107 protein-coding genes, 1 tRNA gene and 6 pseudogenes (1 of these 114 running past the window's edge) are annotated in these 111,011 nt (G+C 64.2%); 41 read left to right on the forward strand and 73 right to left on the reverse strand.

Annotated features, from left to right (window positions below; genetic code table 11):
- The 4 genes from ACW9UR_RS06660 to ACW9UR_RS06675 all read right to left on the reverse strand — a co-directional run.
- Nucleotides 1-197: acetyl-coenzyme A synthetase N-terminal domain-containing protein (locus ACW9UR_RS06660; protein ID WP_458916175.1), on the reverse strand; the 197-nt coding region annotated here is incomplete at its 3' end.
- Between the two features lie 349 nt (nt 198-546).
- Nucleotides 547-1,851: a TRAP transporter large permease gene (locus ACW9UR_RS06665; RefSeq protein WP_458916177.1), complete on the reverse strand. Its 1,305-nt coding sequence runs from the start codon at nt 1,849-1,851 to the stop codon at nt 547-549.
- A complete protein-coding gene (locus ACW9UR_RS06670) occupies nt 1,838-2,332 on the reverse strand; it encodes a TRAP transporter small permease (RefSeq protein ID WP_458916178.1) in 495 nt (164 codons plus the stop codon). The genes ACW9UR_RS06665 and ACW9UR_RS06670 overlap by 14 nt, the downstream gene beginning before the upstream one ends.
- Nucleotides 2,333-2,410: 78 nt before the next feature.
- On the reverse strand, nt 2,411-3,391 hold the full coding sequence (locus ACW9UR_RS06675; protein ID WP_458916179.1) for a TRAP transporter substrate-binding protein: 981 nt from the start codon (nt 3,389-3,391) through the stop codon (nt 2,411-2,413).
- Nucleotides 3,392-3,529: 138 nt separating this feature from the next.
- Here ACW9UR_RS06675 and ACW9UR_RS06680 point away from each other — a divergent pair, with 138 nt between their 5' ends.
- The 3 genes from ACW9UR_RS06680 to ACW9UR_RS06690 all read left to right on the forward strand — a co-directional run bounded on the left by ACW9UR_RS06680 (nt 3,530) and on the right by ACW9UR_RS06690 (nt 6,267).
- Nucleotides 3,530-4,309: an SDR family NAD(P)-dependent oxidoreductase gene (locus tag ACW9UR_RS06680; protein ID WP_458916180.1), complete on the forward strand. Its 780-nt coding sequence runs from the start codon at nt 3,530-3,532 to the stop codon at nt 4,307-4,309.
- Nucleotides 4,310-4,364: 55 nt separating this feature from the next.
- Nucleotides 4,365-5,441, forward strand: a complete 1,077-nt coding sequence (locus tag ACW9UR_RS06685) for an Ldh family oxidoreductase (RefSeq protein WP_458916181.1) — start codon at nt 4,365-4,367, stop codon at nt 5,439-5,441.
- Nucleotides 5,442-5,529: 88 nt separating this feature from the next.
- Nucleotides 5,530-6,267, forward strand: a complete 738-nt coding sequence (locus tag ACW9UR_RS06690) for a GntR family transcriptional regulator (protein WP_458916182.1) — start codon at nt 5,530-5,532, stop codon at nt 6,265-6,267.
- A gap of 111 nt (nt 6,268-6,378) precedes the next feature.
- Here ACW9UR_RS06690 and ACW9UR_RS06695 read toward each other — a convergent pair.
- Together ACW9UR_RS06695 and ACW9UR_RS06700 are read right to left on the reverse strand one after the other, a co-directional pair.
- Nucleotides 6,379-6,945, reverse strand: a pseudogene (locus ACW9UR_RS06695) (IS6 family transposase); the annotation flags it as partial.
- Nucleotides 6,946-8,102: 1,157 nt separating this feature from the next.
- Nucleotides 8,103-8,798: pseudogene (locus tag ACW9UR_RS06700) on the reverse strand (transposase); the annotation flags it as partial.
- Nucleotides 8,799-8,800: 2 nt separating this feature from the next.
- Between ACW9UR_RS06700 and ACW9UR_RS06705 the strand changes: the two are divergent.
- The 6 genes and pseudogenes from ACW9UR_RS06705 to ACW9UR_RS06730 all read left to right on the forward strand — a co-directional run.
- Nucleotides 8,801-9,565, forward strand: a pseudogene (locus ACW9UR_RS06705) (nucleotidyl transferase AbiEii/AbiGii toxin family protein); the annotation flags it as partial.
- A 244-nt stretch (nt 9,566-9,809) separates the two neighbouring features.
- Nucleotides 9,810-10,145: a low molecular weight protein tyrosine phosphatase family protein gene (locus ACW9UR_RS06710; RefSeq protein WP_458916184.1), complete on the forward strand. Its 336-nt coding sequence runs from the start codon at nt 9,810-9,812 to the stop codon at nt 10,143-10,145.
- Nucleotides 10,102-10,743 carry a hypothetical protein gene (locus tag ACW9UR_RS06715; protein WP_458916185.1) on the forward strand — a complete coding sequence of 214 codons (642 nt, stop codon included), beginning with the start codon at nt 10,102-10,104 and terminating at the stop codon, nt 10,741-10,743. Before ACW9UR_RS06710 ends, ACW9UR_RS06715 begins: the two co-directional genes overlap by 44 nt.
- Before the next feature lie 343 nt (nt 10,744-11,086).
- Nucleotides 11,087-11,620, forward strand: a pseudogene (locus ACW9UR_RS06720) (major capsid protein); the annotation flags it as partial.
- Nucleotides 11,621-11,690: 70 nt separating this feature from the next.
- A complete protein-coding gene (locus tag ACW9UR_RS06725) occupies nt 11,691-11,939 on the forward strand; it encodes a head-tail joining protein (RefSeq protein WP_458917160.1) in 249 nt (82 codons plus the stop codon).
- A complete protein-coding gene (locus ACW9UR_RS06730) occupies nt 11,936-12,568 on the forward strand; it encodes a DUF6441 family protein (protein WP_458916186.1) in 633 nt (210 codons plus the stop codon). Before ACW9UR_RS06725 ends, ACW9UR_RS06730 begins: the two co-directional genes overlap by 4 nt.
- Before the next feature lie 39 nt (nt 12,569-12,607).
- On the opposite strand, the gene ACW9UR_RS06735 is transcribed toward ACW9UR_RS06730, so the two are convergent.
- Entirely contained in the window at nt 12,608-13,330 is a 723-nt protein-coding gene (locus ACW9UR_RS06735) for a hypothetical protein (protein ID WP_458916187.1), read from the reverse strand.
- Nucleotides 13,331-13,542: 212 nt separating this feature from the next.
- Here ACW9UR_RS06735 and ACW9UR_RS06740 point away from each other — a divergent pair.
- The 13 genes and pseudogenes from ACW9UR_RS06740 to drmB form a co-directional block, all read left to right on the forward strand.
- Nucleotides 13,543-13,956 (forward strand): annotated as a pseudogene (locus ACW9UR_RS06740) (acyl-CoA transferase); the annotation flags it as partial.
- A 387-nt stretch (nt 13,957-14,343) separates the two neighbouring features.
- Nucleotides 14,344-14,703 (forward strand): annotated as a pseudogene (locus tag ACW9UR_RS06745) (amidohydrolase family protein); the annotation flags it as partial.
- A gap of 161 nt (nt 14,704-14,864) precedes the next feature.
- Nucleotides 14,865-15,209, forward strand: a complete 345-nt coding sequence (locus ACW9UR_RS06750; protein WP_458916188.1) for a plasmid mobilization protein — start codon at nt 14,865-14,867, stop codon at nt 15,207-15,209.
- Nucleotides 15,206-17,002, forward strand: coding sequence for a hypothetical protein (locus tag ACW9UR_RS06755; protein WP_458916189.1), 1,797 nt, complete (start codon nt 15,206-15,208; stop codon nt 17,000-17,002). The genes ACW9UR_RS06750 and ACW9UR_RS06755 overlap by 4 nt, the downstream gene beginning before the upstream one ends.
- 356 nt (nt 17,003-17,358) lie before the next feature.
- On the forward strand, nt 17,359-17,562 hold the full coding sequence (locus ACW9UR_RS06760) for a helix-turn-helix transcriptional regulator (RefSeq protein ID WP_458916190.1): 204 nt from the start codon (nt 17,359-17,361) through the stop codon (nt 17,560-17,562).
- 197 nt (nt 17,563-17,759) lie between these two features.
- Nucleotides 17,760-17,942, forward strand: a complete 183-nt coding sequence (locus tag ACW9UR_RS06765; protein ID WP_458916191.1) for a type II toxin-antitoxin system Phd/YefM family antitoxin — start codon at nt 17,760-17,762, stop codon at nt 17,940-17,942.
- A complete protein-coding gene (gene drmD, locus ACW9UR_RS06770) occupies nt 17,939-21,172 on the forward strand; it encodes a DISARM system SNF2-like helicase DrmD (protein ID WP_458916192.1) in 3,234 nt (1,077 codons plus the stop codon). The genes ACW9UR_RS06765 and drmD overlap by 4 nt, the downstream gene beginning before the upstream one ends.
- Nucleotides 21,173-21,177: 5 nt before the next feature.
- Nucleotides 21,178-25,071, forward strand: coding sequence for an Eco57I restriction-modification methylase domain-containing protein (locus ACW9UR_RS06775; protein WP_458916193.1), 3,894 nt, complete (start codon nt 21,178-21,180; stop codon nt 25,069-25,071).
- The gene (locus ACW9UR_RS06780) at nt 25,068-25,358 is read left to right on the forward strand and encodes a hypothetical protein (RefSeq protein ID WP_458916194.1); all 291 of its coding nucleotides are present in this window, start codon (nt 25,068-25,070) and stop codon (nt 25,356-25,358) included. The genes ACW9UR_RS06775 and ACW9UR_RS06780 overlap by 4 nt, the downstream gene beginning before the upstream one ends.
- A gap of 66 nt (nt 25,359-25,424) precedes the next feature.
- Complete coding sequence (locus ACW9UR_RS06785; protein WP_458916195.1) at nt 25,425-26,531, forward strand: XRE family transcriptional regulator; 1,107 nt, start codon at nt 25,425-25,427, stop codon at nt 26,529-26,531.
- Between the two features lie 7 nt (nt 26,532-26,538).
- Complete coding sequence (locus tag ACW9UR_RS06790; RefSeq protein ID WP_458916196.1) at nt 26,539-27,045, forward strand: hypothetical protein; 507 nt, start codon at nt 26,539-26,541, stop codon at nt 27,043-27,045.
- A gap of 5 nt (nt 27,046-27,050) precedes the next feature.
- Nucleotides 27,051-30,590, forward strand: coding sequence for a DISARM system helicase DrmA (drmA, locus tag ACW9UR_RS06795; RefSeq protein ID WP_458916197.1), 3,540 nt, complete (start codon nt 27,051-27,053; stop codon nt 30,588-30,590).
- Nucleotides 30,587-32,449 (forward strand): DrmB family protein, encoded by a 1,863-nt coding sequence (gene drmB, locus ACW9UR_RS06800; RefSeq protein ID WP_458916198.1) that lies wholly within the window; start codon nt 30,587-30,589, stop codon nt 32,447-32,449. Before drmA ends, drmB begins: the two co-directional genes overlap by 4 nt.
- Nucleotides 32,450-32,460: 11 nt before the next feature.
- Here the strand turns inward: drmB and ACW9UR_RS06805 are convergent, their stop codons facing one another.
- The 24 genes from ACW9UR_RS06805 to ACW9UR_RS06920 all read right to left on the reverse strand — a co-directional run bounded on the left by ACW9UR_RS06805 (nt 32,461) and on the right by ACW9UR_RS06920 (nt 55,798).
- Nucleotides 32,461-33,537 (reverse strand): DUF2793 domain-containing protein, encoded by a 1,077-nt coding sequence (locus ACW9UR_RS06805; protein WP_458916199.1) that lies wholly within the window; start codon nt 33,535-33,537, stop codon nt 32,461-32,463.
- A 10-nt stretch (nt 33,538-33,547) separates the two neighbouring features.
- Nucleotides 33,548-37,513 carry a baseplate multidomain protein megatron gene (locus ACW9UR_RS06810; RefSeq protein WP_458916200.1) on the reverse strand — a complete coding sequence of 1,322 codons (3,966 nt, stop codon included), beginning with the start codon at nt 37,511-37,513 and terminating at the stop codon, nt 33,548-33,550.
- 10 nt (nt 37,514-37,523) lie between these two features.
- A complete protein-coding gene (locus ACW9UR_RS06815) occupies nt 37,524-37,958 on the reverse strand; it encodes an NlpC/P60 family protein (protein WP_458916201.1) in 435 nt (144 codons plus the stop codon).
- Nucleotides 37,955-38,839 carry a DUF2163 domain-containing protein gene (locus tag ACW9UR_RS06820; RefSeq protein WP_458916202.1) on the reverse strand — a complete coding sequence of 295 codons (885 nt, stop codon included), beginning with the start codon at nt 38,837-38,839 and terminating at the stop codon, nt 37,955-37,957. The genes ACW9UR_RS06815 and ACW9UR_RS06820 overlap by 4 nt, the downstream gene beginning before the upstream one ends.
- Before the next feature lie 126 nt (nt 38,840-38,965).
- The gene (locus tag ACW9UR_RS06825; protein WP_458916203.1) at nt 38,966-39,196 is read right to left on the reverse strand and encodes a hypothetical protein; all 231 of its coding nucleotides are present in this window, start codon (nt 39,194-39,196) and stop codon (nt 38,966-38,968) included.
- Complete coding sequence (locus tag ACW9UR_RS06830) at nt 39,189-39,290, reverse strand: DUF3789 domain-containing protein (RefSeq protein WP_458916204.1); 102 nt, start codon at nt 39,288-39,290, stop codon at nt 39,189-39,191. Before ACW9UR_RS06830 ends, ACW9UR_RS06825 begins: the two co-directional genes overlap by 8 nt.
- Nucleotides 39,283-39,513 carry a hypothetical protein gene (locus tag ACW9UR_RS06835; protein ID WP_458916205.1) on the reverse strand — a complete coding sequence of 77 codons (231 nt, stop codon included), beginning with the start codon at nt 39,511-39,513 and terminating at the stop codon, nt 39,283-39,285. The genes ACW9UR_RS06830 and ACW9UR_RS06835 overlap by 8 nt, the downstream gene beginning before the upstream one ends.
- 5 nt (nt 39,514-39,518) lie before the next feature.
- A complete protein-coding gene (locus ACW9UR_RS06840) occupies nt 39,519-40,181 on the reverse strand; it encodes a lysozyme (protein ID WP_458916206.1) in 663 nt (220 codons plus the stop codon).
- Nucleotides 40,182-40,309: 128 nt separating this feature from the next.
- On the reverse strand, nt 40,310-40,660 hold the full coding sequence (locus ACW9UR_RS06845) for a hypothetical protein (protein ID WP_458916207.1): 351 nt from the start codon (nt 40,658-40,660) through the stop codon (nt 40,310-40,312).
- Nucleotides 40,657-41,283 carry a phage distal tail protein, Rcc01695 family gene (locus ACW9UR_RS06850; RefSeq protein ID WP_458916209.1) on the reverse strand — a complete coding sequence of 209 codons (627 nt, stop codon included), beginning with the start codon at nt 41,281-41,283 and terminating at the stop codon, nt 40,657-40,659. The genes ACW9UR_RS06845 and ACW9UR_RS06850 overlap by 4 nt, the downstream gene beginning before the upstream one ends.
- On the reverse strand, nt 41,283-43,700 hold the full coding sequence (locus ACW9UR_RS06855; protein WP_458916210.1) for a phage tail tape measure C-terminal domain-containing protein: 2,418 nt from the start codon (nt 43,698-43,700) through the stop codon (nt 41,283-41,285). Before ACW9UR_RS06855 ends, ACW9UR_RS06850 begins: the two co-directional genes overlap by 1 nt.
- The gene (locus ACW9UR_RS06860) at nt 43,681-43,923 is read right to left on the reverse strand and encodes a DUF7697 family protein (RefSeq protein ID WP_458916211.1); all 243 of its coding nucleotides are present in this window, start codon (nt 43,921-43,923) and stop codon (nt 43,681-43,683) included. The genes ACW9UR_RS06855 and ACW9UR_RS06860 overlap by 20 nt, the downstream gene beginning before the upstream one ends.
- Nucleotides 43,920-44,357 carry a hypothetical protein gene (locus tag ACW9UR_RS06865; RefSeq protein WP_458916212.1) on the reverse strand — a complete coding sequence of 146 codons (438 nt, stop codon included), beginning with the start codon at nt 44,355-44,357 and terminating at the stop codon, nt 43,920-43,922. Before ACW9UR_RS06865 ends, ACW9UR_RS06860 begins: the two co-directional genes overlap by 4 nt.
- Nucleotides 44,357-45,298: a phage tail tube protein gene (locus ACW9UR_RS06870; protein WP_458916213.1), complete on the reverse strand. Its 942-nt coding sequence runs from the start codon at nt 45,296-45,298 to the stop codon at nt 44,357-44,359. Before ACW9UR_RS06870 ends, ACW9UR_RS06865 begins: the two co-directional genes overlap by 1 nt.
- Before the next feature lie 24 nt (nt 45,299-45,322).
- Nucleotides 45,323-45,742, reverse strand: a complete 420-nt coding sequence (locus ACW9UR_RS06875) for an acyl-CoA transferase (protein ID WP_458916214.1) — start codon at nt 45,740-45,742, stop codon at nt 45,323-45,325.
- Between the two features lie 47 nt (nt 45,743-45,789).
- The gene (locus ACW9UR_RS06880; protein ID WP_458916215.1) at nt 45,790-47,916 is read right to left on the reverse strand and encodes a nuclease-related domain-containing protein; all 2,127 of its coding nucleotides are present in this window, start codon (nt 47,914-47,916) and stop codon (nt 45,790-45,792) included.
- 169 nt (nt 47,917-48,085) lie between these two features.
- Complete coding sequence (locus tag ACW9UR_RS06885; protein ID WP_458916217.1) at nt 48,086-48,733, reverse strand: DUF6441 family protein; 648 nt, start codon at nt 48,731-48,733, stop codon at nt 48,086-48,088.
- A complete protein-coding gene (locus tag ACW9UR_RS06890) occupies nt 48,730-49,041 on the reverse strand; it encodes a head-tail joining protein (protein ID WP_458916218.1) in 312 nt (103 codons plus the stop codon). Before ACW9UR_RS06890 ends, ACW9UR_RS06885 begins: the two co-directional genes overlap by 4 nt.
- The gene (locus ACW9UR_RS06895) at nt 49,041-49,376 is read right to left on the reverse strand and encodes a DUF2190 family protein (protein WP_458916219.1); all 336 of its coding nucleotides are present in this window, start codon (nt 49,374-49,376) and stop codon (nt 49,041-49,043) included. Before ACW9UR_RS06895 ends, ACW9UR_RS06890 begins: the two co-directional genes overlap by 1 nt.
- 84 nt (nt 49,377-49,460) lie before the next feature.
- Nucleotides 49,461-51,527, reverse strand: coding sequence for a prohead protease/major capsid protein fusion protein (locus ACW9UR_RS06900; protein ID WP_458916220.1), 2,067 nt, complete (start codon nt 51,525-51,527; stop codon nt 49,461-49,463).
- A 13-nt stretch (nt 51,528-51,540) separates the two neighbouring features.
- Entirely contained in the window at nt 51,541-53,052 is a 1,512-nt protein-coding gene (locus tag ACW9UR_RS06905; RefSeq protein ID WP_458916221.1) for a phage portal protein, read from the reverse strand.
- Nucleotides 53,052-53,258: a phage head-tail joining protein gene (locus ACW9UR_RS06910; protein ID WP_458916222.1), complete on the reverse strand. Its 207-nt coding sequence runs from the start codon at nt 53,256-53,258 to the stop codon at nt 53,052-53,054. Before ACW9UR_RS06910 ends, ACW9UR_RS06905 begins: the two co-directional genes overlap by 1 nt.
- Before the next feature lies 1 nt (nt 53,259).
- Nucleotides 53,260-55,254 carry a phage terminase large subunit family protein gene (locus tag ACW9UR_RS06915; RefSeq protein ID WP_458916223.1) on the reverse strand — a complete coding sequence of 665 codons (1,995 nt, stop codon included), beginning with the start codon at nt 55,252-55,254 and terminating at the stop codon, nt 53,260-53,262.
- Nucleotides 55,205-55,798, reverse strand: coding sequence for a hypothetical protein (locus ACW9UR_RS06920; protein ID WP_458916224.1), 594 nt, complete (start codon nt 55,796-55,798; stop codon nt 55,205-55,207). Before ACW9UR_RS06920 ends, ACW9UR_RS06915 begins: the two co-directional genes overlap by 50 nt.
- A 113-nt stretch (nt 55,799-55,911) precedes the next feature.
- Between ACW9UR_RS06920 and ACW9UR_RS06925 the strand changes: the two genes are divergently transcribed.
- Both ACW9UR_RS06925 and ACW9UR_RS06930 read left to right on the forward strand, forming a co-directional pair.
- Nucleotides 55,912-56,184 (forward strand): hypothetical protein, encoded by a 273-nt coding sequence (locus ACW9UR_RS06925; RefSeq protein ID WP_458916225.1) that lies wholly within the window; start codon nt 55,912-55,914, stop codon nt 56,182-56,184.
- A gap of 95 nt (nt 56,185-56,279) precedes the next feature.
- Nucleotides 56,280-56,864, forward strand: coding sequence for a DUF3489 domain-containing protein (locus ACW9UR_RS06930; protein ID WP_458916226.1), 585 nt, complete (start codon nt 56,280-56,282; stop codon nt 56,862-56,864).
- 54 nt (nt 56,865-56,918) lie between these two features.
- On the opposite strand, the gene ACW9UR_RS06935 is transcribed toward ACW9UR_RS06930, so the two are convergent.
- From ACW9UR_RS06935 to ACW9UR_RS07010, 16 genes are all read right to left on the reverse strand, one after another.
- On the reverse strand, nt 56,919-57,143 hold the full coding sequence (locus ACW9UR_RS06935; protein ID WP_458916227.1) for a DUF7220 family protein: 225 nt from the start codon (nt 57,141-57,143) through the stop codon (nt 56,919-56,921).
- Nucleotides 57,140-58,123: a DNA cytosine methyltransferase gene (locus ACW9UR_RS06940; RefSeq protein WP_458916228.1), complete on the reverse strand. Its 984-nt coding sequence runs from the start codon at nt 58,121-58,123 to the stop codon at nt 57,140-57,142. The genes ACW9UR_RS06935 and ACW9UR_RS06940 overlap by 4 nt, the downstream gene beginning before the upstream one ends.
- The gene (locus ACW9UR_RS06945; RefSeq protein ID WP_458916229.1) at nt 58,123-59,445 is read right to left on the reverse strand and encodes a site-specific DNA-methyltransferase; all 1,323 of its coding nucleotides are present in this window, start codon (nt 59,443-59,445) and stop codon (nt 58,123-58,125) included. Before ACW9UR_RS06945 ends, ACW9UR_RS06940 begins: the two co-directional genes overlap by 1 nt.
- A gap of 421 nt (nt 59,446-59,866) precedes the next feature.
- On the reverse strand, nt 59,867-60,295 hold the full coding sequence (locus tag ACW9UR_RS06950; RefSeq protein WP_093359575.1) for a DUF6362 family protein: 429 nt from the start codon (nt 60,293-60,295) through the stop codon (nt 59,867-59,869).
- Nucleotides 60,292-60,489: a hypothetical protein gene (locus ACW9UR_RS06955; protein WP_458916230.1), complete on the reverse strand. Its 198-nt coding sequence runs from the start codon at nt 60,487-60,489 to the stop codon at nt 60,292-60,294. Before ACW9UR_RS06955 ends, ACW9UR_RS06950 begins: the two co-directional genes overlap by 4 nt.
- Nucleotides 60,486-61,022, reverse strand: a complete 537-nt coding sequence (locus ACW9UR_RS06960; RefSeq protein ID WP_458916231.1) for a crossover junction endodeoxyribonuclease RuvC — start codon at nt 61,020-61,022, stop codon at nt 60,486-60,488. The genes ACW9UR_RS06955 and ACW9UR_RS06960 overlap by 4 nt, the downstream gene beginning before the upstream one ends.
- 467 nt (nt 61,023-61,489) lie before the next feature.
- Entirely contained in the window at nt 61,490-63,781 is a 2,292-nt protein-coding gene (locus ACW9UR_RS06965; RefSeq protein WP_458916232.1) for an AAA family ATPase, read from the reverse strand.
- Nucleotides 63,778-64,536, reverse strand: coding sequence for a PD-(D/E)XK nuclease family protein (locus ACW9UR_RS06970; RefSeq protein WP_458916233.1), 759 nt, complete (start codon nt 64,534-64,536; stop codon nt 63,778-63,780). Before ACW9UR_RS06970 ends, ACW9UR_RS06965 begins: the two co-directional genes overlap by 4 nt.
- Nucleotides 64,536-64,736, reverse strand: coding sequence for a DUF6511 domain-containing protein (locus ACW9UR_RS06975; protein WP_043869444.1), 201 nt, complete (start codon nt 64,734-64,736; stop codon nt 64,536-64,538). The genes ACW9UR_RS06970 and ACW9UR_RS06975 overlap by 1 nt, the downstream gene beginning before the upstream one ends.
- Before the next feature lie 224 nt (nt 64,737-64,960).
- A complete protein-coding gene (locus ACW9UR_RS06980; RefSeq protein WP_458916234.1) occupies nt 64,961-66,628 on the reverse strand; it encodes a DEAD/DEAH box helicase in 1,668 nt (555 codons plus the stop codon).
- A gap of 10 nt (nt 66,629-66,638) precedes the next feature.
- The gene (locus ACW9UR_RS06985) at nt 66,639-67,241 is read right to left on the reverse strand and encodes a hypothetical protein (protein ID WP_458916235.1); all 603 of its coding nucleotides are present in this window, start codon (nt 67,239-67,241) and stop codon (nt 66,639-66,641) included.
- 13 nt (nt 67,242-67,254) lie between these two features.
- On the reverse strand, nt 67,255-68,133 hold the full coding sequence (locus ACW9UR_RS06990) for an ATP-binding protein (RefSeq protein ID WP_458916236.1): 879 nt from the start codon (nt 68,131-68,133) through the stop codon (nt 67,255-67,257).
- Nucleotides 68,130-68,618: a hypothetical protein gene (locus tag ACW9UR_RS06995; protein ID WP_458916238.1), complete on the reverse strand. Its 489-nt coding sequence runs from the start codon at nt 68,616-68,618 to the stop codon at nt 68,130-68,132. The genes ACW9UR_RS06990 and ACW9UR_RS06995 overlap by 4 nt, the downstream gene beginning before the upstream one ends.
- 27 nt (nt 68,619-68,645) lie before the next feature.
- Nucleotides 68,646-69,008 carry a hypothetical protein gene (locus ACW9UR_RS07000; RefSeq protein ID WP_458916239.1) on the reverse strand — a complete coding sequence of 121 codons (363 nt, stop codon included), beginning with the start codon at nt 69,006-69,008 and terminating at the stop codon, nt 68,646-68,648.
- Nucleotides 69,008-69,220 (reverse strand): helix-turn-helix transcriptional regulator, encoded by a 213-nt coding sequence (locus ACW9UR_RS07005; protein WP_074219579.1) that lies wholly within the window; start codon nt 69,218-69,220, stop codon nt 69,008-69,010. Before ACW9UR_RS07005 ends, ACW9UR_RS07000 begins: the two co-directional genes overlap by 1 nt.
- A 211-nt stretch (nt 69,221-69,431) precedes the next feature.
- Nucleotides 69,432-70,115, reverse strand: coding sequence for a hypothetical protein (locus ACW9UR_RS07010; RefSeq protein WP_458916240.1), 684 nt, complete (start codon nt 70,113-70,115; stop codon nt 69,432-69,434).
- Between the two features lie 108 nt (nt 70,116-70,223).
- Between ACW9UR_RS07010 and ACW9UR_RS07015 the strand changes: the two genes are divergently transcribed.
- The 8 genes from ACW9UR_RS07015 to ACW9UR_RS07050 all read left to right on the forward strand — a co-directional run bounded on the left by ACW9UR_RS07015 (nt 70,224) and on the right by ACW9UR_RS07050 (nt 76,024).
- Nucleotides 70,224-70,901 carry an XRE family transcriptional regulator gene (locus ACW9UR_RS07015; RefSeq protein WP_458916241.1) on the forward strand — a complete coding sequence of 226 codons (678 nt, stop codon included), beginning with the start codon at nt 70,224-70,226 and terminating at the stop codon, nt 70,899-70,901.
- Nucleotides 70,902-71,038: 137 nt separating this feature from the next.
- Nucleotides 71,039-71,800, forward strand: a complete 762-nt coding sequence (locus tag ACW9UR_RS07020) for a DUF5131 family protein (RefSeq protein WP_458916242.1) — start codon at nt 71,039-71,041, stop codon at nt 71,798-71,800.
- Nucleotides 71,797-72,945 carry a three-Cys-motif partner protein TcmP gene (gene tcmP / locus ACW9UR_RS07025; RefSeq protein ID WP_458916243.1) on the forward strand — a complete coding sequence of 383 codons (1,149 nt, stop codon included), beginning with the start codon at nt 71,797-71,799 and terminating at the stop codon, nt 72,943-72,945. Before ACW9UR_RS07020 ends, tcmP begins: the two co-directional genes overlap by 4 nt.
- Nucleotides 72,942-73,454: a hypothetical protein gene (locus tag ACW9UR_RS07030; RefSeq protein WP_458916244.1), complete on the forward strand. Its 513-nt coding sequence runs from the start codon at nt 72,942-72,944 to the stop codon at nt 73,452-73,454. Before tcmP ends, ACW9UR_RS07030 begins: the two co-directional genes overlap by 4 nt.
- Nucleotides 73,455-73,606: 152 nt before the next feature.
- Nucleotides 73,607-73,825, forward strand: a complete 219-nt coding sequence (locus ACW9UR_RS07035) for a hypothetical protein (protein ID WP_458916245.1) — start codon at nt 73,607-73,609, stop codon at nt 73,823-73,825.
- Nucleotides 73,822-74,319 carry a DUF2924 domain-containing protein gene (locus tag ACW9UR_RS07040; protein ID WP_458916246.1) on the forward strand — a complete coding sequence of 166 codons (498 nt, stop codon included), beginning with the start codon at nt 73,822-73,824 and terminating at the stop codon, nt 74,317-74,319. The genes ACW9UR_RS07035 and ACW9UR_RS07040 overlap by 4 nt, the downstream gene beginning before the upstream one ends.
- Nucleotides 74,316-75,641 carry a recombinase family protein gene (locus ACW9UR_RS07045; protein WP_458916247.1) on the forward strand — a complete coding sequence of 442 codons (1,326 nt, stop codon included), beginning with the start codon at nt 74,316-74,318 and terminating at the stop codon, nt 75,639-75,641. The genes ACW9UR_RS07040 and ACW9UR_RS07045 overlap by 4 nt, the downstream gene beginning before the upstream one ends.
- Complete coding sequence (locus ACW9UR_RS07050) at nt 75,641-76,024, forward strand: hypothetical protein (RefSeq protein ID WP_458916248.1); 384 nt, start codon at nt 75,641-75,643, stop codon at nt 76,022-76,024. The genes ACW9UR_RS07045 and ACW9UR_RS07050 overlap by 1 nt, the downstream gene beginning before the upstream one ends.
- Nucleotides 76,025-76,089: 65 nt before the next feature.
- Here ACW9UR_RS07050 and ACW9UR_RS07055 read toward each other — a convergent pair whose 3' ends face one another.
- Together ACW9UR_RS07055 and ACW9UR_RS07060 are read right to left on the reverse strand one after the other, a co-directional pair.
- A complete protein-coding gene (locus tag ACW9UR_RS07055; RefSeq protein WP_458916249.1) occupies nt 76,090-77,379 on the reverse strand; it encodes a hypothetical protein in 1,290 nt (429 codons plus the stop codon).
- Between the two features lie 175 nt (nt 77,380-77,554).
- Entirely contained in the window at nt 77,555-78,391 is an 837-nt protein-coding gene (locus ACW9UR_RS07060; RefSeq protein ID WP_458916250.1) for a protein NO VEIN domain-containing protein, read from the reverse strand.
- 536 nt (nt 78,392-78,927) lie between these two features.
- Between ACW9UR_RS07060 and ACW9UR_RS07065 the strand changes: the two genes are divergently transcribed.
- The 4 genes from ACW9UR_RS07065 to ACW9UR_RS07080 all read left to right on the forward strand — a co-directional run bounded on the left by ACW9UR_RS07065 (nt 78,928) and on the right by ACW9UR_RS07080 (nt 81,608).
- Nucleotides 78,928-80,133: a tyrosine-type recombinase/integrase gene (locus ACW9UR_RS07065; RefSeq protein ID WP_458916251.1), complete on the forward strand. Its 1,206-nt coding sequence runs from the start codon at nt 78,928-78,930 to the stop codon at nt 80,131-80,133.
- 303 nt (nt 80,134-80,436) lie between these two features.
- Nucleotides 80,437-80,619 (forward strand): helix-turn-helix transcriptional regulator, encoded by a 183-nt coding sequence (locus ACW9UR_RS07070; RefSeq protein ID WP_458916252.1) that lies wholly within the window; start codon nt 80,437-80,439, stop codon nt 80,617-80,619.
- Between the two features lie 5 nt (nt 80,620-80,624).
- Entirely contained in the window at nt 80,625-81,017 is a 393-nt protein-coding gene (locus ACW9UR_RS07075) for a winged helix domain-containing protein (RefSeq protein ID WP_458916253.1), read from the forward strand.
- Nucleotides 81,018-81,164: 147 nt separating this feature from the next.
- The gene (locus ACW9UR_RS07080; protein ID WP_458916254.1) at nt 81,165-81,608 is read left to right on the forward strand and encodes a hypothetical protein; all 444 of its coding nucleotides are present in this window, start codon (nt 81,165-81,167) and stop codon (nt 81,606-81,608) included.
- Nucleotides 81,609-81,862: 254 nt separating this feature from the next.
- Here the strand turns inward: ACW9UR_RS07080 and ACW9UR_RS07085 are convergent, their stop codons facing one another.
- The 4 genes from ACW9UR_RS07085 to ACW9UR_RS07100 form a co-directional block, all read right to left on the reverse strand.
- Nucleotides 81,863-82,333 (reverse strand): hypothetical protein, encoded by a 471-nt coding sequence (locus ACW9UR_RS07085; protein WP_458916255.1) that lies wholly within the window; start codon nt 82,331-82,333, stop codon nt 81,863-81,865.
- 5 nt (nt 82,334-82,338) lie between these two features.
- Nucleotides 82,339-82,674 carry a hypothetical protein gene (locus tag ACW9UR_RS07090; protein WP_458916256.1) on the reverse strand — a complete coding sequence of 112 codons (336 nt, stop codon included), beginning with the start codon at nt 82,672-82,674 and terminating at the stop codon, nt 82,339-82,341.
- Nucleotides 82,661-84,139, reverse strand: coding sequence for a hypothetical protein (locus tag ACW9UR_RS07095; RefSeq protein ID WP_458916257.1), 1,479 nt, complete (start codon nt 84,137-84,139; stop codon nt 82,661-82,663). The genes ACW9UR_RS07090 and ACW9UR_RS07095 overlap by 14 nt, the downstream gene beginning before the upstream one ends.
- 1,012 nt (nt 84,140-85,151) lie before the next feature.
- A tRNA-Ser gene (locus ACW9UR_RS07100) sits at nt 85,152-85,241 on the reverse strand.
- A 120-nt stretch (nt 85,242-85,361) separates the two neighbouring features.
- On the opposite strand from ACW9UR_RS07100, the gene ACW9UR_RS07105 reads away from it, so the two are divergent.
- Nucleotides 85,362-86,156: a glycosyltransferase family 25 protein gene (locus ACW9UR_RS07105; protein ID WP_458916259.1), complete on the forward strand. Its 795-nt coding sequence runs from the start codon at nt 85,362-85,364 to the stop codon at nt 86,154-86,156.
- Here ACW9UR_RS07105 and ACW9UR_RS07110 read toward each other — a convergent pair.
- The 10 genes from ACW9UR_RS07110 to ACW9UR_RS07155 all read right to left on the reverse strand — a co-directional run bounded on the left by ACW9UR_RS07110 (nt 86,153) and on the right by ACW9UR_RS07155 (nt 97,761).
- A complete protein-coding gene (locus ACW9UR_RS07110; RefSeq protein ID WP_458916260.1) occupies nt 86,153-86,866 on the reverse strand; it encodes an alanyl-tRNA editing protein in 714 nt (237 codons plus the stop codon). The genes ACW9UR_RS07105 and ACW9UR_RS07110 overlap by 4 nt on opposite strands.
- Nucleotides 86,863-87,906 (reverse strand): cysteine synthase A, encoded by a 1,044-nt coding sequence (locus tag ACW9UR_RS07115; RefSeq protein ID WP_458916261.1) that lies wholly within the window; start codon nt 87,904-87,906, stop codon nt 86,863-86,865. Before ACW9UR_RS07115 ends, ACW9UR_RS07110 begins: the two co-directional genes overlap by 4 nt.
- A gap of 68 nt (nt 87,907-87,974) precedes the next feature.
- On the reverse strand, nt 87,975-89,135 hold the full coding sequence (locus ACW9UR_RS07120) for an NUDIX domain-containing protein (protein WP_458916263.1): 1,161 nt from the start codon (nt 89,133-89,135) through the stop codon (nt 87,975-87,977).
- Nucleotides 89,136-89,213: 78 nt separating this feature from the next.
- The gene (locus ACW9UR_RS07125; protein WP_458916265.1) at nt 89,214-89,669 is read right to left on the reverse strand and encodes a TrgA family protein; all 456 of its coding nucleotides are present in this window, start codon (nt 89,667-89,669) and stop codon (nt 89,214-89,216) included.
- 190 nt (nt 89,670-89,859) lie between these two features.
- A complete protein-coding gene (locus ACW9UR_RS07130; RefSeq protein ID WP_458916266.1) occupies nt 89,860-91,263 on the reverse strand; it encodes a cryptochrome/photolyase family protein in 1,404 nt (467 codons plus the stop codon).
- 138 nt (nt 91,264-91,401) lie between these two features.
- Nucleotides 91,402-93,045, reverse strand: a complete 1,644-nt coding sequence (locus ACW9UR_RS07135) for a BCCT family transporter (RefSeq protein ID WP_458916267.1) — start codon at nt 93,043-93,045, stop codon at nt 91,402-91,404.
- 225 nt (nt 93,046-93,270) lie between these two features.
- Entirely contained in the window at nt 93,271-94,263 is a 993-nt protein-coding gene (gene acuI / locus ACW9UR_RS07140) for an acryloyl-CoA reductase (RefSeq protein WP_458916268.1), read from the reverse strand.
- 91 nt (nt 94,264-94,354) lie between these two features.
- Entirely contained in the window at nt 94,355-95,758 is a 1,404-nt protein-coding gene (locus ACW9UR_RS07145; protein WP_458916269.1) for a hypothetical protein, read from the reverse strand.
- Between the two features lie 144 nt (nt 95,759-95,902).
- On the reverse strand, nt 95,903-96,718 hold the full coding sequence (locus tag ACW9UR_RS07150; RefSeq protein ID WP_458916270.1) for an N-acyl homoserine lactonase family protein: 816 nt from the start codon (nt 96,716-96,718) through the stop codon (nt 95,903-95,905).
- Nucleotides 96,715-97,761, reverse strand: coding sequence for a Gfo/Idh/MocA family protein (locus tag ACW9UR_RS07155; RefSeq protein WP_458916271.1), 1,047 nt, complete (start codon nt 97,759-97,761; stop codon nt 96,715-96,717). Before ACW9UR_RS07155 ends, ACW9UR_RS07150 begins: the two co-directional genes overlap by 4 nt.
- Before the next feature lie 98 nt (nt 97,762-97,859).
- On the opposite strand from ACW9UR_RS07155, the gene ACW9UR_RS07160 reads away from it, so the two are divergent.
- Entirely contained in the window at nt 97,860-98,150 is a 291-nt protein-coding gene (locus ACW9UR_RS07160) for a putative quinol monooxygenase (RefSeq protein WP_458916272.1), read from the forward strand.
- Here the strand turns inward: ACW9UR_RS07160 and ACW9UR_RS07165 are convergent.
- Complete coding sequence (locus ACW9UR_RS07165) at nt 98,147-98,908, reverse strand: gamma-glutamyl-gamma-aminobutyrate hydrolase family protein (protein WP_458916273.1); 762 nt, start codon at nt 98,906-98,908, stop codon at nt 98,147-98,149. The two genes, ACW9UR_RS07160 and ACW9UR_RS07165, sit on opposite strands and share 4 nt — an antisense overlap.
- A gap of 195 nt (nt 98,909-99,103) precedes the next feature.
- Between ACW9UR_RS07165 and ACW9UR_RS07170 the strand changes: the two genes are divergently transcribed.
- Nucleotides 99,104-100,066 (forward strand): NAD-dependent epimerase/dehydratase family protein, encoded by a 963-nt coding sequence (locus ACW9UR_RS07170; protein WP_458916275.1) that lies wholly within the window; start codon nt 99,104-99,106, stop codon nt 100,064-100,066.
- A 16-nt stretch (nt 100,067-100,082) separates the two neighbouring features.
- Here the strand turns inward: ACW9UR_RS07170 and ACW9UR_RS07175 are convergent, their stop codons facing one another.
- The 6 genes from ACW9UR_RS07175 to pepN form a co-directional block, all read right to left on the reverse strand.
- Nucleotides 100,083-100,511, reverse strand: a complete 429-nt coding sequence (locus ACW9UR_RS07175; protein ID WP_458916276.1) for a GlcG/HbpS family heme-binding protein — start codon at nt 100,509-100,511, stop codon at nt 100,083-100,085.
- Entirely contained in the window at nt 100,511-102,670 is a 2,160-nt protein-coding gene (locus tag ACW9UR_RS07180) for a malate synthase G (RefSeq protein WP_458916277.1), read from the reverse strand. Before ACW9UR_RS07180 ends, ACW9UR_RS07175 begins: the two co-directional genes overlap by 1 nt.
- Nucleotides 102,671-102,777: 107 nt before the next feature.
- Nucleotides 102,778-103,470, reverse strand: coding sequence for a helix-turn-helix transcriptional regulator (locus tag ACW9UR_RS07185; protein WP_458916278.1), 693 nt, complete (start codon nt 103,468-103,470; stop codon nt 102,778-102,780).
- The gene (locus ACW9UR_RS07190) at nt 103,470-103,847 is read right to left on the reverse strand and encodes a VOC family protein (protein WP_458916279.1); all 378 of its coding nucleotides are present in this window, start codon (nt 103,845-103,847) and stop codon (nt 103,470-103,472) included. Before ACW9UR_RS07190 ends, ACW9UR_RS07185 begins: the two co-directional genes overlap by 1 nt.
- A gap of 113 nt (nt 103,848-103,960) precedes the next feature.
- A complete protein-coding gene (locus ACW9UR_RS07195; protein ID WP_458916280.1) occupies nt 103,961-104,179 on the reverse strand; it encodes a hypothetical protein in 219 nt (72 codons plus the stop codon).
- A gap of 170 nt (nt 104,180-104,349) precedes the next feature.
- Nucleotides 104,350-106,929, reverse strand: a complete 2,580-nt coding sequence (gene pepN, locus ACW9UR_RS07200) for an aminopeptidase N (protein ID WP_458916282.1) — start codon at nt 106,927-106,929, stop codon at nt 104,350-104,352.
- Between the two features lie 284 nt (nt 106,930-107,213).
- Here pepN and ACW9UR_RS07205 point away from each other — a divergent pair, with 284 nt between their 5' ends.
- The gene (locus ACW9UR_RS07205) at nt 107,214-107,675 is read left to right on the forward strand and encodes a hypothetical protein (RefSeq protein ID WP_458916283.1); all 462 of its coding nucleotides are present in this window, start codon (nt 107,214-107,216) and stop codon (nt 107,673-107,675) included.
- A 157-nt stretch (nt 107,676-107,832) separates the two neighbouring features.
- Nucleotides 107,833-108,393: a type 1 glutamine amidotransferase domain-containing protein gene (locus tag ACW9UR_RS07210; protein WP_458916285.1), complete on the forward strand. Its 561-nt coding sequence runs from the start codon at nt 107,833-107,835 to the stop codon at nt 108,391-108,393.
- Nucleotides 108,394-108,493: 100 nt separating this feature from the next.
- On the opposite strand, the gene ACW9UR_RS07215 is transcribed toward ACW9UR_RS07210, so the two are convergent.
- From ACW9UR_RS07215 to ACW9UR_RS07225, 3 genes are all read right to left on the reverse strand, one after another.
- Complete coding sequence (locus ACW9UR_RS07215; RefSeq protein ID WP_458916286.1) at nt 108,494-110,029, reverse strand: DUF1254 domain-containing protein; 1,536 nt, start codon at nt 110,027-110,029, stop codon at nt 108,494-108,496.
- Between the two features lie 68 nt (nt 110,030-110,097).
- A complete protein-coding gene (locus ACW9UR_RS07220) occupies nt 110,098-110,724 on the reverse strand; it encodes a TetR/AcrR family transcriptional regulator (protein WP_458916287.1) in 627 nt (208 codons plus the stop codon).
- 206 nt (nt 110,725-110,930) lie between these two features.
- Nucleotides 110,931-111,011: the end of a PhoX family protein gene (locus tag ACW9UR_RS07225; RefSeq protein ID WP_458916288.1), read on the reverse strand. Its footprint extends 1,833 nt past the window's final position; 81 of the gene's 1,914 nt are visible here — the last part of the coding sequence; the start codon falls outside the window, past its right edge; it ends in the stop codon at nt 110,931-110,933.

Raw genomic sequence — 111,011 nt, forward strand, 5'->3', positions numbered from 1 at the left:
AACGACGTGTTCTTGACCACCGAATACGGCTCGATCCAGTCCAGCCGCTTCCCCTGCTCCCCCCAGAACCCCGAAGGGTCCGAAACCGACGAAGCGTACATCTGCTCGTACGTCGCGGCCGAGATCCCGCCGCTCCGCGCGCTTTCCTCGCGCTCCAATACCGTGCTGCTGTCGTGAAGACCCGATGTCACGTCCATTCCCTCCTATGGCGTGTTGTGTCTTGCGCGTCGTCGCGCGCTTCTCTTCACACACATTCATACACGGAATTGATAATTGTGTCAGAAGCAATTGTTTTATATCAGTTTTTTTGTAAATACTTTTCGAAGACGTCAGAAAATTGGTAAACTTTCTTACAGAGCCCCCTCGAGATCCTCGTGTTTTCAAGGTGTTTCCGCATTTCGCGCAGCAAAGAGCAAAGGCCATCGCGCCCCGGCAACGCCCCCGTAAGGTGACCCAAGGTCAGCTGCTGGTCGGTGTGAGAGGAAAGTCAGAGATCGTGCGCCGCGATCAGAAGCGGACCGCCCGGCGCAAGGCCGGGCGATTCCGTCATTGCACGAAGTTCGGCATGATCCAGCGCGGCAGCGCGAGGATCAGGTCAGGCATCAGGATGATGATCAGCAAGACGATCAGCATCGGTAGCAGGATCACCACCACGTCGCGCAGCGCATCGACGAGCCGGATCTGTCCGATCGACGCGGCGATCAGCAGGCACAGGCCGTAGGGCGGTGTGACAAGTCCGAAGGCGAGACTGATGACGCCGATGATCGCGAAATGGATCGGATGCATGCCGACATGTTGGGTCACCGGGAACAGCACGGTGCCGAGGATGATGATCGCAGGAATGGCGTCAATGAACATCCCGATCAGCAGGAACGCGAGCGCACTCATGATGCCGATGCCGACGATGCCCAGGCCCATCGCCTCGATCTGGTCGACCAGCGCCGCCGGTATCTTGAAATATGCCAGGCACCAGCCGAAGGCCGAGGCGGTGCCGATGCAGAACAGCGTGATCGCAGCGAAGCGCGCGCTGTCATAGAGCACCTTGGGCAGCTCCGCCGGCTTGATCGAGCGATAGACGAAGACACCGAGGATGAGCGAATAGATCACAGCGACGACCGATGCCTCGGTGGGCGTGAAAAATCCGCCGACGATGCCGCCGACGATGATCAGCGGCGTCATCAGTGCGAGCGTCGCGCCCGCCACCGCTCTCATCAGTTCCCAGAAGGTCGCGCGGACGTGGATCGGGTAGCCTCGGCGCTTGGCATAGATGTAGACCGTCAGCATCTGGCTGCCGGCGATCAGAATGCCGGGCACGACGCCCGCCAGGAACAGCCCGCCGATCGAGACCGACATTAGACCGCCCCAGACGACCATCAGGATCGAAGGCGGGATGATCACGCCCATCACGCTGGAACAGGCGGTGATCGCGACCGCGAACGAGCTGTCGTAGCGCTCCTTCTTCATCTGCGGGATCAGCAACGAGCCGATCCCCGCCGCATCCGCTGTCGACGAGCCTGAGATGCCCGCGAAGAGCATCGAGACGACGACGTTCACATGCCCCAGCCCGCCGGGCAGATGGCCCACCATGGCGCGTGCCAGCCGGATTAGCCGGTCGGTAATGCCGGAATGGTTCATCAGGTTCGCAGCAAGCAGGAAGAATGGCACCGCCAGCAACACAAAGGCGTTGTAACTCTTGAACATTTCCCGCATCAGCAGGACCGGCGTCAGGCGCTCCTCGATGAAGAAGACCGGCACCACGGCCAGCCCCAGCGCGAAGGCCACCGGCACACGCAGGAAGACCAGAAGGCCGAAGGTCCCGAACAGGATGGCGGCGACTTCACCGGGCCCCATTTGCGTCTCCGTGACGAAGTTCAGTGATGTCGTTCCAGATCCGTTCCAGCGTGAAGACGGTCCAGGTCGCCCCGGCAATCGGCCAGGCGATGTAGATAGCAAGCATCGGCAGACCCGCGATTTCGGACACCTGCCGCGAACCGAGCACCCCGAAGTCCCAGCCCCACCAGAGGAAGGACAGGGCCATGAGCAGGATGGCGAGGTTGACGAATAGCTTCGAGACGAACTCCAGCTTCGGGCTCGAGCTGTGCGGCAACACGTCCACGTCGAAATGCGTGCCGTCGCGCACCGCGATCATGGCGCCCAGCAGAATGATCCACACGAAGCAGAAGCGTGCGATCTCCTCGGTCCAGATATAGCGCGGAATGATGCCGGTGTATCGGCTGAGGATCTGCATCGCCACCGGTATGATCAGCGCCCCCATAAGCACAGTGATAAGGACCTGCAGAAAACGATAGTAGCCGTCGAGCAACCAGCGCATGGCGCCTCGCATCCGGTTTCGCGTTTCAAGGGGAAAACCGGCCCGCAGCGCGCAGAGCGCCGCGAGCCGGCAGGGAGGTTACTCGACCGCCTCGATGGCCTCGAGAACGTCAAGCGCGCCGAGCTCCTCGGCATAAGCGCGCTTCACGGGGCCGGCGAGCTCCAGAAGCTTGTCGCGTTCGGTGAACTCGTGGGTCTTCAGGAGTCCCGCCTCTTCCATCGCTGCCAGCTTCTCGCTGTCCTGTCCGCTCTCGATCTCGCGGCCCAGCTTGCCGCCTGCCGCACCGGCCTCAAGCACGCAAGCCTGCTCTTCCTCGGTAAGCCGTTCGAAGGTCGCCTCGGAGATCGCCAAGGGCCGAACGGTGATCGCGTGCTGGGTCAACGAGATATCCGGTCCGACCTCGTAGAACTTCATCTGCTCGATGCCCGCCGCCTCGTTCTCGGCGGCGTCGATCACACCGGTCTGGATGGCGTTGTAAACCTCGGAGTAGGCGATGACCGAAGGGGCGGCATTGATCGCCTCGAAGATCCGCGTCTGGATCGGCGCGCCCATCACGCGCATCGGCAGCCCCTCGAGCTCGGCCATGTTGGTGATAGGACGGTTCACGATCAGGTTGCGGGTGCCGCCACCGGCATAGCCGATCAACCGGACGTTGGCCTGCTCGAGGACATCTTGCGCTAGCGGCTCCAGCGCGCCCTGCTCGATCGCGGCATTCCAGTGATCGAGGTCACGGAACAGGAACGGCATGTCCATCAGCGGCGCCTTCTGCGAGAAGGTGGACATGTGCGAAGGACTGACGATCGCGTAATCGACCGCGATGCCCTGACTCATGTTCTCGAAGTAATCCTTCTCGAGCCCCAGCTCGGAATTCAGGTGCAGATCGAACGTCAGCGATCCGCCCGAACATTCGCCTGCCACCCGCTCGAATTCGCGGAGCGCCTTGGTAAAGGCGTGATTCTCGTCGAACTGCACGGCGCCGACCAATTCCGTCGCAAAGGACGGGACCGCCGTCAGTGCAAGTAGGCTGCACCCTGCCGCGGCTTTCGCGATGTAGTTCATGTCATTCCTCCCAACTCACGAAATCGTCGCAGTTCAGGCTGCGACCTATTGTGAATGGTAGTATGGTATTAAGTTGAAATGCCGCGCAACACCTGATTTTCTAGCGCGGCCAATCAGCGAGCCGATCGGAGCGAGATTATGACTCACACCAGCTACAAGCTTCCGGAATTCAACGATAAATCGGTTCTCATTACCGGTTCCTCGACCGGAATCGGCGCAGCCCTCGCGCGGGCGTTCGCAGCACAGGGAGCGCGGGTCGGAATCCACTACAACTCCAGCAAGGACGCCGCCGAGGCTGTCGCAGCAGAGATCGCTGAGGCGGGCGGAACCGCCACTCTTGTCCGCGCGGACGCCAGCGACTCCGATGCCATTGCGGGCGCCGTGGAGCAGGTCGCCGAAACCTTCGGCGGACTTGACGGGCTGATCAACAATGCCGGCGGCATGGTCAAGCGCATTGCCTACGAAGCGGCGACCGATAAGGACTACAACGAAGTGATGGACCTCAATGCCCGATCCATCATCGCCGCCTCGCGCGCCGCCCTGCCCCATCTCAAGAAGCGGGGCGGATTCGTGATCCACACCACTTCGGTCGCTGCGCGAAACGGCGCCAGCGGCGGTGCGGGGCTCTACGGCTCGTCCAAGGCATTCGTGTCGAACGTGACGCGCGGCATGGCGAAGGAGTGGATAGGCTACGGGATCCGCGTGAACGCCGTCGCACCCGGCGTCATCACCACGCCCTTTCACGAACGCTACTCGACTCAGGAACAGCTGGACGCAATGCGCGCCACAGTTCCGCAGGGGCGGCTCGGCGTGGCGGAGGATTGCGTGGGTGCCTACCTGTTCCTCGCGTCGGACGAGCTGTCCGGATACATCATCGGCCAGACGATCGAGGTGAACGGCGGCCAGCTTATGCCTTAAGCCTTCCTTCGAGGATCGCCGATTGCCCGGACCATAGCCCCACCGGATTTTCCAGATGTCATCCATTCCTCAAGAGACCACCACCCGCGCCGCCGCCGACCGGCTGTCCACCTTCTGCGTCGACGTACTGCGTGCGTCCGGGGCGGATCAGCCAACGGCGGACGCAGCCACTTCCGCCATGATGCACGGCTCGATCCACGGCGTGGACAGCCACGGCGTCCGCCTACTCGCGCACTATGCCAAGGCGATGCAGGGGGGCCGGGTCAACGGAACGCCATCGCTCGACTTGCGCCGCATAAAACCAGGTTCGGCGCTGCTCGACGCCGATCACGCGCACGGGGCGCGCGCGACATACACCGCGACGGACCACGCCTGCGACATGGCTGCCGAGACGGGAATTGCGGCAATCGGAATCCGCAACAGCTCGCACTTCGGGCCTGCCGGGGCCTATACCTTTCACGCGGCCCGCAATCGCGGAATGCTGGCGTTCTGCGTCTGCAACTCGGACAGCTTCGTGCGGCTCCATGACGGGGCGACACGCTTTCATGGAACCAACCCGATTTCGGTCGCAGTGCCAAGTGGAGAGGAAAACCCCTGGCTGCTCGACATGGCTACCAGCGCGGTGCCCTTCAACAGAGTCCAGCTCTACCGCTCGCTCGGCACTCCGCTGCCGGAAAATGTCGCGTCGGATTCGGAAGGCACAGATAGCACCGATCCGCACGCGGCCGAGATGCTGGCCCCGCTTGGCGGCGCGTTCGGTTTCAAGGGCGCGGGACTTGGCGGCGTTGCAGAGATCCTTTCCGCAGTACTCACCGGCATGCGCCTGAGCCCTGAAATCATGCCCATGGGCGGTCCTGACTTCGCGACCCCGCGCGAAATGGGCGCCTTTGTCCTTGCGATCGACCCAGACGGCTTCATCGGCGCGCCCCTTGTCCGCGAAGCGATGCAGCGTTACCTCGCACTCCTGCGCGAATCTTCGGCGCGGCCGGGCCTCACTGTCATGGCCCCCGGCGACCGGGAGTGGGCGGTCGCCGCCAAGCGGCGCCGTCACGGGGTCCCCCTTGACCCGATCACGATCGAGGACTTCGGCAGACTGTCGGAGGAGTTTGGGCTTCGTCCCCCGTTCGATTGATCCTCCGCGGGAGCAAGTAGTTCAGCGCAATTGGCGAGGCATCTGTATGGTAGTATGCTAGATGCGCCAACAGATCGGATTCCAACCCTTGCCCACACTCCCTTCTGAGAAACCGTCGCCCCAGTTGCCGGGTTGGGCCAGGCCCATCACCACCGACAAGCCGGTCGCGCTGCAACTCGTCTCGATCCTGCGCGACGCGATCCTGCATTGCGAGTTGATCCCCGGCCAGCGCCTGTCCGAGCAGGAGATCGCAGACACAATGGGCCTGTCGCGGCAACCGGTGCGCGAGGCCTTCATCCGTCTCTCCGGAGAAGGCCTGCTTGCCGCGCTTCCGCAGCGCGGCACGTTCGTCTCGCGCATATCGACGGCCGAAGTGCTCGACTCACGCTTCGTCCGGGAGGCGGTCGAAGCAGACATCGTGCATCTCGCAACCCGCAGGGCCGACACCGCGCTCTTCGACCGGCTGGACGCGCTGCTGGAGGCCCAGTCCGCGATCACGACCGGCGACGCGCTGCGCTTCACCGCCCTCGACGAGGACTTCCACCGCACCCTGGCAGAGGCCGCCGGCAAGACCCGCGCCTGGGTCCATATCCAGGGTCTGAAATCGCAAATGGACCGGGTCCGCTTCATGGTCGCCGCCGACATGCCGACCCGCGAACTCGTCGCCCAGCACACCCGCGTGGTCGAAGCCATAAAGGCCGGCGACGAGGATCGCGCAGAAGCCGAAATGCGAAATCACCTGAACCAGATACTGCGGGACCTGCCGAAGATCATGGCCGCCCACGCCGACTACTTCACGGATCCATCCGGCGAGTTCGATGTTTAGCGTCAGGAGTGTTCACGGTGCTGGCGGACAATTTCTAGACGGTCTCAGCTCGCCTCAAGGTGCTGGCAGACTATTTCTAGCCAGTCTCAGTTTGCCGCCATACACATGAACTTACCCGGAACAAAGCACTCGCCACTCTACGAGAGCTGCGGTTCGCTGGGACTTGAAATTTCTTCGACTAGTAAGGCTGCGTTCCCAGGTGAAATGGCTGGAGACGGAGGCGTGGACGGCGGCGAACTTCTGTAGACTTCGCATGCGCCTGAACCGGAGCATCGCCCGTTCGCGTCGTCGGAATGGCAGGTGCGAATTCTCCGCCCTGTTGTTCGCCCAGCGACCTGCTTCCTGGCGATGGGCAGAACCGATATCCTTCAACGCGGCGCCGTAGGAACGTAGCCCGTCAGTCACGATGATCTCGGGATGGCCGCGCTTGCGCATTGCTTTCTTTAGGAATTTTATCGCGGCTTTCTTGTCGCGCGTCTTGGTGACAAAGCTTTCCAGCACTTCGTCTTCGTGATCGACAGCCCGCCAAAGAAAGTGCCGCTCTCCATTTATCTTCACGAAAATCTCGTCGAGATACCAGCGCCACCTGCTTGAATTCATGCCTTCGATGCGTCGCTTTCGGATCTGGGCGGCGAACATCGGATCGAAACTGTGCCACCAGTATCGGACCGTCTCGTGGTGTCCTAGCCCCCTAAACCTGTGCCAGTACATTGGCCTTGAGAGGGGGATTGGGCATGGCGAGGACAGTTGCTATCGGCAGCTGCCTTGCGCCATGGCCCCGCTGGCGTCACTGTGCAAATCTTCTGCAAGAACGCACCGAACCAACCTCCTTGGAACCTATTTGAGAGGTCTTTGCGCCTTTGGCCAAGCCAAGTGATTCCAGCGGATATGAGTGTCGAGTTCATAAGGCTGGAAGAAATTGGTCGCGAACGCTTTCATGATAGACTCGTTCTTACAGAGCTTGGCGGAGCCTTTCTTCCGGATGGATTGGATGAAGAGGATAACCCTGCACCGGATCGAGGGCGAGCAGGGCTACTTAGTCAGAAAGACTATGCTCGCAGCTGGGATGTCTACCGTAAGGATGGGTCTGACTTTCGAATGGAGAACTGTCTAATTCTGGTCGGAGAGTGCGCAAAAACCTAAAAGGGCTCGAGAGGTGACCACCTAGGGTGCTAGTTATAGCGCAGCATGCCTTATCTTACTTCCCCCATGTGCTGCCTTAGGCTCCAGAATCATCGTGTTTCAGAGCCAGAACAAGACGGTTGCTGCGAGCATGTAGGCGAACAAACTCCAACCCGAGGCCCGATTTGAGCCTACCGATCTGACCTCTTTCCCCGAGAACATAAGTAGAACACGGCAGATTCTGTATAAGCCATTTATATGTTGGAAATTTTTTCCTTGCGTTTGACTGATGGCAATCCCATCTCTTTTCTACCCGCCGTTCATTGCCAGATCTGGCATCCAAACGACGGGTCGAACGGTAGCGAAGGAGCCGTTCGCTGATCAGGTCACCTGATCCCTCGTGAGCGACCCAGAGGGTCCTGCTTACGCATCAACGGAGAAACCGCGGTGTTCCGCACCGCACGAGAGTTTCGAAGGAGCCTTCCGGGCTGTCCGGCGGGCGTGGTGCATGAGGAGGACCAACTGTGCCGAATGCGAAGACCGAGGCGAAGAGCCCACCCCTGCCGGATACGCTCCGGCTCAAGATCACCTACCGTAAGGTGGCGGATCTCAAACCCTTTACCGGGAATGCCCGCACACATGTCCGTCGTCAGATGAATTGGAACACGAGCTGTTGATCTCGAACGGAGGGTCGGGCTCGTCGAGGTTTCAGTTTATGCCGCAGTCTTTCGATGCAGCAAGCGGCGCTTCTCAATGGTCTTGGCTTTGATCTCCTTTCGTCGTTCGAGGATGGCTTCAGCCTTGCCGAAGTAGACATCGGCGGGGGTGAGATTGCTCAAGCTCTCGTGATAGCGGTGGTGATTGTAGTGGTCGATGAAGGTCGCCACGGCTTCCTCGAGCGCCCCGGGCAGGTAGTAGTTCTCCAGCAGGATGCGGTTCTTCAGGGTCTGGTGCCAGCGCTCGATCTTGCCCTGGGTCTGAGGGTGCCGGGGAGCGCCGCGGACGTGATCCATGCCTTCGTCAGCGAGCCAGTCGGCCAACTCGCCGGAGATCTAGCTGCTGCCATTGTCGCTGAGCAGCCGAGGCCGGTGGGCGACCGTGGCCCGGTCGCAGCCCGAGGCGACCAGGGCATCTTCCAGCGTGGCGGTGACATCCGACGCCTTCATCGTGGTGCAGAGCCGCCAGGTGATGATGTAGCGGCTATAATCGTCGAGGATCGTCGACAGGTAGAACCAGCCCCAGCCGACGACCTTCAGATAGGTGAAGTCGGTTTGCCAGAGCTGGTTCGGCCGGGTCGTCTTTTCGTGGAACTCATTCGCCGCCTTGATGACGATGAAGGCCGGGCTGGTGATCAGGTCGTGGGCCTTCAGGATCCTGTAAACGCTGGCCTCAGACACGAAGTAGCGTCGGATACCTGCCGATCAACAATCGCGCCGAGAGCCTCACCGAAATCAACGACGCCATGGATCGTATCGCCGCCGCCATTGAAGGCGGGATCGCCGGCGCAAGAGCACAGCGCATCCAAGGCGGCGGTGGCGGCGCTACTCGCCTCCTTGCGTGTTTCAAAGGGGCGGAGATCAAAATCGAGACCTCGCCTGTCACGCGCGGCGTCGTCCACGACCCTGAAACCCGCGAAGTGTCCGAAGCCGTCGAGGATGAATTTGGCTACGCGGAAATGCAGGTCGTCGCCTTCGAGGATTTGTTCGGCGGCAAACTACACGCTGCTGTTGATCGCCAGCACCCGCGCGATCTCTACGATGTCAAACTGCTCTACGAGAATGAAGGGCTGACGGACGATCTCTTCCGCACATTCCTGATCTATGTCGCCAGTTCACCGCGCCCTGCGCACGAACTCCTGAACCCGAACCTGATCGATCTCGACCAGCCCTATGCGAAAGAATTCGAGGGGATGACCAAGACCGCCGTCGCGCTCGACGAGCTTCTTGCAACCCGCAAGCGACTGATCGCGGACATCCAGTCCCGCTTCAACGAGGACACCAAGCGGTTCCTGCTCAGCCTGCATGACGGCACGCCCGAATTCGGCGCCATTGGCCGCCCGCAAGCTGCCGACCTGCCTGCCGTAAAATGGAAGCTGCTAAACCTGAACAAGCTAAAGGACGAGAACGCGGACAAACATGCCGCACAGCGGAGCGAGCTCGAAGCGCTCTTCGGCTAGACGCGACCAGTGGGACAGACGACGAGTATGCGGGCGGCACGCGGCGACGTAAGTAGACCTGACGAATTGAAGGTAGACACAAACAACGATCAGACCGCAGCGGTACCCGCACGATGATCACCATGGCGATCGGCAACACGCGCCTGAACGCACCACGAAAAAGACGGACAAGGCCCCCCTGCCATCACCTAAGGCAACGCATTCAAGCGCTGTGATTTCACCAGCGGCCTGCTACAGTGCCGCCATGCGTATCCTGTTCGTTTGCACCGCCAACAAGCTGAGGAGCCCGACGGCAGAAGATGTCTTTCGGGATTGGCCGGGTATTGAAGCGATCTCGGCAGGGACAGATTCAGAAGCACCGCGCCCTTTGAGCAAGGAGCTCGTTGAATCCGCCGACATGATATTCGCGATGGAAACCCACCACCGCGACCGCATCCGGAAGAAGTACAAGAAGCGCCCGCCCGACAACCGCATCATCACGCTGCACATCCCTGATGAGTACGAGCGTGGCGACCCCGAGCTTGTCGAGCTGTTGAATGAAAAAATCGAGCCTCGATTATACGCGCGTTCAACGGAATAACGAACTTGTCGTATCTGCTGATGACGGCGGCTCAGGGTTCACGCATCATGCGGCCATGAAAGCATGGATCATCAGATGGAGCTGGATCGGCGACCATGCGGCGGTGGAACAGCCCATCGTTGCAGTCCTGCGTGCAAGGACATCTGCTGAGACCGTAAGAAAACACGTAGAGCTATTGTACGTTGCGCAGCAGTGCTTGCGCGATCAGATCGATATGGCGCGTTACAACAAGCCTCGGGAAAATCCGTATCCGGCGGAATTCGCCGAGAAGCGCGGCGATGTCATCACCTGTGGACACAACCCGTATCTGGAAGCGTTCCTTGCGGACGATGTCCAAGTCATCGTTTCGGAAGAAGGCGCGGAAGAACTCATCTACAAGAGACGCAAGCCACCGATCAAAGCGCACCAAGCCATCGCGCGAGAAAGCGACGAGAGCAACGCCGCTTCCGTGGGATCAAAACTAGGTACGTTGCAGCCCCAGCAGGTACCGCGTCTCATGAAGAGCGCGGCTGTACTTGATACCCAGAGCGGTGAATTCGGCATCTATGTCTGCATTGAGCCGCCTGGGGCTGCCCGACAGGAACTCGTTGGTATTTGACGACGCAAAGATGATGTCGCCCGAATGACCCAGCGCTCGGAGCTCGCCAGCTGAGGAAGAGACCAGCGGTTTCCTGATCGATATCGAAGGCGACTTGGCGGGAATCCTAAGCCTCATCCAGACAAGCAAAAAGGCCGTCGGACTAACGCCAGACGACCTCATGCAAATTAAGCTGGTTGCGGGGGCAGGATCACAACACTGCTTGGCGCGTGTCAATCTAATGTAGGATGAAGAGCGGCTGGAAGCACGGTAGGACGCTGTGCGCACTGGCAGGCGCAATCCGCCGGCAGGCAGACGTCCCTGCACTATTCGCCGCCTAGCACTCACAGCAACCGGATCATAGCTCCCCGGCATCGTGAAGGACGTCGCCGGCACCACGCTCTGCAGCTACTTCACCGAGTTCGGCCCGACGCAGATCTCGGTCGAGTTCCCGCTCGGCACGGCCGGGACCAATGTGCAGGGCATGGTCCGTGAGATATTGCGCGCTATCGAGGACAACCTGCTCGGCGAAAGCATGTCGGGCGTGCATGCGTTGGTGAGCCCGGAGTTCTTCGACGAGCTGATCAGCCATGCCAAGACTGAGGAGGCATACAGGTTCTACGTCGCGACCGGCGCTCAGCCGCTGAGCCAGGAAGTGCGCCGGAACTTCCCTTTAGCCGGCATCCTCTTCGAGGAGTACACCGGCACCGTCACGCTGTCGACGAAGGCTACGGAGCGTCTGATCCCCGCGGGTGAGGGCATCGCCTTTCAGCTGGGTACCGCAGACACCTTCGCCATCTATGACGGGCCCGCGAACCTGCTGGAGACGGAGAACACGATCGGTCTGACGGGCAACAAGCGCCCGAAACGGGCGATCCGGCTGCATTCATCGAACTGATCCCGAAGACTGCCTTTGCCGCCGCCCTGGACCGGATCTTCGGGCATGCCGACATGGCCACGGAGGCCATCTGGATCTCCGCGCCACCTCGGAGGAGCGCACGGTCCGGGCCATTGCCCGGGCGCCGGACCGGATCACTGGCTTCGGGGATGCCCGGATCCTCTCCGACACCACGACCATCGACGTCCGTGTCGGAGAGTTGCCGGCCCCCCACCCGGGCGACCTGATCGTCCTCGGCGCCTACAGCTTCGTGGTTCAGGGTGAGCCCATCCGGGATCGCGAGCGGCTGATCTGGACGCTCGATCTGAGGCCGGCATGAGGCTGAAGCTGGAAATCATGCCCGATCTCTTCACTGCCGTGGCGGCCGAGATCGCGGCTGGCGAGAAGGCGGTGAGTGCCGCAATGCGCGAAGCCGGAACCGGGTTGAAAACCGCCTGGCGCGGCCAGATCAGCGGTGCCGGGCTCGGCCGCCTGCTCGCGAACTCGATCCGGAACCAGACCTATCCGAAGTCGGGTGAGAGCCTGAGCGCAGCGGCGCTGGTCTGCTCGAAGGCAACTGAGATCGTCGGCACGCACGACACCGGTCCGCTGATCCGTTCGAAGGACGGGTTCTGGCTGGCGATCCCTCTGGAGGCGGCAGGGAAATCCCTTAGCGGAGGGCGGATCACGCCGGGCGAATGGGAGCGCCGGCGTGGGCTGCGGCTGCGCTTTGTCTATCGCAGGCGGGGACCAAGCCTGCTTGTGGCTGACGGCCAGCTAAACACGCGAGGTCTGGGCGTGGCGTCGCGATTGAAGACCGGCCGCGGGCGGGCCTCGGTGCCGGTCTTCCTGTTGGTGCCACAGGTGAGGCTCACGAAGCGCCTCGACCTCGACCGGGACGCCAAGCGGGCGCTCGACAGCGCGCCGGGGCTGACCTTGGCGAAGTGGATAGAGGAGTCGTTTAGATAGTCTGCAGCAGCTCTGCTATGCTGCGACATCTGCATGAGATCACACTGGTCTGGTGCGTTTGCCTCGAGCTCCAGTACGTTCATCTTTTGCCTTTAACCTAGCTACATGATCTTCGAGCGTTCTTTGCTCGGACTCGGCTAAGGCTTTTTCAATATCAACTACATAGTGGTACCAATCCCGCATGAACGCATTCTTTGGGGATTCGATTAGGGTCTCAACAGTATCGGCCATCAATTCGTGGCCCCGGACCCACGAACCCACCTTCACAATGTCGAGCTCATCAATTCGCCGTGTCAGATCATCCTGAACGGCATCATTGTCTCGATTGAGGGCAAAAACCCATTGGCCATGCGCTAGCTTGTTTCGAAGGAGGCTTGGGTCAAAAACATGAGTATCGATTACTTCATACAGCTTTTTTTGGGCATTCGGTCGGAAGCTGCCGCGTTTGGCATCGAGATGGCGAAGGCCTAGTTCGACCGCCTTCTTCCAGGCAGCCGAAATTCCGTTCGACTTTTCATTCTTCACTTGCTGTATTTCATCAATTTCAAAGCCGTATGGTGTGTGCAAGACTTTGGAAAAGTTCGATTCCGCCCAAGCGCAGAACAGCAATGCATATGTCTTTGTGAACGTTGAAACACGCGCGGCATCGTTCGAGCGAAGTGCTTCATTAACGGAGCGATGCAATTGACGCATGCTCACTTTTAGGGACCGCACGTTTTCGACTTGCGCTTGGAATACGGCGAGTTTTGCTTCCTGATCCATGGACTTCCCGGGCTGTCGAAAACCTAGCAGTAGCCAGGCTCTCGACAGCCCGGAATCGAACCGGGACCTATGACCCAAGGTCATCGCCTCTGCCATATTAAGGCTACTGCCGCACGGAGAGTTATTCCGTTGGGAGGCTAATTGTCAATGATGATCAAGCTCTTGCCCCGACAGGGGTCACCGTCCATCACTCCGTCGCATAAAGGTGGCTGTTGACTATCCCTCGCCAAACCATCCTCGCCGCGCTGCACGCGCGGCTCTCGGCGCTGCCCGCGACCGCGCTCTGCGGCGACGTCCTGCCAGAGCGGGTGCCGGTCGGGGGCCTCCTGATTTTGCGCGACGGCGAGCCTGGGGAACCCGAGGTGACGCTCTCGCCGCTCTCCTACCACTACCAGCACCGCGCCGAAATCGAGCCCGTCGTGCAGAACGCCGACCGCGACGCCGCCTTCGATGTTCTCTGCGCAAGCATAGGCGCGGCGCTCGCAGCGAACCGAACGCTCGGCGGGCTCTGCGATTGGGTCGAGGCGCAAGCGCCGCGCCCCGTCGATCTGCCGGTCGAGGGGGTAGCTAGTCTGAAGGCGGCCTTCATTCCGGTTGTACTGCACTATTCGCTGAGCGACCCGCTCGGGCCGGACGCCACGGCGGATCCCGATCCCCCGGCACCGCCTCCGGAGCCCCCTTCGGAGAACTTTACCCCAAAGCGGAGGGCGCATCGAGAGCGACCGGATCCTGGTCCATCACGCGCGGGCAGGCCTCGCACGTGGCGACAGCGCTTGCCTTAGGACTTCGAATATGACGTGGCGCCCCCGCAGAGCTGGTTGCTCGCCTCCTACTGTACCCTCGAGAGCAACCTGGAGAACGACATCAGCTTCCAGCCTAGAGGCAGGTTCTACAAAATGAATGGGCCCCGGAACGGGTTCGGCGTGCATGCTCATCTCATCTGCACAGCGGATTACACGCGGACACGTTGGATCGCGCAGGGCGGCTGGTAACTCGATAGTGGCGCCAAAGCGCTCGACCTCAAGAAAATCGGACGCATCGCCCCAGGCTACAAGGCTGACATCGTGTTCCTTGACCTCGGCCATGTGAACTGGATCCTCTTCAACGATCCGGTCAACCAGATCGTCCAGACCGAAGACGGTAGCGGGGCTCGTCACGTTATGGTCGGAGGCGAGTTCGTGGTGCGGGATCGCACTCCGGTGAACGTAGACATGGCAGCACTGGCACGCGATGCAGAAGCCGCGCGTGCGCGCCTTGAGGTCGTCAATGCTGAGCGGAAAGAGCTTTTCAAGCAGCTCTCGCCCATCGTCTCGAGCTTCTGCCCGGGCCTCGCCAAGGAACCCCACCATATCCACAGGTTCGCAGCGCATTGATCTTGCAACGTTGTCTTCGGGCGCCGGGAATGAAACCCCAGCACTCTTAGCCCCTAGGAAACTTGCCTTTCCGTTTTCCGCCCCCATTCCCAAACCTGACATCAAGGCTCCTCCGCCCCCGGGGTGAAATTCGAGCCAAGGTTCTGGACGGGAGGCAGGACATGGGACGACCCAAAAAGCCGGCGCACGACAAGGCGAGGCGCCGCGAGGTATACGCTACGCCCACAGAATGGTCCGTGATTGACGCCGCCGCCGATAAGGCAGGGTTGACGGTGTCGCGATATCTCGTCGTGGCAGGGCTGCGGAAACGAGGAGGCAAGGCACAGCGCCGGTGTCCTCGCCGAGTCCGGTTCGCTGCCGGGCTCGGACGCATTCAGGCGGATCTGGAGCGTGTGGCGTCCGCCGTCGAAACCGGTGAGACCGGCGCGTCATCTGTTTTCATCCTCGCCCGCCTCGCGCGGATCGAGGCGCTACTGGCCGATTTGGTCGAGGGGGATCGCTCGTGATCCTCGGCTGGTCTCCCCACAGCACACTGCGCGACGGCAGCGCGGGGCCCCTTCTCGACTATCTTACCGGGGAGACCGTGCGGAAATCGGTTGGCGGAACCGCCCGCATCACGTGGCGCGATCCGCTGCCCGAACCGCTTGTCGGCAGCGCCGCCGTCGTCCGGCAGACGATCGAAGTGCTTCCGTTCAAGTGCAGCTACAATGCGGCGACGCTGAGTTTCGCAGCCACGGATATCCCGGTGCAGGAGTTCAACGCGGGACGAGGCCCACATCGGGACCGGGTCGGGCGCATCCTGCGCCTGTTCCTCGACATCGCATTCGTGGGCATCGCGCCTGTGCATCGCCCGCCGATCTTCGCGAACACTCACACGCATACCGGACGTCTCGAGGTCAACGTTGTGCTGCCCCGCATGGTGCTGCGACCGGGCGCATCCGGCCCCGCGCAGATGATGGCGTTCAATCCCCATCCGCCCGGAAAAGCGAGCCTTCGGCTGTGGGACAGTTTCACCGACACGGTCAACGGATCCTTCGGCTACGCCGACCCCCGCGGCATCGACCATCTGCGCCTCGTTGGCCTCCCAGACTGGCAACTGAAAGCCGCGGCGGAGGCCAGCCGGCACGGCCTCGGCGCCCTTCCCGACCAGCGCACCCAACTCGCCGCACATGCCTTGACGCTCTACGAGTGTGGTGCGGTATCCGATCGCGCCTCGCTGCTCTACGAGATGGAGTCCACTCTCTTCGACAATGGCATCGAGGTAGTCGCCGTAGCGCACTCCACGGTGACATTCGCGAACCGCCATGGCGAACGCTGGCGGATGCGCGGACACCTTTTCTCGGATGCGTTCTCGCCCGAGCATCCGGTTCACGACCTGCCGGACTACGACTACCAGGAATACCGGCGCAGCGCTCTGCGTCTCGCTCCGGAGCGGCTCTGGCGCGCACTCGAGCGCCGGACCAACTTTCACAGGCACCGCTACCGCGGCACGCATCCCCTGCCCGATCCGCACGCCACGCTGAATGCGCCACCGATGCCCATGCCGCCCCGGCACCCGGGCCATCAGCCCGAGCAGTTTCGAACCCCGATCGCCTCACGGCTTGCGACCCTCGTCGCGCGGATCGCCGAGCGCATGAACCTGTGGATAGCTGAGCGATCCGTCATCCGCCGCGTAGCCGCGATCGACCTGCGACCCTACTCCAGAATGAGACAACAGCTGGAGCGCCTCGATGACCGACACCCCACCGCACGACCTGGAGGAGCTCATATCCATCACCCGCACGCTGGCGGCGTTGATCGAGCCGCTGCAGATGCTCCTCGCCATGGAGAAGATGCCGGGCATCGGGGAGCGGCTGGACGCGCTGATGGCGGAACTGACGGCGATCAGCAGACATATGCAGCGCGCTGCGGACGTGCTGGAGCGCGCGGTCTCGCTCCAGGAGAACGACGCCTCCCGCCAGGAGGCGGTCATGCGCAGCCTCATCTTACTTCAGAGGGACATGGCAACGCTGACGGCCTGGTTTTCCGCCCCGCTGCCGGAAGCCGGGCAGAGGTGATCGTTCGCCTGAAGAAGGCGGCGTCTGCAGCGGGTATCCGGGACCTGCGGTTTCGAGCGGGGCCGGAAGATGCTTTGTCGATCTTTGTTGAAGGGGTAGTCGGGGCGGTAGACGCTCACGGGATATTCGGCCCCCAAAATGGCGGCGATACCGAAGTCCTCTCGCATCTGGCCGAGATGGCGGGACTGGGCAGCTACGCAAAACCGCCGTCCTTCAACTCTTCGCCTAAGTTCGACATCTAGCATTACTGTTTGGCGATTCCCATTAAGAGGAGTGGATCTGCCACGGCAGCACCAGTGGTTGACCGCCATGAGAAAGACTTCGACCTCGTAATCGCTTTCTCGGCGGCAATTGGCGGAGGGAAAGCGATACGCAAGAACTCCGCTCAGCGGGCAGGTTCAAATTCCGGCCACCTGCCACGTTTCACTGGGAATAGCGTCCGATACGATTGCTTTCTCTCCCTCTCGCCGGGTGCGTTGACGGCTCTGCGTTAGCCGCAGCGCCTTTGCGCAGGGCGCCTCAAGACACTGACTTGCCTCTCTTTTTCTTTCACGCCTTCGTCCTTCTGCAACCGCTGTGAGTTGCGAAGAAGGAGACGATGATGAAACCAACCTGCTTGAACCAAAAGGAACTGGCGGAACGCTGGACCATTTCGCACCGCACCCTGGAGCGGTGGCGGTGGGCCGGCGAAGGACCTGTGTACATGAAGATCGGTGGGCGCGTCGTGTACCGCATCGCCGATATCGAGGACTTTGAGCGCCAGGTCTCTGTCGGAACAGATGACTGGCAAGCGATCGACTAAAGCTTCAACACGGTTCGAGCGGCCGACAAGGCCAGAGCGACGATCACTTGGAGGATGTCCACCGAACGGTGTGCGGCAAGCGTTGCACACGATGCTTGCGTCGAAACCGGCCTGTCCCTGGGGCATAAGGCCGGTTTCGGTCTATCAACGTCTTCCAGTGGTGGCTACAATAGCTCCAACTCTCTAGGAGGTGGGCTATGCGGCACATGGCGGCACGGGATGCAAAAAACAGCTTCGGCAGGCTTATCGACACTGCTCGAGCTGAACCGGTGGCCATCGAGAAGTACGGTCGCCCGGTCGTCGTTGTAATTTCGATTGAGGAATACAATCGCCTCACTTCCCCCAAGACAATTGATGAAGGCCGTGGGGCTCCTCAATGACTGTCTTCGTTCAGAACAACGAGATCAAGCAGGGAGACTTCGTCGAGGTTCGAGGCAGGCAGTGGCTTGTCGAGACCCTCTCAGAGGAGTCTGGCGATCTCGCCACATTGGGTCTGTCGTGTATTGCCGACGATGCACAAGGCGAACAGCTTGAAGTTATCTGGGATGCCGAAATTGACGGTAGGCTGCTGGATGAGGATCGATGGAGTAGTGTCGGCCAAGGACAACCGGATAGCCCCGAAGTCCTATCTGCGCACATCCGCGCAATTCGTTGGAAATCAGCTACTGCTGCAGACCGGAACCTCTTGCAGGCACCGTTTCGAGCCGGAATTAGGCTCGACGCGTATCAGTTGTTGCCTCTTAGGAAGGCACTTCGCCTTCCTAGAGTAAATCTTCTGATTGCCGATGATGTTGGCTTGGGGAAGACTATCGAAGCTGGCCTCATCGCTAGAGAGCTGCTCTTGCGCCGCCGGATAGACTTCATTGTCATTGCGGCGCCGCCTTCCATGACCGTTCAGTGGAAGGATGAGCTCGAGGCGAAGTTCGGTCTATCCTTTGACGTTGTCGATCGAGACAGGGTTGCCGACCTAAGAAGAACAAGAGGGTTTTCGGTGAACCCATGGGCAACCGGGTCGAGGTTCATCATTTCGCATAGGCTTCTGACGGACGAAACCTATGCCGCCGGGTTGCGTGACATCCTTGGCGAATTTCGTGCGCGCGCACTTCTTGTACTTGATGAGGCCCATCACGCCGCACCTTCAGCAGGAACGCGATACGCCGTTTCGAGCCAGCTTACCAAGGCTGTGCGGGATCTCGGAGAGCGCTTTGAACACAGGCTGTTCCTTACTGCTACCCCACACAATGGGCATTCCAACAGTTTCTCGGCCTTGCTTGAGATGCTTGACCCTCAACGCTTCACCAGAGGTGTCGAGGTTCGTCCAAAGGATCTTGAACCGGTCATGGTGCGCCGCCTGAAGTCAGATCTTAGACGCCTCGGTGAGGCATTCCCTGAGAGGATCGTTGAACCAATCATCATTGACGGCCTGGCAGAGGAGTCGCCCGAACTCATGCTGGCCAACCAGCTCGCGGCCTATGGCGAGCTCAGACAAGCTCGGATCGAGAAGCTGCCAAGAGGCAAGTCAGCCATTGCGAAGCTTGCATTCGTCGGCCTCCAACAGCGGCTCCTGTCTTCGATTGCGGCCTTCCACCGCACCCTTAAAACCCACAGGTCCACTCTTCAGAAAGTTTTGGATGGCTCGGTGAGCCCTAACGTCGAAAATGCAGCGAGCAGCTTCGTTGCGCCACTTTCAGCGGAAGAGAGTGCTGAACTGAGCCTTGGTGAGGGTTCAGCAGAGGACTTTTTGGATGCCGACGAATTGGCAAGCACGGCAGCCGCCTCTGCAGCCGGCAGCATTGAAGCAACACGAGAGGAGCTCTCGGCTGAGCTTCTCGCCGTCGATGAAATGCTGGAGTTGGCAGAAAAGCACGCCGCTCGACCTGATGCTCGCATTGAATGGTTGGTCGGCTGGATCAAGGCGAACATGCTGGACGGCGAGATCTGGAATAATCGGCGTTTGATTATTTTCACAGAATGGGAAGATACGAGACGATGGCTCGAAAGACGCCTGCGCGAAAACTTTGCCGACACGGATCACGCTGATGAACGGATTGGGGTCTTTACTGGTGCCACGAACTCCGAACGTCGCGAGTACGTGAAGCGCGCGTTCAACTCGGATCCAGGCGCCGAACCACTTCGAATTCTTATCTGCACTGATGCTGCAAGGGAAGGCATCAACCTACAGACGTATTGCTCCGACCTGCTTCACTTCGACCTACCATGGAACCCGTCCCGGCTTGAGCAACGGAATGGCCGGATAGACCGGAAGCTACAGCCCGCAAAGAAGGTCTTTTGTCGCTATTTCAAGTATGCACAACGCGAGACTGATATCGTTTTGGATGCGCTGGTTTGGAAGACTGAGACTATTCGAGATGAGTTGGGATCGGCAGGAAAGGTAATTGAAGAACGCATCGCAAAGAAACTAAGCGAAGTTGGTATCGAGAAAGGAAAAGGTTCAGAGCTAGCACGCGCAATCGTTGAGGAAAGCGATGCGGAGAGGGTCAATAGAGCGCGGTCGGAGATGGACGACGATGAACTCGAGCGACACAGCCGCCTTCTGAAAGAGCAAGACGACCTTCGAGGCGTTCTGGAGCGCTCGCGCAAGAGAGTTGGTGTCGACCCAGACGACCTGAAGCGAGTTGCATCGGCAGCGTTTTCGAGAGTTGGGCTATCCCTCGACAGAGCGCGTGGACCCACCGTAGGTGAAGTCGTAACATACGATCTTGACCCGAGCGATCCTGCATTTGCCAAAGATGCAGGGTGGGACGATGCCTTCGACGATTTGCGTGTCAGGCCCCGCAAACGGGGAGAGAGAATGGCAGATTGGCGGAGGAGCGCGCCAATCCGATCGATTGCGTTCGAACCACCAATCTTGGCTGACGGGCGGGATGCAGACAACGTGGTTCAGGTGCATCTCGAACATCGTCTTGTCCGGCGTCTGCTATCGAGGTTCCTTAGCCAAGGGTTTCAATCGAACCTTTCGAGGCTATCCGTCATCGAAGGGCCAGGCGCCCAGCCAAGAGTCGTTCTCCTTGGACGCTTGGCAGTCTACGGCGCGGCAGCAGCAAGACTTCACGAGGAAATAATCCCCATTACGGCAATCTGGCGTGAGTCAGATCGGGTTACACAGAAGTTGAAACCACTGGGAGAAAGCGGCGAGGAAAATACGCTAAATCAACTTGAGGATGCGCTGCGTGAAGCACGCCCAGCGACGGAAGCAGCCCTCTCGAAAATTAGGACGCTTATCTCGCAGGATATCGCTGACTTGACTCCGGCTTTTGAGGAGCTTGCAGCTGAGCGATTGTCGAAAGTCAGGGAACAGCTAGCGAAGCGGGGCGAGGAGGAAGCGAAATCGCTTGAAGCACTGCTCGCTCAGCAGAAGACAAGGATCTCCCGAGCTGCCAGCGACTTTGATCCAAACCAGTTGACGCTGGATCTGGTTCCAGAGGAGCGAAGAGAGCGGGAAGCTGATCGAAGGCATTGGCAAGGTCGGCTGGCGCGCCTTGAGACCGAACTCGTTGAAGAGCCTAAGCGTTTGCGCGACTCCTACGAGGTGCGTGCACATCGTCTTGAGCCCGTCGGGCTCGTCTACCTGTGGCCGGCATCAGGGTGAAGTAGATGGTTTCTGAAATCAATCGGGACCCCGATCTTGAGTGGCTTGATCATGTCCAGCCGGTCGGTCTGGTCGTAGCGCCCAGTGTATTGAAGGAGCTTGGCCTAAGTCCCCTGCACCAAAGCCCTGTCGACTCTGGCGCTGTGGCGGAACTCCTGAATGCTGACCTCGATGGTCCAGCGATTACCGACCCTTGGACGTTTGTGGAGCAAGTCCTGGGATGGGAGGCCCAATATACCGCCGGTGTCTCCGGCGGCCCCGATATTCCGGACGAGCTTGTTGTGCGGCTGCCAGAGCACTCCACCACGTTGCAGCCGCATTGGGCTGTCGCGGAACTCGGTTCTTCTGACCAGCCTTGGCAGCTCCTCGTTCGCATAGAAGACCCCGGCATCGATCCCGACAAAAGGGCGACGCTTGATGGTTGGGAAGCGACTCCGCACCAACGCTTTGAGCGACTTCTGAGAGATACGGGCGTCCATGCGGGCCTGATGGTCACGGACCGCGTGATCCGTCTCGTCTATGCGCCTCGCGGCGAAACCTCCGGACATCTGTCATTTCCAATTCGCCCTCTCGCGACCGTGGCCGGGCGCCCGATGCTCGGCGGCCTAAAGCTCGTGTTGGACGGCTTCCGGCTGTTCTCGGACGCAGATGACCGCCGCCTACCCGCCCTGTTGAGAAAGAGCCGAGAGGCACAAGCATCTGTCTCGACCGAACTTGCCGGCCAGGTGCTCGGCGCTCTGCACGAACTCTTGCGTGGGCTGCATGCCGCAGATCCTGATTTCGCAAGGGAACTCGCGCGTTCCCGTCCCGACCATCTCTATGAGGGCCTGCTGACCGTCCTCATGCGGCTGGTCTTCATACTCTATGCGGAGGATCGAGATCTTCTCCCCTCCCGTTCAGACGGACGCGCAAGATCGATCTACGAAACCAGCTATTCTGTCAGAGGGCTCTACGCGCGGTTGGTCGAGGACGCCGCTCTGAACCCTGACACGATGGACGAGAGGCGTGGGGGCTGGGGGCAACTTCTGGCGTTGTTCCGTCTGATCCACGGGGGGCACCCAACTCACTTCGTTCAGGCGCGCGGTGGCAAGCTTTTCGATCCTCATGAATTCCCGTTCCTCGAGGGCCGGGCGACCAAAGAAGACGATCCTCGCGTCCTGCCGGTTTCCGATGGCTGCATCCTGCGCATCCTCGAGGGATTGATGACCCTCAAGCTGCGCGGCCAGGAGCGTGAACGCCTCTCCTACCGAACCCTCGACGTCGAACAGATCGGCTCGGTGTACGAAACCGTCATGGGCTTCACTGTCGAGGAAGCGCCCTGTCGCGTACTGGCGATCAAGGCCGGCAAGAACAACAAGACGCCGGTTTTCGTCGGGCTCGACGATCTTCTGAGCAAGACAGGCAAGGACCGGATCAAGGATCTGAAGGAAAACGTCGGGCGCTCTCTCACGACCGCGCAGGCGAGACCGGTCGAGGCCGCGACCACAGTTGAGGATCTGGCGGCGGCGCTCGACAGCATCGTCGATGAACGCGGTTCGCCCCGTCACATCGTGGCGCCAACCGGGACACCCATACTCCAGCCAACGAACGAACGGCGCCGTACCGGCAGTCACTATACACCGCGCAGCCTCACCGGGCCGATCGTAGCCCATGCGCTGGAACCGGCATTCGGGAGGCTTGGGCCGGACGCCACGCCCGAGCAGGTGCTCGATCTCAAGGTCTGCGATCCGGCGATGGGGTCAGGTGCCTTCCTCGTCGAAGCCTGCCGCGCCATCGCGGCCCGGTTGGTCGAGGCCTGGGCGCGATGGCCCGAAACGCGGCCGACAATCCCTGCTGACGAGGATGAGGAACTGCATGCGCGCCGCCTCGTCGCACAGCGGTGTCTCTACGGGGTGGACCGCAATGCTCGAGCGGTCGATCTGGCGCGGCTCTCGCTCTGGTTGGCCACGCTGGCGAAGGACCACGAGTTCACCTTCCTCGACCACGCGCTCAAGTGCGGTGACAGTCTTGTCGGGCTGACCCCGGAGCAGATCGCGGCAGCGAACTGGGATGCCTCAAAGCCTGGACTTCCATTGTTGCGCCCGCTTGTGGCCGAGCGTGTTGCTGAGGCGGACCGGGCCCGTGCTGAAATCCGGTCGGCGCCGGATGACACAATGCGCGCGATCCAGGAACAGCGGCACAAGCATGTGGAGACGCGCCTCTCCCCTGTCCGGCTACTTGGGGATGCCGTCATTGCGGCGTTCTTCTCGGCCAACAAGGCTAAGGCGCGCGAGAAGGCCCGCGCAGACGCGGAAAGCTGGTTCTCTGGCCGGCCGGCGCGCTGGGATCTGCTCGAGGCGTCTGCGAACGAACTGCGCGAGGGAGAGTACGGCATCCCCCCCTTTCACTGGGCCGTGGAATTTCCCGAGGTGTTTAAGCGTGAGAATGGCGGTTTTGACGCCATCGTGGGCAACCCGCCCTTCGCCGGCAAGAACACAATCATCAACGGCAACAAGGCGAACTATCTTCTTTGGCTCCAAGAACTCCACGAAGGCGCGCATGGCAATGCCGATCTGGTTGCGCACTTCTTCAGGCGGTCCTTTTCGATGCTACGTCAAGGCGGAGTGGCAGGCCTCATTGCCACGAAGACGATCGGCCAAGGTGACACACGGGCATCAGGGCTTGAACCCATGCTCTCTGACGGTGCAACCATCATTCGCGCAACCCGCCGTCTAAAATGGCCGGGCGAGGCCGCGGTGGTCGTGTCGGTCGTGCACTTTGTAAAGGGCCCTGCTGGACAGGCGATCCTTGACCAAGCCCCCGTAACCCGAATTTCCGCGTACCTAGCGGAAGGGGATCTTGATTCCTCACCCTTATCATTGGCTGAAAACTCCAAGATCGCATTCCAAGGATCCGTAATTCTCGGAATGGGCTTTACATTCGATGATGTGGCCGCAGCAAAGGGCGAGGCAACAAGCCTAGAGCGTATGAATGAGATAGTCGCGGCTCGGCCAAGCGCCGCTGAAGTCATCTATCCCATGATCGGCTACCACGAAGTGAGCAATGATCCACGACACAGCCACTTCCGCTATGTAATCAATTTCGGAGACATGAGCGAACAAGAGGCGCGCTCAAAACACCCAGAACTACTTGAGATTGTTGAGCGGCTCGTGAAGCCGAAGAGAGATAAAGACAAACGAGCCGCGCGTCGCGAGAGATGGTGGCGTTTCGGGGATCGGCAGCCAGGCCTATACCATGCCGTAGATGGATTGCCTTTTGTTTTGGCTACAGCCAGCCAAGCAGCCAGTCAGTTCTCAATCGGCAGAATCGAGAACCGTTATGTCTACACCTCGAATCTCAATATTTTTGCTTTCTCAAGCTTGGCTGCATTTGGCGCGATGCAATCAAGAGTTCATGAAAACTGGGCTCGTGATTTTTCGTCAACCATGGGCGAAGGGCTGGCTTACGCACCTTCTGATTGCTTTCGTAACTTTCCTTTCCCCGACGGATTTGAGGACAATCCGATGCTCGAAGAGGCCGGGCAAGCGTATCATGACTACCGTGCCGAGATGATGATCGCTCGAGATGAAGGCCTCACCAAGACCTACAACCGCTTCCACGACCGCGGACAGAACGCTTCTGATATTGCCCGTCTACGAGAACTACATGCCGAGATGGATGCCGCCGTCCTGCGCGCCTACGGCTGGGACGACCTCGCGGATCGCGCACATCCCGAGTTCATCGAACAGGATGCCGATGAGGGCAAACAGGCCAAGACCCGCTTGGACTGGCCCTCCGAGTTCAAGGACGAGGTCCTCGCCCGCCTCCTCGCTCTCAACGCCGAACGCGCCGAGGCCGAACGCGCTGCAGGTCTGACCGCCTCGGACGAGGACGACGAAGACGAGGGAGAGGCCGCGTGACGAAAACGCTCGAGCTTTCACCGGAGGCTGCTGCCAAGATCACGGGCATGCGCTCCGGCCCCGGCTTCAACCGCTGCTGCTACATCGTGCGCAACCACCAGGACGGCACCGGTACCATCGCGCTCGACTGGTACGAGATGTCCGATGGGCGCGACTACTTCTCCTCCGACGTTTTCATGCGGACCGAGCTTGAGACCGCGTTGCAGATCGTTCGCTTGCTGAACGGACAGCTTCCGATGCGTGTTCACGCGGTCGAGCAGGAGCCGTGGCCAGACGAAGACGCATAGAAGGCTTCGCAAGAAATTCTTGCAAATGGCAATTCGCAAGACTATGTAGCGCCGCGGAGGCACACCATGGCGACTCAACTCATTGGCGCGCGGATCAAGGCCCTGCGCGAGGAGCGGAAGCTCTCGCAGGACGATCTGGCGCGGATATTCGGCTTCAAGGATCGGCAGACCGTGTCTGCCATCGAGAACGGCGAGCGCCGCGTCACGGCGGACGAACTGATGCTGGCTGTCGAGAAACTTGGGGCGACGCTCGAGTACTTCACCGATCCCTTCATGCTGGTCGGTGAGGGTCGTTTCTCATGGCGGCAAACGAATGTCAGCGCAGGCGTATTGAACGGCTATGAACGGAATGCCGGCCGGTGGATCGCTGCCTTCCGCGCCATCGCACCACAAGTCGGCCGCGCTGCCCCGCTCCTGCGCAGATCGCTCGGTTTGACGAAGCGCTCGAGCTTCGAAGAGGCGATGGAAGCTGGAGAACGTTTCGTGGCGGAGTTCGAGCTTGGCGACGTTCCTGCTGCCCGGCTCGCAGAGGTTATGGAGCGTGAACTGGGCATTCTTGTGCTCATGGTCGATGCGTTCGAGGGGATCTCCGGTGCGGCATGCCGTCTGCCAGAGCTCGACGTTGTCCTGATCAATCGCCAAGAGGTCATCGGACGTCGGCACTTTGACCTCGCCCATGAGCTGTTCCACATCCTCACGTGGGACGCGATGCCGCCCGAACATTCGGAAGAAGCCAGAGAAACCGGCGGAAACCGTGTTGAGCAACTTGCGAACAACTTTGCGTCGGCGGTGCTGATGCCGCGCGACGTTCTTGGGCAGTTCGCGGATTGGTCGAGGCTCGACGACCCGGAGTTGATTGCGCAATTGAATACTGCCGCAGATGAGCTGCAGGTGACCGCATCGGCATTGAAATGGCGCCTGGTGGCACTTGGAGAGTTGAAGCCGGGCCGAGCACGAGCCCTCGATGACGGGGCACTTCGGAACAATGGCCGTGATGCTCGAGAAGACAACGTGCCAGCGCTTTTCTCCAAGCCGTTCATGGAGGTCATCGGCCTTGCCGTGGATGAAGGTCGCGTTTCGATGCGCCGTGCCGCGGGTCTGCTCGATCAAACCGTCGAAGACCTGAGCGACTTGTTCGAAACGCATGGGGTGGAAGCCCCCGCCGAGCTGTGAGGTTTCCATGGCAAAGCACCCCGGCCCAGTTCTCGTCGATACGAACGTCATCCTGGAGTCATACCGGGTTGGTGCTTGGAGGGCGCTGGCCGGAGGCTACCCGATAGAGACCGTGGAAGACTGCATTACGGAAACGCAAACTGGATTTCAGCGTCGGCGCCCCGAACAGCTGATAGACCCCGGCGAACTGCGCGCCTCTATGGCGACTGTCCATGGTGTCGATGATCGCGAGCTCGCTGCACTGCTCTTGCAGGCGGCAGACATCGCTTTGGATACAGGTGAGCAGTCGCTTTGGGCGCACGCTCTTGGGAGATCAGACGGCTGGATCCTTTGCGGGCCAGACAAAGCTAGTCTTCGGTTTGGTGTCCGTTCCGGCTTTCGGGACCGCCTGTTTGCTCTGGAGCATCTACTAGAAGCCGTAGGACACCGGCCAAAGCAGCCGTTGAAGACTGCGTATACAAGTAAGTGGTTGGCTAAGACCCTTAGCGAACTCGTTATTTCTGAAGGGATTTGAGAGCCATGACCGCCTCAGACGACATCCGTGCTCAGATCATCGACATGTTTCGTCGTGACTTGATCGGTCCCGGGGACCAAGACGCCGATCTTGCCTTGGAGCGGCTGAACGAGAACCCCTCTCGTTGGTATTTGACTGGGTTCTTGGCTCCCGCAGAGGGCCCGGGCGGCATGGACAGCGACGACGATGACGATCCGTCTGCGCAAGAAGAGATGGAAATCGGCATCGACGAGACTGATGCGGAGGGTGCCGGCGGTGCAGTTGGAGACGACGACGAGCCAGAGGCACCAAACACGAAAAGGCGCTTTCTGCCCTCTTCTATTGGCCTGACCGTTCTTCTGCCACCCGATGCTACCGAGCTCGAGGCGCGCGTTTCTTGGGGGGATTACAGAACTGAACCTGCCTTGGAGGAAAACGCTCTTCTACCGGAGTCCCTGACCGAGGAACCAGGTGAAAACGGCAAGCCCCAACGTGTCCCCAGACCAATGGTGGATTGGGTGAGGACTCCGAAAGAAAGGACGGTCAGGCTTCCTGTGCGCGACGGCAGGTCACGACCCATCCTCGTACCAGACAGTGCGGCCGAGCAACGTAGAGGCGGTGGCCTGACGCTTGAGACGCATTCGAGGCTATTCGAGTACCGCACCCCGGACGGGCGGAAGGAACGCGTGCGCGCGCTTACGGTATTCCTTGTCAATCGGCGGGCGATCGTACACCGCTTCTATTCCGATGTGAGCTTCATTTTTCAAGCACGTTTAGACCTTGTATTCGCGCAAGGCTTCCATCCTCGACGCGACCTATCTGGTACGCATGTTGAGGACTGGGACCTCAGGGTTGCGGACCTGCACTATCGTGATGTCTGCGAATGGGCGGTGGGCCGGAATGCAGCTGCGAGCTGGAGCGCTGAAGAAGAACTTCGCCAGAAAGTTACGCATGTTTGGACCAATCCGCTACCGACTGCCGAAGTCGAGCGAGTGGCGCCGAACGAAAGCGACGAGATCAAGTCTTTGGTGTCTTTCGGCATGGAAGCTCTCGCCGAAGCGGCGGACAACGGACCCGGTCCGTTAAATGATGCAATCTGCAAACTTCCCGAACTGTATGACGTTTGGATCACATCGGAGCGAAGCAAGCTAGCCGCGCTCTCCACACCCAGAAGACAAACCGCAGAAAGATTGCTGACGGAAATGGAGCGTGCGCGCGACCGGATTTCATCCGGCATCGACATGCTCGTTGCTGATGACGCCGCGCGTTGCGCTTTCAAGTTCATGAATCTGGCGGTTTCGGCGGCAGCGCGTCGCAGAAATGCAGGGCCTGCGGGCGATCCCCAACAGGTTCCGCCCCCCACTTGGAGGCCTTTTCAGCTAGCGTTTATCCTTCTGAATCTTCCTGGTCTCTTGAAGAAGACACACCCGGATCGAGAAATCGCCGACCTCCTCTTCTTCCCGACCGGCGGCGGCAAGACCGAGGCATATCTCGGCCTAGCTGCTCTGATCATTTCCCATAGGCGCCTTGCGGGTTCCGGGGTTTTGGGTGCGGGTGTCTCGGTCATCATGAGATACACCCTCCGCCTGCTCACACTAGATCAGCTGGCTCGCGCGGCGGGAGTTGTATGCGCCCTTGAGTTGATGCGCACGGATCCCAAGAGTGTCGATGGAAATGGAAGAAAGCTCCTTGGGGAATGGCCGATCGAGATTGGCCTCTGGGTAGGTTCAGATGCCTCACCAAATCAGTTGGGTGGCAAAGGAAAATCCAGCGAAAAGACTGCTGTCGGAAGAGTTAGACGATATCGGAACGGGCGCGACAAAAGAGCTCCGGCACCGTTAAAGGCATGTCCCTGGTGCGGTACAGCGTTCTCGCCGTCATCCTTTGCTTGCATTCCGAATGAACATGCCCCGACAAATCTGGAAATTCGATGTGCCAACACGACCTGCGAATTCAGTCGTGAGCGACCTCTGCCGGTCCTCACCGTCGACGAGCCGATCTATCGGCGCCTACCTGCATTCCTGATTGCAACTGTTGACAAGTTCGCCTCACTCCCATGGGTCGGCGAGACAGGCGCGTTCTTCGGTCACGTGGACCGTTTCAGAGATGGATTAGGGTTCTTCGGCGCAGCCGAAACTGGAGAGGGTAGCCCGCTGGCGAACGGATGGTCGCTCGCACCACCCGACCTTATCATTCAGGACGAACTTCACCTGATCTCTGGTCCACTTGGTACCGTGGCTGGGTTGTATGAAGCTGCTATCGATCAACTCGCCAGTCGCAAGATCGGCGATAGCATCGTGCGGCCTAAGATCGTGGCGTCAACGGCTACGGTCAGACGCGCCTCAGAGCAAATTGAGGCTCTATTTGATAGAGGCAACACCAGTATCTTCCCCCCGCCCGGCCTAGACCGTACCGACAGTTTCTTTGCGAAGACTGTGCCAGCAAAGAAAGACCCAGCCCGACTATACATGGGAATTGCAGCTCAAGGTCGAGGCCCGAAGCTCGTCTTTCTCAGATCGTTGACGACACTTCTTGCGGCGGCTCAGGCGGCATTCGACGCGCACCCTCCTGCTGGAGACAAGTTGAACCCAGCAGATCCCTACATGACTGCGCTTTGCTATTTCAATGCACTTCGGGAGTTGGGAGGTGCGCGTCGAATTGTTGAAGACGAAGTAAGAGACCGCGCCGCTCGTTATGGCACTCAACGGCACCGGGTCGAACCTAATGATAAGCCATTCTCTGATCGCCAGATAAAGGAGCCGATGGAACTGACGTCTCGCGAGTCGACCGACAAAGTCGCGCTGGCGAAGCAAAGGCTAGAGGCGGCCTTCGGAACAGGAGCAGAGAGCGTTGACGTCGCGCTAGCTACCAACATGATCTCGGTTGGCCTGGATATCACGCGCCTCGGTTTGATGATGGTCCAGGGGCAGCCGAAGACAGCTGCTGAATACATTCAAGCAACAAGCCGCGTTGGTCGAGATCCAACGCGCCCTGGCCTAGTTGTTGCTGTTTTGAACCTTCACAAGCCTAGGGACCGAATGCACTTTGAGCAGTTCGGCCACTATCACCGAACATTCTATCGAGCCGTTGAAGCCACTAGCGTGACCCCTTGGGCCGCGCGCGCATTGGATCGCGCCTTGGCTGCAGTTGTCGTGGCTGCGGCTCGTCACGTTGATCCTTTGCTTACGCCAGAAACCGCCGTGACAGAATTGAAGAACTGCCCTCAGGTTCGTGACGATGTTCGCGAGGCCATCGTCAGTCGAGCGCCATCTCATATGATTGCAGGCGGGCATTCGGCACTGAGGGCTGCGGTTGATGAGCTATTGGACGCTTGGATAGCTACTGCTGAGGAACAAGCCGCAGGAGGAAGTCAGTTTGCCTACGCGAGGAAAAAGAGCCCGCATCGTCTATTGCATATGCCGCTCGAACCGGATTGGGCAAACCTAGATGAAGCACATCGTCGCTTCGTCGCCGGAAGGTCAATGAGAGATGTCGAGGCAAGCGTAGCCCTAAAGGTCAGAGATCCGTATGGAAACACCATTGCCAATGCGGACGATCTAAAATGACAAAGAATTCACAAAGGCTTAGCCAGATAATCTCCACTTTCGGTCCTGGATCGATGATCGATCTTCCGACACGTTCTGTTGTCGTCGCAGGGCTTGAGTGGTGGGACATGCGGGGCAATTCGTTCACGACTATTCCTGAGCCGAGACTTACGCTTAGGCTGGAGCAGTTGTTGAAAGATCAGGGACGTCTGGATCCGGACGTTCATCTAGCCCTTCGCACTCCCCCTGTATCGAATGACCTTGGGCAAGGTGTGCCTCACGGCGTCGCTGCACCAGTGTTTCCTACCTGGTTTGTCTGCGAGCTGGTTGAAACGGGAGGACCAAATTCAAGCGTTCGGCGACGACGCCTTGTTCGATGGCAAGATCTCGACACCAAGGGCAGGCGTAAGTTCGTATTCGATGATGGTCGAAAATCAGACGTGACACCTATTCGATTTGTTTCAGCGTGCGAGAAAGGTCACATGCAGGATATCGACTGGAGGTGGGTCGTGCATGGTGGCACGCAATGCCACGAGCCAATGTGGATTGAGGAGAAGGGCACCAGCGCTGACCCCGCAGATACCAGTGTCGTCTGTGGATGCGAGCGACGGCTTTCATTGCAGGATGCTTTTCAGCCCGGACGGCTTGGCAAGTGCCGCGGGGAACGCCCTTGGCTGATGGACCGAGACCCAGAAGGTTGTGGCGAAAACCTCAAGCTTCTTACGCGAACGGCTACCAACACCTACTTTCCGCAAGTCTACACGGTAATTTCTCTCCCAGCTGAGGAAGATGAGCTATCGCGTTTGGTAGAAGAGCTCTCCGGTGATCTGGCAAGCGTCCAATCAGTGACCGACGTGGCCCAAGCTAAGAAGTTTAACCCCCGCGTTTCAGCTGCACTTGGAACGTATTCCGACCAGGACATCTTCGACCGATTGGTACGCCTGCGGCAAGGTGCCAGCGTAGATGCGTCTAAGTCTCCAAAACTCTCAGAGTTCGATGTGTTTGCATGCGGAAGGCCGGAAATAGGTACGAATAGCGCGTCGGCGAAGCTCTATGCACAAACCCTTCCGCGTTCGGCCTGGGTAGATCCCAGCATTGACGTCGATATGGCCCCTATCAAGAACCTGGTTGCCGTTCACCGCCTCCGTGAGGTTTCTTGCCTATATGGGTTCACGCGTTTCGAAGCGGCACCAACAAGTGCCGACGGAGATATTGAAGATATTCAGCTCGCTGTCCGGGGCGCACCACTTTCTAGAGGTGCCGATTGGTTGCCTGCAATAGAGCAGTTCGGCGAGGGTCTCTTCATACACTTTGACGAGAAGACAGTGCTCTCTTGGTTGAAGCGGCACGATGTAAAAGAGCGCCAAGAGAAGCTTCTACACGGCTACGACCTTTGGCAGAGACGCTTCACTGGAAATGCACCCAGCTATCCTGGAACCTCGTACATCCTTTTGCACAGCTTATCCCACGCACTCATGGCTGAGATTGCACTGGACTGTGGATACCCGGCGAGCTCGTTGAAAGAGCGGATATATGCACTTTCGGACACCCGCACCGGAAAGATCCCAGAAAGGTGCGGCATTCTAATTTACACGGCAACGCCGGGTGCGCAGGGTACGTTAGGCGGGCTTGTTGCCGCCAGCTCAAGGTTCACAAAGATTCTCAAAGGCGCGCTTGAGCGTTTGAGAGTTTGTTCAAACGATCCGGTGTGCGCAGATCACGAACCGGATGGCCGCAGTGGCGACCGCGCCACACACGGCGCCGCATGCCACGGCTGCCTTCTGATTTCGGAGACCAGCTGCGAGATGAGAAACCTCTTCCTCGACCGAAGTCTTCTGGTTCCAACCATGGGCGCGCAAGGATCGAATTTCTTCGACTGATACACAGAGGATTACCCCAATTTGGAGCCCCAGAAGGACGTCTGGTCGGCCGCGAAGTAGCCGTCCGCCGCGCGGAAGTTGCCCTGCAGCTCGACGGTGTCACCGGCGGTAAGCGGGACCATCGTCTGCAGCCAGAGCGCGGTCGCCTCCGAGACATGAGCGCCGCTGATCTCGCCGAACGATCCGCGGATCTCGGTCGTGCCGTTCAGCACGAGCCGGCCGCTCATCCGCGCCGACGTGCTGGCGTTCACCTTGTAGACGAGCGAAGCGCCGAAGAGGTAGGTGCCGTCCACCGGCGCCACGAAGCGGTTGTTCGCGGCGTCGAAAGCGCCCTGGTCGTTGTAGTCCGTATTGTTGATAGCGATCTTCGTCCAGGCGCCGACGCCGACATAGTTGTCGTAGTTGGTATAGGCCTTGAAGCGTGGGAGCCGCGGCTGGTCGACGATGCCGTTCGCGTTGTCGACGCTGAGCCCGTCGAAGAAGGTGCTCCCATCGGCCGAGACCGCGAGCCGGAACCTGTCCGAGCCGAACAGCCCGACTAGCGCCTTGGTCACGAAGCCAGTCTGGAGCGTCAGGCCGAGATCGTCACCCGCGGCCTCCTTGTTCATGGTGTAGAACAGATCGCCCGTGCCGCCCTCTGCCACTGTCTTGGCGGCCCAGAGCGCGGCGTTCAGCTTGGCCGAGAACGGGTTGGACGCATCGGCCGTCGTGCCGAGCCCGAGCAGGGCGAGGTTCTGCAGCGCGCCCGGTGTGGTGCCGACCCAGCCAGCGCCATTGAAGACCAGCAGCAGGCCCTCGTCCTCGACCCATGCGCGCCACCCCGACCGCGGCGGAAGGCGCAGCCAGGCGCCATCGGTCCAGAGCGCGACATTCAAGTCCCAGCCCGCCCAGTCGCCCGTCGCGCCCGAGCCGACGATGTATCGGTCGCCGTCGGCGGGGCTCGCTGGCGGTACTGCCAGATCGCGGTCGAGGACCGAGAGCTGGACGAGCCCGTCGAGGATCCGCAACGCCTCGTTGTGGGTGACATGCTTCTGGGCCTGCGCCGCGAGGATGTAGGGCAGCAGGAGATGGGTCGTGGCGTCGGACATGGGAGGGCCTTCAGAACGTGAGCGTGACAGTTTTCGGCGCGCCCCGCCCGACGAGGGCGGAGAGCTGGTAGATGCGGACGTCGAGCGTGTCGCCGGGCCCGAGCGGCGCACCCCAGTCGGCGGTCTGCTGGACGGTGGTGTAGATCGCGCTGGTCGTGGTCGTGCTCAGCACCCGCTTCACGGCAGCGCCGTCGAGGAGCTCGACCTCGTAGGCTTCCAGTTCCTCTGCCAGCGGCACCTCGAGCCCGCCCCAGGTGTCGGCCGCGAGTGCCCGGGAGCGGCGCGTCCAGCGGATCGTGAGATTGCCCGGCGGGCGTGGCGTGCGCCACGGCTGCTCGACATGGGCGACGGAGAACGGCCGTAGCCCCACCCCCTCGGATGTGAAGGCCTGCGCAACATAAGTCTCGTCGCTGACGGGGCGGCTCGCAGGGCCGATGCGCCAGTTCCACGGGATGCCGAGATCGGCCTCGGCGATGGGCAGCGAGGCGAGGCTGTCGTCGAGCACCACCACCCGCGCGCCGGCGGGCGCCGGATTGCCCATGGCACCCTCAGTCCCTCGCTGGCCGCGGAGAAGCCGGGTCAGGCGATAGCGTCCCGGGGCGATCAGTTCGGCCGCGCCTGCCTGCACGATCTCCCAGACGCCGGGCGCGCTCTCGATGGCGAGCGCGTTCGCTCCGCCGAACAAGGACAGGTCCGTGACGCTTTCCAGCGTGCCGGTCAGCAGATCGACCACCAGGACGTTACCGAGGTCGAAGCGCCAGGTCGGGCCCGAGTAGAAGTCCGAGACCAGCGCGCCGATCCGGGCCCGCGTCCCGAAGCTCGTGAGCAGCTCGAAGCCGTCGCTGGACGGGCTCCGGAACACCGCGATCTCGCCGGGCCAAGGCACGGCGTGCGCCGCCGCAAAGGGGCGATGCGCGGGCTGGTCCTCGGTCAGTTGCGGCAGGTCGAGCAGCACCGCCTCGGGCGCGCCGAACACGACAGCTTGCGAGAGCGCCGAGGGCCGCGGGACTCCCGGCGGCAGGTCGTAGGCCTCCCGGTCCTGGCGGACGGCCTCGATGCCACGCGCGTCCGCATCGGCGATAGAGACGAGCCGTAGCGGGACTGCCTGGCCGTCATGGGCGAACGACACGACATCGGCGGGGTCGAGCGCCAGTCGCGAAGGAGGCAGCCGAAACACTGCGCTCTCGCGCCCGGTCCAGGCTTCCATGAGGGCGCGGCGGCAGCGGCGTTCTGCCTCTTCGGGCGGCACCGCCATCGGGAAGGACTCGGACGCGATCCGGGTGGTGTCGACGGTGATGCGCCGTGCCTCGACCTGCGCGGCCTCGTAGTCCTCGTCGGCGCGAGCAACCTGCCACTTCAGGGCCTGCGGCAGTTCGGTCTCCTGGCCGCGAGTCAGTTCGAGGACGTCGCCTTCGCGTGCGGCGACCAGAGCATCGGGGCTGACGCTCGCCACTGCCGCTCGGCCGCGCATGACAAAGCGGATCATGCCTTCGGTTTCGACCGCGTCGAAGCCGAAGTGGCGCGCGAGTGTGGTGATCGAGGCGCGCGGGCTTTCCAGCGCGCCGATCGCATAACCCTCGACCGCGCCCCAGAGGCCGGTGACATCGATGCGATCCTCGGCCAGTCCGGCGCGCAGGCAGAGGTGTCGGACGAGCGCGGCCAGAGACACTGCCCCGAGCCGTCCGGTCAGCCAGTGTCCTAGGCGCCAGTTGCTGCCGTCGGTCCAGACATCGGTGAGCGCAGGGAAGAACGGATAGGGTCGCGCGTCCCAGGTCCAGGCGGCACATTCGGGCACATGCACCATCCGGCCGCCGTAGACGGCGGAGATCGGGTTGTTCGCAGCCTCGCCCCACCAGAGATAGGACGCCTCGAGATAGGCGCGCTGGATCGCGTCGTCCCGCCAGCCGCGGGAGAAGTATGGCACGAAGCTTTCGGAGGATTTCGGGTCGAAGAAGACGTTCGGCTGGTTCGTGCCCCGGTCTATGGCCGGACAGCCGAGCTCGGTGAACCAGATCGGCTTGGACTCTGGCGTCCACGCCGTCGGCGTGCCGACCTCCACGCCGTCCGGCCGGTCGTAGTGCGCGTTCGACCACCAGGCGCGCAGATCCTTGTAGCGGAAGACCCACGGCTTGCCGGCGGCACCATCGGTGATCGCGGTGCGGACCTGTGCAGTTCGATCCGCCGCGCTGGCATAGAACCAGTCGAAGCCTTCGCCGCCCGCGATGTTCCCCTGCAGGTAGGCGCGGTCGTAGATCGCGGGCCAGCCCTCGGCCCCGTCGGCATGCTCGAACCCGTCGCGCCAGTCGGAGAGCGGCATGTAGTTGTCGATGCCGATGAAATCGATCTCCGGATCGGCCCAGAGCGGGTCGAGGTGGAAGAACACATCGCCCGAGCCGTCGCCCGGCTGGTGACCGAAATACTCCGACCAGTCGGCTGCATAGCTGATCGCCGTGCCCGCCCCGAGAATGGAGCGCACGTCGGCCGCGAGATCACGAAAGGCCTGCACCGCCGGATAGCTGGACGCGCTCGAGCGGATCGTGGTCAGTCCGCGCATCTCCGTCCCGATCAGGAAGGCATCGACCCCGCCGGCCGCCGCGCAGAGATGGGCGTAGTGCAGCACCATGCGACGCAAGCCCCAGTCGTCGGCCGGGCCGGTCCAGGAGACGGTCTCGCCAGAGACCGCGAAGTCGGACGGGCTCGCTGCGCCGAAGAAGGCCGAGACTTGGCTCGCCGTCGCACTGGTCTTGTCCACGCTCCCGCCATGGCCCGCCGCGGGCGAACACGTGATCCGGCCGCGCCAGGGGAACGCGGGCTGGCCGATCTCGGCGGCGTTGTCGGAATACGGGTTCGGCAGGCTGTTGCCGGGCGGGACGTCCATCAGGATGAAGGGATAGAACGTGACCCGCAGCCCGCGGGCCTTCATCTCCTTGATCGCCTGCACCACCGCGAAATCGGCCGGCGTGCCGCCGTAGACGGGTCGGTCCTGGTCATCACGGCTGACGAGATGCGCAGCGGCGCGCGAGACGCCGTTGACGGACCATGTCTGCGGGCTCGTCGTCTTGGCCGATACCTCGACGCCCGGCCGGATCTTGCAGTCGCCCACGCGAAGATCGTTCCCGAACCAGGCGACGACGAGGCTCACGCTCTCGACGTTGGGCGCCATCGCCTGCAGCCGGTCCAGCGCCACCACCATGTCGGCGGTGTCCGAGAGCGCGTTCAGGTTCTCAGGCGTCTGCGCCCCGCCGCTGCCCTTGCGGATGCCGGTCGTCGCGTAGGTGAACTCTCCCGAGGCCGGGATCAGGGTGACGGCCTGCACCAGCCCCTCGGCGGTGTCAGGGTCGGCGAGCGGCCGGAACACTTCGAAGGAGAGCTGCGGCAGGCGGTTGCCGTAGCTCGACAGCGGCAATTCCTCGAAGACGACATAGGCAGTCCCGCGATAAGCGGGCGTGTTCGCCGCGCCCATCTTGGCCGAAATGAACGGATCGGCCGCCTGCGCCTCGTCGCCTGGATACCAACGCCAGGTGACGCCGGAGAGGTCCATCGGCTTGCCATCCGCCCAGACGCGCCCGATGCCGGTGATCGGTCCCTCGCAGAGCGCGACGGCGAAGGAAGCATAGTACAGATACTCGGTCGTCTTGACCTTGCCGCCCCCGCCGCCCTTGCCACCGCCCTGCGTCGTGGTCTTCGTCTCCTCGCGGAAATCGGTGGCCCAGATGATGTTGCCGCCGATCCGCATCCGGCCATAGAGCCGCGGGATCACGGCTCCCTCGGTCGAGGAGGTGATGCGCAAGCTGTCGAGCCGCGCCCCTTCGATCCGCTGTGTCGGCGCGAGCGAGGACACGATCCAGCTGTCGACGACAGAGCCGATGGTGGACCCGATGAAGCCGCCGATGGTCGCCGCGCTGACGCCAAGGATCGCGCCGCCGATCGAACCGCCGATGGCGGCACCGGCGGCGCCGAGAATGAGGGTGGCCATGTCGGGGATCTCAGCGGTGCGGGAACAGGAAGGCGAAGGCGATACGCCGCCGCCATGCTGCCGTGAGCGGTTCCTCGATCACGCCGAGCCGCTCGTAGGCATGGAGGAAGGTGTCGGGGCCAGTCAGGATACCGACATGCTTGGCGATGGCGCGCGGCATCATCCGAAAGAGCACCAGCGCACCGGGACCGGCATCGGCCGGGGCGATCTCGGGCATCATGCGGCGCGCGCCCTCGGCCAACACTTCGTTCGGGCCCGTCTCGCCCCAGTCGCGGCAGTAGGGCGGCATCAGAAACGGCTCGGGGCCCACCACTTCGCGCCAGACGCCGCGGGCGAGCCCGAGGCAGTCGCAGCCGACGCCCTTGAGGCTTGCCTGGTCATGGTACGGCGTCCCGAGCCAGGACCGTGCCGCCGCGATAACCCGATCCGGATCGGCGTGCTTCACAGCACACCCCCGTCATGCCCGCCATCCTTGGTGGCGTAGCGCAGAACGGCGTCCTGGCCGGGGATATGCGGAAAGCCCCGGAAGTTGGCGGTGTTCGCGAACTTCGCCCCGCAGGTCTCCATGCGCTTGTCGCAGCCCGCGCGGATGGTGAAACCGTCGCCCTCGCTGATGGCCCGCACCGGGGCCTCAAGGAGCGTCAGCACGGCAACGCCATCCGTAAGGTCATGGCCCAAAACCTCGGTGCGCCGCCCCGCGTTCGCGCCGGATGTCCAATCCAGCGTGCCGAAGGTGAACCAGCCTGCGTCGAAGCCGCTTAGACCGGAGGCAGTGAACGCGCGGTCGCGCAGCGGATCGACGACGACGCCTGAGCCCTTGAAGGCCGGGTCTTCCAGATCGACGCCGCAGCGCGCATCGCCGAGCGCGGCATCGCAGGTCGCCTGGAAGGTCCGCCCGACCGTCTGGCCCAGCACATGGGCGAGTGAGCGCACCTCCGCGACGAAGGCCAACCGCCCGCGCCGGATTTGGCCGATGGCTCCGCGCCGCATCAGCACGCGCTGCGCGGTGTCGGCCCAGTTCACCCGCCAGACCTCGACCGCCGCATTGTCCCAGCGGCCGTCGAGGATGTCGGTCTCGGTGATGCGGTCCGAGGTCAGCACGCCTTCCGCGTCCTGCGCGTCGACCGACAGGTCCGAGCCCGAGCGGACCTCGGAGGCCGTAAGCCCGCTCTCGAGCTCGAAGTCGGTGCCGTCGAAGCTCAGCGTGCGGTCATGGTCGGTGAAGCCGAAGGTGACGCCATCGGCGCGACTGATCCGCCAACACCAGGCGAGCGTCGTCGTGCCCTCGTCGAGATGGGCCTGCAGAGCAGGCGAGAGGGTCTTCATCGGCAGGTTCCTGTCATGCGGTCGTCGAGATCGGCGATCCAGTTCGCCCACTCCGGGGGCACGGCCGCTACGGATGAGGCAGGCGGCCGGGCCAGCCGCGCCTCGACATAGGAGGCGCAGCCGGCATCACCAGCGCCCATCGTTGCGGCGCAGCCGGTCAGCAGGATCGCCAGAGCCGCGGCCGTCGCGAACCGCCTCGTGCCCTCGCTCGACGCGCTTGCTCTTGTCTTCCATCGCATCGCGTTCCGCCTCCCGTTTGCCCGTGCGCTTCCCTTCCACGCGGCCCCAGACCCGGCCAAGGACGACGCCCCCGACCGCACCCAGAGCCGCGACCAGCCAGATCAGGAGATCAGCCATCGTCCTGCTCCCCGCGCGCGGCGGCGACGCAGAGGGCGACGACGAAAACGCCGAGACCCCCGCCCACGACCAGACCTGCGAGGAACTCAAGCATTGCCGCGGAACCCGCGCTCGATCCGGTCACGCAGGCCGATCAGTCCCAGCCCGAGGAACATCAGCCCCGCGGGCGAGGCATCGCCAGAGCCGGCAAGCAGCGCGACGAGCCGGGACAGTTCCCCGAGCGGCCCGGTGGCGGGCAGCGCGAGGGAGGCGATGCCGGTGAGCATGGCGAGCAGTCCCGCCCACCAGGTGAGCGAGTTGGGACGAACGTAGCGCATGGGGTTCAGGTCCTCTGGATCAGGGTGGAGAAGAAGGCGGCGAGCCGGGTGAGCCAGCCGGTCGGCGCGTCGGGCGCAGGATCGAAAACCGGAGGCCGCGGTGTCGGCGACGGCCGGCGAACCAACGCCAGAGCCTCGTCTTCGGTCAGACGGCGGATCGGCCGGGAGAAGTCCACGCGGCCCGTGCGATCCACGGACCAGACCGGGATCGTGCCGCCGGGATAGCGGCCATGGCGGAACAGGTCGCGCTCGGCCTCCCGGCGGGGAATGATCGAGGCCGGTCTCCGCCAGTTCAGAAACGCGTCGGCGGCTGCAACGCGATTGCCGTCGTTGAGGTGTCGGGTCAGCGCGGCCTTGGCGATCCCGCCGGTGTTGTAGTGGAAGCTGACCAGCGCATCGAACTCGTGAGGCGCCAATGGCACCTTCACTGCGCGCAGGACGGCCGCCTCGTAGCGCGCAAGATCGGCGCGGAACACCCGGAAAGCTTCTCGGATCCCGGCATCGAGATCAGGGGGCATGCCGCGCGACATGGTGGCCGGATTGGGCGGCCCGGCCGCGGCCGTGTGGCCGATGCCGAAGGTCCAGACCTTTTTCACATCGAGATAGGGTCCGGGCACGAGTCCTTCGTGCCGGACGAGGGCCAGCAGGCCCCGATCGGTCATGTGCATGGGATTACCGGAGGAGCGAGAGGATCAGGATCAGAGCCGCGACGGCGAGACCGATACGCAGGCGATGGGCGAAAGCCTGCCGGGGGTCGGCGGGGTCGCAGCGGAGCGAGCGTGCGAGGCGAAGGATCTCATTCATCGCCGTCGCCCCGCTTGGCACGGCGGAGGCGGGCGAGCAGCATCTCGATGAAGGCCGGCCCGAAGACGCCGACGAGATAGGCGGCCGACCCGGCAGCGCCGCCCGCGGGGATCGTCTCGGGCGGCAGGCTGAGCCAGGCAGTGATCACGGCCATCGACAGGCTGCCCATGCCTGCGGCGATCAGACCGCCGAGCAGGATGTGTCGCAGCGCGTCGCGCAGCCGCATCTTCGTGGTCAGCGCGTTCGTCGCGCCGCCGAGCGCGCCCCAGGCGGCGAGGATCACGGCGGTCGAGGCCGCGAGTTCGCGCAGCACGGCGGCCACAAAGCTGCCGGTGTCGTTCATCGCCGGATCTCCAGGAGCGGAATGGAGGTGATCGAACCGAGCCGCTCGAGGTCGAGCGTCACGTCGAGCGCGTCCGTGTCGAAGCGAAGCGGGACATCGAACTCGAAGCCCGCAGTAACGGTGACGCCGGAACCCGGCGCGGTGGTGAAGGTGATGACGCCAGTCGTGGTATCAACGGACCAGCCGGAGGCCTGCGGGGTGCCATTCAGGGCGACGGCGACCGAGCCCGCGACCGGCTTGGCAATGTTCCGCACCCACGATTGGCTGCCCGAGGCGTAGCGCTTCACCAGCTGGAAGGTGGTCGTCGCGCCGTCGCCGGTGCCGATCGCCTGGTCGGTCGGCGATGGCGTGCCCGAAGGCAGACAGGACTTGTGGTCGCCCCAGTCCTTGAAGCGGAACCCGTGGAGCCTGCCGTTGCGGGCCTCGAAGAAGGCGACCACCGCAGCCAGATCGTCGACGCGTCGGATGCCATAGGCGACGTCGTAACGGCGGCGCGAATTGGCCCAGCTGGCGTTGCGCTCCTCGTCGCCCGAGGCGAGCTCGACGATCTGGGTGCGCCGCTCCGGCCCGCCGCGCGCCCCACGGCTGATGTTGTTCGGGAACCGGACCTCATGGAACGCCATCACATGCCCCTCCGTCCCAGCGAGACCGCCCGGGCGATGTCCGCCGCGACCTGCGTGCGCGATTGCCGGAAACTCTCGGCGTCGCGGGCCAAGATGGTGACGTTGACGCTGCCACCCGTGCCGTAGCTCTGCGCCTCCCGGCGCGAGAGCACGCGCTCGCCCCGCTGCAGGATCGCGGGCACCTCGTCGTGCCGAAGGCCGACAGCGCCACCAGAATGCATCCGGGGAGCGGCGGCGAAGGCCATGGCCGGGACCATGCGCGAGGGGCCGGACGATCCGACCATGCCGCCCGCGTGCAGGATATTGGCGAAGATCCCGCCCGCGCCTCCGAGCGCGCCCGAGAGCGCGTTGGCGATGGGGCCGAGGATGAAGCGCCGCGCCGCCAGTTTCGCCAGATCGGCGATGAGCGAGGTCACCAGATCGCGAAAATTCAGCTTGCCGGTCTTCACGAAATTGCCCACGGCGTTCTCGGCCGACTGGAAGGCGCCGACGAGGCTCTGACCGATATCGCCGCCGATTTCGCGCGCCTTGCTGGCGTAGTCTGACAGCGCCGCTGTGACCGCCTGCCAGCCGGTGACAGCAGCCTCGGTCGCGGGCTCGGCCGCAGCGGCAGCAGCTCCGGCCGCCGCACCGGCACCTGTCGCAGCGCGCCCGGCTTCACCGAGCGCCGTCTCCAGTCGTTCGGCCGTGCCGGTGGCCTCGGTCAGCGCATCCGCACTGGCCTCGTCGGTGCCGCGCACGGCGTCGCGCAGCGCCTGCCAGCTTTCGAGGGGCGCGCGGGCCCCCTCGGCCAGATCGCGCGCGGCCCCGCGATGGAGGTTCGCGGACTCGAGCGCCCGGTTCGCCGCCTCGGCCATGCCGAGATCGGGCGCGGTGAGCGGGTTGTTCTCGAAAGCCCGGTCGAACGCCACCTGCGCAGCTGTCGTGGCGGCACTGGCTGCGCCCTCGAAACGGTTCTCGATCTCGCCGAGGTCGAGGTCGGGCACCAGCGAGACGCGCCGCTCCGACCCGAGTGCTTCCAGCCCCTGGTTGATACCGCCGATGAAGCCGTTTATGCGCGAGACCACGCCGTTCAGCATCGCCTCGACGCCGTCGACCAAGCTGTTGGCGGCCTGGAACGCCAGATCGCCGATGGCGGCGGGCAGCAGACCCCAGATCGCCTTGATCGCCTCGTAGGCGCCCTCGAAGGTGTTCGCCGCCGTGTTGCCGAAAGCCACGACGCTCTCGATGGAGCTCTGCATGCCCGACGCGGCGTCCGCCTTCAGGTCGAAGAACATCGCCGTGGCGGCCGCGCCCGCCGCAGCGGCGCCCATGCTGATCCGCTCCCAGACCTCGACTGCGAGGTCATTCAGGAGCGACATCGCCTCACCGAAGCCGCCCGCACCGGAGACGAGGCGCGTGAACTGGTAGACGAGCTCACCCGCACCGACGATCAGCGCGCCGATGCCGGTGCGGATAAGTGCGCCGCGCAGAAGGACGAGCGCGGTGGCGAGGCCCCGGACCGAAAGGGCCGCGGCGGCCATCCCCGCCACCCAGCGTCCCGCGAGGAAGGCGGCGAAGGTGGCGGCATAGGTGGTCAGGCGGCCGATGTTGTCGAAGAGGCCGCGAATGGCGATGCCCAGCGGTCCGGTGCGGCTGGCGACCGCCGCCATGGCGTTGGCGACCGCTTCCAGCGCGGGGGCTGCAGCGACCGCCAGCTGGTTCGATAGCCCGCGCCAGATCAGCCCGAGCCGGGAGATCGCGTCGTTCGTCCGCTCGATCTGGTCGGCGTCCTGTTCGGAGACGACGACCCCGAAAGCGAGGACATCCTCCGTCGCCTGGCGCAGCGTCGCGGTGTCGATGCGCGACATGGCAATCGAGCCTTCCTCGCCGAAGAGCTGGCCTGCCACGGCGGCGCGCTCGGCGGCGGGCACGAAGTTCTCGATCGCCGCGTTGATCGCGCCCACACGCTGGTCCAGCGGTAGGGCGATCAGGTCGTTGGCTGAAAGGCCCAGCCGATCCAGCGCGTCGGCAGCGGGCCCGGTCCCCGCGGCCGCCTGGCTGAGACGGCGCGTCAAATCCTTGGTGGCCTGCTCGATGCCGGACATCGACACGCCCGCCAGCTCGCCCGCGCGCTCGAGCGTCTGGATCGAGGCGACGGTGGTGCTGAGGGACTGCGCGAGCTTGGCTTGTGCATCGACGCTTTGCAGGCCGGACCGGATCATCGCTACGCCAGCGGCGGCGGCAGCTGCCACGGCGGCAGCGGCGGCCACCCGCACCCGGCGCGAGAAAGCCGCGAGCCGAGCGTTGGCCGCTTCCATCTCGCGGCTGAGCCGCCCGAAGCCGCGCGACCCGGCTTCGCCCACGCCTTCCAGCTCGGCGCGAACCTGCCTCCCGCCCACGGCCGCGAGGCGAACGCTAACCCGTTTTTCCGCCATGGGAGTGATCCATCTGTTCGTTGAGTTTTGCGACCATTACCGCTTCGATGACGGGCAGCAGTTCGGCCATGGCGAGGGGCGGCACGCCGAGCGCGTCGCCGAGCACCAGCGCGGCCGACATGTCCCAGCCGATCACGGCGCCGGGCAGGACGCGCAGCTGGCCGCCGAGGCGGCCGACGAGGTCCCAGACCTGCCAGCCCTCCGGCGTTTCCGGACGGTTCAACCGCGCCGGGCAGTCCGGGCAGGCTTGCGCGCAGGCTTCGCAGTAGCGCTCGCCCCCGCCGAAGGACCATTCGGCGAGAGCGCGGAGGCGTTTTTTTCCTGTTCCAGCAGCAGACCCTTCGAGACGTAGCTCAGCTGGAACGCTTCGAAGATCGGCCAGACGTCGAGCAGCGCGTCGATGGCCTCAGGGTTCGGATCGATGGGATTGCCGTCTGCGTCGCCGATGCCCTCCCAGGCAAGTACGGCCCGTCGCGCCAACGCCTTGGCGAACGTTACGGCGCGTTCCTCGTCCGAGGCCTCCTCCGGAACTGCCTCGACGACCGGGTCGCTTCGTGTCGCCACCATCAGGGCGGTGGTCAGCGGGCGCAGCTGCACCCGCACGCCGGGGGCGAGGTCATGCCAGTGTGGCGCGTTGGTCAGGTCGAGCGTCAGCATCAGTAGGTCTCCACATCGTTCACGAGGGTGACGGTGCACATCCGGCCGACCACGCTGTCGCGGGCGGCCTGCCAGTCGAAGGTGGCCTGCACGCCCTGCGGCCCGGAAATCTCGATGCGCGGGCGCGGCAGGTAGACGGCGTGCACGGTGAAGGTGAAGCTTTCGCCGGAGGGCAGCGCGTAGCCGAACTGGAGCTCGCACGGATCGCCGTTGATCGCCTGCGTCACCAGTGTGCTGTCGGCGAAGCGGACCTCGATGGACCCGGTGAGCGCGGCGATGGACGGGTCCGCGCCGTCGATGCGGCCATCGTTCCGTATGGTTTCGATCCGGTCGAGGTTATTGGCGTAGGTGATGTCGGCCGAAATCACGTTGCCGAGGGCCGATCCATTCCGGGTGATCGATCCGTTGAAATGGCCGAACCTCTTAAGCTCCAGCGCGGCGGGTGTCCCTGCGCTGGAACTCGTGCCCACCGTCTCGCCCTGCGCGACCAGCCGTGCCGTTGCAGTCAGCAGGCCAGACCGCTGCATCTGCCAGGTGATCTGGTCGAGCACGCAGCCCGAGTACATCGCGTATCGCGGGACCTCAGGCATGCCGGTCTCAATGGACATGCTGGGCAGTGTCCACGCGCCCGACTGGAATTCGTGGCTGTACGGCGCCTCCACGCCCGTAGTCGTGGGTGAGCCAAAGGCCGCCTTCAGCCAGAAGCCGAAAGCCTCCGCGTCAAGCGGCACGACGACATCGCCGTCGGCCGTCACCGCGTCCTTGATCGGCGCCAGCGGGTCGCGTCCGTAGCCCAGCAGCTCCGAGTTCAGCAGCGGCTGCTCGGCCCCAAGCGAAGTGCTGGCGAAAGGCATGCGGGTGAAGCCGCCCACGGAGGGCGTTCCATAGGTCGTCTCGAACGCAAGCGCCATCAGCGCCCGCGCCCCCTGGGCTCGTGCCATGGTGTTCTCCTCGGGTTGTCGGGGTCAGCCGAGCGGGTCGGCCGTGGTGTAGTGCAGAACGACCGGGATCACGGCCGCCTTCAGGTTGGCCGCGCCCTCGACCGGCAGATCCACCGGACGCGGGGCTTCGGCCTCGATCCAGTCGCAGAGCCCACCCAGCGTCCGGTCGGCGGCGAGCGCCGAGCCGATGCTGGCGGTCAGCGTGTCGAAGGCGGCGTCACTGTCTGCGCCTTGCACGACCGCCTCGATCTCGACGCGGTGCTGGTAGTGGTAGGCGAGCGGCGACAGCGTCACCTCCGGCTCGCCCGGCTCGCCATCGCGGAGGATCAGCAGTCCCGCGGCCGGCACACGCTCGGGCAGCACCTCGCCGCGGAGCGCGGTGGCAGGCAGCGCCGAAAGCCGCGCGTGCAGCGCGGAGAGGATGGTTTCGCGTGGGGTAGGCATGATGACTTCGCTTGCTGAGCAGCAGTGCGCTCAAGTTTCGACCCGTTCTAGCTTTTCCTCGGCTCGGCTTCAAATTCGGCGCGAGCTGACGCGAGAGCCTCGTTGAACTGTTCCATCTCCGCCTCGATCGCCTCCGCCGTTGTTCCAGCAACCGCGGCGATGGATTCCATCGTCATCTCTTGGCGCCGCGGAACCTGCGTAAAGGCATAGAGGTCAGGTCCGATCTGAATGCCGAGTGGTTCGATGCTCATGTGCGCGAGCATCACGCGCAACTGGAGCGGATCCTCGAGATGACGCATAAAAGCATCCGCATCCGGCTTATCGCCGGACCAAAGGTCGTGAAGTGCGACTCGATGCACGAACTTCTGGGTACCAACCTGGTGCATTTGGCTGATGTGGGAATATCTCTCGCTAAAGAAACGGTTTATTGCGGCGACATCGTTGAAGTATACGCCTTCATATGCGCCCTGCATACTGAACGGCATCGAACTCACCACGATAGGGACGATCTGCAGCGTCGAGCAGTCCTCCTTCACTCTATTCGTGAGGATGTCGGGATGTTTCGACAAGGCGTCCGCCAGCCGTTGAACCTGTTCGACATGGCTCGCAGCGGACCGCAGAAAGTTGTAGGAGGCGATTGGGTTATTGCCAGACAACGACCGGTTCTTACACTCGAACACAAATAGGTAGGCTCCCCACGGCACAATGGCGTCATACTCGTAGGTCTGGCCCTCGCGACGCACCTCGAAGTGATAAACGGACAGCCCCTCTGCTTCGAGTGCAGCGCGGAATTGCGCCTCGAAAGCCTCCCCCTTGCCCTCAACGTCGAGCCCCTTGTTTGCGAGAGTTGAGAGGACAAGCCTGATCAGTAAGGCTTCGGAAAGCGCTGGCACCGCCAGGATGCACCAGTCGCCCGCACCCCGCAGGATTGGCGCGTCATAGATGTCCCGGCTGGACTTGGCGAAGCTGGCGTGGTCGATGAAAGTGCGCGCCTTCGTTCCAACAAGTCCATTGCGCTGGAGGACCTCTTCCAACTCAGCGATCATCATGCGCGGAAACGCACGATCCAGCGGTTCTGACGCGGCCTCAATGTTCTCATTGGCCAACTGCTGCAACACTGCGAAACCTCGCATCCACTCGCACAACCTGAGGCCGCCCAGGTCCGCCGGGTGGGTGGCGGCGTTGGTGCCCAGATATTCGCTGAGCATGATGAGACTGTGGATCTCCTCTGACGACACGTATCCGTGCGGCGGAATGGCTGCGCCGGGATCGATACCCTGCGCCTTCGAAAGCAGGTTGGTCTTTGCGGCCATGTCTAGGAAGGTCTGGCGCAGGCGCTCGCCTAGGCGTTCGTTGGCGATGGAATCGAGCACCTCCCATTCGACGCCCTCGGGGGTATGGGTGATGAGATGCGTGCCTGTAGGGAGACCATCCTCCTCGGTCGTCTCGCGTTTTTCGAGCGCGCCACCCATGTAGCGACACCGCTCCTCGATGAACTGCCACTGCTGCCAACCGAGCGCCGTGCCGTCCGCTGCACCGGCCTGCGCCATTTGTTCGTCAGTAACAGCTGGCAACTGTGGCAGCCGGACGAGATCGTCGGCGTCAAACCATCTGCTCCTGTGGGCGGCAAGTGCCACGTTCATTCCAAGTACAATGACGAGAAGCGACGTCGCCGCATCCGCCGCGTATCGGTGTCCGTCAGGCGTTTCGAGCATGACGCCCGAGATTACCAACTCCCCTCGTGCGCCCGCTGCGACGACTTGACTGCGAGTATAATCCCAGTTGCGGGCGACGTGGCCGAGATAGGCTGACACCTGTTCGGCCTGCGTCAAGCTTGCAAGCGGAAGGCCATCGATCATCGCCCGCAAGCCGGCATAGCCCTCATCAATCAGCGCGAAGAGCTCGAAGCGCTCCGCGACGGCGTTCGCGGCCTCGTCGCCAAGATCGGAACGAACCTTCGCCACCACGCCATTGAGGATCGCGGACCGCTTCCTGCTGTTGCCGGGATATCGGAAGACCAGCGTGCGAGCGCGCAGAACGAGATCAACGAGCTTCTTAGCCGAGTCTTCGTTGAGCTTGAGTGCCGCAAGGTGGGCCTCAAGGCAATTCCAGTCGAGCCTCTCTAGGCAATGGGAGACGGTTGCCTCGCGGAGGCGATCAGCTTCTTCGGTCATGCACGAGATCTAGCCTGCAACGTCGCGCAATACCACGCCGCTCCGCCTTTAACATTGATGCCGCAATCGGACGTTGGCGTTCCATGTTAGGGCGCTGATTCACGCCGCGCGACGTCTGCGGTTGCCAGCACGATCGTACGGGGTGCGCCTTGCGACCACTGATAACGTCTTACCCCTTCGAGCGAATTCTGCCTACTTCCACCCAATTTGCCACGATCAGCCACGGCACGCTGTCCAGCGCGCGTTCGGCGTCCCGCTCGAGATCCAGCCGCTTCGGCAGCTTGACCTGGGGCACCAGCAGGAAGATCGGCGCGGTGACCTGGTTACGACCGGTCTTCGAGCGCGACGCCACCGCCTGACCGCGGGTGTTGATCCGGGCGCGGTCGGCGACGAGCAGGCTCGGGCCGCGGCGCCGGTAGACAAACCGCAGCCGCAGACCGCGGCGGCGCTCCCATTCGCCGGGGGTGAGCTTGGCGCCTCGGAGGCCCCGTCCGGCGGCCTCGGTCGGGATCGCGAGCCAGAACCCGTCCTTCGAGCGGATCAGCGGGCCGGTGTCATGCGCGCCGACGATGACCGGGGCCTTGGACCAGACGAGCGCCGCGGCGTTCAGGCTCTCGCCGGCCTTGGGGTAGGTCTGGCTCCGGATCGAGGTCGCCAGCCGTCGCCCGAGTCCTGCGCCGGTGATCTGGCCGCGCCAGGCGGTCTTGAGCCCGGTTCCGGCCTCGCGCATGGCGGCGGTCACGGCCTTCTCACCCGCCTTCACCTCCGCCGCCATGGCGGCGACGAGGTCGGGCGTGATGTCGAGTTTCAGCTTCACGCGGGCCTCAGATCCACGGTCCAGACGAGCCGCTCGCGGTCGCGGACGGGCTCGCCCTGGATGAGGAAGGCCTCGCCGTCGATCTCGATGCGGTCGCCGGGGCGCGGGGTCGCCACCTCGGCGAGGCGCAGATCCAGCCGGGTGGTTTCCGACCAGATGCGCGCCTCGCCGAAGCCGGTGACGTCGTCGGGCCGGCGCAGGATCGCACGGACAAGCGCCGGCGCGCCGCCCTCGGCGGTGTAGACGACGTCTCGCGCGAGATGCGCGTCCGCGAAGAGCGCGTCGAGAGCAGCAGCGAAGGCGCTCATCAGAAGCTGCCGTTGAGGCGCACTCGGCCGATGGTGTCGCCGGCCCCGCCCGCCACGGCCTCGACGGCCACGCCGATCAGGGTGTTGTCGGTGGCGACCGTGGTGCAGCGCTTGTTGGTGTCGTCCCAGTAGATCTTGGCGCCGACGGTCCAGGCCTGGGAGCCGATCTTGGTGAGGTCGAAGACGCCGGTGAGCGCGGCCTCGACGGTGGCGCCGCTGGCCGCATCGCCGGCCGCGACGCCGAAAATGGCCCCGACGAGCAGGCCGTCGCCGGAGGTCACCGCATAGGGCGCGGTCAGGGTGAGCGTGGTGCCGGGCTGGACGTAGTTCTTCATTGCGGGGTCCTCTTGGATACGACGACGGGCGGCCCATCGGGACCACCCGTGCGTCAGGGATCAGGGTTCAGGGGGTGGCCCGGCTTACGCGCCGGGGTTCTTGTAGAGCCCGCGCCAGTCGATGGCCTTGGCGCCAAAGTCGAGGCGGCACTTGATCTCGACGCCGTCCACGTCGAAGCCGTTGCGCGTCTCGATGTAGGCGCCCTGCTGGCCCTCGAGATAGGCGTATTCGATGGTGTCGATCTGGTTCGGGCTCGCCGCGAGATACCAGGCGGTCTCGCTGGCCGCATCGAGCCGCGGCTCGGCGATGGGCGAAAGCGTGCGGATCGACTGCGGCACGACGTTGCCGCTCTGGGCGGGCACGAGGTTCTGGGCGACCAGCTGCTCGGCCTTCAGCTCCAGTGCCGCCGGCACGATCAGGAAGGCGGGCCGGATGTTCAGCACCGTCTTCTTGTCGAGCCCGGTCTGCTTGCGCATCGCCGCCCGCGCAAGGCCCACGCTGTCGACCCCGAGCGCCGCGCCGCTGCCGGCGAGGTTCTTGTGATTCGAATGGAACAGCGCGGTGCCGTCCGCCATCGCCGGGTTCGACGTCACGATGTCCCAGACCACGTCCGACTCGAGTTGCGCGATGGAGTTGCCGTACATCGCCGGGATGCGGGTGAAGGCGTCGAGGTCGTCGTTGATCAGCACCTGCCGGGTGATCGCGACGACGCGGCCGTAGGTCTCGATGCGGTAGCTTTCCTTGCTCTCGCCCAGCGTGCCGCGCTTGAACTCGCCGCTTTCGCCGACCTTCAGGAGCTGCGGCGCCTCGCCCAGCTGGACGCGGTGCATGGCCTTGAAGTCGGTCGCCAGCACCTGCCGGCAGAAGAGCGGAAAGGTCCGCGGATAGGCCTCGTAGGCCTGGCGCAGCGTCTTGTTGGTGACAGCCGCGAGGATCTCGGGGAAGTCCGAGGTCGAGTGCAGCGCGCGTGTCGCCACCTCGTCGCGCGAGAGGCCGCGGGTGCTGGCGCCCGCCGTCTCTAGGCTTTCACGGGCGAGCTCCATCAGCGTCATGCCGCGATACTCGCGCGCGGCGTCCTCCAGCGGGAAGAGCGTCGGGCTGTAGCGATGCAGGAGCGCGTTCGAGATCGCCTCGCGTCGCGTGACCGTGGCGTCGCGCCCGCCAAGCGGGATCGAGACATGGGGGAAGGTCCGGGTCTCATCCGCCTTGGCGGCGACCTGATCGAGGATCAGCCGGCGGGCTTCGTCGATGGAGACGCCGCGCTTGATCAGGTCGTCGGCGAAGCCGCGCTCGAGATGGAGCTTGTCGGCCAGCCCATGGATGGTGGAGACGCGCTCGCGCTCCTGCGCGCGTGCCTCGCTGACCAGCGCATCCGTGTCGACGCTGCGGGCGCGATCCTCCGGCGCATTGTCGGGCACGGACTTCGTCGCCTTGGGCTTCGTGTCGGCGGCGCGCGTTTGCGGTTCGGCAGCGCCGGTCTTGTCGTCGGTCATCTGGGTCTCCTCGGGCGCTGCCGTGGGGTTGCTCTTCTGCTCGGCCGTGTCGGCCGGGGTCTGGGTCTTGTCCGTCATCGGGGATGCTCCTTCGCTGGTGGGCGCGCCCCGGCGGTGGAGGACGCAGTCGTGATATTCGCTGTTGGAACGGAAGCCGGCGGCGGGGTCGGCGCCCACGGGCACGGCGGAGATCTCGAACGGGGTCCAGTCCACCGCCCGCCAGAGCTCGCGCTGGCCGTCGGGCTTCGAGATCTCGAAACGGTGAACCTGGTAGCCGATGGAGACCGCGCGGATGTGCCCGGCCTCGATGTCGCGCCAGATGTCGCCCACGGCGTCGCGCTCGGAGAGGCGGATGCGCGCGATGCCCTGTCCGTTCACGATCCGCGCCGAGCCAGGCACGACCGACCCGATCACCGCATCGAGATCGTGCACCTCGTGCACCTTGAGGAACGGTGCGCCGGCATTCAGCCGCTCGAGCCGCACATGCTCGGGCGCCATGCTGAGCTCCTCGTCATGAGGCTCGCCGAAGAGCGCGGCGCGCCTCACCCGGGCGCCGGTCGACCAGATCACCTCGACGCTGCGGGTCTCCGGGTCGATGCTGTTCGGCGCAAGCTCCGCCGACCGGCGGAACGCCGGCAGTTCGATCGTCTGCTCCATGATTGGATCCTCGTCAGGCCGCGTCCGCGTCCGGGTCATCCGGATCGGTCGCGGGGTCGGCTAGCGCATTGGCTTGCGCGCTGCCGGTCTTCGTGACCCGGCGCGGGTCGCTGTCGAGCACGAGGCCCAACTCGTCGAGCTTCGCGTTCGTGGCCGCGATCTCGGCCAGAACCGCGTCGGGGTTGCGGCCCTGCCGGGCGATGGCTTCGGCCAGCGTCATCGTGCCGGAGCGGATGGCCAGCAGGTCGGCCATCGCGTCCTTCTGCGGATCGACCGCCTCGAACTTCGGCGGCGACCACTCCACCGGCACGTCCGGCGTCGGGATGCGGCCCGCCGCCCACGCGGCCTCCGTGAACCAGCGCCAGACTGGCGCGCAGAACATCGGGATGAAGAGCTGCCACTGCACCGCGTCGATCATCCGTCGGAACTCCACGAGGCCGGCGCGGATCGAGGAGTAGTTGACCTGGGACAGGTCCCCCGTCAGCAGCTCGTATGGCACGCGGAAGCCGGCCGAGATCGTGTGCAGGCTCGCCCGCTTGTACTCGCCATAGCCACCCGTGGCCGCGGGCTGGTTGAAGCGGATGTCCTTGCCGCCGCGGGCATAGGCGATCAGCCCCGGCTCGAATTGCTCGACGCGGTTGCCGTCCGCATCGACCACCGCAGGCGCGATGCCCTGCTGGGCTTCCTCGTCGCCGAAGACAATGGCGGTGACGCAGGCCTCGGTCTTCTTGCGAACGATCTCGGCCACCTCGTAGTCGTCGAGATCGCGAAGCGCGCGGATCACCGGCGCGCCCCAGGGAACACCGCGCGCCTGCGTGCGCTGCTTCTCGTAGACATGGGCGATCTCGGTCGCGGGGACCGCGCGGCTGGTCAGCCCGCCGGTCAGGCTGAGCGTCGCGTCGCCCGGATGCGCGCCGAAGAGCCAATAGGCCCGGCGCCGGCCGAGCGCGTCGAACTCGATGCCCTGTACCGCCTGGCCCGCGCCGAGCGCCCCGTTGCGGGTCGCGTCAAGGAAGTCGGCCTCGAGCAGCTGCAGCTGCACGGGCGGCAGGACGCCGTCGCCGGGGCGGCGCGGGCGACGGCGCACCAGCACTTCGCCAGCTTCCACCATCTCGCGACAGGCGAGCGTCTGCAGGCCGTAGAAGTCGAGTTGGCCGTCCGCATCGCAGCCCCGCGCCCAGATCTCGAAGAGCCGGTCCACTTCGCGGTCGAGGGTCGCGTCGCCGCTGGCGGCACGCGGCATGATCCCGGCGCCGACGATGTTGTTCACGAGCACCGAGACCGCTTTTGCGGCATGCGGGTTGTTGCGCACCAGGTCGCGCATCCGGTCCCGCAACAGCGCCCCGGCGCGGCCGATCTCGGCGTCGGCCGAGGATCCCGGCGCGTGCCAGCCATCCGTCCTTCGTCCGCGGGCCGCGCCCTCGTAGGAGCGGGCGAGTCCGTCGAAAGCCTGCCGCGCCAGCACTCGGCGCGTGGCCGTGCGCGGGGCGACCGAGGCGATGGCCCTTTCGAACCACGAGACCATCAGCGGTCCCCTCGGGAGAAGCCGGCGAAGCCCGCGATGGGCCGTGCCGTGACGCCGGCGATCTGGCGCTCGATGGTCCGGATGCGCCCGAGCAGATCCTCGGCCGAGCCGTAGTCCACGGTCTTGCCATCGTAGCTCACGCGGGTCGTGCCGCTCGCATAGGCGCGCCGGAGTGCTGCGAGCTCCGCTTCCGTCCAGTCCGCCATGTCAGAACCATCCTTCCCGCCGTCCGAGCCAGTCGGAGCGGCGCTTGCCTTGCGGGCCCGCGTCAGGCCGCCCAATCAGGCCGGCCGGGCTCTCCGTCCCGCTCGGCACGCCGAGCTGCGCTTCGAGATCGGCCCATGTCGCCTCGGGCCAGCGATCCGCGCCCGCGATCCAGGCGGCGGCGCGGGCATAGACCCGGCAGTCCAGCGCCTCGTTGCGCTCGCGGAGCTTCTGCCATTCGAGCTTCGCGAAGCCGCGCCGGTTGCGCACCGTCACCAGCTGCTCGGCCGTCAACTGCCGGATCCACTCGGTGTCGGCCCAGCCGGGCAGATGCATTGTGCCGGGCGGGAACGCCGCTCCGTCCTCCAACTCCTCAGCCGTCGGCCGCGCCAGCCGCAGGAAGCGATAGGTCTCGGCCTTGAAGGTCGAGGTGGCCACGGTCCAGAGCCGCGCGCCGCGACGCAGGCGCTTCCCGCCCGCGGTCGCGTCCACGAAGGTCGGCCCCGAGACGGGGCTCGACCGGTTGAACCCTTCGAGCCCCTTCACGGGCGCCACCTGCGCGAAGCCGACCGAGCGCGCCCAGCCATAAACCGCCGCCGTCTCGTAGCCGGTGTCGATGGCGAGCCGCGCGAGGCTCAACTCTGCGCCGCCGGCGTGCCGCCAGCTGCGCCCGAGAAGATCGGTCAGCGCGTCCCAGCACTCGGGGCGCGCCGGCCCTCCCTCGATCACGACGTGATCGACGAGCCAGCTTTCCAGCCCGCGACCCCAGGCCCAGACATCGACCTCGATACGGTCCTTCTGCACGTCGGCGCCCGCGGTCAGGAACAGACCCTTGTCCGGAACGGTCCCCGCCGGCCAGTCCTCGCGCCGTTCGGCGATCCGCTGCCAGTCCGGCGCATCGCCGGTCTCGATCCAGGTCTCGCCGAGCACCGTGTTGCGGAACACCCGCTCGGCCTCGTCGGACCCCGCCGCCGTCTCCTTGTCCCGCGCGATGTCGGCCCAGCTCTTCCACCCCGGCGGCGAATAGAGCGCCGAGAGATGGAACCCCACCGTCCGCGCATCGCCGGGCTCTGCGGTCGCCCGCCATTCGCCCGCGGCCAGCATCGCCGGCTTGTGGTGATCTTCGATCCGCTCGTCGCAGGCATCGCAGTGATACGCCGCCGTCTCCGGTTTGCCCTTCACCCATCGCAGCCGCTCGAACCGCAGCCACTGCATCGCGCCGCAATGCGGGCACGGCAAGAAGAACCGCCGCTGGTCGCTTGCCTCGTATTCCCGCTCGATCCGGCTGACGCCGCGGATCGTCGGCGTCGAGACCAGGAAGACCTTGCGCCGGTGCGCGAAGGTCAGCGAGCGCGCCTCGGCGAGCCCGACCGGGTCGCCTTCCTCGTCAGCCGAGGCGGGATAGGCGTCGACCTCGTCGAGGAACACGTAGCGCGCCGGCATCGAGCGCAGGCCCACCGCCGAGTTGGCGCCGGTCATCACAAGCACGCCGCCCGGGAAATCCTTCGACAGTTGCGTGTTGCCGCTGTCGCGCGCCCGCGCCGGGCGGACGCGTTCCTTCAGCGCCGGGCTCTCCTCGATCAGCGGGTCGATCCGCTGGCGCGAGTTACGCTTGGCCAGTTCCACCGTCGGCTGGACGGCAAGCATCGGCCCCGGCGCGTGGTGGATCACGAAACCGATCCAGTTGTTGCCGGCCTCCGTCGCGCCCACCTGCGCGGCCTTCATGAACACCACCCGCTGCGTCGGATCGCCCGGCGAGAGCGCGTCCATGATCGCGCGCATGTAGGGCGTGCGCTCGGTGCGGTAGCGGCCGGGCTCCGCGCTCGCGCGCGAGCTCAGCCAGCGATGGGTATCCGACCATTCCGAGACGGTCAGCCAGGGATCGGGTGTGAGCCCGCGGCCCCAGGCCCGGAGCAGCGCGTCCGCCCCGTCGAACGCAGTGACCTCGTCAGAGGGCGATCCGGGGCTGGGCGAGTTCCTCGAGATGGGCGCGGACATGGGCCTCCAGAACCTTCTGCACGGCCGCCGTCTCGATGGTCACCTCGTGGCCTACCGCTTCGCTGCTTGAGGCCGTCAACTCCGCCGCCATCAGCGCTGCCACCCGCGCCGGCCAGTTCACCCACGCGTCGCGTTCCTCTCGCGCGAGCCGGAAGACCAGCGCCGTGGCGCGGTCGCGATCGACGAGCTCGCCCTTCAGCTTGGCGAGCCGGATGCGCCGCTCCTGCGCCTTCAGCACCTCGTGCGCCGTCTTCGCCTGCAGGAAAGTCGTCCCGCCACCCGTCGCGGGTGCGGCGAGCCCCTGTTCCTTCAGCGTGTCGCCGACCGCCGAGACGGCCGCCTCCGGCACCGGCTTCAGCTTCGGAGCGGGCGCTTTCCTGGTCTTCGACAGGTCGGTCGTCTCGGCCCGAAGCCGGTCCGAGGCCGCGGTGTCGATACTGCCATCCTCGTGCAGGACGAGCCGACCGGCGGCCTTCGCCTTCTGGATCGCGCCGCGCGACAGCCCGACATGGGCGGCGTACTGGCGCTCGCTCATGCCCTGCATCGCCAGCCCCGATTATCATTCAAAGTCAGTTGCTTATCGAGTTGATAAGCCGGGCGCGTGGAGCGAACGTCCGATCACAAGGACGATGCAACTCGACCCAAGGAGCCACCACGATGACCACCCGCCTGAACCCGATCACCACCCCGCGCCACGAACTCCGCGCCGAGAAGGCCCGGCGCAACAAGGAAGCCGCGCTCGCGGCCTTCATCGGCAAGAAGGCCGAGATCGACGAGATGCTCGCCCGACTGCAGGCGCTCAGCGACGACCACTTCAACGCCCACCCCGACGAGGTGAACTGGGGCCATGTCGGCACCCTCGAACACTACGCCAGCCTCCTGAAGCGCATAACCGACAGCGCCTTCGGCGAGGGCGAGCACGCCCGCTGATTTCCGGTCCAGCCGGAACTCCCGCCGCGCGCCCTGCGCGGCTCGGGGTCGTAGAAGGCGCCGCATGTCGCGGGCCAAAATACGGAGACGACCCCATGACCAAGCTTTCCGACACCCAGCTCGTGATCCTCAGCGCCGCCGCGCAGCGCGAGGACCGCAACGTCCTGCCGCTTCCCGGCTCGCTCCGCGGCGGCGCCGCCGCCAAGGTCGTCAGCGCGCTTCTCTCCCGCGGACTGATCGCAGAGACCGGGACCGACAGCCAGACCAAGGCCGACGCCGCGCTCAACCGCTTCTGGCGCAACGACGAGGACGGCCGCGCCATCCTCCTGCACATCACGGACGCGGGCTTCGCTGCCATCGGCGTAGAGCCGGAGAGCGGCGACAGCGCGCCCACGGGCGTCGACGAGGCGCCGAGCGCGGAGCCCCCGAAAGACGCTCCTGCGGAGGCCGACCCCGCGCCCAAGGCGCGCACACCGCGCACGGGCACGAAGCAGGCGAAACTGATCGAGATGCTCCGCGCCGAGGGCGGCGCGACCATCGACGAGATCGTCGCCAAAACGGGATGGCAGGCGCACACCGTGAGAGGCGCCATGTCCGGCGCGCTGAAGAAGAAGCTGGGCCTTACGATCACCTCCGAGAAGATCGACGGACGCGGCCGCGTCTACGCCATAAGCGGCTGACACCTCCCGCGGCACCGAACTCCATGCCGCCGCTCAACGCTGGGCGGCGGTCATTCATTCCACGCTCCGCATCCGGATCGCTTCGAACAGCCGCCTCAGCAGGTAGCCACGCGCCAGCGAGACGCCGACGAAGGCGAGGCCGATGGTCAGATGCTCCGCGAGGCCCGTTTCTATCCCGAACCACGGGAACACCACGATCTGCGTGGCGATGGCCAACACGTAGCCGACGACAACGTTTGCCGCGGCCTCGATCATCGACATGGTCCGGCTCTGCTTCATCTCAGGCTCTCCAGAAATGCCGCTACGAACTCCGCCGCGAGCGGCGGCACGATCGCATTGCCGTAGCCCCGCAGGAGCCCCATGCGGCCGGATATCCCATCAGCCAGCGGGAATGTTCCGGGCTCAACGGGCCGCCATTTCCCATCCCGGCAGAGGAGCCAGTCCGGAGCTCGCCAGACACCGTCCGTCGCATTGGTCCCGGCGGGGTCGGCGCCTTCGACCAGTCGACCAGCTTCACCGTCCTGCGACTCGCATCCGTGTTGCCCGCCGCGTTGTACGCAGCCGTCGCGGGCGAGCCCGCCATTGACGTCGGCCAGCCCGCCAGCCAGACCTGCCGGCCGAGGAGTGCGTTGATCGGCACCGCCCGGCATTCCGATCCGTCCTTGTGATCCCGCGCCGAGGCTGTCGCCCAGCCCGCCCGGCTCCAGTGCGACGGCGCCGAAGAACAGGCGCTGGCGGATGTGCGGCGCGCCGATGCCCGCAGCCGGCAGATCGGCCGCCGCGACGGCGTAAGATGCCGCTTCCAGGTCAGCCGCCAGAGCGTCGAACCACGCCCAGCCAGCCGGATCCTCAGCCGGTGTTCGAGCCGTGCGGCCAACCGGTCCGAGCACTCCCGCGCTTGCAACCTGCTCGCCGAAGACGAGCTCCGGGCGGCAGGCTGCGACGAGCCGCAGAAAGGCCGGAGCGAGGTGGCGGTCATCGTCCTGTCCTTTGCGCTGGCCGGCAACACTGAACGGCTGGCAGGGCGGAGAGCCGGTCCAGACGGACAGGTCCTCGCCAAGGCCCGCGAGGCGGAGCGCAAAAGGCCAGCCGCCGATCCCGGCGAAGAAATGACATTGTGCGAAACCGCGCAGGTCGGCGGGCTCCACCTCGAGGATGGAGCGCTCGTCCACGTCGCCATCCGGCAGCAGCCTGGCCGCGATCAGCTCCCGCAGCCATGCGCAGGCCGCGGGATCGGCATCATTGTAGTAGACGGCCATCAGGCGGCGGCATCGGCCTTGTCGCCCAGCCGCTCGGCCTTCACCTCGGCGAAGGTCCGTCCGTCACTGTCGAGGACCGCATCGCGGCCGGTTTCCGTCTGCCAGCGCTCCACGGCGACATCGACATAGGCAGGGCTGATCTCCATCGCGAAGACACGGCGGCCGTTGGCCTCGCCGGCCATAATCTGCGAACCCGATCCCGAGAACGGCTCGTAGCAGAGCCCGCCGCGCGCGACGTGCTGGCGCATCGGGATGCCGAAGGCGTCGAGCGGTTTGGGCGTCGGGTGGTCGGGCCGCTCGTCCTTGGCAAAGCTGGGCATCTCCCAGGTCGACGGCAGCGTCTGCTCCGCCACCTTTGGCGGGCGGTTCGGACGCCGCCAGCCCATGAAACAGGGCTCGTGTTTCCAGAGGTAGTGGGAGCGGGTGAGAACACCGCGGTCCTTAACCCAGATGATCTGCTGGTGGACGAAGGCGCCGGCCTTTTCCCAGCAGGCTTCCAGCATCGCCTGGCGGCGGGACGCGTGCCAGCAATACCAGGCGGCATCGTCGGTGATCGCCTCGGCGACCGCAGCGGCGATGAACCCGTCGTAGAGGTCCGCCCCCTGCGAACTGTCGTCCCAGGTCGTGCCGTAGGATGCGGACCAGTCCTTGTTGCGGGTCGGGTGGTTCGAGCCGTCATAGTCGACGAGATAGGGCGGGTCGGTCGCAAACAGGATCGCGCGCTCGCCATTCATCAGGCGGCGCACATCGTCGTGGCTTGTGCTGTCGCCGCAAAGTAGCCGGTGGTCGCCGAGGATCCACAGATCGCCGGTGCGCGAGGCCGGGTTGCGCGGCGGCTCGGGGATGGTCACCGGAGGCACGGAGCCCCCGGCGCCACCCTCTTCTTCACCGCCCCCGTCCGGGTCGAAAGCCAGCAGCTTGTCCAGCTCGCCGTCGGAGAAGCCGACCAGCGACAGGTCGTAGTCGTCCGCAAGCAGGTCCTGCAGCTCGACCGAGAGAAGCGCCTCGTCCCAGCTGCCGAGTTCCGTGAGCTTGTTGTCGGCGATGCGATAGGCCCGCCGCTGCGCCTCGGTCAGGTGCCCGAGCACGATCACCGGCGCCTCGGTCAGACCGAGTTGTGTCGCCGCCAGCACCCGCCCGTGACCCGCGATCAGCTCGCCGTCCTCACCGACGAGGCACGGCACGGTCCAGCCGAACTCGGCCATGCTGGCGGCGATCTTCGCGACCTGGTCGGCCCCGTGCACCTTCGCGTTCTTCGCGTAAGGCTGCAGGCGCGCAAGCGGCCAGGTCTCGATCCGCTCGGGGGCGAAGCTCAGGGTCATGGGCGGGTGGTTTCCGTCGATGAGGTGGATGCCGGCCGGACTCCGGACACCGGATGCCGCGCTGGACTCCACACGGGGTCCAGCGGCGTCGGTGGCATCCGGCCCTAAGGCCAGCATTCATTGGGGTTGGTGCGAGGTCAGTTGGATCCGGCTTCCGGGTGGCTTCCCAAAAATCCGGCCCTGTCGCTGGCGAAATATCGCGCCAAGCCCGCCAGCATACATAGTCGCCAGGAAGGAACCATTGGTTTCAATGGGTTGGCGGCATGGGCGCCGGCTGGATGCCGGGCTGGACCCGGGAGTCCACATGCGCGGTCCGTCCCGCGCGCGCCTCTCCCGAGTATATCCGTTTTCTAACCCGGGAGAGCCGTTTTTGTCTTAGCGAAAACTGTCCGCCGGACACTTTCCTATTGCGCCCATGGGCTTACGCGCCAGCGGCCAGCGCGATCACCTTGCGCTTTGATAGGCTGCGATTGAACGACCGCCTGTTGAGCGTCAGCGCAATTACCGAAAGCCCGTATTGCCAGTGCTGATGCGCTGCGGAGCGCCGCAGACCGACCGCCCAGCAGATCTCCTTCCAGCGCTCGCCATGCGCCTTCATCCAGACGATCTTGCCGTCGAGTGGTTCGAGGCAGGCCGTCCAGGTCAGCGTCTCCTCCATCCGGCTGATGTCCTGCGGCGAGGGCAGCACGCGCATCGGTTTCGGCTCCTGGCCGACCTTGTCGCCGAAGCTGTGGACGATCTCGGGCCATGTGCTGAAGTATCCCTGCCGCCGCGGCTCGGGCATCCGCTTCAAGACGAGGGCCGCAACGGCGAGCCGCTCCTCGACCATTGCCGGGGTCCAGTCCGTCATCGCCGCACCTCCTGTTCCGAGGGGCGCGCGCCGTAGAGGCGCTCGCCGAGTTGCCGTACCAGTTCCCGCTCAGGCCAAGTAAGTCTCTGGTCGTCAAGCGAAACTGCGAACACGCCTTGTTCCTTCCAGCCTTCGCGCTTGACCTGTTCGGTGTCTCGGCGATGGCCGCCGTAGCCCTTGGGATACCACCTCATTGGATGCCTCCCTTCGTCTCCAGCGCCCAGAACAGGATGGCGATGGCATCGGCCTCGTTGTCGTCGGCCGGGCTGAACCCGCGGGCCCGGGCAGCCGCGATCATGGCATCCTTGTTCGCGTTGCCCTTGCCGGTGGCGAAGCGCTTGATCGTGCCGACGGGCACACCCTCGTAGGGCACGCCGCGCAGCTCGGCCCAGGAGGTGAGCGTGGCCATCAGCCCGCCATAGACATGCGCGGCGTTCGTGCCGGCATGGCGGCGGACCTCCTCGAACCAGATCGCGGCGATGGGACCGGAGAGCCGATCCAGCTCACCCAGCCAGTTGGTGAAGCGCAGGTAGCGCATGCCACCGCCGTCGAAGCGACCGGGACGGAAAGACACCGTGCCGGAGGTGATCAGCCCGTCGGCGCCATGCAGCGCCCACCCCGTGGTGGTGCCGAGATCGAGCGCGAGCAAGGTGCGATCGGCACGATGCGCGACAGGCAGATCGGGGATTGCCTCATGTGCGCTGGTGGCGAGAGTCAGGTCAGCCATGGGTGGTCTCCTTTTCTGGTTGGCTGCTCGGGTGGAAGACGACGGCGGCCTGGTGCTTGGCGGTACGGGGTCGCCGTCGTCGGATCGGGTGGTTCGGGCGAGGACGGGCCACGCGCGCGAAACCCCAGGGGGTGGGGATGGGAGAACCCGCCTGCGGCGTTCTCTCCCACCCCCGTAGGGGGTGGGTTCACCCCCAAAACTGGAAATCTGCATCAACCCACTGACAGGAAATGGGTTTTCCAGTTTGGATAGGTCACCTTCAGCATGTCCGGCCGAAACTGGTTGCAGCGTAGCCGTCGCGGTCCGAGCGCATTTCTGCAGGGCCAGTTTCGGAAGCGGGCCGAAACTGGCCGCCGCGGGCGTTTGCGGGAGTCCGCGAAGCGATGGCGAGGCAGTTTCGGAAAGGCCCCGCATCTGGTTCAAACTGGCCCCTGCGCAATTCTGCGCGAAGCGATCCATTGGGGCGATCATGGCCGTTCCCCCTCCGGATAGACCCATACATGCGGGTTCTCGACCTCAAGGAGCGCCCCGGTCTGGGGTGATTTGTAGTGGGTGGGCAGCACTGCGATGCTGGCTGGAGTGACCTCGCCGGTGGCCGGATTGACCTCCTCGCCGTCCGTGGGCATAACCATCCCCTCGACGCAGAGGTACCCGAAGCGCGAACGCGACGGCCCGAGGCCATAGGGAGCGCCGTCGCGGATGAACTTGATTGCGCCCTTGGTGGCCTGCACCGCGATCCGGTCGCGGATCGAGTCCTTGCCGCCCAGACCGGCCTTGTTCTCGAAGGCTTCGGCGAACTGGTTGATGGTGTAGAGGCGCCCCTCGGCCGCCTCGTCGAGGAGGAGGGAAAGGATCACGTCCCGCTTGCGATCACGCTCCGCGTCGTATTTGGCGCCGACCTCCGCACGCACCAGCCTCTCGTTCATCGGATTGATCTCGACCCATTCGCCATCCAGCTTGTCGACGAGCTTCGCGGGCAGCGCGGGGCCGTTTCTGAGCTCAATTTCCAGCCGCCTCTGGGTCGAGTCCTCCTCGGGTCGGTGCAGGATCAGGCCGGTAGTGTAGAAGCCTCGGAGCGCGCTGGCGCCCGAGAGCGCCAGGAACGGATCCTCCTTCACCTGGTGCTTCGAGAGCTTCTTGGTGTGGTGGACGAGGATCACGCCGCAGTCCGGATTGACGTGGTCGCGGAGCACCTCGACCCGGTCCTTGAGGAAGAACATCATGGCGGCGTTGTCATTCTCGCCGCCGCCGTCGGGGCCGCCGTCGAAGAGGTTCCGGATGGGATCGATGCAGAGGATGTCGAGGGCTGCGTCGGGGAACGCGGCCTTGATCGCCTCTACCACGCGGGCGCTGCCCTCGGCATCGAGCAGCATCCGCAGTTTCGGCGTGACGATCAGGTTGTCGCGCGCGGCAGCGATCAGCTCGGGCGGCAGGCCGATCTGCTGCATGCGCTCGCGCAGGTAGTGGTACTGGATCTCGGCCTGCAGGTAGAAGATCCGGAGCGGCCGTGGCGGGGTGAAGCCGAGGAAAGGCACGCCCGCCGCCATGTGCACGAGCAGTGCGATCAGCAGGTCGCTCTTGCCCACCTTGGGCGCGCCTCCCAGCACGAGGAGCCCGCCTGGGGTCAGCACGCGGGGACCGATGATGTCGTCCGGCATAGGGCTCGTGTCGTCGAGCAGCGCGCCCAGTGTGAAGGTGGGCAGGTCGGTCTGCGCCGGCGTCGCACTGTCGAGGCGGATCAGCGGCGGCCCGTGCCGCTTGATGTGCAGCTCCCACAGCCGGTTCGTCTCGCGCTTCAGCCGGTCGAGCGGCCAGGAGGGGCGCAGCATCGCGGCGTTGTAGCCGCAGATCGCCGTCCAGCCCTCGTCCATCGAGATCCGACCCTCGTGGACCAGCCGCAGGAAATAGCCGATGGCCGCCGAGGCTCCCTCGAAACGGGACCAGTTATCCGCGCCGCCCTCGTGCACCGGGGTCATCAGCACATCGTCGATGGCTGGCTTCTCGCGAGGCTCGGCCGTGGCCATGCCGACGCCGGGCATGGGCGGCATGTCGGCGACGCGCTCGGCCATCTCGGCGAGATCAACCTCAAGCTCGGTCGCCTCCCGGATCTGCACGAGCCGGGTGAGCCCGCCCTTGTGATAGACCGTGCCTGGCACCCGGATCGGCTGGTGCGCCGAGCGGAAATGCGTGTCGCCGCCGACCTTCAGCGCGATCTCGCCGCGCAGCTGGCAGAGTCGGTCGAGATCAAGGCCCTCCGCAGGCTCGGTCAGCTTCCACCAGACATGGAGCTTCGTCGCGCCCTCGGGCGTCCGCCCGCCGCTCTCGACGATCAGGGTCGGCCGACCGAGATGGTGGACGAGGTGATCGAGCTTGGCGGCGATGTCGCCCGAGTCGAGATCCACAACGAGGCTTTGCATCTGCAGGACGTCAGCGGCGCGGGCCTGGCCCGTCTCCGCCACCGTGCCGGGGATGACATAGACCGCAGCGCCCTCGCGTGCGGCCCACCCGGCGAAGGTGGCGAGCTTCTCAAGCGCGTTGTCGTCCGCGTCGATCCAGATGTTGTGGGGGCGGCCGTCCTTGCCCTGACCCTTGTCGACGAAACCGCGGACCGGGATCAGGCCCTCTGAGTAGCCGAAGACCACGTCGACGAAGCGGGCGATCTGGCCCGCTTCCGGCTCGACGGCGAAGGGATCGTCCAGTGGCGCCGCGTCGTTGAAATCCCGCCAGGGATTGAAGTGGATGATGTTGTCGTCGCTCATGCCGGCAGCCCCCAGCAGCGCTCCGCCCACGAGCAGAAGCGGCATTCGAAGAAGTCGCGGTTCTGGGCCACGCGCGGCAGCAGCTCGCCCGCGTCGGTGGCCCGCAGGATCCGCACGCCGCGGTCGGACATGCGCTGCGCGAGGTCGGCGTCGAAGGGCACGAACTCGTGGTGCAGCTCGGCCGTGTCCTTGTTGATCGCTGTGAAGAGCGCGGGGTTAGCGCTGATACCCGGCACAGTCGCTTCCATGTAGGCTTGGTAGAGCGCGATCTGCGCGGCATAGACGGGCTTGGCGACGGTCACGCCCTTGGTCACCGTCTCGCGCCAGTTCTTCGCGTTCATCGTCTTGCATTCCCAGAGCGCCGGGGCGCGCAGCCCCAGTGCCGCCGGGGCCTCGGAGACGATCCCGTCGACATGGCCGCGGATGCGCCCGCCCGCGACGGAAAAGCCGAACTGGCCGCCGTCCCGCTTCTGGGTCACCAGATCGAGCCCCGCCGCCCGCAGCCAGCGGATGGCGAGATCCTCGAGTTCATGCCCGATCGCGAAGATCCGGAGCGACCGGCCGGAGAAGTCCTGGCCCTTGTCCTTCGGCGCGCCCGCGAACTCGAACTGCAGCGCGCGCTCGCAGGCATGGCCCAGCCGGGATGCGCCGAGATAGTCGCGCGGCGGCGTAGTAGCGCGCTCAGCTTCGAGGGCGGCGTCCACGGCAGCATTGATGCGCTCGGCGATGCCGGGGCGGTGATTGTAGTCCAGCATCAGAACGGGATCTCCGACTGGCTCGCGATCTCGGCCATCTCGGCACGGAACGCCTCGACGGTGGTGACGATCAGCCGATGCATGTCGTTCTGGGTCAGCTGTCCCAGCGGCCGGTCCCAGCCGATCCGCTCCATCTCGGGGGCGAGCGCGCGCATGACGGCGGGCAGCGCCTGGGTTTCCTCCTCGGTGAAATCGACCATGCTCAGTCCTCTTTTTGCGTTGCGGGTGAAGGCCGCCTGGCAGCCCATGGAGCAAAACCAGCGGCGGGTGCGGGTTGGGCGCGGCCGGTGGGGATCGAACCAGCCGAAGCCGCGGGTGCGCGCGGTGCAGACGGCGCAGAGCACCGGGCGCGGATGCCAGAGGCGATCACGGCCCGGTCGATCCGGAGCCGCTGCGGGCGGGGATGGGACTTGCGCGACATGGTTCACGCCGCCCTCCGCTCGGGCGCGGCCGACATGACGAGCCGCCGGATGTCGCGCCGGTTGAACTGGAAGGTGATCAGCGCCGAGGCGCGGTATCGGGTGAGCCCGTAATCCTGCCGCTGGGCGGGCGAGAGATACTGGAGCTGTTTCTCGGTCGGCGCCTGGCCCAGCCAGCGCCGCGACTTGAAGGCGCTCTCGTCGCTCTCGTGTTCGTTCAACCAGTCGTCGGCCTGCGCCAGGCAGACGGTGCGCTCGCCCACGCCGAGGAGGCGCGTCCGCTCGTTCTTTCCACCTCCCACGGCATGCCAGCGGCCCTCGAGGAAGAACACGCCGCCCCAGGCATTGAAGCCGCTCGCCATGAGCGCGGACTCGTCGTCGAACAGATCCTCCCAGGCGAAGCTGGAACGCTTCAGGAGGTCGATCTCGGACATGACCACGCTGTCGAGCGGCGGCGCCCCGTCGCTCAGGAACTCGTATCCGCAGATCGGGCATTGGCGGGCTGCGAGCGGGACCGTCGCCTCGCATTCCGGGCAGGTCTTCGTCGGCGCGTCGCACGGTGTGGGATCGCGGCCGTCGAGATCGACGTCCTGCTCCAGCGTGCCATGCGTCAGGCTCGAGATCCCGAAATCCAGCACGATGCAGTCGGTCTTGACGATGCCGGGATGCTCGGCGGGATCGACCGTGCGCAAGCCGCGCCCGACCATCTGGATCATGGTGGACTTGCAGGAGCTCGGACGCAGCAGCACCACGCAGGAGGTGGGCGGGTGATCCCAGCCTTCGGTCAGCACCGCCACGTTGACGACGACCTGGATTTCGCCGGCAGCATAGGCTGAGAGGATCCGGCGGCGCGTCTCGGAGCCCAGATCGCCGTGGATGACGCCGGCGGGGATCCCGTGGCCATTGAAGGCTTCGGCAACATTCTCGGCGTGGGCGACCGTCGAGCAGAAGACCACGGTCTGCCGGTCGCCGGCCTTCTCGCGCCAGTGCCGGATGACCTCGGCCGTGATCGGCGCGCGGTTCATGATCTCCGCAACCGCGCCCATGTCGTAGTCGGACGCGGTCTTTCGGACGGCACGCAGCTTCTCCTGCACGCCCACATCGATCACGAAGGTGCGCGGCGGCACGAGGTGACCAGACGCGATCAGTTCGGCCAGCGTGACCTGGTCGCCGACATTGTCGAAAACCTCGCGCAGCCCTTTCCGGTCGCCGCGGTTGGGCGTCGCCGTGACGCCGAAGATCCGCGCATCGGGATTGGCGTCGCGCACCCGATCGATGATCCGACGATAGCTGTCGGCCACCGCGTGATGCGCCTCGTCGATCACCAGCAGATCGAGCGTGGGCATCGCCTTCAGGCTCGCCGAGCGCGACAGCGTCGGCGCCATGGCGAAGGTGACCTGGCCGGCCCACGACTTCGAGCCGGCATCGAACACGGACGTGGTCACCTCCGGATTGATCCGGGCGAACTTCGCGCGGTTCTGACCGGTCAGCTCGTCGCGATGGGCGAGAACGCAGGCCTTGGCCTCCGTCTCCTCCACCAGATTCCCGGTGACCGCGGACAGCATGATCGTCTTGCCCGCGCCCGTGGGCGCGACGCCGAGCGTGTTGCCGTGCTTCGAGAGCGCAGCGAGGCTGCGCTCCACGAAGACTTTCTGGCGGGGACGCAGCCGCATCGGACGCCCCTCACTGCGCCCAGGCCGGGCGGCCGGGAGCCGCCGGAGCGGTGGGCTGCGGTGCCGCCGCCGGCTGCGGCGCGGGCTGCGATGGCGGCTGATAGCCGTGGCCGGCCGTGCCCATGACCTGCGCATACTCGCGATGGTCGGGCGTGACTGCGGCACGGATCTCGTTCTTGTCCTCGCCCATCGCATCGGAGCCGATGTCGATGCGGGCCACAAACTCGAGCCCGTCCAGATCGGCGAAGCCGTTGATCCGACGCGCAGCCTGCGCCTCGGGTGAGGTGTCCTTGTCCGAGATCCCGCGCGCCGAGTTGAGCATGCCGCGGACGAGGCTGCGGCCCATGTTGGCCCAATCCGGCCCCTTGGGGCTGTGCAGCCCGATCAGTGTGAAGATCTTGCGCCGGGCATAGGGGCCCTCGAGCACGGTGAACTCGCCGTTGAGATACACAGCACCGGTGGAGCCCCGGGTGGCATAGCCCCCGGTCCAACCCTGCGAGGCGTCGTCGAAGCCGCCGGGACGGATGACGAGGCGCACCTTGGCGAGCGTACCCTTGGGGATGAGGTTCGTGTTGGACTGGGCGTCGTTGAAATCGTTCCAGAGACCGGTCATGGCTGGGGTCCTTTCAGTTGGTGGGATCGGATTGAGGGGTCGCGGCGGGCGCCGGGATGCGCGGCGCATCCGTCACGAGAGGGCGCGCATCGATCGGCAGCGGCTGGCGGATCTTCTCGATGAGCTGGCCGAGATGCGGCGGCTCGAGCAGGTCAAGACGGCCGGAGCGGTCCTTGGCCGGGTAGCCCCAGCTGTTCTGCGTGTGGCAGACGAAGACCCGCTGCTGTACGCCTTTGTCGTCGGGCAGCGAGGTGAGCGTCAGCACCTCGTCGACGATGCCGGGAAGCTCGAGCCCGGTCTTCGATCCGTCGATCTGCGGGACGAAGATCTTGCGATTGAAGTCGTCGAATTTCTCGTCGAGGATCCCGACGAAGATCACGTTCTTCGCTCGCGTGTGCTGGAGGTGGGTGAGCCAGGCGATCATCTCTCGCCCGTGCAGCCCGTAGGCCCCACGGATGTCCGGCTTGCCGGTCTTGTCCGAATGCGCCTCCGGCTGGCCCTTGCACCACTGGAAGCAGAGCCGACCCGCCACGGTGATCGAGTCGATGAACACCGTGTCGTACTTCTCCAGCACCTTCGGATCGCCGTACTTCTGGCAGATCGCCTGGTAGTGGTCCTTGCTGTAGGGCTGGTCCTTGCGCAGCGCAGGGTTCGGGCCGCCGATGAACACCGCGAAGTCACGGCATTCCCGCCAGGTGCGCGGGCGGATCGTGTCGATTGCCAGCCCCTCGATGGCGAGATCGCCGGCCTCGAGGTCGAAAAACAGCGAGGTGGTCGAATTGAGCGTGCGCAGGAGCGTGGTCTTGCCGATGCCCGGAGGTCCGAAGATGGCGGCCTTCACGCCGCGCACCTCGGCCAGCCGCTCGTCGGCGGTGATGATTGGGAGGCTCATGCATCGCCTCCCTGCGGCCGGATCTCGACCTTCAGCGCGCCGGTCTTCACGGTCCGCGCCGGCTCGAAGCCCTGACGGATCGCATCGGGCCAGGCCGCGTATTTGCGCTCGGGCACCTTGAAGGCGATGTCGACATATTCGGCCGGGTCGTCCCCGGCGGCGCGGATCCGCTCAACCATGGCGGCGAGCTGGGACTGGTCCCACTCGACGCGTTTCGGCAGATCGGCGACCACCGTGAAATCGCCGTCGTCGAAGCGGACAGTACCGGTATCCTTGGCTTGCGCCTGCCGTTCTTCGGCGGCGCGGGTGGCGTAGCGGACGGTCAGCGCGGCATCGAGCCGGGTCTTGGCGGCCTTGTCGCGTTTCAGGCACTCGTCGATTTCGCGCTGGAGGATGGCCAGCAGTTCGACGGGCAGCGCGGCGATCTCCTGCGGGCTGAGGCCCGGCAAGTCATCGGGCGTAGGGGTGTTGTCGGGAAAGGGCATTGGGGTCTCCGGAATGGGGGATGGGGATCAGGCGGCCTCGAGCAGGCGCATCGAGAGCGCCGCGCCGGGCGGGCCGGGCTTCGGGCGGGCGACGGCGATGTAGGCGAAGGCGTCGGGGCCGAGCCGCGACTGCACGAGATGGACGAGGTTGTGCTCGGCCGCGCGCCTCGCGGCGGCTGCCACGAGCTGCAGCGTGCGTTGGCGTTCCGCCGGCAGCTTCGAGATGACCGACGTGACATCGACGGCGAGGAAGCCGCGGTGATAGACCAGCGCCTCGCCGGGCTCGGCCTGTGCGATCCAGGCGGCAAGTCCGATCTCGTCGAGCGCCGGGCCGTTCGCACCGTGCAGCGGCACGACCTCGGCCTCGGTGATGGGCGACAGGCGTCCCATCAGGCCGCTCCCGCGCGCGGCTGGGTGTCCATGGTGTGCTGGAGCTGGTCGCGCTCGAAGGCGACGATGTCCTCGAGCCGGTAGACGACCCGTCCACCGATCTTCATGTAGGCCGGGCCTTCACCCGCCCACCGCCAGCGCTCCAGCGTGCGATGCGAGATCGTCCAGCGCCGTGCGAGTTCCTTCTGGTTCAGGCAATGCTTCTGCTGCATCGGCTCTCTCCGTTTGCGTGTGCTTCGGAGAGAGATTGCGAAATCCCGCTATGGGATGTCGTCAGGATCGCAGGGGGATGCGGAGGGGGATGGATATGGCCTTGCAGGACAGGCTCGGACGGCTTCCTGGGGGATCGTCATCCCCCTCCATCCCCCAGCCGATCCCACACCGAGCGCGATCCGGGACCATGCGCGCGGGACGAGAAACGAGTCAGTCGATGTACAGCCGGTAGCCGCCACGGCGGTCGGAGCGGATCAGCTGCCGCCAGTCCTTCTGCGACTTGAAGACGTCGGCCATCCGTAGACTCTTCGAGCCCGCCGACGACAGGATGGCCTTGCCGCTCTGCCACGCCTCGCCGCGCTGCGCGGCCTCGTGCAGGGCGCGGACGACCTGCGCCTGGATCGGGCCGAGCCGGAACCGGTAGCCGTTGCAGCGCACCTCCTGGTAGTCGGCCGAGGCGATGAAGGTGCTCTCCTCCATCGCCGAGCCGCCCGAGGAGAAGCCGGACTGAAGCTCGAAACGATCGCGTTCCTCGCGCCTTAAAAGCAGATCCCCGATCATGACGAAGACCGGCTTGGCATCGCCATGGAGCGACGCATAGTCCGCGCGTGGCGTGCGAAACTCGCGGACATGGAGCTCGCCGCAACGGAACAGCTGGAAGACGTCACAGGCGTGCAGGTCGAGCAGCCCGCTGAAGGGCTTCTGCTCCCACGGCACGCGGAACCGCTCGCCGTTCTGGCCTTCCTCGTAGTCGCCGAACTCGACCGGCTCGCCGAAGACCCGCACCGACAGCCGGAGCTTGTCGTTCTCGGCAAGGTAGACGAGGTCCGTCTCGGAGATCCGCCAGCGCTCGAGCACCTCGGGGAGCGTGAAATACAGCTTGTCGATGTGCACGCGCCCCTCCGATTCCCATGTCCGATGTTTACCTTCTGTTCTTATTCGCTTGACGGCCGCCGATCAATCCGATTTTATCCTATTTCATCCACAGATGGGTGGGGAAACATGAACGAGCATCACACGCTTGCCGACCGTCTCAGGGCCCGGGCCAACCAGCTCGGCCTCAGCCCCGCCCACGTCGCCGAGATGGCCGGCGTGAACCGCTCCTTCGTCTACGACATCCTGCGCGGACGATCATCCCGCCCCGGCATTGACCGGCTGGCCGAGGTCGCCCGCGTGCTCAAGGTCGACCGCGACTGGCTGATCCACGGCATTGGCGATGTAGAGGGCACACCGCCCTTCATCGAGAACCCGGACGAGGCTTTCGTCTCGATCGCGCATGCGAGCCCCCGCCCGTCGATGGGCGGCGGCGCGGTGGTCGAGGAGCATGACGATCCCGCCGGCCGCGCCTACCACTTCCGCCGCTCCTGGATCCGCCACAGCCTCAAGGCCAGCCCTTCCCAGCTGCGGATTATGCATGTGGAAGGCGACAGCATGGCGCCCACGCTGCTCGACGGAGACACGGTGCTCGTCGATATGGCGCGGCGTGCGCCCAACCCGCCCGGCATCTTCGTGCTGGACGACGGCATGGGGCTGGTGGCCAAGCGGCTCGAGCACATCCCGAACAGCGACCCGCCCGCCGTTCGCGTCATTTCGGACAACGGTTTCTACAGCCCCTACGAGCGAACGGCCGACGAAATTCACATCGTCGGCCGCATCCGTTGGTTCGCAAGGGAGATCTGAGGTGATCGGGCTCCGCCACACCCGATATACCGCAACAGCTTCAGAAAGTTCTAAGCAGTTTGCCGCAGAAATGTTCGCAATACTGGCAGTGCGACCTTCGGTGTGCAACTGTTATCCACAGCATCGGAGGACCTGAAATGGCCCAAAAATCTGAAATCGAATGGACCGACGCTACATGGAATCCTGTAACGGGTTGCACGAAGGTCGGTGCAGGCTGCGACAACTGCTATGCGGAGCGGTTTGCGGAGCGTTGGCGGGGCATTGCCGGCCACCCCTACGAGCAAGGTTTTGACCTCCGCCTGTGGCCCTCGCGGCTTGACCAACCCGCGCGTTGGAAAAAACCTCGCATGATCTTTGTGAACTCAATGAGCGACTTGTTTCATAAGGATATCGACCGCTCCTACATCGATCAGGTATTCGACGCGATGGAAGCCGCCAATTGGCATGTGTACCAAGTCTTGACGAAGCGATCATCATTGATGCGTGACTACGTCAAAAAGCGCTACGGCGAAGACTTGGTTCCAGCGCATATCTGGCTCGGCGTATCGGTGGAGAATGCGGCGCATAAATCCCGAATAGAGCACCTTCGACAGATTAGTTCGGTTGCAAGATTCATTTCGTTTGAACCACTATTGGGACCGATCGGTGACATAGATTTAACTGGGGTTGCGTGGGCGATCGTTGGCGGAGAAAGCGGCCCCAGAGCAAGGCCGATGCAAGCAGACTGGGCCACCGAACTCCGGATCGCTTGCGAACATTTTGGAGTAGCGTTCTTCTTCAAGCAGTGGGGGGGAGCGCGGCCTAAGTCTGGTGGGCGCCTCCTCGAAGGAGAAGAATGGAATGGATTTCCTTGGAAGATTGTGCCGGAATCGATTATCGCGGAGCTTAAGGCTGCATGAATTCGCCAAATCCACTTTACGCTGGTCGAGAGCAGACTTACATAAAACATGCATTCTTGCGTCGATATCTTGAGACTTTAGCAGTCAAAGTACTCTACGGCGGCTGGGACGCATTCAACTACGTTGATGGCTTTGCAGGACCGTGGAATATTCGCGACGAAGAGGGCTGTTCAGACTCATCGTTTGGAGTGGCGATTGAGCTGCTAGAGACTGTTCGCAAGTTTGTTGAACAACGCCGACCTGGCGCTCGGCTCAAGGTGCGCTTTTGCCTTTGCGAGAAAGATCCAGCGGCAGTAATTCGGCTCCGCAGTTACGCTGAACGAAACAAGCACTTCGAGATCCACGTTTTCGACGGTGAATTTGAGGATAACTTAGAGAAGATCTCCGCTTGTATTCCAGATGGCTTCACATTCACATTCATTGACCCAACAAACTGGGTGGTTCGCATAGAAGATGTCTGCAGCTTTCTAAAGGGTCGAACCGGAGAGTTCCTATTCAACTTCATGACCGAGGAGGTCAGCAGACATTCGGTGAATCCCAAAGTAGCGCATCAATTCGGCGAGTTCGTTGGCGATCCCAATTGGCAAGACACGGCCCAGCAATTACCTGATGGCTTGAAAGGCGAGTTGAAGGTTCTTCACCTTCTTAAGGAAACTCTCCGATCAAGGGGCGTTGCAGTCTATCTTCCAGATTTTTCTATTCTCAAGCCATTGGTTAATCGAGAAAAGATGCGTCTGATGCTTGGGACGAACAGAGCTGACGGTGTCAAGCTGTTTCGGGACGTACATGGCACAGTTGAGCGCGCGGAATTCAAGGCGCGACGTGAGGCCAAATCCAACCACACCAACCAGGACCAGCTCTTCTCCGCGGACGACTATGCGCTGCACGAACAAGGGCAGCGAGGAATAGGTTGTAAACGCTATCAGATTTCGTCCGAACGACACATTTCCGAAGTCTTGCACGAGAGATCAGAGGTCGAGTTTTCGACACTGGCACTGGAGGTCATGGAGCGTTTCCCGATGCGCGAGACCCATGTCAAGGACCTCTGCAAGGACATGAAGGCTCGAGGACGTCTTGACTTCGATTTGGCGCCGAACGCTAAGAAACCCAGTAACGGGACGTTGATAAAGGCGCAGCACGGATGAGTGATCCCAGCAAATGGCTGCAAGCTAACGTACCCGAATGGCTCCAACTCGAAATCAAAGAGCGTCGGGTCATTCGCGATTTTCCAGTTTTGTGGGCTCTCTTTGAGCTTCATGCGACAGGTCAAAACGGCCAGCGGCCAGACGCCAGCCCGCCCCGAATATGTGAAGCTGTTGAACAGTTAGTCGCGCCACCAGCTGTTCAAGGCGAACTGGCAAGCGCCCGTTTACACTTTGCTGAGCGTTATTTCCGGAACGGAGACCCGACACATGCATGGCACGTCCTTAATGTGGGCGGCCATTACGCGGTTCGTGTCCAGACTGGGTTAACAGCGGAGGACGCCGGCAATCATCAGGTGCTTGTTGCCTTGCTTTTGGTGATCAATCGGCTTCGCAACAATTACTTGCATGGCGAGAAAGCCAGATATGGTTTCCAGGACCAGTACCTGAACTTCCGACACGCGAATAACGTACTGATGAAGGTCATAAACCTATGGCCAAGACCCGCATGATCTATAGTTGGACGGCTCCTTGGTTTACACGGGGTCGGATCCGATGGGTTTCCTGCCACTACGCCCCACTACGACAACCCTCTGTTTTCACTTGAATTCCTTTGCCGCTCGCGGCGAACACGGAGCAAACCGCCTCAGGAGGTTCGCTCCCCATGCCAGACGACATCACTTTCGCGCCGCCCGCCGAAACGCTCACCACGGATGAGCGGCTCGCGGAACTAGCCATTCTTCTCGCCAGCGCCATCGCGCGAACCAACCCAATGGAAACGAACGAGAATTCTCTGCTCGACGGAGACAGTTCGCTGGACATTCTCGCCCTCAGACGCCGTCGTCGGAGACAGGTTCGCAAACGAGTTGGAGACGACACATGAGGAAAAGCAAAAGGAAATCAGGCGCGAAGGCCGCTCCCGTAGGCCAGGCCGAGAGGATCGACGTCCTGACCGAACTGGCGGCGCTGAAGACAATGACGGTGCCCGAACTGCAGGAGAAGTGGCAGGCCATCTTCGGCGAGCGCGCGCCCAACGCCAGCCGCGGCAACCTCGAGCTTCGGCTCGGCTACCGCGTCCAGGAACTGGCCCATGGCGGACTGCGCCGCGAGACGCGCCGCACGCTTGATGCGCTGGCCGACGAGGTCATGAGCGGCAAGCTCGGCGGCCTCATGGCGGACCCGCGCAAGCCCGCGCCCGGCACGAAGCTGGTCCGCGAGTGGGGCGGCGAGGAGCACATGGTCACCGTTCTGGCGGACGGCTTCGAATGGCAGGGCCGGCGCTTCAAGTCGCTCTCGGCCACCGTCCGCGCGATCACCGGCGCGCACTGGAATGGCTGGCGTTTCTTTGGGCTCGATCAGACCGGAGGCGCCCAATGACCAGAAACACCCAGACCGAACCGGCGCGCCGCCTGCGTTGCGCCATCTACACCCGGAAGTCGAGCGAGGAAGGGCTCGACATGGAGTTCAACAGCCTCGACGCGCAGCGGGAGGCTTGTGAGGCCTACATCGCCAGCCAGCGCGCCGAGGGCTGGGCCTGCCTGCGCGAGCGCTATGACGACGGCGGCGTCTCGGGCGGCACGCTGGACCGCCCGGCGCTGAAACAGCTGATCGCCGATGTCGAGGACGGGCTGATCGACGTGGTCGTGGTCTACAAGATCGACCGCCTCAGCCGCGCGCTCATGGACTTCTCGAAACTCGTCGAGATCTTCGACCGCCACGGCGTCACCTTCGTCTCCGTGACGCAGTCCTTCAACACGACGACATCCATGGGACGGCTGACGCTGAACATCCTGCTCAGCTTCGCCCAGTTCGAGCGCGAGGTGATCGGTGAGAGGATCCGCGACAAGGTCGCCGCCTCGAAGAAGAAGGGCATGTGGATGGGCGGCTACGTGCCGCTCGGCTACGACGTGGTCGACCGCAAGCTGATCGTGAACGAGGCCGAGGCCACGCAGGTCCGAACCATGTTCGAGCTCTTCGCGCGGTCGGATTCCACCGCTGCCGTGATCCGGGAGCTGAACGCGCGCGCCATCCGCTCGAAGCGCGGCCGGCCAATCGACCGCGGGGCGCTCTACAAGCTGCTGCACAACCGCATCTACCGCGGCGAGATCACCCATAAGGGCGAGACCTATCCCGGCATGCACGAGCCCATCGTCGATGCGGAGTTGTGGGACGCCGCCCACGCCGTGCTGGCCGGAAACCGGAACCAGCGGGCCGGACGCACCCGGAGCACCGAACCGGCGCTACTGCGCGGGCTGATCTTCACCGAGACCGGCGCCGCGATGACCCCGCACCACACTAAGAAGGGGAACAGGCGGTACTGCTACTACGTCTCGATGGACGTAATCCAGAAGCGGCCGACGGCCGAGCTGCGCGGGCCCCAGCGGCTCCCCGCGGCCATGGTCGAGGACGCGGTCATCGGCGAGATCCGGCGGCTGCTGCGCACGCCGGAGATCATGGCCCGGACCGCCCGCGCGCTGAAGAAGGAGCGGCCCGACCTCGACGAGGGCTCCGTGACCACGGCGCTCACGCAGTTCGACGATCTGTGGAAGGCGCTGATCCCGGCCGAACAGGCGCGCGTCGTCCAGCTGCTAGTGGCGCGCGTGACGGTGGGCGAGGATGGGCTCGACATCGACCTGCGCCACGACGGCCTCGGCGCGCTGGCGAGCCTGATGGCGCCCGCGCGGGAGGACGCCGCCTGATGCCCGCGAACGAGACGATCCGCGTCCACATCCCGCTCACGGTCCGCAAGCGCGGCGGCCGGCCTCGTATCCTGCCCCCGAAAGACATCGAGGCGTCGGATCCGCCGCCGGGACAGGATCCGCGCGTGCTGCGCGCCATCGGCCGGGCATGGGCATGGCGGCAGCGCATGGAGTGCGGTGATATCACCACCATCGCCGATCTCGCCGCCGAGGAAGGCCTCTCCGACCGCTACGTCAGCCGACTTCTGCGCCTCGCATGGCTGTCGCCGGACGTTCTCGAGCGACTGGTCGTGCGCCGCGAGCCCTGCGCGATCAGCCTCTACGACCTGTGCTTCGTCGCCTCCTTCCCGTGGGATGAGCAGCCAGCGCGGGTGTTCGACTGATGCCAGCCATGGCACAAGGCGCCAACCAGTTGCGCTCGTGCCGCGTTCGTCGGCGTACAAGAGGTCTATTCAGCGCTTTCCTCGCTATCGCCCTCTGTACTGGACGAATGCTTAATGGCAATGGTCACGGTCTTGCCTGTTTCCAGTACCCTCCGGACAATCTCGCCAAGCACCGCAGATTGCTCAATCGAGGTGCCAACCCAAGATCCGGCGACGAGTGCCACAAACTCCGAGTTGTTGATGCGACGGCCCACGTTCTGAAAAGTGAGTACTTTGCCACCACGCTTTCCGGAAAAACAACCCGCGGCATCAGCTCGCTTCCACAGGTCGAGTGGCAAGTAAATACCTTTGAAAAGGCCCTTATCGTCCGGGTTGAAGATGACGCGCGGGCAGAACTTTAGAAAGAACGGGTTGTCGGAGAAACGGAATCCTTCGGGTTTTTGGCCACTAGGAAGCTTTCTGAGTTCGGCGAGCAGGCTCTCCATGCGTTCGATCTCCCCGCAGAACTGGTCCTTGGCTTGCCAGCGAAACTCCACTTCATCGTCGCGTTTTTCCATTGCTTTGTATTGAACCAGTACGAAGCTGCGGTATGCCTCGTTGAAATAAACGAGATCAGCGCCAGTTTGTTGTTCCAGCGGCAGGCGATTAGCCATAATCACCGTCAGCCTTTTCGACGGATCCTGCTCGCTTTCAAAAACCTTCGAACCATAGTGAGTCGTCTCCCCGATCGCTTCGAAACCTGGGAAAGTCGAGAAATCTGCAAGCAGCATTGCGTCTTCGCGGACCTGCGCGCCTGGCAGGCCATCTAGGAATGATCGCGTTTGATCATCGGTCGGGGTCCACGCCAGTAGATCGTCCCGCGAAAACCCTGCAATCTCGAGTGCGAGGCCGAGCGACTCCTTTTGATAGGCAAGGTTTTCACGTGCACTCGGCTGAAGGCGTCGCAGAGCCTGCGCCCGACGCTCAGAGTAACGCGCGAGTCGTGGGTTAACGGTCGTGTCCAAGTCAGTGATGCGATCAACAAAGGCGCCCAGCGACTTCGGAGGGAGTAGGCCGCCCGCTTTGAGACGTTGCTTGACGTGCCTGGCGACGCGAGCGCTCATGCCATCAAGGATTTCGTTAAAGCCCACATGCCGTTCCAGCGGTTTAAGGTCTTCGAGATTGAGACGCACAAGCCCGGTGCCGGCAGACTGGCCTTTCTTCCCGTCAGCGATGTGGGTAATATGGCCATCCTCGAACGACGCAAACACGGCTAGTGGTGCGCGACGGCTATGATCGAAACGAGGAACAGGCTCCGAAATAAAGGGCTTTGAACGATAGAACGAGCTCCCGTGCTCGGCCTCGTCGAGAAGCAACTCCCTTCTGTCCTTCGGCACGTGAAGAATGTAACCGCCCGCCGACACCAAAATCAGTTTCCTTCCTTAATGCTTAAACGACCTTCAACGGTGTAACACCGCGACGAGCCGCTGATTCTTCTTCATCGTATCTTTCTATCGAATGGACCAACCAGCGCGGGGGGTCGACTGATCATCAGTTGAAGCTGGACTGAAAAGACGTCGCGGTCAGCGATACATGCGCATCGATTGGCGGGTAAAGCTCGAACGCCCTCGGCTCGCGCGAGAAGTTCCACATCCGAAACAGACACCACTCCGCCCGCCGTTCGTCGGCAACGGCCAGCTCGTTGCGCGTGATGTGGAAAGGCGTGCGCTCCCAACCGTTCGTCGTCTTCACCTCGATCAGGCGAGGCCGGCCGTCCGGCGCGTAGCTGGCGATGTCATAGCCCGCTCCATCGCCGTCCTCTTCCGAGACCCAGCGGACCTTGCGCGCCAGATCATCCCGTCCCACGGCCTTCAGCGTGGCATGCTCGTGCGCAAGCACACGTTCCTCGCCGGCACGGCCGAGGGCGCGATTGCGCTCGTCCCGGCCCGCCACGTCGAACTTCCTCGCGATGTGCAGCATCTGGTCGAGATCTTGCGGCGGAGGCTGGTTGGAGAGCGTGGGCGGAGGACCGATCCAGACCTGCGCCGCCTCGCGCATGCCGTCCGCGGGCCGCTTGCCTGGCAACCGGCCGAGCCAATCCGGATGCAGGTCCAGCCACCGCGCCACCGCGTCGACTAACGTCATCTGGAAATTGAATGCGGGCTTGTAGCCGGGGATCCAGTCCTCGCCGAGACCCTTCAGCACCGCGCTGATGTTCTGGTGCTTGAACTCGACCGATCCCTCCGACCGATCGTTCAGCAGAGGCAGGAGGGCCCGGCGATGCTCGGCTTTGCTGTAGCGGCGCCCGGCGATGTCGTCGGCCAGCATCGCGAAGTAATCCGCGACGATCAGGTCGTTTTCTTCATCGGTCCAGGGGCCACTCGCCATGCCGCCAGGCTAGAGGCGCGATGTGCGTTTGTCATCAATGGCTTCGTCGAGCCCGTCGCCCGATTGATCCGCCAACGCTACGCGCCGTTCTGCCAGCGCACCTATCGGCTACGCCTCCTGCATGTTCGGTCTCTGTTTCGGTCGATAGCGATGGAAACAGGGCGCGCAGTTTTGGCGGTGTTGCAAGTCAGGTCACTGGAAAGACGCGGAAAATTTCGACCGACCCGAAATCGGCGCGGTTCGCCCGACCTGAGACGAGGGGCTATTCAGAGACGGAAATCGCACCGCACCCGCGTCTCGGCGGTTCGCACCCACCCGGCAAACCCCTTTGAAAACAGGAGAAATTGCACCTCGGACGGGCGGCCTGAACGGGTTCGCTATGGTGATGGTGGCGGAGAGAGAGTCCGCCGCTCCGCCTTCCAGCCTCTTCCCGACACTTCCGATAACCTCATATAAAATAGTGCAAATCTTCTTGCGCGTTCCGATACCTTCCGGCATATTCCCATAAATTACGGGGGACAGGAAGGGGGACAGAATTGCCGACGCAGTCTAAGAAGCATCCGGAAAAAGCACTGTCGGCCGCCTTCGTCCGCACGGTGACGGAACCTGGCAAATACTTCGACGGGCACGGGCTGTTTCTTCGGGTCGAACCAAGTGGCTCAAAGCGGTGGGTTCAGCGGATCTCCATTAGAGGGAAGCGCCGGGAAATTGGTTTGGGCAGCCTGTCGCTCGTCCCCTTGCAAAAGGCGCGCGAGGAAGCCCTAGAAAACCGTAGGCTGGCGCGCGCTGGCGGCGACCCACTTCGGGCGCGACAGGAGACGCAAGCCGTGCTCACGTTCGAGGAAGCCACCCGGAAAGTGCACGAGATGCACCGGCCTTCGTGGCGCAATGCGAAACACGCGGCCCAATTCCTCTCGACCTTGGAGACATACGCCTTCCCCAAAATGGGCAGCATTCGCGTTTCCGAAATCACTACCGCCGACGTGCTTTCTGTTCTCACACCGATCTGGCTGGCCAAACCCGAAACCGCGCGGCGGGTACGGCAACGCATAGGCACCGTTATGAAGTGGGCGGTGGCTCAAGGGTGGCGGCAAGACAACCCCGCCGAGGCCATCGCACAGGCTTTGCCGCGTCAGGACAAGAAACCCAAGCATCGCCGCGCCCTGCCCTATCAGGACGTTCCTGCGTTCCTCAAGAAGCTTCACGCGTCAGGCGCTGGGCCTGCAACCAAGCTTGCCCTTGAGTTCCTGATACTGACGGCAAGCCGCTCGGGGGAAGTCCGGTTAGCCCAGTGGGAAGAAATCGACCTTGAGAAGGCGGAGTGGTCAATTCCAGCCGAGCGCATGAAAGCGAACCGGGCGCACCGAGTTCCGCTCTCGGAGAGAGCGTTGGCCATTCTGAGGGAAGCCCAGCGCCTCGCAGACGGATCGGGGCTCGTGTTCCCCGGCACCCGCCACGGAAAGCCGCTCAGTGATATGACGCTATCCAAGCTGACCCGCGAGCTAGGTTTTCCAGTCGACGTGCACGGCTTTCGTACATCGTTCAAGACGTGGGCTCAGGAGCGCACCAGCTTTCCGACAGAGGTCAGCGAAGCGGCGTTGGCGCACGTCATCAAGAACAAAGCGGAAGCCGCGTATGCTCGCTCAGACTTGTTTGAGAAGCGCAGAGACTTGATGGCGAACTGGGCAATCTATGTCGAAGCCGCGCCCTCCGTTGTCGTCCGGATTGGCAAAGCCACCTGATTCGCCCCGGAAGCGGTTGCGTGCCACCGCTCAGCTAGCTCAGTCTCCCCGAGCAAACCTGAGCAAGTGGAAAATGCACCTCTCGGAACTCAAGTCTCTGAACTTCATGGAAATTTTAGGAAACACCGGGTTTTCCCCGATATTCCATGCCTAGGATAACCTGAACATGTAGTATCGAAGAATCACCGGCATTACAGCCACGTGCCGGTGAGGTCGCCGCCAGCTTGCCGGCAAAAGCGGCGACCTCGGTGAGAAGTCTCTCCTCTCACCTTCAATGTGGCACAAACGTTGAGGGATTCCTACATGGCAAATCCACTTTACAAGCGCCCGGAAGTCGAGCAGCGGACCGGCCTTTCGCGATCCAGCATCTACGAGAAAATGCGACTGGGCGAGTTTCCGCGACCGGTCCGCATTGGAAAACGTGCCGTGGCTTGGCGCGCTGACGATGTCGACGGTTGGATCGAAAGCCGCGAAGTCGCAGCCTGAACCCAATGCAGAGGAAAAAGTCGACCCGGAACCTGGGGCATCAGGATCCGGGCCGGAGCACTTGCCAGCGGGCTGCGGCTAGTGCTCTGGGTATAGCAGACGCGAAAAGAAAAAACCATTCGCGTTCAAGTTCCTACGCGATCCAAAATGGCGATGAGTCAGCCTTTCTGGTGCGCGTCAAAGGTCGAATGAACTGGGCCTTGGGCGAACTAATTGCAGCGGGTGAAGACGGGTGCACACCGCTTAACCGCCCCGCGCCTCGGTGGTCAGAGTACGTAAGGCAACTTCGTTTACTCGGCATCGAAATTGAAACGGTTTGGGAAGAACACGGTGGCGCGTATCCCGGCAGACACGGCCGGTACGTACTGCGCTCCATCGTGCGGAGGGTATCGGCATGAGGCCGCCGCATATGCCCGCCCAGCGCCTGGAAAGCCGTCTTAGGGCACAAGAGCCCCATTGCCTGCAAGTTCGCCACTTGCGCCGCCTACACGGCCTGAGCGGGCCTGTGGGGCGGCTGGTGGCCGAACTGCACTACGGCGCGGCCGATGGCTAGGAAGCCGTACAAGCGCAGCAAAAAGGGGGCTGGGCGGTTCGTCCAGCTCCCTGAGTACCTGCAAGCGTCCGAAGCCTGGAAGGCGCTCAAGCCGGGGCCTAGGGCGCTCTACATCGAAGTGAAACGCCGCTTCAACGGCAGCAATAATGGAGCCATCTTTCTGAGCCACCGCGATGCGGCAGAGGCGCTGAACGTCAGCCGCAACACAATCGCGGGATACTTCCGCGCGCTGGAAGAACACGGGTTTCTGCGCATGACACAGCAACCCTGCCTCGGGCCTTCCGGTATCGGGCAAGCCTCGCTCTGGGCACTGGAGGAAGAAACACTGGATAGTCGACCAGCCGGGAAGGCGTTCATGCGGTGGGAGGCTAATCAGAAGCCCAGCGCAAAAACTGGGACAGCGCGGCGCAATTTCTGCGCCGGCGAAGCGGCCTGAGCGGGCAGTTCTAGCCCGAGCGTCCCAAAAACTGGGCCGGGTTTCGGCAATTCGAGCTAATGCCCGGCCCTGAAATTGAGCCACATATATATCTAGCCAAAGGCAGTGCCGGTGATAAGAGCGGGCGCTGGCACTGAGGCCTCGTCTAGAGAAAGGACGGCATCGGCGGAAAACGACCCCACCGGGATAAGCATTTAGAATCCTCGGGCGAAGGCGCGCCCTACACTACCGGAGGAAGGCAGGTGAGCCCTGGATTACTTCGGACGAGCGGTCTCCATCGCATTCTCAAGGCCCCCGCGAAGCGCACCAAGCTCTCTAGAAATACCAGCCGCGTGTAGATTTCTCGTAGCGTCGGAAATAACATCTAAATGTCCCTCGAAAGTCGAGGTGTCTATTCCAAACCAGGTATCTTGGTAGGCCTTATCAAATCTAGCCGCTTTATTTATCGCGGAGTTTATCCTCCTGTTGACCCGAAACCCTTCAGATTTAACCTTGTCGCAGTCCGCATTATTCCTTTCGTTCATGTAATCGTTAACAAGTGCTTCGTAGTCATCAATAGATGATATTAAATTGGTTACCGGAGAATCCACCGAAGCAAGAAAATTTGAGTGTGATGTGGACGCACGAATCTGAGTTTTCGTCCAAAAATGCTGCCCCACAACACCCACAAGCGCGCTGAACCCCGAAATCGCACCGGCAACAGCCGCCACCGCCTCCCAACTCATCTCACTTAATCTGCGCTCTCAAGCTTGTCCTTGCTCTGGCGGGCAATTAGGCGCTCCACACCAATCTCAAAGTCTTCCCGAATTAGGTTTGGAAGACCTTCAAAGCTGAACACCCTTGAGAACCCGTCAGCCCCCAATCTAGCTATCGAACCTGCAAGGAAGCCTTGGACAAAGGATGGTGTTACTGTATCAAGATTTCGCGGCGCTACGAGTTCGATTACATCGCCGCTTTTCTCCAGCGTGACGAGATCGAAATGGTCGCGAGCGCTCACACCGCGCTGGTGCCCGGTAAGCATCCTGACTTCTCCGCGAGTGAGCGATTCCAGATTAAGCTGGGTCATTTATCGTCCTCTCAAGATAATCGCGGTCCAAGCTAAAACCCATCGTTACCAGCGTCCCCCGTATTTCGCGCGGCAACTCTACCACGTTTTCGAGATTCGGCGGCTCGGCCGGCGAATTTATGTCGTTGAGCCATGTTTCGCGGGCTTTGTGACCATTCGCCTCGTCGCTAGCGCAGTACGGGAAACGTATATGGAGGCAGCTGCGCCCGGAAACAACGGCAAGGGTTGCGTCATTTTCGCCCGACTCTATCCCCGCAAGGTCCGCAAACAGTGAAATGATATCACTGAAGCCTGTCCCTCCCCTACCTTCATTGAACGCTTCTGCATCCCTCGTCACTTCAGGCTGGAGTGCAAACAGCGTTCTTAGATGTTCCTCACTGAACCGATAACTCGCCAACGCCCGCTTATGGCGTTTTACATACTCTTCCATTCGAGCCTTTATGCTGGGGGGGCAGGTACTGATAGTCTCAGAAATTGATGAACCGACACTTAAGAACGCCAGTTGGCAATGGAAGGTTTCTCCAAGCCCGTTCGGCCGTCGCACCATCATTCCAGAGACCATCCAATCTCCGTCGTTCGGATAGTCGGGTCGGCTATGCCTCTCGGCATTATCAAGGGTCTCTCCAACTATGATTTTCACTATTCTCCTACCATAGCTGGTAAGCTCTTGATCCGCAGACGCTGTGAGCCATGAGCTAATTTGCTCACACAATAAGTCCCCGACTTTCTCGTGCGACTGAGGCTCCAGGTGCATTGTCGGAGAAAGTGATGCCCCAGCGGCCCTCCTACGCTGGAGTGGAAACGCCCAGATATCCTTCTCTCCCGACCACGTTGGGCTCACTGATATGGAAAGAGCCTTGTGTAGCCCCAGGGCGACGACAACTTTGGACATTGGATTCGATATCTGCCCACCCACAAATATTGGTGCCATATCTGGCTTCATAACGGCAAACACCAACCAAGGCCCGATATCTAGACACTGGAAGTCTCCAAAATCTATATTCGCGGCCAGGCAATCCGCTTCAGCCTCTGCAAGTTCGGCCAAGCTATTTACAGTCTCTACTGGATGCCTTAAAAAGGAAAAGTTCTTTACCTCAATACGCCTACACTTTCGAGTTCTTATCCTTGTACCAATACCCCTCCAGGCATCATCTCTATTCGGCTTCAGGCCGCTAAGCAAAAAAGATTCTTTCTTTTTGGATAACAGAATATCTACATGTGTATTTCTGAGTATAGCCTCTGAAGCCAAGCCTCTTTTCGCCCTGACAATTAATTGTCTAGATTTTTTCTTTGCGAATCTCTTTCTTGCAATTTGAGAAATTTTTTTACTTTTTCTACTTTCCGTTATTCTCTTCCCCAAGCGTCTGCGCATAAGGAACGCTTGAACTCTTGCCTCCTTAACTAATTCACTCTCCCCGTCATCCGAATAAATGCTAGCAACTTCTTCGTAATTCCAGACCGCCATAAAATTAGATACCCGCTTCAAATAAGGATCGGTTAGCCCTGAACCACTTCGCTTGCGCGGAGAAAATGGCAAAAATTGGGAAACGCGAGTAGCGAGTACACGCTCGCCGGGGGCATGGCGCAATCACAACCAACCACACTCGCCAAACGGCAACCCGATAGGCATACGGCTCCGCAATTCAGAAATCGCCGCCTGATGTACAATCTCGCAAATGATTTCGGCATAATACGGAGGTTCGAATGGGCGGCATCGGAAGCGGAAACCGGCTCCAATGGGCATCCCGCGCGACAGTCACGGAGTATCGGAGTCTGGACGTTCGGCGCTGGGCGCGTGAGGGCTATCTAGAGCCTGGGCGGCGTTTCGGCTGGCGATGGACGTGCAATGGCGAAGAAACCGGCTCGATACGAGTAGAGGCGCACAGCGGACACCTAATCTTGGATTACCGCGCCCGGGAAGGCGGGGAATGGGAGCCCATGAGGTACGGCGTGCCGTTGACCCGTTCAGCCTGCAACATGGGCGGCGCGAGGCACTGGTTTCGCTGCCCCGCGCAAGGCTGCGGGCGGCGCGTGGCCCTTCTCTACGGCGGGTGCGTCTTTGCCTGCCGACACTGCCACAACCTCGCCTACCCAAGTCAAAGGGAGGATGCGTCAGACCGCGCCGCGCGGCGGGCGGATAGAATACGGGCCAAACTTCGCTGGGAACCGGGGATACTCAACGGGAGCGGCCCGAAGCCGAAGGGAATGCACACGCGGACCTTCGAGCGACTTAGGGCAGAGCATGACAAACTTGTCGATAGTGCCTGCCGAATGATGCTGGCGAAGTTTGAGCTAGCGTTTGACTAAGCCTCATTCTGGGAATCGCGCTCAGTTGTAGCGCCGCCGGTGTGTTTTCGGCTTACTGTCTTCAATCGCCCACTAGGCCTATACGCCAGCAGAACGGGGGACAGAACGGGGGTCGAAAACAAAAGCTTTCCGCTTTTTTTCCATAAAATCAGAGACTTAGTCCGCATTAATGGCGGAGAGAGAGGGATTCGAACCCTCGAGACGGTTTCCCGCCTACACACTTTCCAGGCGTGCGCCTTCGACCACTCGGCCACCTCTCCGTGGGCTCAGGTGATACTCACAAGCGGGGGGCGGGTGCAAGGGGGTGCGGACAGCTCGGGGGACTTGCGCGCGCGTGCCGCATGGCCCATGACCGGCTGAGCCAAGACAGGAGCCGCAGCATGACGCAGGCGATCCCGGTATATGTCATCAACCTCGACCGCCGGCCGGACCGGCTGGCCTACATGGCCGGGCAACTCGACGGGCTTGGGCTGGAGTGGTCCCAGGTCCCGGCCGTGGATGCGCAGACCGCCTCGGATGCCGAGATCGGGAGAGAGGTCGCGCTGGAGGGCCACCGGGTCCGCATGGGTCGTGGCAGCCAGTGCTGCGCCATCACCAATTTCCGCATCTTCCGCGAACTGGCGGAAGGGAACGCACCCGCGGCGCTGGTGTTGCAGGACGACGTGCAGCTCTCGCCCGAGGTGGCGCCCTTTCTGCGGGACGCCTCCTGGCTGCCCGAGGGGATCGGGTTGATCCAACTTGAGAAGTATGGCCGCAAGCGCTCGAACCGGCTGGCGGGACCGCCACTGGGCGCCAGCCCGGTGAAGGGGCGCGAGGTGCGCCGGCTTTACAGCCGCACCGGCGGCGCGGGGGCCTTCATCATCACCCGCGACGCAGCCCGGACGATCATCGAGCGCAAGGGCATTCTCGACGTGCCCATAGACCATTTCCTTTTCAGCCCAAACGCTTCCTGGGTTTTCGATGCGGTTGGGGTGGCAATCGTCACCCCGGCGCTGGCGGTGCAGCGGCAGGAGGATTTCGAATCCGACATCGCGCGGGAGCGGAAGCGCCCGAAGCCCCTGCCCGCCCGGCTCAAGCGCCTTTGGATGGAGGTCAACCGCACGCCAATGCAGGCCCGCGCCTGGGCCAGTGGCGCGCGTCCAGTGCCCTTCGGCTTCGAAGAGACGACAGACTAGGCGAGGCGTACCGTCAAACGGCGGTTCTGGCGGCCCTTCTTCTCGATCTTGCCCAAGGTGACCGGGCCGATCTCGCCGGTGGAGCGGACATGGGTTCCGCCGCAGGGCTGCAGGTCGATCTGCGCGTCCACGGTTCCGATCCGGACCAGCCGCACCTTGCCCGCGCCGGTCGGGGGCTTGACGGACATGGTTTTCACCAACCCAGGATTGGCCTCGAGGTCTTCGTCGGTGATCCAGGTTTCGCCGACCGGGTGGTCCGCCATGATCAGCGCGTTCAGCGCATCCTCCAGCGCCTGCTTGTCCTGCGGCGCCTCGGGCATGTCGAAATCCAGACGGCCCTTCTCGGGCGTGATCTGGCCGCCGGTCACCGGCAGCGGTACCACGACCGACAGCAGATGCAGCGCGGTGTGGAGCCGCATCATCCGGTGCCGCGCGTCCCAGTCCAGCAGCTGCCGTACGGTAGTGCCTGCAGGCGGCAGGGTCGCGCCCTCGGTGGGGACCAGCACGATGGCGTCGCCGTCGCGCACAGTGGTTGCGATTTCGGCTGCGCCGCCATCCCATTCGATCCGGCCCATGTCGCCCTGCTGGCCGCCACCGGTCGCGTAGAAAAGCGATGCATCCAGCACCACCCCGCCCCGGTCGGTCAGCGCCGTCACGCGGCCTTCGGCCTCGCGTAGGTAGGCATCATCGCGGTAGAGCGGCAAGGTCACGCCACGGCCTCGGTCACGTCAGGCACTTTCATCGGCTCGCGGGACAGGAACTCAGGCACCGGCAGACCCTTGGAGCGCAGGAACTCGGCGTCATAGAGCTTCGCCGAGTAGCGCGTGCCGTAGTCGCAGAGAATGGTGACGATCGTGTGCCCCGGCCCCAGGTCGCGCGCGAGGCGCTCGGCCCCCGCGACGTTGATGCCGCTCGAGGTGCCCATTGCCAGCCCCTCGGTCTCGAGCAGCTCGTTCAGCTTTTCCATCGCCTCGGTGTCGGGGATGTTGTAGGCGTGATCGACTTCCAGCCCCTCGAGGTTGCGCGTGATCCGGCCCTGCCCGATCCCTTCGGTGATCGAGGAGCCCTCCGCCTTCAGCTCGCCATGCGCATAGTGATTGTAAAGCGCCGAGCCGTCCGGGTCGGCGATTGCGATCTTAACGCCGGGATTGCGCGCGCGCAGCCCCTCGGCCACGCCCGCCAGCGTCCCGCCACTGCCCACGGCGCAGACGAAGCCCGAGACCTTACCGTCGGTCTGCTCCCAGATCTCGGGGGCGGTGGTGTCCACGTGCGCCTGCCGGTTGGCAACGTTGTCGAACTGGTTCGCCCAGACCGCACCGCCGGGCACCTGCCGGTCGAGGGCAGCGGCGAGACGCTCGGAATAGCGCACGTAGTTGTTCGGGTTGCGATAAGGCGCGGCGGGCACCTCGACCAGCTCGGCCCCGGCGATCCGGATCATGTCCTTCTTTTCCTGGCTTTGCGTCTCGGGGATGACAATGACCGTCTTGAACCCCATCGAGGCGCCGACCAGCGCCAGCCCGATGCCCGTGTTCCCGGCGGTACCTTCGACGATCACGCCGCCCGGGCGCAGTTTCCCGCGCTCGATGGCGTCGCGGATGATGCTCAGCGCGGCGCGGTCCTTGACCGACTGGCCGGGGTTCAGGAACTCGGCCTTGCCCAGGATCTCGCAGCCGGTGCGGTCCGAGGCGCCGCGCAGGCGGATCAGAGGGGTGTTGCCAATGGTATCGGCGAAGTCGCGCTTGATCTGCATGTGGTCCCCGCAGGCTTAGGATCGGAGCGGACCCTAGCCCCGCCCGCGGCGGGCCGCAACCGGATGCGCTATCCCGCCCACGCCTGCGTGAGCCGTTCGCGATGCAGCTCCAGCGCCATCAGCGAGAGGACCAGCGGCGCATTCCCCGCTTCGCCGCTATCGAGTGCCGCCATGGCCTCGGCGCGCGGAACGACGAAGGCGCGAATGTCCTCGTTCTCGGTGGCGACCCCATGCACGCCGCCAGAGACATCCGAAAGATCCGCTTCGCCGATGAAACTGGTCATCACCTCGGTCAGCGCGCCCGGAGAGAGGTAGCACCGGCCGATCCGGTGCATCCGGCCCAGGGTCAGGCCCGATTCCTCGAGCGCCTCACGGCGCGCGGCCTCCTCGGCGGGTTCGTCGCGATCGATGAAACCGGCGACGACTTCCAGGTGCCAAGGGTTCGGCTCGCCGCGCGCAAGCAGTCCGACGCGGATCTGCTCGATCAGCAGCACCCGGTCGGTGCGCGGATCCCACGGCAGGACCGAGACGGTGTCCCCCGTCACGAAGGCCTCGCGCGTGATCCGCCCGCTCATCCTGCCGTCGAACCGGCGATGCCGGAAGCGATGCTCCTCGGTAATGAAAAAGCCGTTGTGGCGGCGCCGGATCTCGTGCTCGGCAATGTCGTCCGGACCGAAATCGCTGCGCAACTGTGGGGCAATGTGCTGGTGGCGGGCGCGAAGCCGGGCGGTGGCCCGCCGAAGCAGCCCACCGCGCCCGTGTGCTTCGACCTGTCCGAACCGCGCGACCTCCCGGGCCATTTCGAGGAACAGAGGCTTTTCGGTCTCGGCCCAATCCTCCAGCCGCCAGGGCCTGTCGGTCACGGCAACCGCGTCATCGAGATAGGCCAGCGCCTCCACCGGTCCCTCCGGCCCCTCGACGGTGACAGTCACCAGCGCATAGGCGAACGGCCCCTCGAAACTGTCGAGCCTTTCGCGGACGAGAGCCGAGCCCGGCAACAGCAGCAGCCCCGGAGCGCTGACGCCCGGCTCTGGCCGCAGCGCGGGGAACGGCCCGGCGGCGGCGGTCCAGGCGGCGTGATCAGGAAGGAGGGCCGGCACCGGATCGACGGTGTCTCGGGCATCGCCCAGCGCAAGCGCTAGAACGTCCGGATCGCGGAGCGTTCCGAAAACGAAGATCGGCAAGGCATCGTCAAACACGGCAGGCGAGGCGTCGGAAATCTGGGTCATTGCGAAATCCGCTAAGGCTGGGTCGCCCTACCCGTGCCCGAAGCCGCGCGCCGCCGCAAGGGGCCGCGGCGGGTCTTCTCAGCGCCAGCGGTGATGGGTGTTTCGCACCAGGACCCCGGCAGTGACCGCCATGAAAGCCGCGATCAGCACGAGCTTGGGATTGGCGAGGAACGTCGCGTATTCCATCGCCTTCTCGCCGAACATGTAGATCGCCTGTTTGGGATCCTCGCCGCGCAGCCGCTCCTTCAAGATCTGGCCCCAGACGAACCACAACGACAGCAGGACGATGATCCAGAGCGAGATCATGATCCCTGCTCGAAGGCCCAGACCGATCCCGGTGCCCCCCTCCTCGGCAATGCGGCGGCCGGTGCTGCGCCAGCCGACCAGGAATCCGACCACGCCGAACAGGTAGAACATCTCGGGCCAGTCGCGCCAGAACTCCTCGTCCGGGTAGAAGCGGTCGAGCACCACCACCATGATCAGGCTCACGATGCAGAGCGCAATGGCGGCGACCATTCGGGCAGCGGTAGGCATCAAGGGTTGCGGCATCGGCGCAGGCTCCAGTTCGTGATCGGACGACCAGGCCCCAGAATAGAATGCGCCGGACCTTCCGCGAATACGGAAAGGGCTCGCAGGCGCGGGACCGGGGCCGGCCCGCCACAGTGGGCACGGATGCTAGCCGGGGTTTGTGGCCGGATTTTGGCCTGTATCGCGACTGCCGCCTTCAGTCCTTCGTGGCCTGATAGGCCTCCAGCGCCCGCTCGCGCCCGCGCTTCAGGTCCACCATCGGCTCGGGATAGTCCTGATCCGGAGACAGATCCCACGTCCGGGGCACAGCGGCAAAATAGTCTAGGGCCTCCTCGCCCGGGTCGTCCGACAGTTCCGCCACCCAGCGCTTGCGATAGACCTCCTTTGGGTCGAACTTCTCGGCCTGTGTCGCCGGGTTGAAGATCCGGAAGAAGGGCGCGGCGTCCGGCCCTGAACCGGCAGCCCACTGCCAGCCCAGCGCATTCGAGGCCGGATCCCAGTCGATCAGGCAGTCCTCGAACCAGGCCTGCCCAACACGCCAGTCGGTCATGAGGTGCTTGGTCAGGTAGCTCGCCACCAGCATCCGCGCCCGATTGTGCATGGTGCCGCTGACGTACATCTGGCGCATGGCGGCGTCGATCACCGGCTCTCCGGTAAGGCCGCGCCGCCACCGGTTGGTGGCATCGTCCGCGTCCCGCCAGGGGAAGCCATCCCACTCCTCGCGCCAGTTCCGCTCTGCCAGATGGGGCGTATGCCAAATGAGGTGATAGGCGAAGTCGCGCCAGACCAGTTCCTTGAGGAAGGTTTCCGCGCCCGGCTTGCCCTCCTGCATCGCACGCTGCCCTGCCGCCCAGCAAGTCCGGATCGAGATCTCGCCCACCGTCAGGTTCTCGGACAGCCCCGACGTCCCGTCCCGGTCCAACCTGTCGCGGTCCTCCTTGTAGCGCTCCACGCCATGCCCCATGAACGCGCCCAATCGCCCGCGAGCCGCTTCCTCGCCGATACGGGCGTATTTCGAGAGCACCGTTTCGCCCCGGTTCATCGCCGCCCCAAGCGCCCAGTCCCCGAGCGCATCGCTTTTCGGCCAGGACCCCGGCGCATCCAGCTTCGGCGCACCGACCGGCGCGCCCGCGTCGATGTCCCGGACCGCCTTCCAGAACGGCGTGTAGACCTTGTAATAGCTGCCCGCTCCGGTCTCGACGGTCCAGGGCTCGAACAGCACGTGGCCCGCGTGGCTGCACGCCTCCAGCCCGTCCTCCTTCAGCGCGGCTTTGACCCTCTTGTCCCGCGTGATCGAGGCCGGATCGTAGAGCCGCGACCAATGCACCGCCCTAGCGCCTGTCTCCTCCACCAAATCCCGCAACACCTCCAGCGCATCGCCCCGGCGCAGGACCAGACGGCTGGCCGCATCCTTCAGACCGACCTCGAGCGACGCGATTGATTCGCCCAGGCGCCACTTCGGCGCGGCGCCCAGCGCCTCTGTCTCGGGATCGAGGATGAACACCGGGATCACCGGACCCGCCGCCGCGGCCGCGACCAGGCCGGGGTTGTCGCTCAGCCGCAGGTCGCGGCGGAACCAGAACAGGACGGGATCGGTCATGGAAAATGGGCTCCTTCGAGGTCTGCGCAGACTACGGCCCGCGCGTGCGGGCGGATCAACCGCCCTCGGAAGGATGGTGCGCCTGCCATGCCAGGCAAGCGTAGGGCCCGGGCCCCTCGAAAGGGCCCGGGCCGAATTTCAGGCGTCGACGGCCTTGTCGAAGCGGCGCTCGTCCGAGAGCCCCTTGAGGATCGCCCAGCACATCAGCAACAGCACCGCCGTGAACGGCAGGCCGGTGGTGATCGCCATCGACTGCAGCGCCGACAGGCCGCCACCCAGCAGCAGCGCGATGGCCACGGCTCCCTCGAAGACGCACCAGAACACGCGCTGCGGCACCGGGGCGTCGATCTTGCCGCCCGCCGTGATCGTGTCGATCACCAGCGAGCCCGAGTCAGACGAGGTCACGAAGAACACGATCACAAGAGTGATGCCGATGAAGCTGGTGATCCCGGCCAGCGGCAGTGGGTCCAGCATCTTGAACAGCTGCAGCTCGAGCGCGGCATCCTGCGCGGCGGTATAGCCGTCCGACAGGACCTGGTCGATCGCGACGCCGCCGAAGACCGACATCCAGAACACGCAGACGAGGCTGGGGATCAGCAGCACGCAGGTGATGAACTCGCGCACCGAGCGGCCCCGGCTGACGCGGGCGATGAACATGCCCACGAACGGCGACCAGCTGATCCACCAGGCCCAGTAGAAGCTGGTCCAGCCCTGCATGAAGTTCGTGTCCTCGCGACCGAACGGGTTCGACAGCGCCGGCAGGTACTCGACATAGCTGACGATGTTCGCGCCGAAACCAGACAGCAGCGCCAGCGTTGGCCCGGCCAGCAGCACGAACAGCAGCAGCAGAATGGCGAGACCCATGTTGATCTCGCTCAGCACCTTCACGCCGCCGTCGAGGCCGCGCATCACCGAAATCAGCGCCACGCCGGTGATCGCGGAGATCAGGACCACCTCGGTCGAACTGCCGACCGGGATGCCGAAAAGCTCGTTCAGGCCCGCGTTCGCCTGCGTTGCACCCAGACCCAACGAGGTCGCGAGGCCGAACAGCGTCGCGAAAACCGCGACCGTGTCGATCAGGTGCCCGGGCCAGCCCCAGACACGCTCGCCCAAAAGCGGGTAGAAGGCCGAACGGATCGACAGCGGCAGCCCCTTGTTGAAGCTGAAGAGCGCCAGCGCCAGTGCCACAACCGCATAGATCGCCCAGGGGTGCAGGCCCCAGTGGAAGATCGTCGCAGCCATGCCCAATCGGATCGCCTCGGCCTCATTGCCCGCAGCCGCGCCCAGCGGCGCCCAGTCGGTGCGCACGCCGTCCTCGACCGTGGTGCCACCCATCGAGGTCGAGAAATGCGTCATCGGTTCCGAGACGCCGTAGAACATCAGGCCGATGCCCATGCCGGCGGCGAAGAGCATCGCGAACCATCCGGCATACGTGTAGTCGGGCGTCGCGTCCTGACCGCCCAGCCGGACACTGCCGAACGGGCTGACGATCAGGAACAGGCAGAACAACACGAAGATGTTGCCGGCGCTCAGAAAGAACCAGTCGAAGCCCTTCGTGACCGCCGAGAACAGCCAGCTGAAAATCTCGTTGGCCTGCTCGGGCAGCGCCAGCGTATAGAAAGTGAAAAAGATGATCGAGAGACCGGAGATCAGGAACACCGGGTTGTGGATGTCGAAGCCGAACGGCCCCACCTCACCCTCGATGTTGTCCTGACCGATCTCGTAGTCTGTATCGATCGCGTTCGGTGCATCGGCTATGACATCCGTGACTTCATCTGTCATCAGAGCCCCCTTGGCTTTCGCGTTGATTGTCGGTCCTGCGAGACCGGCTGCACGCCAGCCTCCTACTTCTAGGATAGGGCGATTGCAGGAAAGGTCCGGCGCCGAAAGCGCGGTCATGTCGCCCGATTGCGACCCTCACGGCCGCGGGCGCGGTACTGTCACAGCCACCGACCGGGGGTCAACCGGTCGGTGGGTATTTATTCCGAATCAGAAACGATCCGAGGTTCAGCCGTTGACGTCGACGACGACCCGGCCCTTCACGCCCCCCTTGAGGATCGCCGCGCCAAGCTCCGGCAGATCCGCCAGCGTCGCGGGCTGGACCATCGCCTCGAGCTTGTCCATCGGCAGCACCTCGGCGATGCGTTTCCAGGCACGCAGACGGTTCTCGTAGGGCTGCATGACGCTGTCGATCCCCAGCAGGTTCACCCCTCGCAGCAGGAACGGGATCACCGTTGCGGGCAGTTGTGCGCCGCCTGCAAGGCCCACCGCCGCGACCGAGGTACCATATTTCATCTGCCCCAGCACACGAGCCAGCATCGCGCCGCCCACGGCGTCGACACAGCCCGCCCAGGTCTCGCTTTCCAGCGGACGCTTGACGGTCTCGGCCAGGTCCTCGCGCGGGACGATCTGTGTGGCGCCCAGATCGCGCAGGTACGCTTCGGTCTCGGGCCGTCCTGTCACGCCGGCAACCTCGTAGCCCAGCGCCGCGAGGATCGCCGTGGCGACCGAGCCGACGCCGCCCGCCGCGCCGGTCACCAGAACAGGGCCCTGCCCCGGCTTCAGCCCGTGGTCCTCCAGCGCGTTGACCGCCAGCATCGCGGTGAACCCGGCGGTCCCCACCGCCATCGCCTGCCGCTCGGTCAGACCCTCGGGCAGCGGCACAAGCCAGTCGGCCTTGACCCGCGCTTTCTGGGAATAGCCGCCCCAATGCGCCTCACCGACGCGCCAGCCGGTCAGCACGACCTTGTCGCCAGGCTTGAACCGACCGTCGTCGGAGGCTTCGACCGTGCCCGCGAAATCGATGCCAGGAACATGCGGGTAATTGCGCACCAGACCGCCACCCGGACCGACGCACAGCCCGTCCTTGTAGTTCAGCGTCGAATAGCTGACCGCAACGGTCACCTCACCCTCGGGCAGTTGGTCATCGGTCAGATCTGTGACCGAGGCGGTGGTCTTGCCATCCTCGTCTTTGGTCACAAGCAGGGCCTTGAAACTCATCGACAGTTCCTCCTTAGGCGCATTCCGCGGCGCTCCCGACGTTGTGACAGAGCGCAGGGCGGGAACGCAACCCGGGAGGGCTGCAATCGGCTCAGGAGCGCCCGGGCACCAGGCTGCGCAGCATGGTCAGCACGCCACGCGGGGCGGTGGGCGCGGCCTGAACCACCGCCTGCGTGTCCTCGGTAGGCGCATTTCCGGCCCCCGCTGCGGGCTTGGACAGACGCGCATCCTGCACCCCGGGGGCGGCGGCTCCACCGCTTTCGCTGATGTCTTTGTTCGCTGCCCGGCGCTCCCGCATTTTCTCAAGCTTCTCCAGACGGTTCACATAGTGCCCGTGCTGCGTCGTGGCCCATTTCTCCATCACCTCCACGGCGCGAGCGCCGTCGACCTGGGCAACCGCCTTCCGCTGAAATTGGATCGCCGCGTCAAGGTCCCCCGAGTCCTCGGCCAGTTTCGACTCCATGAGGCTGACACGGCCGCGCTGCATGGCGAGGTCGGCGTTGAACCGCCCGATCACCCTCATCATCCAGCGGCTGTAATCCGCATCCGCCAGCTTGTGGAAATTGCCCTCGCCATAGCGCGACCAGTCCGGTTCCATGTCCTCGGCCTGGATCATCGGCCAAAGCCGCGCCAGGCGCCGGTTTTGCGCATCGAACCGGGCCTGAACCTCGCGCGCCTTGTCGATCCCCGCGGCCAGCGGCTCCTCGCAAGGCAGTTCCTCGATGAAGAAGGTGCGGAACATCGGGTGCAGGTCGCGCGGCTTTCCGCCCGGCGCATGCTTCACCAGATCGTTCATCATCGCCACGACGCGGTAGTCGACGGTCCCGTTGATCCGCCGGTCAGGGATGTACTCCGCCTCAGGATCAAGCCCGAGGTGTCGCTTGAAGAACTCCACCGGGCGCTTTTCGTGCTTGAAGGCAACCGGAGTGACCGCGCCTTCGCCGAACGCATTGGCCCAACGCTCCAGCAGAGCGGGATAGTTGTAGTAGGGGTTTCCGGGCTTCACCCGTTCGAAGAATTTTTCCTCGATGAAGACCCCCACCCGGCTGCCGGTCGAGGCAAGCGAGACGGCGGTGTCGATCTGCGGGCGCAGAAAGCAGACGATCTCGACCTCGTCGAACTTCGGCTTCAGCAACTCAGCAGCGCGGTCGACCATCTCCTGGAAGCGCAGGCGGCTGTGGCAGTGCTCGGAACTGATGAAATATGTATGCGCCCCAGCGGCGCGGGCAGCGGCGACATCCTCCTCGAAGGCCGCGATGGTCTTTGCGCGAAAGGCAGCGTGGTCCTCTTCGGTCTGGATGCCGTAGAAACCGAACCCGTCCTCGCGCTCGTCCGCCCGCCGCGAGATCACCGAGAGCGCGCGGTTGTTCGGAAGATCGAACGCCTGCGTGTACCACACCCCCTGCTTGCGCAGGACTTCGGTATTCTCATCCATCCAGATCTGGAAAGCGGTGGTCCCGGTCTTCTCGGTCCCGATGTGCAATACAAGCTTCATACCGTATCCCTGTCGCGGAGGACCACTGCCCCCCCACCCGCTCCGGGCGCCATGTTTCAGAGTGAGGTACGGGGTAGCGGCGCGCTTGACAAGCAGCAGCTAGTCCGGAAGCCGCCGACAGCAAGTCGAGTACGCCTCAACCAGTCAAAGCTTCCGGCCGTCCGCGCCCAGTATACCATGACACGGATCGGCGTGCAGGACCCGAACATTCGGGTCGCCCGCCTCGGGATAAAGCTCCCGCACCAGCGGATCGTGACCGGGGATCACATGCGCGTCGCTATCGGCCAGCGCCCGGATCCGGGCGAAGCCGTCCAGCATGTTCTGGAGGTCCACGACGATCGGAAACGGCTTTCCGGAAAGGAAATTCTCATAATAGTGGCTGGCATCCGAGGCCAGCACCACCCAGCCGCGCCGGGTCATGACCCGCACCGCCTGCAGCCCACGCGAATGGCCGCCAACAAGATGGACCTCGACCCCCGGCGCGACCTCGGCGCTGCCCGAGACGAAGCTCACCCGCCCGGCATAGAGCGCGCGCACCATGTCGCATACGTGATCGCCGGTGAAAGGCATCCGCAACGTGTCGTGGCACATGCAGGGGCCGGTGGCATAGGCCATCTCGGTTTCCTGAACCCAAAGCCGCGCGTTCGGAAACGCCCTCAGCGAGCCCGCGTGGTCGTAGTGCAGATGCGTCAGGATCACCGTCTCGATACTATTCGCCTCGATCCCGCGCTGCGCCAGCATCTGTTCGGGCGGTGTCTCTATCGGGCGGTCGCGCGAAGCGGCTTCGGCATGGTCATAGCCGGTATCGACGAGGATCCGCCGCCCGTCAGCCTCGAGCAGCCAGACGTAGTAGTCCATGGCATGCGGGGCGGCATGGTCATCGTCGAAGATGAAACTGTCCTTCCGCGTCCGGGCATTCCGCTCGGCATATTTGAAGGCGGTGATCTCCCAGGTGGTCATCGCGTCTCCTCCAGCGCGATCCGGCGGCCATCTGCGGCGGACTGGTAGACCATCGCCTCGACCTCAAGGTTCGCAAGGTAGTCCCGGGCCAGCGTCTCGATCGCGCCGCTCCTGTCAATCGCATCAAGAATGTGCTGCTGGAAAGCCTGAACGCAATCGCCACCAAAATCCCGGTCCACAAACACGTGCGGATGCTCCACCCAGTCTACCGAGCCCCTATCTCGCAACCAGAGCCGACCGTCGCCGGTCAGCCGCAGCGCCGCCTCCGAGCCCTCGATCTCCATCTCGCCCAGCGTCAGGCGCGTGTTCACTGCCGCATGATCCAGCGTCCGGTTGCCGTCGAACAGCGCCCGGCCGCCGCCCGCAAGGTCCAGGATGACAAGCCCGGCATCCTCTCCGGCGATCACCGGATTGACCCGCCGCAGGTCGGCATAGACGCCCTCAGGCGCGCCGAAGAGGTAGCGAAAGACATCGATCAGGTGGATGCCGGTCTCGCGGATCAGGAAGCGCGGCATCTGCCGGAAGTAGGGCTGCCGGTCGAGATAGGCATTGGCCCCGGCACCATCGCCGGGCCGCAGCGCGAAGCGCGCCTGCCGCACCGTGCCCAGCCGCCCCGCTGCCAGCAGCCGCGCCGCCTCGCGGTACCAGGGCTGAAAGCGGAAATTCTCATGCACGGCCAAGGTCGTACCTGCCGCCTCGGCCTCGGCGATGATGCCACGCGCCTCCTCGAGGCTGGCGCAGAAGGGCTTCTGGCAGATCACCACCGGCACCCGGCCCAGCGCGCGCCGGATCAGGCCCGCGTGGCTTACAGGCGGCGTTGCGATGTCGAGGATGTCGAGCGGCCCCATTTCCAGTGCCGCCTCGACGTCAGAAACGACAGGCACTTCGGGGTATGTCGCGGCCATCCACTCCTGCGCGGCCTCGGCCGGGTCGGCGACGCAGACCAGCGAGACGCCGTCCATCCGCGCCCAGGCCGCGATCTGGAACCGCGCGAAATAACCTGCGCCAACGACGGCAACCCGTCTCTCCGCTCCACCCGTCATCCGCGCCTCCCGCCTCGCTTGTAGTTCTGCGGATCAACGTATACGTTGCCTCCGACATAATTCAAGCAGACATGATACAGGATCGGAGGAGAGCGCTGATGTTCGTTGTGGTGGTCGACTGGCAGGTGGCGCCCGAAAACGCCCCCGTCTTCGGGGACATGCTCGCCGTACAGGCCCGCAACTCGCTGGATCGCGAGCCTGCCTGCAGACAGTTCGACATCTGCCGTGACCGGAACGCGCCCGGGCGTTTCCTGCTCTACGAGATCTACGACGACGCCAAAGCCTTCGACCTCCACCTCGAGACGAGCCATTTCAAGTCCTTCTCGGACAAGGCCGCGCCGCTGACCCTGGCCAAGGAGGTACGGACCTTCGACCGGATCGCGTCCTAGCCCGCGACTCGCAGCGCGTCGGCCTTGCGCAGCGCGCGGCCGAAGGCCTCGAACAGCGGGCGCGAGACCGGGTCCTGCGCCGCGTTCCACTCAGGATGCCACTGCACAGCCATCGCGAAACCCCGCGCGCCATCGATATGGATCGCTTCGGGGGTGCCGTCGGGCGCGTGGCCCTCGACGATCACCCGCTCACCCGGATCGGTGATCCCCTGCCCGTGCAGCGTGTTCACCAGAACCTCGTCCGCACCGAAGATCCGCGCGAAACGCCCACCCGGCGTCAGGCTGACCGTGTGGCGATGGGCGAACTTCTCTTCCAGCGTGCCGTCTGGCGGCATGCGGTGGTTCATCCGTCCAGGAATGTCCCGGATCTCGGGGTGGAGCGTGCCGCCGTAGGCGACGTTGAACTCCTGGAAGCCGCGGCAGATGCCTAGGATTGGCACACCCTGCTCGACGCAGGCGCGGATCAGCGGCAGCGCAACATTGTCCCGGTTCAGATCGAAGGTACCGTGGGCCTCGGTTTCCTCGTGACCGTAGAAGCTCGGGTGCACGTTGGGCCGTCCGCCGGGCAGCACCACGCCATCCACCGCGTTAAGGATGTCCGCGATCTCCCCCACGTCCGGCCGCGCCGGCAGCACCAACGGCAGCGCGCCCGAAACCTGGGCGACCGCCTCGATATTCGACTCGCCACAGGCCTGCGCCGGGTACTGGTCGTTCACCAGATGGAAATTGCCGATAATACCGACCACTGGGCGGGACATGCGAACACCTTATCAAGAGCCGACTCAAGGTCTAACCCGCACGGCGGCCGAGCAAAAGACCCGGCCCGAAACCAGCCGAGGAACGTTTCGCCGAAAACACCCGCCCGCCGCGCAATGCGGCAGCGTTGCTCAAAATGCGGACAGCAGGCCGCGAAAGGCGCTAAACCTTACGAAGATAACAAGCGGAGGCAGCGCATGGACTTCCTGACGGATCCCTTCCTGATCGACCCGAACCGCATCGATGGCCCGGTCCTCGTGACCGGCGCGGGCGGCTGCATTGGCGCCTGGACCGTGGCCATACTCGCCCGCAGCGGCGTGCCGGTCGTGGCCTTCGATCTCAGCGACGACCGGCGCCGCCCGGCCCTGATCCTCGGCACAGAAGGCGCCGCCGCATTGACGTGGGAGACCGGCGACATCTCCGACGCGGCGCGGCTCGAGGACATTCGCAACCGCCACGGCATCCGCGCGATCATCCACCTCGCGGGCCTTCAGGTGCCCTTCTGCAAGGCCGACCCCGCCGCCGGGGCCCGAGTCAACGTCGAGGGCACGATCAACATTCTCGAGACCGCCCGTCACGGCGGGATCCGCCGCCTCGCTTATGCCAGTTCGACCGCGATCCACGGCATGCCGCCCGGTGGCCCCTACATCGCGACACTCTACGGCGCCTACAAACTCGCCAACGAGCATACGGCGCAGGTCTACTGGCTGGACTGGAATGTGCCCTCGATCGGGATCCGCCCCAACATCGTCTACGGCGTGGCGCGGGACCAGGGCATGACCTCGGGCACCAGCGCGGCCATCGCGGCGACAGCGAAAGGCGAGCCGTTCCAGATCCCCTTCGGCGGTCCGGTCAGCTGGCTTTACGCGGGCGAGGCCGCTTCGGCGTTCATCGCCGCGATCTGCGCCGACGGCACGGACGCGGCGGTTTTCGACCTGAACGGCACCTGCATGAGCGTCGAAGACGGTATCGAGATCCTGTCCGGGATCGCGCCCGATCACCGGGTGACGACCACCGGGACGGCGATGCCGGTGCCGCCGGACCTCTCGGATACCCCGATCCGCGAACGGCTCGGGGACTATCCGTCGATCACGCCTGCGGAGGGCATGAAACACACACTGCAAGCGTTTCGCCAGCTGGCCGCCGACGGTCTGATCTGACGCCCATGACCGGGGATCAGGGCTGCGCAGTCAGTCCCGCGGCCTCGATCCCCGCGACGGCGCAGATCTCGTCATTGTCCGAGGCGTCGCCGGTCACGCCGACCGCGCCCAGAACCGCGCCGTCCGCGCCTTTCACCAGAACGCCCCCCGGCACTGGGATCATGGCGCCATCGAAAGCCCCATTGGCGGCGAGGATGAAATAGGCCTGACTCTCGGCCCGATCCATCTGCGCCTGCCCGCCCATGCCCATCATGACCGCACCGTAGGCCTTGCCGTGGGCGATCTTGAACCGCCCCGGCGAGGCGCCGTCCTCACGCGCGAAGGCCTTCACATGGCCGCCCGCGTCCAGCACCACGACCGACAGGGGCTTCAGCGCCAGCGACTGCCCCTTCTTCAGCGCCACCTCGATGATGCGCTGGGCCGCTTCCAGGCTGATCGCCGTCATCACATCGCCTCCTTCGCCTTGAGCCGGTACTCATGCAGCAGCGGCTCGGTATATCCGGACGGCTGCTGCCGCCCCTTCAGCACCAGGTCGCAGGCCGCCTTGAACGCCGGGCCATCATAGGCCGGAGCCATCGCCCGGTAGCTTGGATCGCCCGCGTTCTGCCGGTCCACAACCTCGGCCATGCGTTTCATGACCTCCATCACCTGGTCTTCGGAGATCACCCCGTGATGCAGCCAGTTCGCCATGTGCTGCGAGGAGATCCGGCAGGTCGCCCGGTCCTCCATCAGCCCGACATCGTTGATGTCCGGAACCTTCGAGCAGCCGACTCCGGCATCGACCCAGCGCACGACATAACCGAGGATGCCCTGCGCGTTGTTCTCGATCTCGGCGCGCACTTCCTCGTCCGACCAGTTGACGCCCTGCGCCACGGGGATCGTCAGCAGATCCGCCAGCTTGGCCCGAGGCCCGCCCTTCGCGATTTCGGCCTGGCGCTCCAGTACATCGACCTTGTGATAATGCGTCGCGTGCAGCGTGGCGGCGGTGGGGCTCGGCACCCAGGCGCAGTTCGCCCCCGACTTCGGATGGCCGATCTTCTGCTCCAGCATGTCGGCCATCAGGTCTGGCATCGCCCACATGCCCTTGCCGATCTGCGCCTTGCCGCGCAGCCCGCAGGCAAGGCCCACATCGACGTTGTTGTCCTCGTAGGCCGCGATCCACTTGGTGCCCTTCATCTCGGCCTTGCGGATCATCGCTCCTGCTTCCATCGAGGTGTGCATCTCGTCACCGGTCCGGTCGAGGAAGCCGGTGTTGATGAAGCACACCCGGTTCTTCGCGGCGCGTATGCACTCCTTGAGGTTCACCGTCGTGCGGCGCTCCTCGTCCATGATGCCGATCTTGACGGTGTTGGCCGGCAGTCGCAGCGCGCGCTCGACATAGCCGAAGATCTGGTCCGCGAAAGCGACCTCCTCGGGCCCGTGCATCTTCGGCTTCACGACATAGACCGAGCCCTCGACCGAGTTCCGCGGCCCCTCGGTCTTCTGCAGATCGTGAATCGCACACAGCACCGTGCAGAGCGCGTCCAGAAGCCCCTCGGGGATCTCGTTGCCCTGTCCGTCCAGAACAGCGGGCGTGGTCATCAGGTGGCCGACATTGCGGACCAGCATGAGGCTGCGACCTTTTACCGAGATGGTCTCACCATCGGGCTCGGTCCAGTCGCCGTCGCCGTTCAGCGCCCGGGTGAAGACCTTGCCGCCCTTCTCGACCTCTTCGGTCAGATCGCCCTTCATCAGGCCCAGCCAGTTTCGATAGGCCAGCGCCTTGTCGGGCCCGTCGACGGCAGCGACAGAGTCCTCGCAGTCCATGATCGTCGAGATCGCAGACTCCAGCCGCACGTCCGCGATATGCGCGGGATCGCTCTTGCCGATGGCATGTCCCGCGTCGATCCGCACGTCGATAAGCAGGTGGTTGTTGCGCAGCAGGATCGCATCCGGCGCGCCCGCGACACCCTGATAGCCCGCAAGCGCCGAGCCATCCTTAAGCCCCACGCTGCCGCCTGCGATCCGCGCGACCAGCGCGTGGCCTTCTACCGCCAGCCCGGTCACGTCAGCCCAATTGGCGCCGTCCAGGGGCACGGCCTCGTCCAAGAAACCCTTTGCCCAGGCGATCACCCGCGCGCCCCGCTCGGGATCGAAACCGCCGCCCTCGGGCAGATCGCCCAGCGCGTCGGTGCCGTAGAGCGCATCGTAAAGGCTGCCCCAGCGCGCATTGGCCGCATTCAGCGCATAGCGCGCGTTCATCACCGGAACGACAAGCTGCGGTCCCGGAATACGGGCGATCTCAGGATCGACATTGTCAGTTTCGACCGCGAAATCCGGGCCTTCGGGAACGATGTAGCCGATCTCGCGCAGGAAGGCCTCGTAGGCCTCGGCATCGTGCGGCTGGCCCTTGCGTCCCGTGTGCCACTCGTCGATCTGCGCCTGCATCCGCTCGCGGATTTCCAGAAGTTCGCGGTTGCGCGGACCAAGCTCGGCGACCAACCCGGCCAGCGCATCCCAGAAGACCTGCGGCTCGACGGTCGTGCCCGGCAGTGCCTCGTCCTCGAGGAACCGCGCCAGCGAGGCCTCCACCTGCAATCCGCTCTTCTCGACGCGCTCTGACATGTCCGGCTCCCTGTAGATTTCTGGCTCTGCCCAACTAGGCTCAGGAAGCAGATAATGGAACAAGTTTCCGATAGGCAACACCGGCGGGCATGAAAAGCCGGTGACGGTCAGCAGCCCTCGCCACTACGGAGCTGCATCAGACGGTAGAAATCGGCCAGCGTGCGGCCACGTTCATCCCGGAACCGGCCGGCCTCGGCACTGTCGCCGATCCGGTCGAGTCGGAACATCCTGAAATCCTCGCGCAACTCGCACCAGGCGACGAGCGTCCAGACCTTGCCCCAAAACCAGAGGCCCAGCGGTCGGACGGTCCGGGTCGAGCCCTGCCCCTCGGCATCGGTGTAGGCGATCGCCAGCAGGGTCCTTGTATCCACCGCCGCCTCGATCGCGTCCACCCGCGCACGCAGATCGTCGGTCATGCCCCAGGCCGAGGCATGGATCTGGACCTCGCGGGCACGGCTGCGCGCCTCGGGCGGCAGGACGGCCTCGATCTTGACCAACGCCTCCTCGGCGGCCAGCGCCATCGCAGCGCCGCCCCAGGCCCGCACCAGCCGCGCGCCCGCGACGAGAGCAGCCACCTCGTCGCGGGTGAACATTAGCGGCGGCAGGTCGAACCCCTCGCGCAGCAGGTAGCCGACCCCCGCCTCGCCGTCGATCGGCACGCCCGAGGCCTGCAGATCGGCGATGTCGCGGTAAATCGTGCGCTCGCTGACCTCCAGCTTCTCGGCAAGCTTGCGCGCCGTGGTCAGGCGACCGCCCCTCAGATGCTGGACGATCCGGAAGAGGCGATCGCTGCGGCGCATCAGGAGGCGGCCTCGAACACGCCGATGGAGTTGCCGTCGAGATCGCGGATGTAGGCGAAGCGTCCAACCGGCAGCGCGATCGGGTCGGATTCGACCTTTCCACCCGCGTTGCGCACCCGATCGAGGGTATCCTCGAGCTTGCCCGGCGCGGCAAGGTGGATGGTCGGCCCGCTGCCGTCGGTCGCGGGTTTTCCGGGATAGAGATGCCCCGCAACGCCGTTCGCTTCGAGCGGCTTGAACATCGCCATCGGGTTCGGGCCGGTTTCGTCGATCTCGAGGCCGGCATCGGTCACGGCGTTGTAGAACGCGACGGCGCGAGCCATGTCGGTCACCGGGATCTCGGCCCAGACGGTAAAATCTTTCGGTCGGTAGGTCATTGTGCGATTCCCCTTAGCACGTTTTCCGTACCTGAGGTGTCGCACACTCCTCCTGACAGCATTCTGTCAGGAGCCGATGGCAGCGGCCATCGTTTTGGCTGACAGCGGTCGACCTATTGGCCGGAGGCCGCGTCCCCGTCCACGGCTTCGACCTCGCCGGTTACACCGTTGACCTGCGCGTCGGCACCTTCGGGATCGTCGCCGCCAAGAATGGCCCAGGCGGCGATCAATACCGCGAGGACGCCCCCGACGATCAGGCTCAGGGCAATCCCGCCCAGCGCAGGCTTGTGGCGTTTGGCTTCTCTTTCGGGGCTGTCTTGCGGCGCACTCATGTCGGTCTCCTCTCTCTTTCAGGTGAAACCAACCCCCCAGCGTCCCCGCTGTTCCACCCCCGCGACCCTCTGTCCCGGCAACGAAGCGGAGGCGCTGGCGCGCCATGTCCTAAAACCCCGGTCCCGCCTTCGGCAGAACCGGGGCAGTGGCACACGCCCGCCCCGGAACCTCAGGCTGCCGGCGCCTCGAGGATCCGACCAACAATCTCGGTCGTGTCGCGGGACAGGCCGTCGCGGTCGGCGATACGCTGCAACTGGCTCAGCATCTGCGCCTGGCGATGCTCGTCGAACTGGCGCCAGGTCTCGAACGCTCCGGCGAGGCGCGCAGTGGTCTGCGGGTTCACCGGGTCGAGCCGGATCAGCCAGTCGGCGAGGAAGCGGTAGCCCGACCCGTCCGCCCGGTGGAAACCCGCCATGTTGCCCATCGCGAAACTGCCGACCACCGAGCGCAGCCGGTTCGGGTTCTTCCAGTCGAAGTCCGCGTGTTCGGTCAACGCCTGGACCGTCTCGACCGCCTGCTCGGGCGGGGTCAGCGCCGCCTGCACCGAGAACCACTTGTCGAGCACCAGCGGCTCTGCCTGCCATTTGGCATGGAACTCGGCCAGCGCCGCCGCGGCGTTCCCCGACCGCACCAGCAGCCCCAGCGCCTGCATGGTCTGGGTCATGTTGTCGGCGCGCGCGAACAGCGACTTCGCCGTCGCCGCGTCCGGCTCCAGCCGGGTCAGCAGGCCCAGGAGCCGGCCGCTGAGCGCCCGCTTGCCGGCGCTTTCCGCGTCGGGGCTGTAGGGGCCCGGCACGGCGAGCGCGTTGATCCGCTCGGGCAGGTCCGGGATCAGCCGGGCCAGCGCGGTGTCGAGCCGGATCAGCGCGGTCCGCACGTCCGAAGGATCGGGTGGCGTCCCGGCGGCGCGCACGGCGCGGAACACATCCTCGGGCGAGGGGAAGTCCAAGACCAGCGCCTGGAACGCCGGGTCGAGCCGGTCGTCGTCCAGCGCCGCCAGCAGCGCGGTCAGCAGATCCGGATCAGCGGGCATGTCCGGCTCTTGCACCATGCGGGCCAGCACATCGCGGGTCAGGACGTGCCCTGCCTCCCATCGGTTGAACGGGTCGGTGTCATTGGCCAGCAGCAGGGCGCGGCGCGCGTCGTCCATCGTCTGCTCGACGATGACCGGCGCGGCGAAGCCCCGGTTCACCGACGGCACGACACGCCCCGGCAGATCCGGGAATTCGAGCGTGGTGCCCGCCTCGGTCAGCTCGACGATCTCGGTCGGACGGACCTCGGAGCCGTCCTCGCCGATCAGGCCGAAGGCAACCGGGATCACCAGCGGGTGCTTCTCGGGCTGGCCCGGCGTGGGCGGCGTCGACTGGGTGAAGGTCAGTGTCAGCGTGTCACCGGTCCACTGCTCGTCCACCGTCAGCCGGGGCGTTCCGGCCTGCGCGTACCAGCGTGCGAAATGCGACAGGTCGCGCCCGGTCGCATCCTCGAAGACCCTGATCCAGTCCTCGATCGTGCAAGCCTGCCCGTCATGCCGATCGAAATAGAGATCCAGCGCCTTGCGATACGCCTCGGACCCCACGAGCGTGCGCAGCATCCCGATGATCTCGGCACCCTTCTCGTAGACGGTGGCGGTGTAGAAATTGTTGATCTCGATGTATTCCTCGGGCCGGACCGGGTGCGCCAACGGGCCGGCATCCTCGCGGAACTGGCGGGCGCGCAGCATCTGCACGTCATCGATCCGCTTGACCGGATGCGAGCGCTGGTCCCCCGAAAACTGCTGGTCGCGATAGACCGTCAGCCCTTCCTTCAGGCACAGCTGGAACCAGTCGCGGCAGGTGATCCGGTTGCCGGTCCAGTTGTGGAAATACTCGTGCGCGATGATCCCCTCGATCAGCTCGAAATCGCGGTCCGTCGCCGTCTCCGGGCTGGCCAACACGTATTTCGAGTTGAAGATGTTGAGGCCCTTGTTCTCCATCGCGCCCATGTTGAAGTCGTCCACCGCGACGATCATGAAGAGGTCGAGATCGTACTCCCGGCCATACTCGGTCTCGTCCCACCGCATCGACCGCTTCAGCGCGTCCATCGCGTAGGCGCATTTATGCTCGTCGCCGGGGCGAACGTAGATCTTCAGCGCGACCTCGCGGCCCGACATGGTGGTGAAACTGTCGTCGTAGGACACGAGGTCTCCAGCGACCAGCGCGAACAGGTAGCTGGGCTTGGGATGCGGGTCGTGCCACTCGGCCCAGCCCTCGCCCTGCGCGGTCGGGTTGCCGTTCGACAGCAGCACGGGCGCATCGCCCTCGATCCGCACGGTGTAGGTCGTCATCACGTCGGGGCGGTCAGGGAAATAGGTGATCTTGCGGAACCCCTCGGCCTCGCACTGGGTGCAGTACATGCCCTTCGACATATAGAGCCCCTCGAGCGCGGTGTTGTCCTTGGGCGCGATCTCGACCTCGGCCTCCCAGGTGAACGGGCCGTCCGGCAGCGCGGAGGCGGGCACGGTCAGCCCCTCGGCATCCGGATTCACGGTCAAAGGCACGCCGTCGATGGCGGCGGAAACCAGCGACAGCTTCTCGCCGTCGAAGCGCAGGTCCTGTCCGGCGGCCGCATCCGGGTTCGGTCGCATCGACAGGCGCGCGACGACACGCGTCGCGGCGGGATCGAGCCGGAACGTCAGGTGCACCGCATCAACCAGGTAGGCCGGCGGGGTATAGTCCTTGAGGCGAATGGTGGGGGGCGTGTCGGTGCGCATGGGATCCTCGCTTGGTCCGCTCCGGTGTAGCGGATGAAGGTGCGGGACGAAAGCGGCGGGCCGGACACAAGCGGACAACAGCGAAGGCCAGGCGCCACGCCCTTCACGCCTTGCCCCGCCGGAGGGACGTCTGAAAAGGCGCATTGCGGCGGCCACACGTCTCGCGCGACTAGGCTCGGCCATTTTCCATCACGAAACGACCCCGGATCGGGCACAGCCGCGCCGCAATCTCCCGGCAAGACATACTTAACGACGGCCGACGACCGTAGTCCGGAGGAACCGACATGATGCTTGCCCTGTTCGCACTGACCGCCACCGTGCTTCTGGCGCTGTACCTTGCCCGCCATGACGCGCTGCCCGCGGTGACGCTCGCAGGACCAGGCCGTGCCGCCGCGCCGGACGTCACCACCGACACCACCCCGCAAGTCGACGATCCCCAGGTTGCCGCCAGCGCGATGTTCCACGCCATGCTGACCCTCGAGGGCGCTTCGGCATCGCTTCAGCGCAATGTCCGGAAACAGATCAGCCAGGCCTTCTCGGTCGACGATGCCGAGGCCCGCGAACTGGCCCTGCTCGGCGCCTGGGTCGCAGACCAGTACGACAGCCCGCTCGAGGCCGTTCCCGCGCTCTCGAACCGGCTGCGCCAGCTTGGCGGACCCAAACCCGCCGCCCAGATCCGCATGGCCCGCGCCATCTTCGGCGCCCGCCTGCCCACCTCTGTCGCCGCAGCGCTTCCCCGAGCCTGAGGCACTACGGGGCGCGGTCTTTCCCCCAAGGGCCGCGCCCCGGTCTTCTCCGTTTCCAGACGTCCTCAGGCCCGGACCCGTCCGGGCCGCTCCGCTTTTCCGGAACCTCGCGCACCGCATCGCGTTGTGCGGGCAGGCAACCGAAAAGGAGAGCTTCATGCCCGACATCACCGAGACGAAGATCCTGATCATGGCCACCCACGGCTTCGAGCAGTCCGAGCTGTTCACCCCGCTCGAGAAACTGCGCGAGGCAGGCGCCACCGTTCATATCGCCACGCCCGACGGCAACGCCATCAAGGGCTGGGACGAGGACGACTGGGGCAAGAGCATCGACGCCGACCTGAAGATCGCCGACGCCTCGACCGAGGACTACGACGCGCTGGTCCTGCCGGGCGGGCAGATCAACCCCGACCTGCTGCGCGCGAACGAGACCGCCGTGAACCTGGTCCGCGCCTTCACCGAGGCTGGCCGCATCGTCGCCGCCGTCTGCCACGCTCCCTGGCTGCTGGTCGAAGCCGGCGTCGCCAAGGGCCGCGAGATGACCTCGTACCATTCGATCAAGACCGACGTGATCAACGCCGGGGCGAACTGGGTCGACAAGGAGGTCGCGATCTCCAACGGCATCATCACCAGCCGCAATCCGGGCGACCTCGAGGCGTTCAGCGCCAAGATCATCGAGGAGGTCAAGGAAGGCCGCCACCCGCGCAAGGCCGCCTGATCCCCATGACGACCGCAAAGAGGCCGGGCCCAGCGCCCGGCCTCATTCTGTCGGCCACCCCAAAAGGCTGCCTGCGATTAGGCAGGCAGCAAGGCAGGGCTCACTCCGAGATCAGTTCGATCTCTCCCGGCCGCCAACTCTGGTCAAACCAGGGCTCCAGCGGACCATAGAGCCGCATGATCGTGTTCCAGCCCTTGCCCGGAACAGTCTGCAGCCAATTGCTCTCCATCCCCTCTGGCGGCTCGGGCGCGAAGTAGATGTCGGTCGAGCCATCCTCGTTCTGCACCACGCCCGCGTCATTGCTGCCCAGCGCCGGGAACTGCTTGTCCGTCTGCAGCATCGAGCGCGTCTGGTTGTCGTAGAGCGTGAAGGACCAGAAATCCTTGGCCGGCGGGTTCGCGGGCACCGTCAGCCTGTAGGTCTTCGAGCCGTCCAGCGCGTTCCCGTCCGAGTCCCGGTACGTCAGGGCGTATTGCGAGCCCTTGCCTACGGCCTTGACCGCCATGGCGGGGGTTATGCCGGTGGCGTAGAAGTGGAAGGCCGCCCGGAAATCCTGCAACGAGACCCCATCCAGCACCCAGGTATAGGCGCCGCCCGGAAAGGCGTTCTGCCAGTAGCTCTCGCCCGGGTACCAGTAGGCCCGCGGATCGCGCGGCTTGGAGATCAGGGTCTTGACGGTCACGGCCCCGGCCGCCGCTGCGCGCTTGAGGATCGACTGCATACGCTCATCCGGCTCGAAGGGCTGCCCCTTCACGATCCCGATGGCGGCGAGATGCCCTAGGATCTCGGGGTTCTCGCCCATCGGAGGCTCGGCCTGGATCACGGTGTTGATCTCGTCGAACATCCGCTCGTCCATCACGTGGATCGTGTTGAATTCCTTGCCAGATACGTCGACGAAGGTCATCTCGGGCGGGGTGTCCGCCTGCGACAGCGGGTACATTCGGAACGCCTCCTGCGTCGCCTTGACCGCCGCTTCGCCCGAGCCGTTCTCGGTGTAGCCACGCCACATGACCCAATGACCGAAAGTGTTGGTCGGCACGACCGCGGTATAGCCCTCTTCGGACACGTCGCCCTCGTAGCCCGGCGGCAGGATCAGGAACTTGCCGCCCTGGCCCTCGTCCGGCCCGAGGTTGCCGAAATCCACGACATAACGGAACCAGGCGTCGTTGAGGAAACCCAGCACGTTCGGCGGCGTCTCCATCACCATCGGTTCGTCGCCCAGTTGCAGCCACATGGTCTGGTAGACGCTGGTGGTGTTCGCCGTCAGGAAAAGCGCAGTCGAATCCATCAACTCCGCGAACTGCAGCACGGTGGTATTTGCCGGACCGAACTCGAGGATGCCGCGCCGCATCGCGTCCATCGAGGCGATCTTCACCCCGTCCATGTAACCCTGGTATGCATGGGTGAAATCCAGAAGGTTATAGATCTTCTCGGTCGTCTCGGCATCCGGCACGCCGTCGAAGAAGGTCAGATCGCCAAGTTGCGTCTCGATGCTGTCTGGCGTGGTGATCCCGTCGGGCACCGGCGTGGTCATCTTCATCACCGGCGCGTCCTGCGCAAGGACGCTGCCATATATCGCGGTTCCCAACAGCGCACCCGCAGTGGCCGGCGCGATCAGCAGTCGCTTGAAAGTCATCGATTGTCTCTCCCTAGTGTCGTCTTCTGGTTTTTTGTCTGCACCCATCGCGGCGCGTTCGGGTCGGGTCACGCGAGCCCCTCGAAGAGGGCCGCGCCGGCACCTGCCGGATAGAGCGTCGAGATCCACACCCTGAGGATCGCGTTCAGCACGCCGGCCTTCTCGGCCTTACCGGCGCCACCGAAGGCGCTGATCAGAACGCCCGCATCCATCCGGTTCAGCGCATGGGCGACCGGACGCGGATCGAACCCCGGGGTGACGCCCCGGGCCTGATCCTCGGCGATCCGGGCGGCGACGACCTCGTCGAACGAGGCGAGAAAGGCCTCCCAGACATGCTCCAGCCTCTGGTCGTTCGGCGCGGCATCGGCGACCGCGCGCAGGATGGGCCCGGTCTCGTAGCCGACATCCACCAGCGCGGTCAGGCTTTGCTTGAGGGTGGCGACCGGATCGCCCTCGCCCGAGAACCAAGGCTGCGCGCCCTCGACGATTCCGCCCTTCACCTCGTCGAGCAGCGCCTCCATCAAGCCATGAAGGTCATTGAAATGCTGATAGAAGGTCGGGCGACTGTACTCGGTGGCCGCCATCAGCGTGCCGACGGTCAATTCCCGGAACGGATGGGTTTCGCAGAACCTGCGCCCGGCATCGAGGATCGCGACTTTGGTCTGCGCCGACTTGCTCGGCGATATCGACCGCACCGCGACTTCCCTGCGCCTCAGATCGGATTTGTTCACGTCTGACATGGTGTCAGAATTTCTGACACAACGTCAGAAGTCCAGATTAATTTTCTGGATCATCTTATGACCTCGGGGCGAACTAGCGGCCACGTCCCCACTGAAACAACCGCCCTCCCCCCGAAAGTCCCGCGCCCCGGAGCAGAATCCGGGGCGCGGGCGATGCCGGGTCAGCCGACCAGGGCGTTGTCATCCCGCTTCACGGCGACGATGGACGAGCGCGGCAGGCTGCCGTCGCCGTCCGGGAACGG

The sequence above is a fragment of the Halovulum sp. GXIMD14794 genome, assembly GCF_054457455.1.

What these genes read in the sequence shown, in the direction of transcription:
- pepN (WP_458916282.1), bottom strand. Translation starts at nt 106,929, where the DNA reads ATGCGCACCGACACGCCCCCCACCATTCGCCTCAAGGACTATACCCCG.
- ACW9UR_RS06715 (WP_458916185.1), top strand. Translation starts at nt 10,102, where the DNA reads ATGAAAAAATCGAGCCTCGATTATACGCGCGTTCAACGGAATAACGAA.
- ACW9UR_RS06665 (WP_458916177.1), bottom strand. Translation starts at nt 1,851, where the DNA reads ATGGGGCCCGGTGAAGTCGCCGCCATCCTGTTCGGGACCTTCGGCCTT.
- ACW9UR_RS06930 (WP_458916226.1), top strand. Translation starts at nt 56,280, where the DNA reads ATGACCAAGCTTTCCGACACCCAGCTCGTGATCCTCAGCGCCGCCGCG.
- ACW9UR_RS06965 (WP_458916232.1), bottom strand. Translation starts at nt 63,781, where the DNA reads ATGAGCGACGACAACATCATCCACTTCAATCCCTGGCGGGATTTCAAC.
- ACW9UR_RS06875 (WP_458916214.1), bottom strand. Translation starts at nt 45,742, where the DNA reads ATGCCTACCCCACGCGAAACCATCCTCTCCGCGCTGCACGCGCGGCTT.
- ACW9UR_RS06895 (WP_458916219.1), bottom strand. Translation starts at nt 49,376, where the DNA reads ATGAAGAACTACGTCCAGCCCGGCACCACGCTCACCCTGACCGCGCCC.
- ACW9UR_RS07180 (WP_458916277.1), bottom strand. Translation starts at nt 102,670, where the DNA reads ATGTCAGAGCGCGTCGAGAAGAGCGGATTGCAGGTGGAGGCCTCGCTG.
- ACW9UR_RS06775 (WP_458916193.1), top strand. Translation starts at nt 21,178, where the DNA reads ATGGTTTCTGAAATCAATCGGGACCCCGATCTTGAGTGGCTTGATCAT.
- ACW9UR_RS06935 (WP_458916227.1), bottom strand. Translation starts at nt 57,143, where the DNA reads ATGAAGCAGAGCCGGACCATGTCGATGATCGAGGCCGCGGCAAACGTT.
- ACW9UR_RS07190 (WP_458916279.1), bottom strand. Translation starts at nt 103,847, where the DNA reads ATGACCTACCGACCGAAAGATTTTACCGTCTGGGCCGAGATCCCGGTG.
- ACW9UR_RS06880 (WP_458916215.1), bottom strand. Translation starts at nt 47,916, where the DNA reads ATGACCGAAGAAGCTGATCGCCTCCGCGAGGCAACCGTCTCCCATTGC.
- ACW9UR_RS06980 (WP_458916234.1), bottom strand. Translation starts at nt 66,628, where the DNA reads ATGCGGCTGCGTCCCCGCCAGAAAGTCTTCGTGGAGCGCAGCCTCGCT.
- tcmP (WP_458916243.1), top strand. Translation starts at nt 71,797, where the DNA reads ATGAATTCGCCAAATCCACTTTACGCTGGTCGAGAGCAGACTTACATA.
- ACW9UR_RS07170 (WP_458916275.1), top strand. Translation starts at nt 99,104, where the DNA reads ATGGACTTCCTGACGGATCCCTTCCTGATCGACCCGAACCGCATCGAT.
- ACW9UR_RS07210 (WP_458916285.1), top strand. Translation starts at nt 107,833, where the DNA reads ATGCCCGACATCACCGAGACGAAGATCCTGATCATGGCCACCCACGGC.
- ACW9UR_RS06830 (WP_458916204.1), bottom strand. Translation starts at nt 39,290, where the DNA reads ATGCTTGAGTTCCTCGCAGGTCTGGTCGTGGGCGGGGGTCTCGGCGTT.
- ACW9UR_RS06820 (WP_458916202.1), bottom strand. Translation starts at nt 38,839, where the DNA reads ATGAAGACCCTCTCGCCTGCTCTGCAGGCCCATCTCGACGAGGGCACG.
- ACW9UR_RS06765 (WP_458916191.1), top strand. Translation starts at nt 17,760, where the DNA reads ATGCGGCACATGGCGGCACGGGATGCAAAAAACAGCTTCGGCAGGCTT.
- ACW9UR_RS07090 (WP_458916256.1), bottom strand. Translation starts at nt 82,674, where the DNA reads ATGACCCAGCTTAATCTGGAATCGCTCACTCGCGGAGAAGTCAGGATG.
- ACW9UR_RS06685 (WP_458916181.1), top strand. Translation starts at nt 4,365, where the DNA reads ATGTCATCCATTCCTCAAGAGACCACCACCCGCGCCGCCGCCGACCGG.
- ACW9UR_RS06840 (WP_458916206.1), bottom strand. Translation starts at nt 40,181, where the DNA reads ATGCACATGACCGATCGGGGCCTGCTGGCCCTCGTCCGGCACGAAGGA.
- ACW9UR_RS06990 (WP_458916236.1), bottom strand. Translation starts at nt 68,133, where the DNA reads ATGAGCCTCCCAATCATCACCGCCGACGAGCGGCTGGCCGAGGTGCGC.
- ACW9UR_RS06870 (WP_458916213.1), bottom strand. Translation starts at nt 45,298, where the DNA reads ATGGCACGAGCCCAGGGGGCGCGGGCGCTGATGGCGCTTGCGTTCGAG.
- ACW9UR_RS07150 (WP_458916270.1), bottom strand. Translation starts at nt 96,718, where the DNA reads ATGACCACCTGGGAGATCACCGCCTTCAAATATGCCGAGCGGAATGCC.
- ACW9UR_RS06680 (WP_458916180.1), top strand. Translation starts at nt 3,530, where the DNA reads ATGACTCACACCAGCTACAAGCTTCCGGAATTCAACGATAAATCGGTT.
- ACW9UR_RS06850 (WP_458916209.1), bottom strand. Translation starts at nt 41,283, where the DNA reads ATGGCGTTCCATGAGGTCCGGTTCCCGAACAACATCAGCCGTGGGGCG.
- ACW9UR_RS06985 (WP_458916235.1), bottom strand. Translation starts at nt 67,241, where the DNA reads ATGACCGGTCTCTGGAACGATTTCAACGACGCCCAGTCCAACACGAAC.
- ACW9UR_RS07105 (WP_458916259.1), top strand. Translation starts at nt 85,362, where the DNA reads ATGACGCAGGCGATCCCGGTATATGTCATCAACCTCGACCGCCGGCCG.
- ACW9UR_RS06730 (WP_458916186.1), top strand. Translation starts at nt 11,936, where the DNA reads ATGAGGCTGAAGCTGGAAATCATGCCCGATCTCTTCACTGCCGTGGCG.
- ACW9UR_RS07205 (WP_458916283.1), top strand. Translation starts at nt 107,214, where the DNA reads ATGATGCTTGCCCTGTTCGCACTGACCGCCACCGTGCTTCTGGCGCTG.
- ACW9UR_RS06845 (WP_458916207.1), bottom strand. Translation starts at nt 40,660, where the DNA reads ATGAACGACACCGGCAGCTTTGTGGCCGCCGTGCTGCGCGAACTCGCG.
- ACW9UR_RS07155 (WP_458916271.1), bottom strand. Translation starts at nt 97,761, where the DNA reads ATGACGGGTGGAGCGGAGAGACGGGTTGCCGTCGTTGGCGCAGGTTAT.
- ACW9UR_RS07130 (WP_458916266.1), bottom strand. Translation starts at nt 91,263, where the DNA reads ATGACCGATCCCGTCCTGTTCTGGTTCCGCCGCGACCTGCGGCTGAGC.
- ACW9UR_RS06675 (WP_458916179.1), bottom strand. Translation starts at nt 3,391, where the DNA reads ATGAACTACATCGCGAAAGCCGCGGCAGGGTGCAGCCTACTTGCACTG.
- ACW9UR_RS06900 (WP_458916220.1), bottom strand. Translation starts at nt 51,527, where the DNA reads ATGGAGCAGACGATCGAACTGCCGGCGTTCCGCCGGTCGGCGGAGCTT.
- ACW9UR_RS06790 (WP_458916196.1), top strand. Translation starts at nt 26,539, where the DNA reads ATGGCAAAGCACCCCGGCCCAGTTCTCGTCGATACGAACGTCATCCTG.
- ACW9UR_RS07165 (WP_458916273.1), bottom strand. Translation starts at nt 98,908, where the DNA reads ATGTCCCGCCCAGTGGTCGGTATTATCGGCAATTTCCATCTGGTGAAC.
- ACW9UR_RS06865 (WP_458916212.1), bottom strand. Translation starts at nt 44,357, where the DNA reads ATGCTGACGCTCGACCTGACCAACGCGCCACACTGGCATGACCTCGCC.
- ACW9UR_RS07160 (WP_458916272.1), top strand. Translation starts at nt 97,860, where the DNA reads ATGTTCGTTGTGGTGGTCGACTGGCAGGTGGCGCCCGAAAACGCCCCC.
- ACW9UR_RS06945 (WP_458916229.1), bottom strand. Translation starts at nt 59,445, where the DNA reads ATGACCCTGAGCTTCGCCCCCGAGCGGATCGAGACCTGGCCGCTTGCG.
- ACW9UR_RS06710 (WP_458916184.1), top strand. Translation starts at nt 9,810, where the DNA reads ATGCGTATCCTGTTCGTTTGCACCGCCAACAAGCTGAGGAGCCCGACG.
- ACW9UR_RS07095 (WP_458916257.1), bottom strand. Translation starts at nt 84,139, where the DNA reads ATGGCGGTCTGGAATTACGAAGAAGTTGCTAGCATTTATTCGGATGAC.
- ACW9UR_RS06950 (WP_093359575.1), bottom strand. Translation starts at nt 60,295, where the DNA reads ATGACGGACTGGACCCCGGCAATGGTCGAGGAGCGGCTCGCCGTTGCG.
- ACW9UR_RS06890 (WP_458916218.1), bottom strand. Translation starts at nt 49,041, where the DNA reads ATGAGCGCCTTCGCTGCTGCTCTCGACGCGCTCTTCGCGGACGCGCAT.
- ACW9UR_RS07125 (WP_458916265.1), bottom strand. Translation starts at nt 89,669, where the DNA reads ATGCCTACCGCTGCCCGAATGGTCGCCGCCATTGCGCTCTGCATCGTG.
- ACW9UR_RS06925 (WP_458916225.1), top strand. Translation starts at nt 55,912, where the DNA reads ATGACCACCCGCCTGAACCCGATCACCACCCCGCGCCACGAACTCCGC.
- ACW9UR_RS07050 (WP_458916248.1), top strand. Translation starts at nt 75,641, where the DNA reads ATGCCCGCGAACGAGACGATCCGCGTCCACATCCCGCTCACGGTCCGC.
- ACW9UR_RS06750 (WP_458916188.1), top strand. Translation starts at nt 14,865, where the DNA reads ATGGGACGACCCAAAAAGCCGGCGCACGACAAGGCGAGGCGCCGCGAG.
- ACW9UR_RS07215 (WP_458916286.1), bottom strand. Translation starts at nt 110,029, where the DNA reads ATGACTTTCAAGCGACTGCTGATCGCGCCGGCCACTGCGGGTGCGCTG.
- ACW9UR_RS06960 (WP_458916231.1), bottom strand. Translation starts at nt 61,022, where the DNA reads ATGGCTGACCTGACTCTCGCCACCAGCGCACATGAGGCAATCCCCGAT.
- ACW9UR_RS06910 (WP_458916222.1), bottom strand. Translation starts at nt 53,258, where the DNA reads ATGGCGGACTGGACGGAAGCGGAGCTCGCAGCACTCCGGCGCGCCTAT.
- ACW9UR_RS06995 (WP_458916238.1), bottom strand. Translation starts at nt 68,618, where the DNA reads ATGCCCTTTCCCGACAACACCCCTACGCCCGATGACTTGCCGGGCCTC.
- ACW9UR_RS07185 (WP_458916278.1), bottom strand. Translation starts at nt 103,470, where the DNA reads ATGCGCCGCAGCGATCGCCTCTTCCGGATCGTCCAGCATCTGAGGGGC.
- ACW9UR_RS07060 (WP_458916250.1), bottom strand. Translation starts at nt 78,391, where the DNA reads ATGGCGAGTGGCCCCTGGACCGATGAAGAAAACGACCTGATCGTCGCG.
- ACW9UR_RS07040 (WP_458916246.1), top strand. Translation starts at nt 73,822, where the DNA reads ATGAGGAAAAGCAAAAGGAAATCAGGCGCGAAGGCCGCTCCCGTAGGC.
- ACW9UR_RS07195 (WP_458916280.1), bottom strand. Translation starts at nt 104,179, where the DNA reads ATGAGTGCGCCGCAAGACAGCCCCGAAAGAGAAGCCAAACGCCACAAG.
- ACW9UR_RS06805 (WP_458916199.1), bottom strand. Translation starts at nt 33,537, where the DNA reads ATGTCCGACGCCACGACCCATCTCCTGCTGCCCTACATCCTCGCGGCG.
- ACW9UR_RS06810 (WP_458916200.1), bottom strand. Translation starts at nt 37,513, where the DNA reads ATGGCCACCCTCATTCTCGGCGCCGCCGGTGCCGCCATCGGCGGTTCG.
- acuI (WP_458916268.1), bottom strand. Translation starts at nt 94,263, where the DNA reads ATGAGTTTCAAGGCCCTGCTTGTGACCAAAGACGAGGATGGCAAGACC.
- ACW9UR_RS07020 (WP_458916242.1), top strand. Translation starts at nt 71,039, where the DNA reads ATGGCCCAAAAATCTGAAATCGAATGGACCGACGCTACATGGAATCCT.
- ACW9UR_RS06785 (WP_458916195.1), top strand. Translation starts at nt 25,425, where the DNA reads ATGGCGACTCAACTCATTGGCGCGCGGATCAAGGCCCTGCGCGAGGAG.
- ACW9UR_RS07070 (WP_458916252.1), top strand. Translation starts at nt 80,437, where the DNA reads ATGGCAAATCCACTTTACAAGCGCCCGGAAGTCGAGCAGCGGACCGGC.
- ACW9UR_RS06955 (WP_458916230.1), bottom strand. Translation starts at nt 60,489, where the DNA reads ATGAGGTGGTATCCCAAGGGCTACGGCGGCCATCGCCGAGACACCGAA.
- ACW9UR_RS07175 (WP_458916276.1), bottom strand. Translation starts at nt 100,511, where the DNA reads ATGACGGCGATCAGCCTGGAAGCGGCCCAGCGCATCATCGAGGTGGCG.
- ACW9UR_RS06920 (WP_458916224.1), bottom strand. Translation starts at nt 55,798, where the DNA reads ATGCAGGGCATGAGCGAGCGCCAGTACGCCGCCCATGTCGGGCTGTCG.
- ACW9UR_RS06905 (WP_458916221.1), bottom strand. Translation starts at nt 53,052, where the DNA reads ATGGTCTCGTGGTTCGAAAGGGCCATCGCCTCGGTCGCCCCGCGCACG.
- ACW9UR_RS06975 (WP_043869444.1), bottom strand. Translation starts at nt 64,736, where the DNA reads ATGGTCGATTTCACCGAGGAGGAAACCCAGGCGCTGCCCGCCGTCATG.
- ACW9UR_RS07030 (WP_458916244.1), top strand. Translation starts at nt 72,942, where the DNA reads ATGAGTGATCCCAGCAAATGGCTGCAAGCTAACGTACCCGAATGGCTC.
- ACW9UR_RS06735 (WP_458916187.1), bottom strand. Translation starts at nt 13,330, where the DNA reads ATGGATCAGGAAGCAAAACTCGCCGTATTCCAAGCGCAAGTCGAAAAC.
- drmD (WP_458916192.1), top strand. Translation starts at nt 17,939, where the DNA reads ATGACTGTCTTCGTTCAGAACAACGAGATCAAGCAGGGAGACTTCGTC.
- ACW9UR_RS06915 (WP_458916223.1), bottom strand. Translation starts at nt 55,254, where the DNA reads ATGTCCGCGCCCATCTCGAGGAACTCGCCCAGCCCCGGATCGCCCTCT.
- ACW9UR_RS07075 (WP_458916253.1), top strand. Translation starts at nt 80,625, where the DNA reads ATGCAGAGGAAAAAGTCGACCCGGAACCTGGGGCATCAGGATCCGGGC.
- ACW9UR_RS07000 (WP_458916239.1), bottom strand. Translation starts at nt 69,008, where the DNA reads ATGGGACGCCTGTCGCCCATCACCGAGGCCGAGGTCGTGCCGCTGCAC.
- ACW9UR_RS07120 (WP_458916263.1), bottom strand. Translation starts at nt 89,135, where the DNA reads ATGACCCAGATTTCCGACGCCTCGCCTGCCGTGTTTGACGATGCCTTG.
- ACW9UR_RS06835 (WP_458916205.1), bottom strand. Translation starts at nt 39,513, where the DNA reads ATGCGCTACGTTCGTCCCAACTCGCTCACCTGGTGGGCGGGACTGCTC.
- ACW9UR_RS07115 (WP_458916261.1), bottom strand. Translation starts at nt 87,906, where the DNA reads ATGCAGATCAAGCGCGACTTCGCCGATACCATTGGCAACACCCCTCTG.
- ACW9UR_RS07085 (WP_458916255.1), bottom strand. Translation starts at nt 82,333, where the DNA reads ATGAGTTGGGAGGCGGTGGCGGCTGTTGCCGGTGCGATTTCGGGGTTC.
- drmB (WP_458916198.1), top strand. Translation starts at nt 30,587, where the DNA reads ATGACAAAGAATTCACAAAGGCTTAGCCAGATAATCTCCACTTTCGGT.
- ACW9UR_RS07145 (WP_458916269.1), bottom strand. Translation starts at nt 95,758, where the DNA reads ATGAAGCTTGTATTGCACATCGGGACCGAGAAGACCGGGACCACCGCT.
- ACW9UR_RS07015 (WP_458916241.1), top strand. Translation starts at nt 70,224, where the DNA reads ATGAACGAGCATCACACGCTTGCCGACCGTCTCAGGGCCCGGGCCAAC.
- ACW9UR_RS06940 (WP_458916228.1), bottom strand. Translation starts at nt 58,123, where the DNA reads ATGGCCGTCTACTACAATGATGCCGATCCCGCGGCCTGCGCATGGCTG.
- ACW9UR_RS06970 (WP_458916233.1), bottom strand. Translation starts at nt 64,536, where the DNA reads ATGCTGGACTACAATCACCGCCCCGGCATCGCCGAGCGCATCAATGCT.
- ACW9UR_RS06760 (WP_458916190.1), top strand. Translation starts at nt 17,359, where the DNA reads ATGATGAAACCAACCTGCTTGAACCAAAAGGAACTGGCGGAACGCTGG.
- ACW9UR_RS07080 (WP_458916254.1), top strand. Translation starts at nt 81,165, where the DNA reads ATGGCTAGGAAGCCGTACAAGCGCAGCAAAAAGGGGGCTGGGCGGTTC.
- ACW9UR_RS07005 (WP_074219579.1), bottom strand. Translation starts at nt 69,220, where the DNA reads ATGCAGCAGAAGCATTGCCTGAACCAGAAGGAACTCGCACGGCGCTGG.
- ACW9UR_RS06825 (WP_458916203.1), bottom strand. Translation starts at nt 39,196, where the DNA reads ATGGCTGATCTCCTGATCTGGCTGGTCGCGGCTCTGGGTGCGGTCGGG.
- drmA (WP_458916197.1), top strand. Translation starts at nt 27,051, where the DNA reads ATGACCGCCTCAGACGACATCCGTGCTCAGATCATCGACATGTTTCGT.
- ACW9UR_RS06855 (WP_458916210.1), bottom strand. Translation starts at nt 43,700, where the DNA reads ATGGCGGAAAAACGGGTTAGCGTTCGCCTCGCGGCCGTGGGCGGGAGG.
- ACW9UR_RS07135 (WP_458916267.1), bottom strand. Translation starts at nt 93,045, where the DNA reads ATGACAGATGAAGTCACGGATGTCATAGCCGATGCACCGAACGCGATC.
- ACW9UR_RS06670 (WP_458916178.1), bottom strand. Translation starts at nt 2,332, where the DNA reads ATGCGCTGGTTGCTCGACGGCTACTATCGTTTTCTGCAGGTCCTTATC.
- ACW9UR_RS07035 (WP_458916245.1), top strand. Translation starts at nt 73,607, where the DNA reads ATGCCAGACGACATCACTTTCGCGCCGCCCGCCGAAACGCTCACCACG.
- ACW9UR_RS07045 (WP_458916247.1), top strand. Translation starts at nt 74,316, where the DNA reads ATGACCAGAAACACCCAGACCGAACCGGCGCGCCGCCTGCGTTGCGCC.